The 115343-nt window shown below is 72.6% G+C and carries 82 protein-coding genes (2 of these 82 only partly in view); 46 read left to right on the top strand and 36 right to left on the bottom strand.

The genetic code is table 11. The features are described from left to right. A protein-coding gene (locus WMF43_RS23950) for a hypothetical protein (RefSeq protein WP_437683449.1) crosses the window boundary here: on the top strand, positions 1–690 show its end. 972 nt of this gene lie to the left of the window's left edge; only the last 690 of its 1662 coding nucleotides appear in the window; the start codon falls outside the window, past its left edge; the stop codon is at positions 688–690. Positions 691–1078: 388 nt separating this feature from the next. Here the strand turns inward: WMF43_RS23950 and WMF43_RS23955 are convergent, their stop codons facing one another. Further along, entirely contained in the window at positions 1079–3595 is a 2517-nt protein-coding gene (locus WMF43_RS23955) for an FG-GAP-like repeat-containing protein (protein WP_437683450.1), read from the bottom strand. Between the two features lie 1636 nt (positions 3596–5231). On the opposite strand from WMF43_RS23955, the gene WMF43_RS23960 reads away from it, so the two are divergent. The 6 genes from WMF43_RS23960 to WMF43_RS23985 all read left to right on the top strand — a co-directional run bounded on the left by WMF43_RS23960 (position 5232) and on the right by WMF43_RS23985 (position 11426). After that, entirely contained in the window at positions 5232–6344 is a 1113-nt protein-coding gene (locus WMF43_RS23960) for a fatty acid desaturase (protein WP_437683451.1), read from the top strand. Further along, the gene (locus WMF43_RS23965) at positions 6341–7027 is read left to right on the top strand and encodes an N-acyl amino acid synthase FeeM domain-containing protein (RefSeq protein WP_437683452.1); all 687 of its coding nucleotides are present in this window, start codon (positions 6341–6343) and stop codon (positions 7025–7027) included. Before WMF43_RS23960 ends, WMF43_RS23965 begins: the two co-directional genes overlap by 4 nt. Positions 7028–7088: 61 nt before the next feature. Beyond that, the gene (locus tag WMF43_RS23970) at positions 7089–8933 is read left to right on the top strand and encodes an aspartate aminotransferase family protein (protein WP_437683453.1); all 1845 of its coding nucleotides are present in this window, start codon (positions 7089–7091) and stop codon (positions 8931–8933) included. A gap of 370 nt (positions 8934–9303) precedes the next feature. Beyond that, complete coding sequence (locus WMF43_RS23975; protein ID WP_437683454.1) at positions 9304–10365, top strand: fatty acid desaturase family protein; 1062 nt, start codon at positions 9304–9306, stop codon at positions 10363–10365. A gap of 1 nt (position 10366) precedes the next feature. Continuing rightward, the gene (locus tag WMF43_RS23980; protein ID WP_437683455.1) at positions 10367–10822 is read left to right on the top strand and encodes a hypothetical protein; all 456 of its coding nucleotides are present in this window, start codon (positions 10367–10369) and stop codon (positions 10820–10822) included. A 106-nt stretch (positions 10823–10928) separates the two neighbouring features. Beyond that, positions 10929–11426: a hypothetical protein gene (locus tag WMF43_RS23985; RefSeq protein WP_437683456.1), complete on the top strand. Its 498-nt coding sequence runs from the start codon at positions 10929–10931 to the stop codon at positions 11424–11426. 24 nt (positions 11427–11450) lie between these two features. Here WMF43_RS23985 and WMF43_RS23990 read toward each other — a convergent pair whose 3' ends face one another. Next, on the bottom strand, positions 11451–13097 hold the full coding sequence (locus tag WMF43_RS23990; protein ID WP_437683457.1) for a M20 family peptidase: 1647 nt from the start codon (positions 13095–13097) through the stop codon (positions 11451–11453). Positions 13098–13357: 260 nt separating this feature from the next. On the opposite strand from WMF43_RS23990, the gene WMF43_RS23995 reads away from it, so the two are divergent. The 3 genes from WMF43_RS23995 to WMF43_RS24005 all read left to right on the top strand — a co-directional run bounded on the left by WMF43_RS23995 (position 13358) and on the right by WMF43_RS24005 (position 15982). Beyond that, on the top strand, positions 13358–14515 hold the full coding sequence (locus tag WMF43_RS23995; RefSeq protein WP_437683458.1) for a sensor histidine kinase: 1158 nt from the start codon (positions 13358–13360) through the stop codon (positions 14513–14515). Beyond that, positions 14512–15168 carry a response regulator gene (locus tag WMF43_RS24000; RefSeq protein WP_437683459.1) on the top strand — a complete coding sequence of 219 codons (657 nt, stop codon included), beginning with the start codon at positions 14512–14514 and terminating at the stop codon, positions 15166–15168. The genes WMF43_RS23995 and WMF43_RS24000 overlap by 4 nt, the downstream gene beginning before the upstream one ends. Before the next feature lie 175 nt (positions 15169–15343). Then, positions 15344–15982 carry a DUF2306 domain-containing protein gene (locus WMF43_RS24005; RefSeq protein WP_437683460.1) on the top strand — a complete coding sequence of 213 codons (639 nt, stop codon included), beginning with the start codon at positions 15344–15346 and terminating at the stop codon, positions 15980–15982. Between the two features lie 59 nt (positions 15983–16041). Here WMF43_RS24005 and WMF43_RS24010 read toward each other — a convergent pair whose 3' ends face one another. Genes WMF43_RS24010 through WMF43_RS24020 form a run of 3 tightly spaced genes read right to left on the bottom strand, consistent with a single transcriptional unit; the run spans position 16042 to position 19244 of the window. Beyond that, positions 16042–16635, bottom strand: a complete 594-nt coding sequence (locus WMF43_RS24010; RefSeq protein ID WP_437683461.1) for a hypothetical protein — start codon at positions 16633–16635, stop codon at positions 16042–16044. Positions 16636–16647: 12 nt separating this feature from the next. Then, complete coding sequence (locus WMF43_RS24015) at positions 16648–18783, bottom strand: molybdopterin cofactor-binding domain-containing protein (RefSeq protein ID WP_437683462.1); 2136 nt, start codon at positions 18781–18783, stop codon at positions 16648–16650. Then, positions 18780–19244 carry a (2Fe-2S)-binding protein gene (locus WMF43_RS24020; RefSeq protein ID WP_437683463.1) on the bottom strand — a complete coding sequence of 155 codons (465 nt, stop codon included), beginning with the start codon at positions 19242–19244 and terminating at the stop codon, positions 18780–18782. Before WMF43_RS24020 ends, WMF43_RS24015 begins: the two co-directional genes overlap by 4 nt. Before the next feature lie 232 nt (positions 19245–19476). Here WMF43_RS24020 and WMF43_RS24025 point away from each other — a divergent pair, with 232 nt between their 5' ends. Further along, positions 19477–21147, top strand: coding sequence for an NTP transferase domain-containing protein (locus tag WMF43_RS24025; protein WP_437683464.1), 1671 nt, complete (start codon positions 19477–19479; stop codon positions 21145–21147). Between the two features lie 33 nt (positions 21148–21180). Here the strand turns inward: WMF43_RS24025 and WMF43_RS24030 are convergent, their stop codons facing one another. Further along, positions 21181–21309, bottom strand: a complete 129-nt coding sequence (locus WMF43_RS24030; protein ID WP_437683465.1) for a hypothetical protein — start codon at positions 21307–21309, stop codon at positions 21181–21183. 236 nt (positions 21310–21545) lie between these two features. Here WMF43_RS24030 and WMF43_RS24035 point away from each other — a divergent pair, with 236 nt between their 5' ends. Further along, positions 21546–22010, top strand: a complete 465-nt coding sequence (locus WMF43_RS24035) for a cupin domain-containing protein (protein WP_437683466.1) — start codon at positions 21546–21548, stop codon at positions 22008–22010. Positions 22011–22297: 287 nt separating this feature from the next. Next, positions 22298–23287, top strand: a complete 990-nt coding sequence (locus tag WMF43_RS24040; RefSeq protein WP_437683467.1) for an STAS domain-containing protein — start codon at positions 22298–22300, stop codon at positions 23285–23287. A gap of 138 nt (positions 23288–23425) precedes the next feature. Here WMF43_RS24040 and WMF43_RS24045 read toward each other — a convergent pair whose 3' ends face one another. After that, positions 23426–24292, bottom strand: coding sequence for an NmrA family NAD(P)-binding protein (locus WMF43_RS24045; protein ID WP_437683468.1), 867 nt, complete (start codon positions 24290–24292; stop codon positions 23426–23428). A gap of 137 nt (positions 24293–24429) precedes the next feature. Here WMF43_RS24045 and WMF43_RS24050 point away from each other — a divergent pair, with 137 nt between their 5' ends. The 4 genes from WMF43_RS24050 to WMF43_RS24065 all read left to right on the top strand — a co-directional run bounded on the left by WMF43_RS24050 (position 24430) and on the right by WMF43_RS24065 (position 31251). Continuing rightward, positions 24430–25368, top strand: coding sequence for a LysR family transcriptional regulator (locus WMF43_RS24050; RefSeq protein WP_437683469.1), 939 nt, complete (start codon positions 24430–24432; stop codon positions 25366–25368). Positions 25369–25533: 165 nt separating this feature from the next. Next, a complete protein-coding gene (locus WMF43_RS24055; protein WP_437683470.1) occupies positions 25534–26115 on the top strand; it encodes a Uma2 family endonuclease in 582 nt (193 codons plus the stop codon). Between the two features lie 583 nt (positions 26116–26698). Further along, positions 26699–29029 (top strand): response regulator, encoded by a 2331-nt coding sequence (locus tag WMF43_RS24060; protein WP_437683471.1) that lies wholly within the window; start codon positions 26699–26701, stop codon positions 29027–29029. Between the two features lie 269 nt (positions 29030–29298). Next, positions 29299–31251, top strand: coding sequence for a hypothetical protein (locus WMF43_RS24065; RefSeq protein WP_437683472.1), 1953 nt, complete (start codon positions 29299–29301; stop codon positions 31249–31251). 21 nt (positions 31252–31272) lie between these two features. On the opposite strand, the gene WMF43_RS24070 is transcribed toward WMF43_RS24065, so the two are convergent. From WMF43_RS24070 to WMF43_RS24105, 8 genes are all read right to left on the bottom strand, one after another. Next, positions 31273–31698 (bottom strand): arsenate reductase ArsC, encoded by a 426-nt coding sequence (locus tag WMF43_RS24070; RefSeq protein ID WP_437683473.1) that lies wholly within the window; start codon positions 31696–31698, stop codon positions 31273–31275. Beyond that, positions 31698–32423: an aquaporin gene (locus WMF43_RS24075; protein ID WP_437683474.1), complete on the bottom strand. Its 726-nt coding sequence runs from the start codon at positions 32421–32423 to the stop codon at positions 31698–31700. Before WMF43_RS24075 ends, WMF43_RS24070 begins: the two co-directional genes overlap by 1 nt. Continuing rightward, entirely contained in the window at positions 32410–32889 is a 480-nt protein-coding gene (locus WMF43_RS24080) for an ArsI/CadI family heavy metal resistance metalloenzyme (RefSeq protein WP_437683475.1), read from the bottom strand. Before WMF43_RS24080 ends, WMF43_RS24075 begins: the two co-directional genes overlap by 14 nt. Positions 32890–33014: 125 nt before the next feature. Then, on the bottom strand, positions 33015–33320 hold the full coding sequence (locus tag WMF43_RS24085) for an ArsR/SmtB family transcription factor (protein WP_437683476.1): 306 nt from the start codon (positions 33318–33320) through the stop codon (positions 33015–33017). Positions 33321–33456: 136 nt separating this feature from the next. Further along, positions 33457–34929: a cytochrome P450 gene (locus WMF43_RS24090; protein ID WP_437683477.1), complete on the bottom strand. Its 1473-nt coding sequence runs from the start codon at positions 34927–34929 to the stop codon at positions 33457–33459. 49 nt (positions 34930–34978) lie between these two features. Further along, positions 34979–36565, bottom strand: coding sequence for an SDR family oxidoreductase (locus WMF43_RS24095; RefSeq protein ID WP_437683478.1), 1587 nt, complete (start codon positions 36563–36565; stop codon positions 34979–34981). 29 nt (positions 36566–36594) lie between these two features. Next, a complete protein-coding gene (locus WMF43_RS24100; RefSeq protein WP_437683479.1) occupies positions 36595–37326 on the bottom strand; it encodes a 4'-phosphopantetheinyl transferase family protein in 732 nt (243 codons plus the stop codon). Continuing rightward, on the bottom strand, positions 37326–43925 hold the full coding sequence (locus WMF43_RS24105; RefSeq protein ID WP_437683480.1) for an SDR family NAD(P)-dependent oxidoreductase: 6600 nt from the start codon (positions 43923–43925) through the stop codon (positions 37326–37328). Before WMF43_RS24105 ends, WMF43_RS24100 begins: the two co-directional genes overlap by 1 nt. A gap of 401 nt (positions 43926–44326) precedes the next feature. Between WMF43_RS24105 and WMF43_RS24110 the strand changes: the two genes are divergently transcribed. The 9 genes from WMF43_RS24110 to WMF43_RS24150 all read left to right on the top strand — a co-directional run bounded on the left by WMF43_RS24110 (position 44327) and on the right by WMF43_RS24150 (position 54434). After that, positions 44327–44881, top strand: a complete 555-nt coding sequence (locus WMF43_RS24110) for a MarR family winged helix-turn-helix transcriptional regulator (protein ID WP_437683481.1) — start codon at positions 44327–44329, stop codon at positions 44879–44881. A 65-nt stretch (positions 44882–44946) separates the two neighbouring features. Then, positions 44947–46305 (top strand): sigma 54-interacting transcriptional regulator, encoded by a 1359-nt coding sequence (locus WMF43_RS24115; RefSeq protein ID WP_437683482.1) that lies wholly within the window; start codon positions 44947–44949, stop codon positions 46303–46305. A 409-nt stretch (positions 46306–46714) separates the two neighbouring features. Further along, positions 46715–47503, top strand: coding sequence for a response regulator (locus WMF43_RS24120; RefSeq protein ID WP_437683483.1), 789 nt, complete (start codon positions 46715–46717; stop codon positions 47501–47503). Beyond that, the gene (locus WMF43_RS24125; protein ID WP_437683484.1) at positions 47500–48093 is read left to right on the top strand and encodes a chemotaxis protein CheW; all 594 of its coding nucleotides are present in this window, start codon (positions 47500–47502) and stop codon (positions 48091–48093) included. Before WMF43_RS24120 ends, WMF43_RS24125 begins: the two co-directional genes overlap by 4 nt. A 5-nt stretch (positions 48094–48098) precedes the next feature. Beyond that, positions 48099–49487, top strand: coding sequence for a CheR family methyltransferase (locus WMF43_RS24130; RefSeq protein ID WP_437683485.1), 1389 nt, complete (start codon positions 48099–48101; stop codon positions 49485–49487). Continuing rightward, positions 49484–49990, top strand: coding sequence for a chemotaxis protein CheW (locus WMF43_RS24135; RefSeq protein ID WP_437683486.1), 507 nt, complete (start codon positions 49484–49486; stop codon positions 49988–49990). Before WMF43_RS24130 ends, WMF43_RS24135 begins: the two co-directional genes overlap by 4 nt. A 70-nt stretch (positions 49991–50060) precedes the next feature. Next, the gene (locus WMF43_RS24140; RefSeq protein ID WP_437683487.1) at positions 50061–51704 is read left to right on the top strand and encodes a methyl-accepting chemotaxis protein; all 1644 of its coding nucleotides are present in this window, start codon (positions 50061–50063) and stop codon (positions 51702–51704) included. Between the two features lie 45 nt (positions 51705–51749). After that, positions 51750–53921: a hybrid sensor histidine kinase/response regulator gene (locus WMF43_RS24145; protein ID WP_437683489.1), complete on the top strand. Its 2172-nt coding sequence runs from the start codon at positions 51750–51752 to the stop codon at positions 53919–53921. A 93-nt stretch (positions 53922–54014) separates the two neighbouring features. Further along, positions 54015–54434: a response regulator gene (locus WMF43_RS24150; protein WP_437683491.1), complete on the top strand. Its 420-nt coding sequence runs from the start codon at positions 54015–54017 to the stop codon at positions 54432–54434. Between the two features lie 46 nt (positions 54435–54480). On the opposite strand, the gene WMF43_RS24155 is transcribed toward WMF43_RS24150, so the two are convergent. Then, complete coding sequence (locus tag WMF43_RS24155; protein ID WP_437683493.1) at positions 54481–55890, bottom strand: lanthionine synthetase C family protein; 1410 nt, start codon at positions 55888–55890, stop codon at positions 54481–54483. A 967-nt stretch (positions 55891–56857) separates the two neighbouring features. Between WMF43_RS24155 and WMF43_RS24160 the strand changes: the two genes are divergently transcribed. Then, complete coding sequence (locus WMF43_RS24160; RefSeq protein WP_437683494.1) at positions 56858–57148, top strand: hypothetical protein; 291 nt, start codon at positions 56858–56860, stop codon at positions 57146–57148. A gap of 31 nt (positions 57149–57179) precedes the next feature. Here the strand turns inward: WMF43_RS24160 and WMF43_RS24165 are convergent, their stop codons facing one another. Further along, positions 57180–57836 (bottom strand): cadmium resistance transporter, encoded by a 657-nt coding sequence (locus WMF43_RS24165; RefSeq protein ID WP_437683496.1) that lies wholly within the window; start codon positions 57834–57836, stop codon positions 57180–57182. A 204-nt stretch (positions 57837–58040) separates the two neighbouring features. On the opposite strand from WMF43_RS24165, the gene WMF43_RS24170 reads away from it, so the two are divergent. After that, positions 58041–60509 carry a heavy metal translocating P-type ATPase gene (locus WMF43_RS24170; protein WP_437683497.1) on the top strand — a complete coding sequence of 823 codons (2469 nt, stop codon included), beginning with the start codon at positions 58041–58043 and terminating at the stop codon, positions 60507–60509. On the opposite strand, the gene WMF43_RS24175 is transcribed toward WMF43_RS24170, so the two are convergent. Together WMF43_RS24175 and WMF43_RS24180 are read right to left on the bottom strand one after the other, a co-directional pair. Continuing rightward, complete coding sequence (locus WMF43_RS24175) at positions 60506–61513, bottom strand: Rpn family recombination-promoting nuclease/putative transposase (RefSeq protein WP_437683499.1); 1008 nt, start codon at positions 61511–61513, stop codon at positions 60506–60508. The two genes, WMF43_RS24170 and WMF43_RS24175, sit on opposite strands and share 4 nt — an antisense overlap. A gap of 158 nt (positions 61514–61671) precedes the next feature. Continuing rightward, positions 61672–62283: a DUF1990 family protein gene (locus WMF43_RS24180; protein ID WP_437683500.1), complete on the bottom strand. Its 612-nt coding sequence runs from the start codon at positions 62281–62283 to the stop codon at positions 61672–61674. A 311-nt stretch (positions 62284–62594) separates the two neighbouring features. Here WMF43_RS24180 and WMF43_RS24185 point away from each other — a divergent pair, with 311 nt between their 5' ends. Further along, a complete protein-coding gene (locus tag WMF43_RS24185) occupies positions 62595–62903 on the top strand; it encodes a hypothetical protein (RefSeq protein WP_437683501.1) in 309 nt (102 codons plus the stop codon). Between the two features lie 184 nt (positions 62904–63087). On the opposite strand, the gene WMF43_RS24190 is transcribed toward WMF43_RS24185, so the two are convergent. Next, positions 63088–64089 (bottom strand): NAD-dependent epimerase/dehydratase family protein, encoded by a 1002-nt coding sequence (locus WMF43_RS24190; RefSeq protein WP_437683502.1) that lies wholly within the window; start codon positions 64087–64089, stop codon positions 63088–63090. A 65-nt stretch (positions 64090–64154) separates the two neighbouring features. Between WMF43_RS24190 and WMF43_RS24195 the strand changes: the two genes are divergently transcribed. Continuing rightward, positions 64155–65171, top strand: coding sequence for a LysR family transcriptional regulator (locus tag WMF43_RS24195; RefSeq protein WP_437683503.1), 1017 nt, complete (start codon positions 64155–64157; stop codon positions 65169–65171). Here the strand turns inward: WMF43_RS24195 and WMF43_RS24200 are convergent. Beyond that, the gene (locus WMF43_RS24200; RefSeq protein WP_437683505.1) at positions 65152–66060 is read right to left on the bottom strand and encodes an FHA domain-containing protein; all 909 of its coding nucleotides are present in this window, start codon (positions 66058–66060) and stop codon (positions 65152–65154) included. The genes WMF43_RS24195 and WMF43_RS24200 overlap by 20 nt on opposite strands. A 67-nt stretch (positions 66061–66127) precedes the next feature. Here WMF43_RS24200 and WMF43_RS24205 point away from each other — a divergent pair, with 67 nt between their 5' ends. Continuing rightward, a complete protein-coding gene (locus WMF43_RS24205) occupies positions 66128–68623 on the top strand; it encodes a bifunctional serine/threonine-protein kinase/formylglycine-generating enzyme family protein (RefSeq protein ID WP_437683507.1) in 2496 nt (831 codons plus the stop codon). A 41-nt stretch (positions 68624–68664) separates the two neighbouring features. Here the strand turns inward: WMF43_RS24205 and WMF43_RS24210 are convergent, their stop codons facing one another. The 3 genes from WMF43_RS24210 to WMF43_RS24220 form a co-directional block, all read right to left on the bottom strand. Beyond that, positions 68665–69288, bottom strand: coding sequence for a hypothetical protein (locus WMF43_RS24210; protein ID WP_437683509.1), 624 nt, complete (start codon positions 69286–69288; stop codon positions 68665–68667). Between the two features lie 150 nt (positions 69289–69438). Continuing rightward, a complete protein-coding gene (locus WMF43_RS24215; RefSeq protein WP_437683510.1) occupies positions 69439–70143 on the bottom strand; it encodes a hypothetical protein in 705 nt (234 codons plus the stop codon). Positions 70144–70180: 37 nt separating this feature from the next. Beyond that, on the bottom strand, positions 70181–71203 hold the full coding sequence (locus WMF43_RS24220) for a hypothetical protein (RefSeq protein WP_437683512.1): 1023 nt from the start codon (positions 71201–71203) through the stop codon (positions 70181–70183). A gap of 340 nt (positions 71204–71543) precedes the next feature. Here WMF43_RS24220 and WMF43_RS24225 point away from each other — a divergent pair, with 340 nt between their 5' ends. Beyond that, entirely contained in the window at positions 71544–73643 is a 2100-nt protein-coding gene (locus tag WMF43_RS24225) for an alpha-amylase family glycosyl hydrolase (RefSeq protein WP_437683513.1), read from the top strand. Between the two features lie 42 nt (positions 73644–73685). Here WMF43_RS24225 and WMF43_RS24230 read toward each other — a convergent pair whose 3' ends face one another. Beyond that, a complete protein-coding gene (locus WMF43_RS24230) occupies positions 73686–75335 on the bottom strand; it encodes a lipase maturation factor family protein (RefSeq protein WP_437683515.1) in 1650 nt (549 codons plus the stop codon). Positions 75336–75368: 33 nt separating this feature from the next. After that, a complete protein-coding gene (gene pucL, locus WMF43_RS24235) occupies positions 75369–76217 on the bottom strand; it encodes a factor-independent urate hydroxylase (protein WP_437683516.1) in 849 nt (282 codons plus the stop codon). Between the two features lie 147 nt (positions 76218–76364). Here pucL and WMF43_RS24240 point away from each other — a divergent pair, with 147 nt between their 5' ends. After that, the gene (locus tag WMF43_RS24240; protein ID WP_437683518.1) at positions 76365–77939 is read left to right on the top strand and encodes a M1 family metallopeptidase; all 1575 of its coding nucleotides are present in this window, start codon (positions 76365–76367) and stop codon (positions 77937–77939) included. 99 nt (positions 77940–78038) lie between these two features. Here WMF43_RS24240 and WMF43_RS24245 read toward each other — a convergent pair whose 3' ends face one another. From WMF43_RS24245 to WMF43_RS24270, 6 genes are all read right to left on the bottom strand, one after another. Beyond that, entirely contained in the window at positions 78039–80753 is a 2715-nt protein-coding gene (locus WMF43_RS24245; protein ID WP_437683519.1) for a glycoside hydrolase family 15 protein, read from the bottom strand. A gap of 402 nt (positions 80754–81155) precedes the next feature. Then, complete coding sequence (locus tag WMF43_RS24250; protein ID WP_437683521.1) at positions 81156–81968, bottom strand: hypothetical protein; 813 nt, start codon at positions 81966–81968, stop codon at positions 81156–81158. Between the two features lie 551 nt (positions 81969–82519). After that, positions 82520–83641: an ABC transporter permease gene (locus WMF43_RS24255; protein ID WP_437683523.1), complete on the bottom strand. Its 1122-nt coding sequence runs from the start codon at positions 83639–83641 to the stop codon at positions 82520–82522. Between the two features lie 43 nt (positions 83642–83684). After that, the gene (locus tag WMF43_RS24260; protein ID WP_437683525.1) at positions 83685–85208 is read right to left on the bottom strand and encodes a sugar ABC transporter ATP-binding protein; all 1524 of its coding nucleotides are present in this window, start codon (positions 85206–85208) and stop codon (positions 83685–83687) included. 64 nt (positions 85209–85272) lie between these two features. Further along, a complete protein-coding gene (locus WMF43_RS24265; protein ID WP_437683526.1) occupies positions 85273–86325 on the bottom strand; it encodes a sugar-binding protein in 1053 nt (350 codons plus the stop codon). Positions 86326–86491: 166 nt separating this feature from the next. Then, the gene (locus tag WMF43_RS24270; RefSeq protein WP_437683528.1) at positions 86492–91570 is read right to left on the bottom strand and encodes an AAA family ATPase; all 5079 of its coding nucleotides are present in this window, start codon (positions 91568–91570) and stop codon (positions 86492–86494) included. 878 nt (positions 91571–92448) lie between these two features. Between WMF43_RS24270 and WMF43_RS24275 the strand changes: the two genes are divergently transcribed. From WMF43_RS24275 to WMF43_RS24285, 3 genes are read left to right on the top strand one after another with little or no spacing between them, the layout of a single operon-like run. Then, positions 92449–94680, top strand: a complete 2232-nt coding sequence (locus WMF43_RS24275) for a hypothetical protein (protein WP_437683529.1) — start codon at positions 92449–92451, stop codon at positions 94678–94680. Next, positions 94677–95342 carry a hypothetical protein gene (locus tag WMF43_RS24280; RefSeq protein ID WP_437683531.1) on the top strand — a complete coding sequence of 222 codons (666 nt, stop codon included), beginning with the start codon at positions 94677–94679 and terminating at the stop codon, positions 95340–95342. The genes WMF43_RS24275 and WMF43_RS24280 overlap by 4 nt, the downstream gene beginning before the upstream one ends. 5 nt (positions 95343–95347) lie before the next feature. Further along, positions 95348–96316, top strand: a complete 969-nt coding sequence (locus WMF43_RS24285; RefSeq protein WP_437683532.1) for a formylglycine-generating enzyme family protein — start codon at positions 95348–95350, stop codon at positions 96314–96316. Between the two features lie 128 nt (positions 96317–96444). Here WMF43_RS24285 and WMF43_RS24290 read toward each other — a convergent pair whose 3' ends face one another. After that, positions 96445–97107: a hypothetical protein gene (locus WMF43_RS24290; protein WP_437683534.1), complete on the bottom strand. Its 663-nt coding sequence runs from the start codon at positions 97105–97107 to the stop codon at positions 96445–96447. 101 nt (positions 97108–97208) lie between these two features. On the opposite strand from WMF43_RS24290, the gene WMF43_RS24295 reads away from it, so the two are divergent. The 3 genes from WMF43_RS24295 to WMF43_RS24305 all read left to right on the top strand — a co-directional run bounded on the left by WMF43_RS24295 (position 97209) and on the right by WMF43_RS24305 (position 100042). Further along, positions 97209–97604, top strand: a complete 396-nt coding sequence (locus tag WMF43_RS24295) for a VOC family protein (protein ID WP_437683535.1) — start codon at positions 97209–97211, stop codon at positions 97602–97604. A 487-nt stretch (positions 97605–98091) separates the two neighbouring features. After that, positions 98092–98901: a hypothetical protein gene (locus WMF43_RS24300; RefSeq protein WP_437683537.1), complete on the top strand. Its 810-nt coding sequence runs from the start codon at positions 98092–98094 to the stop codon at positions 98899–98901. 196 nt (positions 98902–99097) lie between these two features. Next, complete coding sequence (locus WMF43_RS24305; RefSeq protein WP_437683539.1) at positions 99098–100042, top strand: bifunctional methylenetetrahydrofolate dehydrogenase/methenyltetrahydrofolate cyclohydrolase; 945 nt, start codon at positions 99098–99100, stop codon at positions 100040–100042. 1 nt (position 100043) lies between these two features. On the opposite strand, the gene WMF43_RS24310 is transcribed toward WMF43_RS24305, so the two are convergent. Beyond that, positions 100044–100898, bottom strand: a complete 855-nt coding sequence (locus tag WMF43_RS24310; RefSeq protein ID WP_437683541.1) for an NAD(P)H-binding protein — start codon at positions 100896–100898, stop codon at positions 100044–100046. Positions 100899–101100: 202 nt separating this feature from the next. On the opposite strand from WMF43_RS24310, the gene WMF43_RS24315 reads away from it, so the two are divergent. Then, positions 101101–102033, top strand: coding sequence for a LysR family transcriptional regulator (locus WMF43_RS24315; protein ID WP_437683543.1), 933 nt, complete (start codon positions 101101–101103; stop codon positions 102031–102033). 95 nt (positions 102034–102128) lie between these two features. On the opposite strand, the gene WMF43_RS24320 is transcribed toward WMF43_RS24315, so the two are convergent. Beyond that, on the bottom strand, positions 102129–103751 hold the full coding sequence (locus WMF43_RS24320; RefSeq protein ID WP_437683544.1) for a hypothetical protein: 1623 nt from the start codon (positions 103749–103751) through the stop codon (positions 102129–102131). A 121-nt stretch (positions 103752–103872) separates the two neighbouring features. Between WMF43_RS24320 and WMF43_RS24325 the strand changes: the two genes are divergently transcribed. Next, positions 103873–107502 carry an SNF2-related protein gene (locus WMF43_RS24325; RefSeq protein WP_437684069.1) on the top strand — a complete coding sequence of 1210 codons (3630 nt, stop codon included), beginning with the start codon at positions 103873–103875 and terminating at the stop codon, positions 107500–107502. 23 nt (positions 107503–107525) lie between these two features. Then, positions 107526–110258 carry a bifunctional acetate--CoA ligase family protein/GNAT family N-acetyltransferase gene (locus WMF43_RS24330; RefSeq protein WP_437683545.1) on the top strand — a complete coding sequence of 911 codons (2733 nt, stop codon included), beginning with the start codon at positions 107526–107528 and terminating at the stop codon, positions 110256–110258. 81 nt (positions 110259–110339) lie between these two features. On the opposite strand, the gene WMF43_RS24335 is transcribed toward WMF43_RS24330, so the two are convergent. Continuing rightward, entirely contained in the window at positions 110340–111332 is a 993-nt protein-coding gene (locus tag WMF43_RS24335) for a LysR family transcriptional regulator (RefSeq protein WP_437683546.1), read from the bottom strand. 78 nt (positions 111333–111410) lie between these two features. On the opposite strand from WMF43_RS24335, the gene WMF43_RS24340 reads away from it, so the two are divergent. From WMF43_RS24340 to WMF43_RS24355, 4 genes are all read left to right on the top strand, one after another. After that, entirely contained in the window at positions 111411–112040 is a 630-nt protein-coding gene (locus tag WMF43_RS24340) for a glutathione binding-like protein (RefSeq protein WP_437683548.1), read from the top strand. Between the two features lie 278 nt (positions 112041–112318). Further along, complete coding sequence (locus WMF43_RS24345) at positions 112319–112558, top strand: hypothetical protein (protein ID WP_159397258.1); 240 nt, start codon at positions 112319–112321, stop codon at positions 112556–112558. A gap of 44 nt (positions 112559–112602) precedes the next feature. After that, positions 112603–113610 carry a hypothetical protein gene (locus WMF43_RS24350; protein WP_437683550.1) on the top strand — a complete coding sequence of 336 codons (1008 nt, stop codon included), beginning with the start codon at positions 112603–112605 and terminating at the stop codon, positions 113608–113610. A gap of 366 nt (positions 113611–113976) precedes the next feature. Then, positions 113977–115343, top strand: partial view of a family 43 glycosylhydrolase gene (locus WMF43_RS24355; RefSeq protein WP_437683551.1) — the 5' portion only. The gene runs 1087 nt beyond the window's last position; 1367 of the gene's 2454 nt are visible here — the first part of the coding sequence; it begins with the start codon at positions 113977–113979; its stop codon lies beyond the right edge, outside the window.

Below are 115343 nucleotides of genomic sequence, written 5' to 3' on the forward strand. Positions count from 1 at the left end.
TCTCGGGAGAGCTCCTATCCGATCTTCGACCGCGATCCGTGCGGCCCTTCACTCCACCGTTCCTGCATGTGGACCGACCTCGGCGCGACGGTCGTCTTGCGCGAAGCGTCCTTCGTCGATCCCGATGGATCGTTCCGTAATCCCGGCCCCGAGCTCAGGGAGCTGTTCGTGTTCGATGGCGCCATGTACAACAGCCCTCACGACGACGACGCGGGCACAGCCGCCCTCGAGCAGCCGTCGCTCGAGGAGACCGCCGCGAGCATGCGCGCCCTCGCGGACGAGATCAGCGCCCCGAGGCGCTGGATCGCCGTCGCGGCCGGCGGTGTGCTCCTCGCCGCTGCGCTGCTCGGCTACCGCCGCCGCGTCCGTCGCGCGCTCGCGCGGATCGCGAGCGCGAGGATCGCGGTGCTCGAGCAGAACGGCTGGCTCGCCTTCGAGGACGGCTCGCCTCCCGTGCGCGCCGGGGACCGCGGCCTGCCGGTCGGACCGGTCCTGGTCCTCGGGCCGAGCTCCGAAGGCGCTTACCGGGGAGGGGCTGTGGTCGAAGGCGAGATCATCGCCGGAGCGCAGGACGAGCACCTCGCGCGAGGGCGCGCGCGGATCGCGCAGGTCGACGTCATCGTCTTCTTCGTGGCGGTGCTCACGCCGCTACCCCTCCTGACGGCTGCGGCCACCCTGAACCTCTGGTAACGCCCCTCCCCGCGCCGCCGCGCGTGCTGATACCCTCCGTCCCCGGAGGCCACCGTGACGCCGAGCGCCCTCGCGAAGAAGCTCCAGATCAAGCCCAATCACCGCATCCTCCTCCTCGACGCCCCCGACGGCTACGCGGGGTCGCTCGATCCGCTGCCGGACGGCGCCTCCGTCGCGACCGCCGCGCGCGGCAGCTTCGATGGGGTGCACCTGTTCGTGCGGCAGGCCCGAGATCTCGAGAAGAAGGGGCTCAAGGCGCTCGCCGCCGTGGTAGGCCGGCGCGGGATCACCGCACGAAGCACCGCTTCACCGAGAAGGCCCGCGAGGGCCTTCTCGACGCCGCGGAGCGCCGGCGCGAGCTCGGGGAAGCGGCGCCGGAGCACGCACCTCACTGGCGCGGCAGCAGGCCCTGCGTCTGCCAGCTCGCGTCGATGGTGTGGGTCGGCGGCTCTCCGGCGTGTGAAGCGCCGTTCATCAGCCAGATCGCGCCGAGCCCATCGGTGCGCCGCCAGAGGAGGTCGGAGCGACCATCTTGGTTGAAATCGGACACGCCCTGGACTTGCCACTCCAGACCAGGATTGGAGCCGGGGATGTTCTGCCACGTCGGGTAGCCCGCGCCCCAATCGGAGCCGCTGAACCAGATCGCCAGCGCGCCGTCGACGTACCGCCACAGGAGGTCGGATTTGCCGTCTCCGTTGAAATCACCCACCCCCTGGATCGTCCAGGTCAAGCCTGGGTTCTGCCCGCCAGGATAGAACTCCCCGGTGTAGATGCTGCCGACCATGAGCCAGACGGACACCTGCCCGTTGTCGTGGCGCCACGCGATGTCCCCGTACCCATCGCCGTTGAAGTCGCCCACGGCCTTGACCTGCCAGTCCGGTCCGACGACGCCGCCCTGATTGCGCCAGCTCGGCGTCGCATGGTAGCCGACGTCGCCCGCGGCCTTCGGCCGGAGCCACATCTCGAGGCTGCCGTCCGGGAGGCGCCACAGGACGTCGGACGCTCTGTCGCCGTCGAAGTCGGCGATGCCCTGGAGCGCGGTGCCCGGCGCCACGTAGCCCGGGTTGAGCTCGTCGACGATGAGCCCATCCTGGAGGAAAGAGATAACGACCCTGCCTGACGTCACCTGCGTTTCCTCCCAGAGGATGTCGCTGTCGCCATCCCCGTCGAAATCGCCCGTGCCCAGCACCCGAGCGTTCGGCGGAATGGCGTCGGTGTCGGTCTGGCCCGAGATCACCCCGTTCTCCATGTGCACGATCCGCACCTCCCGGGCGGCGTTCCGCAGGAGGATGTCCGTGGTCTGGGACCGCGCAAGCGGCGCGGTGCCGCCCGAGGAGATCCGCCCATCGGCCTTCACCCGCACGTCGCACTTGCCGTCGCGATCGAAGTCGCCGAAGTCGAGCTCCGACGCGCCCAGCGTGGACGCGTTCAGGTACCGGTAGCCGTTGAAGCCGTTCACCGCGCCGCCGACGGAGTACCACCAGTTCGCGCCGTCCGCCGAGAAGGTGTCGTTGTTCCCGTCGCCGTCGAAGTCGCAGATGCTGCCGAAGCCCGTCATCCGGGCGCCGAAGGTGTTGTCCCAGTGGTCGAGGCCGCCGTATCCCGGGACCGAGTCCGATTGCGCCATCGCGGCGCCCCGGTCCCAGAAGAAGTGCCCCCACTCGTCGGTATGCGCGAACGCGTTGCGGGTCACCTCCATTCCATCGGTGGGCGACCCGCGCAGCAAGATCCCGAGGCCCGCCGTGTAGTGGATCGCGTTGTAGCGGACATCCATGTACTGGCCGGCGATGCCGCAGTAGCCGTCGGCGCCCCAGCAATCGTCCTGGCCGTGCATGTCGATCTGGTGCGTCTGGACGTCGATCCCGAAGATGACCTCGTGCTGGCCGCCGCCGGATCCCACGAAGTTGCGGTAGGCGAAGTACCCGGTCCCGTGCTCGCCGTCGCCCGCGATGGCGTGGCGGTTGTTGTTGAACATGTTCCTCTCGATCAGCGCGTACGCCCCATCGCCCACCTCCACGCCGTACCCCTCGCCGATCCGCTGGTTGTCGTGGATCGCGTTGTCGTGGATGCGCACGGCGCCCACGCCGTTGTTCTTGGAGATCCGCTCCCGGAGGTCCTTCACGACCAGGGCAGCGACGTGCCAGCCGGAGAGATCGCTATTGTCGATCTCGACGTTGAGGCTCGAGTTGACGGAGATCCCGACGGAGCTGGGGCTGCTCTCCTCGGCGACGGACTGGTCGGCCCCCTGCAGCCGGATCCCGCTGATCCGCACGTTGTCGGTGTCCAGGTAATCGCCGATCACGAAGAGCCGGCTGGGGTACGTCGTCGTGAACAGGAGCGGGCCGGGGTCCTTCGCGGTGCGCCCGCCGAGGATCTGCACGCCCGGATAGAGGTGGATGTTCTCTCGATGGCTCAGATCGAGGCTGACGTGGTTCTGGATGTGGACCACGGCGTTCGTGCTCTCCTCGCTGCTGATCGCCTGGACGAACGTGGCCACCTGGTCGCTCGACGTGATCGTGACGTTGATCCGCCCGTGCTCGTCCTTCGGGAGCAGGACCTTCACCGGGACGCTCCAGGATCTGGATGCGCCGCCGAGGCGGACCGTCAGCGTCCACGTGCCGTTGGCCTTCGGCGTGATGACCTGCGAGCCCGTCGCCGCGACCGTGCCGGGTACGCCCGTGATCTTCTTCGTGGCCGAGGGGCAGCCCGTCACGCTCCAGCGCAGCGTCGTGCTCTGCCCCAGCGTGACGGTGGACGGCGACGCAGAGAACGACGCTCTCACCTGCTGGAGGCAGGGCGATGGCTCCTGTTCCCCCGGCGGGTCGTCGTCGATCGCCAGCGCGGGCGTCGACCAGGTGAGCGCCGCGGCGCCCGCGAGCTGGAGGAGCGTCGCTGTACCCAGCAATGCCGAACGTGAGATGACCGTGTTGCCTGCGCAACGCATGAGATGTGACATGTTCCCTCGCTGTACGCTACGGAGCCGCTTCAGCCATGCCGGCCACGACCGGAAGGCCGGCGTGCCGCAGAGCAACCGTCGTACCCAGCCGCTCGCTCGCGTAGATCGGCCGATCAAGCGCAGATCCAGACGGTTCCGGGGTGCTCCTGATGAGCGAGGAGTTGCCCACTGAGCGAACTCTCGCGCAATCGAGCGCGTGGCGGCGCCCATGGGGTATCCGGATGGCGATGGCGTCGTACTCGATGGCTCCGTAAAGCATCTCCACGTCGTCGCGCACGACCTCGTAGAGCGTCGTCCTCTCGGGACGACGGCGCTCGTAGACGACGCTCGTAGAGCGAGCCGCGCTGGCCACAGAGCGCCGAGACCACACGCCGCAGGCCGGGCGGCGGCCAAGCGCTGAACCTCGCGCGCTCCTTCGAGCGCGTCGAGCGCGTCCCTCCCGATCAGGGCCGGCTGTCCGCCGGTCGACCGCAGCTCACAAGACGCGAGCTCGTAACAATCTCGAAACAATACGACATGGTCGCAATGTTCTCGCCACCTACCTCATCGACGAAGCCACGCCTTCCTGCGTGATGGCCCACCTGCCCACACACCCCGACCGAGCCATTCAGGGGTCGATCGCCTGGAGCGCCCAGCGCCCGAGACTTCGTATGGAAGTGCCGAGCACGGCCGAGCGAGGCGAGCGAATTCATCCATTTGCACGGGTCGGATGGGCCGTAAGCAACACCGGATCAGCACCAGATCAGCAGATGGAGAGGGAACCGCGCTTCGCATGACCTCGCAACTCTTCAGCCACGCAGAACGCCAGCGCGAGCGCATCCGACGCAGCCGCGCAACACACGGCAGAATTCGAGCCTGGCTGCATCCAGACGGCCGCTGCCCCTAACGCACACACGGGGTCGACACAGGGCCAGATCATTCGCACCCCGCTAAAACCAAACAATACTTAACATTGCTTTACAAAGCTCGACCGGTTCACCGAATACGCTGCTCTGGCGGGCCGACGATCCAATACGAATCGACGATTCCCCGATTCGCTGCCCAGTTCGCTGCCCGATTCGCCGCCCAATTCGCTGATCGACACCCGCAGCAACAATTTGACGCTTGTTATTGTCTCGATGTGGTCTAGATTGCGGCTCTCGTGAGCGCCACGGCGCCGCATGTCGTTCGAAGCTGGGGCCATGTGCTTCGCCAGTTTTCGCAACAGACGCATTGAGACGAGGATCCGGGGGGATCGGCGGGGTAACTGGCACATGCGTTGCTGACGTTGGAGCTGAGGCTGAAGCAGAGGCTGAAGCTGACGACATGACGCGCGCGACGGCGCAGCCCGCACGACCTGGAATGGAGAGGGCCGCGGCGTCGTTCCCGGCCGATCCCCGACGACCGATGTGAGGCCCCGTGAGAGCGGGTCCCACGAGCGGGGGCCGGCGTGGCGCCGGCTCGTCGCGGCGATCGCCCGGATACGGTTCAACCAAACGACGTGAAGGCGGTTTTACGAGATGAAACTTGCTAAGTCGCATGAGCGCTTCATTGCTCGCAGGGGATGGCTGCCTGAGCGCGCCTTCCTCGCGATGGGCCGGGGCCTATGAGCTCGCCTGAACTCGTGGCATCGGCGAGGCTGACGTCGGCCGAGCGTCCGTCGGACGCGCCGGCCGAGGTCCAGGCCTCGCCTCCCGGCGCGGCGACCGCGGCGTCGCGGTCTTACAAGGCGCTGATCCCCGCGCGGCTGAACCTGCTGCTCGCGGCGCTCTTCGGCGTCTCGCAGGCGTATTTTCTGGTGCTGTATCCGCTGGGACTCCTCGCCGAGCCCTCGGCGGCGATCGCCGCGCTGGTCGTCTCGGTGGCCCTCTCTTACCCCTCCTGGGTGCTCATTCACGAGGGCATCCACAACATGCTCCACCCGGCCCGCGACACCAACGACCGGGTGTCGCGGCTGCTCAGCGTCCTCCACGGGTCGCCGTTCGCGGTCCTCAGGCTCGTCCACCTCCTGCACCACAGGTACAATCGCGTGGAGGACTACGCGGAGGCCTACGACCCGGCGCGGACATCGTGGCTCAAGGCGGCGGTCCACCACTACTACACCGTGCTGGCAGGGCGGTACTGGAGCGAGGTCCTCGCGTGCCTCATCGTCTGGCTGCCGCAGGGCCGGCGCGACCGGGTCATCCGCGACATGATCGGCGACGGTGAGATGGGCAAGCGGATCCAGTCCACGCTCTCGCGGAAGGACACCCTCGGGGAGGCGCGCACCGACGCCGCGCTGAGCCTCGCGCTGCTCGCCGCGTCGTTCTGGCTCTACCGGCACGACGTGTGGGTGCTGGTCGCGGCGCTGTCGGGCCGAGCGCTCCTCGTGTCCTTCTTCGACGACGCCTACCACTACGGCACGGCGCGCAACCTCCCGGAGGCGCCGCAGCCCGCCCGCAACCACGAGCTCGGCCCGTCGTGGCTCGTGCTCCACTTCAACCACCACGGGCTGCATCATCGTTATCCCAGCCTGCCCTGGAGGTCCTTGCCGGCGAAGGCCCGCGAAGAGGGGCTCGTCTTCGACGGCGGCTTCGTGGCGTCGGCGCTCCGGCAGCTGCGCGGGCCGATCCCGCTCGCCGATCTGCCAGCGTCCGCTCCCCCGGCCGCGAGCCAGGCGGGGAGCGTAAGCCGCGCAAAAGATTCAAAGGGTTCAGCAGCAACAGAGGAGAGAACATGAAATCCGAGCGTCTCACGGTCAACGAAATCACGGTGCGCGAAATCAACTCCGAAGCGGGCATGCGCGACGTCATCACGCTGCGCGACCGCGTGTACGTCGACGACCAGGGGCGCCTGAACTCGGTCGACGACACGAAGGAGACGTTCGACAAGTACGACGAGTACGGGACCTATTTCGTCGCCTACAGCGACGCGATCCCCATCGGGGCGGTCAAGATCATCCGCGACTCGGCGCTCGGGCTGCCGTGCGAGTCGACCGCGAAGCTGACCGTGAACCTGGACGAGTACCGCGCCAAGGGGGCTCGCCTGGTCGAGTTCGGCCACCTCGTGAGCGCGCCGGAGGTCCGTTCGCAGGGGGTGGGCATGCAGCTCATGCGCCACGGGCTGCTCCACAGCATCACCAAGCTGAGGGCGACCCACATCCTGGGCGACTTCTTCGCCGACGCGAGCGGGAACTTCCAGCACTTCTACACCCACGTGGGCTTCGAGCCGATCTGCGAGCCGTACCAGGACGTGCGGTTCGCGGGGAGCCCGCTGAGCGTCGTGGGCATGGTGGCGATCGAGACCGCGTTCAAGCTCTGGCGCGAGGGCTCGGAGAGCCAGAGGAAGCTGCTCCACTTCTTCTTCTCCGACCTCGACCGACGCCCGGCGCCGCCTCCGACGCTGAGCGCCGAAGCGCGGTGACCCGCGCGTCGCATCGAGGGGGCACGCTGGCTGGCAGCATCATCGGGAAGGGCGAATGAACATGAGCGACTCCAGAGACTCCTTGGCGTACAGGCAGCTCGTCAAACCGCGGCTGGCGGAGAGCCTCGCGACGATGGGCCTGGACGTGATCTACCACCGGGCGAAGGGGGATTACGTCTACTTGCGCGACCAGTCCGGCGAGGAGGTCGAGGTCCTGGACGTGGTCGGAGGCAACGGCTCGTTGCTCTTCGGGCACAACCATCCGCGGGTGATCGCCGACCTGCGGGAGGCCCTCGCGGACGGGATGGTCGTGCATGCGCAGCTCTCGATCCGGCGAGAGGCGGGGCTGCTCGCCGAGACGCTGGTGAAGGTCGCTCGTCGAGACTCCGGCATCGACGAGGGCTTCGTCGTGCACTTCGCCAACAGCGGGGCCGAGGCGATCGAGTGCGCGCTGAAGCACGCGGAGGTGACCCGGATGTCGAAGCTCCTGGCCGCGTGGGACGCGCTGCGCCCGGAGCTCGAGGAGGTGCAGCGCGCGGCGCGGGCGGGAGAGATCTCCATGCCCGAAGGCCAGCTCGAGCACGCGTCGATCGCGTCGAAGTTCGGCCGCGTGAGGAGCCTCGAGGAGCTCGCGGGCCGCGTGCTCGCCCACAACCAGGCGCAGCTGACGAGGCGCCCGATCTTCGTCGGCCTGGAGCACGCGTTCCACGGCAGGCTGGTGGCGAGCGTCCAGCTCACTTACGCCGCCCGCCCGCCGTACCGCAACCTCGGCCTGAACACGAGGTTCCTCCCCCTGAACGACCTCGACGCCCTCGAGGCGCTGAAGGGCGAGCTCTCCCGCGAGGAGAGCCTGGACCTCTACGGGCTCAAGGTCGAGGGCGGGGCGGTGAGCCTGTACAAGCGCAGCCTGTCCGCCGTCGCCGGGGTCCTGGTCGAGCCCATCCAGGGCGAGGCGGGCGTCCTCGAGGTGTCGTCCGAGTTCGGCGCGGCCCTGCGGCGGTTCTGCGACGAGCAGGGGTGCCCGCTGATCCTCGACGAGATCCAGAGCGGCATGGGGCGCACCGGCCGCTTCTTCGCGGCCAGCTGCATCGGCCTCAAGGGGGATTACTACGTCCTCGGCAAGTCGCTCGGCGCCGGCGTCGCGAAGATCACCGCGGTCATGTTCCGCGCCTCGCTGTACCAGCAGGACTTCGCCCTGCACCACAGCTCGACGTTCGCCGAGGACGACCTGTCGTGCCGGGCGGCGCGCACCGCCCTCGAGATCCTGGAGGAGAACGGCGGCGCGACGTACCGGCACATCGAGGCCACCGGGCGGCGGCTGCGGGCGGTGTTCGACAGGATCCACACGTCGTATCCGGATCTCACGAAGGAGGTGCGCGGGCGAGGGCTGTTCCTCGCGCTGGAGTTCTTCCCGCCGCTCGAGTCGGGCTCGCCGCTCCTCAGGACCCTGGCCCAGTTCAAGCTCTTCGGGTACCTGCTCTCGGGGTACCTGCTGAAGACGCACCGGATCCGCGTGGCGCCGACGGGGAGCGCGACCAACCTCCTCCGGTTCCATCCGTCGATCCACCTCGACGACCGGGCCATCGAGTCCATCGATGTCGCGCTGCGGCGGCTTTGTGACATACTGCGGCACGACGACGTCTTTCACCTGATCTTCCCGCTCACGAACTCCACACGTCCCATCCCGCGCACCGAGGTCCGCGACTTCCGGCCCGCGCGAGGTGCATCGCCGAAGGACGGCCCGGCGGCGTCGCCGGGCCTCCTGGGAAGTCAGATGAGCCTGGAGGGGTTCAGGAAGGCAGAGCCGTCGCTCGCCGATCTCACGGACCAGGAGGTGGGAGCGTTCCTGTCGCGCCTCCTGGAGATCGGGCGCAGGGTCGGCTCGCTCCAGCACCGGCAGGTCTGACGCGCGGGGTTCGATGAGCGCCTGAGGCGCTCCCCCGAGCCTCGTTCTGCGCCCGGCGCGCGCCGGCAGAGAGCGCGCTCCGGGCGACGTGGGACGCCTCTTTGGCGCCCCGGTCGCGGCGGTCCATCCGGCGTGGCCGGAGGGGTACATCAGCTCGGCTCGTAGCGAGCTGAGCGGCTGATCCGGAGCTCATGTCCTCGCTCGCGAGGATGCTCGGACAGCCCTGTTGTTTAACGGCTGCGCGGCGCTCGCCGGGCAGACGAGAAGGTCTTTTTTTTGCACATGGCCGCGGATCACATCGGGTGTTTGCGACAACCGGAAGCGTGGGCCGCGGCGAAGCGCAACGAATCTCGACGAAACGGAGACTCCCTTGATCATCGCAAATGACATCGACTCTTCGAGCCTGGATGAAGCCGGAAAGCAGCCCGGGGTCGCCTCGCGCGGCCACGCGAGCCCCATCGACAAGGAGCTGCTCCGCGTCGACCCGTGGGTGATGACGACGAAGGTGGCGGTCTTCTTGGGGCTGCTCGCGGCCGGCTACGCCGGGATCCTCTCGGGGCACATCGCCGGGAGCGTCCTCGGGACGCTGCTCGTCGGCGCGATGTTCGCGCACGGGGTGGAGCTCACCCACCAGTTCCTCCACGGCACCGGCTTCCGGAACCGCACCGCCAACCGCGTGGCGGGCTTTCTGTGCGCGCTCCCCATGTTCGTGTCGCACTCGCACTACAAGACCCTGCACCTGGCGCACCACCGGAACCTGGGGACGCCGGCCAACAAGGAGTTCTTCAACTACGGAGAGGTCAAGGGGAAGCACCCCCTCGTGGTGCTCGCCCGGTCCTTCTCGCTGGCCCGGTACCTCGGCGTCGCCAAGAACATCCTCGGCGCGTTGACCGGCAAGACGCCGGACGGCGCCGTGAACGAGCGGGAGAGCCGGGCGATCCGCTTCGAGTACCTCGCGATGCTCGCGGTCATCGTCGCCGCGATCGCGTTCACCGCGGTGACGCGCAGCGATCTCGTCCTCCGCCTCTGGGTCCTCCCGCTGCTCCTCGTGGCCGAGCCCGTCCACTTCTGGGTCGAGCTGCCGGAGCACTTCGGATGCGACGTGGACAAGCGGAGCGTGCTCGTCAACACGCGGACGATCCAGGGCAGCTGGCTGTCGTTCTGGTTCACGAACGGGAACAACTTCCACGTCGAGCACCACCTCTACCCGCGCGTCGCGATCGACAAGCTCCCGCGCGTGCACGCGACGCTCCGGCACGACATCCGGTTCTACAACCGGAGCTACTGGTCGTTCCTGCGGACCGTCTTCTCGCGTGAGGTCCTCCCCTCGGATCCCATCGAGGCGCCCATCAGCGCGCCCATCGACGCGATCAACGGCGGGCTCATCGCGCGGGCGTCGGCGCCGTCCCTCAACGTGTCGGAAGGGTCGTGACATGAGCTCGAAGAAGGGCGGGCGCCCCTTCCTCATGGGCGTCCTGGCGGGCACGATTTACGGGCTCTGGGCGGTGTATGCGAACTGGGGGCACGATCTCCTCCACGTGGCTCGCGCGGCCTCCGCGCAGTTCGCGCTGAGCTTCTGCTCCACGTCGTTCCTCACGCTGGTGATCGAGCTCATCCTGCGGAGGGGCAGGAGCGTGCCGAACCTGGTCTTCGCGGCGACCGGCCCGCACGCCGCGATGGTCACGCTGTTCACGACGGTGCACTGGCTGTCCGGCACGCCCAACGTGCTGAAGACGATCACCCCGTCGGCCCTGATCGGCCTGCTCTTCAGCATCGCTTACGTGCTCAAGCGGAGCCACGGGCCGCGCGAGGAGCGCGGGCCCGCGCCCGCCGCCGCGGCTCGGGGCTTCGTGGAGCCGCCGGCTCACGAGGTTGCGCGCGGGTCCTGATGCGCGCTAAGGGAGCGCGATGAAGAGCCGATTGCTTGCCGGGATCGCGGCGCTCGGGGTAGCCTCGACGCCGCTGTCCTGCGCATCGACACGAACGGAGAACGCAATGACGCTTCCGAACCAGCGCGCCGAGAGCACGTCGGCGCGCCCCGAGCAGCACCCCGAGTTCGAGCGGATGGTGGCCGACTTCTTCCGGAGCGTCTCCTTCGAGGAAGGAGAGAAGCCGAACTACAAGCACATCCACGAGCTGTTCATCGAGGGCGGGAAGCTCATCAAGAACAGCCTGGATACGCCCGAGATCAGCAGCGTCGACGAGTTCATCGACTCTCGCCAGAAGTCCGTGGACGCGGGGGACTTGACCTCCTTCCGGGAGATCGAGCGCGCCGCGATCACCGAGGTGTTCGGGAACATCGCGCACCGGCTCTCGACGTACGAGAAGCGCGGGAGGCTGAAGGGGAAGCAGTTCGAGGGGCGGGGCGTCATCTCGACGCAGTTCATCAAGACGCCGTCCGGCTGGAGGATGAGCTCGATGGCCTGGGACGACGAGCGGCCGGGGCTGACCCTCCCCGACCGCTACGAGTACGAGAAGGCCAGCGCGCCCTGACCGCGGCGAGGAGGCGCGCCCTGCTCAGGGCGCGTCGGCGTTCTTGATGAGCTGCGCGTAGAAGCGCACCACCTCGGCGAAGTTCTTGACGGAGATGCGCTCGTTGGTGCCGTGGAAGCGCGCGCGGTCCTCATCCAGGAGGCGCGTGGGGCAGAAGCGGTACACGCCGTCGGCGATGCGCTGGTAATGCGCGGAGTCGGTGCCGCCGAGCACGAGCGACGGCGCGACGATGGCGTCGGGGAAGATCTGGCGGATGGTCTTCTCGATCGACGTGTAACCGAAGCTCGTGACGCTGCTGACGGGAGAGGGCTCCTTGCCCTTGCCTCCCCCGAGGATCTGCACCTTGACGCGCGGGTCGGCCACGGTGCGCTCGACGTGCTCGATGACCGATTGAACGGTGTCGCCCGGGCGGATGCGGAAGTTGACGACGGCCCGGACGCGCTTCGGCAGCACGTTGTCCTTGATGCCGCCGTCCAGCATGGTCGGGGCCGTGGTCGTGCGGATCATGGCCGCGGTGGCGGGGTTTCCGGCCAGCGAGCGCGTCGCGACGGGCTCGAGCAGCCAGAGGTTGGAGAGGATGAGGCGGTTCGGGAGGAGCGGCATCTCCGGAGCGAGGGTCTCGAAGAGCTGCCGCGCCGGGCCGTCGAGGCTGGCGGGGATCGGGTTGTTCTCGAGGCGATCGAGGGCCCTGGCGAGCAGGCCCACGCTGGTCGGGCGCGGGGGGACCGAGGAGTGGCCGCCCTCGGTCTCGACGACGAGCTCGAGGCTCACATAACCCTTCTCCGCGAGCCCGATGAGGCTCACGGGCCTCGCGATCCCCTTGATGATGCCCTGGGTGATGAACATGCCCTCATCGAGGGCGTAATCGAGGCGGACGCCGCGCGACGCGAGGAGCTCGACGATGGCGGAAGCCCCCTTCTGGCCGCCCAGCTCCTCGTCGTGGCCGAAGGCGAGGTAGACGGTGCGGGAGGGCGCGTGCCCCTGGTTCAGCAGGGCCTCGACCGCCTCCAGGATACCGACGACCCCGTTCTTGAAATCGATGCTTCCCCTGCCCCACACGTAGCCGCCGTCGATCGTCCCCTCGTAAGGCGGCTTGTGCCAGTCGCCCTCGGTGCCGGGCTCGACGGGGACGACGTCCTGATGCGCCATGAGGAGGATCGGGCGCTTGCCGGCGTCCTTGCCCTTCCACGTGTAGAGGAGGCTGTACCCGCCGACGACCTCGCGCGTGAGCGTCTGGTGGGTCTTCGGGAACATCTCCTCCAGCGCCTTGTGCAGGCCGAGGAACGCGGCGCCGTTCGCCTCCTCGCCGCCCGAGGGCGCATTCTGGGCATCGAGCGACGTGACGGGCTGCTCGGAGATGGTCTTGAAGGTGATGGCGCGCGCGAGGTGCTCGGCCGCCTTCGCCTCGTCCACCGGGACGCCTTCGGCCGCCTCGACCACGACCTGATGGCTCCTCGTGGTGAGCGCTTTCACGAACAGGAGGAGCAGCAAGAGGACCACGCCAAGGCCGATGAACCGGAGGACACGACCCACGACGCCGCGGCGCTTCGACGGCCTGTCGGCCCTCGCCGAGAGCGACGACGGGCCTTTGCGGGCGCCCGCTTCCCCCGCGGAGCTGCCCTCGTCCGATGCCCCGCCGTCACGCTGATGATTGTTTGCCACCTCGCTCATGCGGCGCATCCTCGCCGATCCGAGCGCCCGAAAGCGAGAGCGTTGCGCGAGAGAAGATGACAGCAGACGGCAATGGCGCCGCCTGCCCCCCGATGTGTCACATGTACATACATATTCCCACTCGCACAAAACTTGGCCTTCGGATCACGTTTAGATTGTCTACCGCCCCCGGCGGGGTGCGAATGAGGCGGCGTATCCGCTCTTCCAGGCGACGATGGGGCGTCGCGGCCTAGGCGCTGTCCGACGACCCTGGTACGTTCATGAGTCCGGTGCGAGAGTCCTTGCGATCCGTGTGGTCCGAGCCACGAGCACCACACTCACCTCGACGCACGCGAACGGACTGGGTGATCTTGGCGGCGTTCGCCGTCATCGGGTGCCTCGAGGCCGCCTTCCGCTCCGATCTGCCGTGGCGCGCCGCTTCGCTGTTCATCGGCGTCGGGCTCCTGCCGACGCTGCTCTGGCGGAGAACCAGGCCGCTGCTGATGGTCGTGATCGCGTTTGGCCTCGTCACGGCGAAGAACATCGCGGCCCTGGTCGCGGGCAGCGGGTCGCCAGGGCTCCATGCGATGGCGTATCTGCTGCTGCTCCCCTATTCGCTGTTCCGGTGGGGCACGGGGCGTGAAGCGACGATCGGGGCGCTCATCCTCGCGGCCGCGGCGTCGGTCGGTATGATCTCCACGCAGGCCAAGCCCGGCGACATCGTCGGGGGCTTCGCCGTCGTGCTCTCCAGCATGGCGCTCGGCGCGGCCGTGCGTTATCGGGATCGCGTGCGCCTGCGGGAGCTCGATGAAGCCAAGCTGGCCGAGCGAGAGCGCCTCGCCCGCGACCTGCACGACACCGTCGCCCACCACGTGTCGGCGATCGCGATCCGCGCGCAGGCTGGCCTGGCCGCCGCGTCGGCGCGCCCCGAGGCGCCCGTGGACGCGCTCCGCGTGATCGCGGACGAGGCCTCTCGCGCGCTCGGGGAGATGCGCACGATGGTTCGGATCCTGCGGCGCGACGAGCCGGCCGGGCTCGCTCCGAGCCCGCGGGTCTCCGACATCGAGCGCCTCGCAGGCGCATCCGCCGCAGGACCTTCCGTCGAGGTCAAGCTGACCGGGAGCTTCGATGACGTGCCGTCGTCGGTCTCCGCCGCGATCTTCCGTCTCGCGCAGGAGGCGATCACCAACGCTCGCCGGCACGCGCGCCACGCGACCCGGATTGACGTCGACGTCACGGCCGACGGCGCCTCCGTACGTTTGCGGGTCACCGACGATGGTCACGTGGTCCGCGCTCGTCATCCGGCGTCGAGGGGATACGGGTTGGTCGGCATGATCGAGCGGGCGGAGCTGCTCGGCGGCACGTGCCACGCGGGCCCGGGCCCGGAGCGTGGCTGGACGGTGACGGCTGTGCTGCCCCGGAATGGACGGTCCACATGAGCATTCGCGTCATCATCGCCGACGACCAGGAGATCGTCCGTACCGGGCTCGGCATGATCCTCGACGCCCAGCCCGACATCGAGGTCGTGGGCGTCGCCGCCGACGGGCACCGGGCCGTGGAGCTGGCGCTCGCCCTCCGCCCCGACGTGTGCCTGTTCGACATCCGCATGCCCGGCATCGACGGCATCGAGGCCACGCGACGGCTCGCGGGCCCGACGGTCGACCGTCCGCACGCGGTCGTCGTGATCACCACCTTCGACCACGACGACTACGTGTATGGCGCCCTCAAGGCCGGCGCCCGCGGATTCTTGCTGAAAGACGCCGGTCCTGAGCTGCTCGCGCAGGCCATCCGCGCCGCCGCCAGGGGCGACGCCCTGATCGCTCCGAGCATCACCGTCCGCCTCCTCTCCGCGTTCGCCGCCTCTCGACCGAGCCTGCCGCGAGCGCAACCCGGCGAGGCCCTCACCGCCCGCGAGGAAGAGGTCCTCCTCAAGGTGGCCCGCGGGCGAACCAACGCCGAGATCGCGGACGAGCTCCACATCAGCCTCAGCACCGTCAAGGCCCACATCGCCAGCCTCATGACCAAGCTCGGCGCGCGCAACCGGGTCGAGATCGCCATCTGGGCCTACGAGACCGCTCGCGTTCGGGACTGACCCATCGGGCGGGTGCCAGGAGGTGCACCTGGCCGAAAGTACGATCTCCCCATCGGACTCCTGGTCGACCCAGATCTGGCCTCTGTGCCAATTGTGACGTGGCTGGGGCGGTGGCTACGTTCGCGTCATGATGAACAAACGCACCGCGATTTCCTCCGCGAGGCGAGGCTGGCTCGTGCCCGCGTCCCTGTTGGCCCTCAGCGCGGTCCCCGTCGCCGCCGGCGCATACCGCCTGATCCAGCTCGGCGTCGGCGCCGAGGTCACCCCGGACAACGCGCGCTTCTTCGCAGCGCCGCTGCCCGTCGTGCTGCACATCCTCAGCGTCAGCGTGTACGCGGTCCTGGGCGCGCTCCAGTTCTCCTCCGGCTTTCGCCGCCGGAGACCTCGCTGGCACCGCACGGCGGGGTGGGCCCTGGTCCCGGCGGGGATCGTCGCCGCGGCTTCGGGTCTATGGATGCAGGCGTTTTACGAGCTCCCCGAGAGCGACCGCGGCGCGCTCGCCGTTCTCCGGCTCCTGTTCGGCTCTGCCATGTTGACGTCGCTCCTGCTCGGCGTGGTCGCCCTCTGGCGGCGCGACTTCGTCCGCCACGGCGCCTGGATGCTGCGCGCCTACGCGATCGGTCTGGGCGCAGGAACCCAGGTGCTCACCATCGCGCCCTGGGCCTTGCTCTTCGGCCAGCCGGACGCGGGGGAGAAAGCGTTCCTCATGGGCGCCGGCTGGGTGATCAACGTCGCCGTCGCGGAGTGGATCATCCACAGGAGGTCGACGGTCACACCCGCCCCCGAAAGGGCCATCGTCCAGCTCGCGCGGTAGGGCCGCGGCCGAGCTCGGGCGTTGTCCGGGCGAGCGCGGAGCCAGGCGCTCGCCCCAGGTCACCCGTCGGGGCAGGGCGCGCCCGCGCGGGCCCACGTCTCCCACGCGGCGACGAACTCGGCGTACGGCGTGGGGACGGGGGTGCGCCCGGCGCCAGGGTTCCAGCCCCAGGTCAAGAGCGGATCCTCGAGGTGGACGCGCAGCGCCGCCATGTCCTTGCCGCCGTTGCGCGCAGGGTCCTTGATCTGCTCGCACAGCGCCTTCGGGGCGACACCGACGAACACCATCGGCATCTCGGGCGGCGGCATGTGCCAGCCCTTCGCGACGCCGGGCGGCACGTGCATGCCGAAGCTGTTCGGCGGGTTCGTCGGCCCGTGACACGTCGTGCACTCCGCGCCCGCCATGCCGTGGCCCGTGGGACCGCGGAGCACGAGCTGGTTGTGCGGGCGCCCCTCGTCGCCCTGGAGCGGCACGTCGCCGGCAGGGTGGCAGTTCTGACAGCGAGGGTGCTGGAGGACGCTGCGCACCGTCTCGAACGCCGCGACGCCGGCCTGGCGGTCGGCCGGCGACGGCGCAGGGGCCTGCGAGGCCCCGGACGACTGCCCCCCGCACGCGGAGAGGAGCAAGGCGAGAACAAGAGAGGATCGGATCATGTTCAGGTGCACCTAGGCGAGGCGAAGCGGGAGGGAGCGCAGCCGCTGCTTGGTCAACGCGAACACCGCGTTCGCGACGGCAGGCGCGATCGGCGCGGTGGCGGGCTCCCCGATGCCGCCCATCTTCGCCTGGCTCGGGATGATGTGGACCGCGATGCGCGGCATATCGAACATCCGGAGCATCGGATAGTCGTGGAAGTTGCTCTCCTGGACCTGCCCGTCGACGATGTTGAGCTTGCCGTAGAGCGCCGCCGTGAGGCCGAAGGCGACGCTGCCCTGGATCTGCGCCTCGACGCCGAGCGGGTTCACCGCGGTACCGCAGTCGACGCTGCAGGTGACCGAGTGGACGCGGATGCGCCCCTTTTCGATCGAGACCTCGGCGACCTCGGCGATGATGGAGCCGAACGACTCGTGCACCGCGAGCCCGCGCGCCCTGCCCTGCGCGGGCGCGGTGCCCCAGCCGGCCTTCTCGGCCGCGACCTTGAGCGCATTGGCGTGCCGCGGCTTGTCCTTGAGCAGCTCGAGGCGGTACGCGAGCGGATCCTGGCCGGCGGCGTGCGCCAGCTCGTCGATGATGCTCTCCATCGCGAAGGCGGTGTGCGTGTTGCCCACCGAGCGCCACCAGAGCACGGTGACCGGCGTCCTCGGCGAGTGCAGCGACACGCGGAGCGCGGGCACCTGCGCGACATACGGCGACTCGGCGAGCCCTTCCACCGAGGTGTGGTCGATGCCGTTCTTGGTGACGAGCGGCTCGAGCGGCGTGCCCGCGACGATCGACTGGCCCACGACCGTGTGATCCCACGCCGCCGGCAGCCCGCGCGCGTCGAGCCCGACCTGGATCCGGTGGACGAACGCGGGGCGGTAATAGCCGCCGCGCATGTCGTCCTCGCGCGTCCACACCACCTTGACCGGCACGCCGGCGGCCTTCGCGATGATCACGGCCTCGCCGACGAAATCCGCCACGGGGCTGGCGCGCCGCCCGAAGCCGCCGCCGAGGAACGTCGTGTGGATCTGGACCTTGTCGGGCGTCGTGCCGAGGATCTTCGCCGCGGCCATCTGGTCGCCGGTCTGGAACTGCGTGCCGGTCCAGATCTCGCAGCGATCGCCGTCGATCTTGACCGTGCAGTTGAGCGGCTCCATGGGCGCGTGCGCGAGGTAGGGCACGTCGTACTCCGCCTCGATCCGGGACTTGGCCGCGGCCATCGCGTCCTCGACCTTGCCGACCTGGGCGGCGACCGCGCCGGGCTTCCGCGCCTGCGCGCGGAAGTCGGCGAGCAGCTTGGCGCTGTCGGCCCCGCCGCCCTCGGGCTTCGCCCACTCGGCGCTGAGCGCGTCGCGCCCGAGCTTGGCGGCCCAGAAATGCGCTGCGACGACGGCCACGCCGTTCGGGGTCGGGACGACCTTCTCGACGCCGGGCACCTTGAGGGCGTCCGCGGCGTCGTACTTGACGAGCTTGGCCCCGAACGCCGGCGGGCGGAGCACCACCGCCGTGCGCAGCCCGGGGAACTGCACGTCCATCCCGAACTTCGCCTTGCCCGTGATCTTCTCCGGCGTGTCGAGGCGGCGCACGAGGGTGCCGATCAGCTTCCAGTCCTTGGGGTCCTTCAGCTTCACCTTCGCCGGCGGCTTCAGCTTCATCGCCTCCTCGGCGAGCTGGCCGTAGGTCAGCGTGTCCTTGCCGTGGGTGACGACCCCCTTCGCGGCGACACACGCCGCGGGCGAGACCTTCCACCGGGCGGCCGCCGCGCGCACCAGCATGTCCTTCGCCATCGCGCCGACGGTGCGATACCGCTCGAACTCGCCGTTCGTGCTCGTCGACCCCCCGGTCATCTGGAAGCCCATGAGCGGGTGGCCGTAGACCGGCGCGGCCGGCGCGTGCTCCGACCGCACCTTCGACCAGTCGCACTCGAGCTCCTCGGCGATCAACATCGCGAGCCCGGTCCAGATGCCCTGGCCCATCTCGGAGTGCGCGAGCACCACGGTCACGGAGTCGTCCGTCCCGATGCGCACGAACGCGTTCGGCGAGAGCGGGGTCGGCTGCGCCTCCTTGGGCGCGGCGCGGAGCCCCTGCGGCACGTAGAAGCTGAGGACAAGCCCGGCCGCCGTGCCCGCGGTCGCCTGCAAGAAGCCACGCCGGGAGACGGTCACTTGCCACCTCCCTTGATGAGCCGCGACGCGAGGTGCACCGCCTCGCGCACACGCACATACGTGCCGCACCGACACACGTTTCCGGACAGCGCCGCGTCGATGTCGGCGTCGCTCGGATCAGGTTTCTGCTTGAGCAACGCGGCCGCGGTCATGATCTGCCCGGACTGACAGTATCCGCACTGGACGACGTCGGCCTGCGCCCACGCCTGCTGCACCGCGTGGGACCCGTCGGCCGACAGGCCCTCGATCGTCGTCACCTTGCGGGCCCCGACGCTCGACACCGGCAGGACGCAGGATCGAGCAGGTTTGCCGTCGATGTGGACCGTGCAGGCGCCGCACTGCGCCATCCCACAGCCGTATTTCGTGCCGGTCAATCCCAGCAGATCCCGGAGGACCCAGAGCAGAGGCATGTCCGGAGCGGCATCCACCTCGCGAACAACGCCGTTGATATCGAGTTTCATGGCCGTCCAGGCAATACTTTTGCGCGGACGCGCCGTCAAGCAACGGCGCTCGTTTTTTGCCCTGGACATCGGCCCACGGCTTGCTGTCGTCCCAATGGCACACACGCCGAGGGCGACCTAATGGCGCCGAGGTGCGACCCACGGCGCTGTGGCGCCCGGGGGCGCTCCGTGGCGTCCAGTGACGACGAACGCCCTGGCAGGCGCGTCGCGAACGGAACATGATGGCGCGCGCATGAACGAGCTTGAACGGATCGTGCGGGAAGCGGCGACCCTGGTGGCAGATCGGTCGCCGTTCCTGCTCGCGACCGTCGTGCGGGTGTCGGGGTCGTCGTACCGGCGCCCCGGCGCGCGGATGCTGGTCGCCGGCGATCGCTGGTTGTCGGGGTGCGTGAGCGGCGGCTGCCTCGAGGGCGACGTGATGCTCCGCGGAGAGCACCGGTGTCGCGACGGCGCCGTGGTGGTCACCTACGACTCGACGACCGAGGACGGCGAGGCGTGGGGGGTGGGGCTCGGCTGCAACGGCGTGGTGGATGTGCTGCTCGAGCACGTCGCGGCCGGAGCGACCCACGACGCGCTCGCGTTCGCGGGCGCCTGCTTCGCCGAGGAGACCACGGGCACGCTGGTCACGGTGATCCGCTCGACGGCGGGCGCGGTCCGCGTCGGCGCGCGCCTCGCCTTCGGCCCGCCGTGCGCGCTCGAGCGCCCGGTGACCGACCCGGCCGCGCGCGCCGCGATCGAGCGCGCGGCGCGCGGCCCGGCCGGCGTCGTGGAGCTCGACGGGCTGGGGATCACCGTGCTCGTCGAGAAGATCGCGCCGTCGCCGCAGCTCTTCGTGCTCGGGGGCGGCCACGACGCGGTGCCCCTCGTCGCGCTCGCGAAGTCGGTGGGCTTCCGGGTCACGGTGGCCTCTCCCACCCTCCGCCAGGGCTCCCGGTTCGCCGCCGCGGATCGTGTCCTGTCGACCGGCGGCGCGATGGACCGCCTCCGCGCGCTCATCGACGCGGCGGCCGAGCCGTACGTCGTGATCATGCACCACCAGCGCACGCCGGACCGCGACGCGCTCGCGACCGCCCTCGCGTCGCGCGCCCGCTACATCGGCGTGCTCGGCCCCGCGCGCCGCACGCGCGATCTGCTCGCCGAGCTCGGCCTGAGCGCCGGCGACGACCCGCGGATCCACGCGCCGATCGGGCTCGATCTCGGCGCCGAGACGCCCGAGCAGATCGCGCTCTCGGTCGTGGGCGAGCTCCAGGCCGTCGCGCGCCGGGCGCAGGGCGGGAAGCTCCGCGACCGCGTCCGGCCGCTGCACGCGGGCCTTGCCCTGGCGGTGCTCGCCGCCGGCGGCTCGCGCCGCCTCGGGCGCCCCAAGCAGCTCGTCGAGCTCGGCGGGGCGCCGCTCGTCCGGCGCGTGGCGACGGCGTGCGTCGAGGCGCGCTCCGGGCCGGTCGGCGTCGTGCTCGGCGCCCACGCCGGCGCGGTCGCGCGCGCGCTCGGCCATCTGGGGGTCGCGCACATCGAGAACGAGGGCTGGGAGGAGGGCATCGCCTCCTCGATCCGCGCCGCGGTGCGGTGGGCGGAGGCCTCGAAGGCCGACGCGCTGCTGATCGCGCTCGCGGACCAGCCGCTGATCACGGTCGAGCACCTCACCGCCTTGCGGAACGCCTGGCTCGCGGGCGCGCCGATCGCCGCGTCGCGGTTCAGCGGCGTCGTGGGCGCGCCGGCGGTGTTCGACCGGTCGCGCTGGGACGCCCTCTCGCGCCTCGAGGGGGACCAGGGCGCCGGTCGGCTGCTGCGCGCCGAGGGCGTCGCGGCGATCGACTGGGCGGGCGGGGCGATCGACGTCGATACGCCCGACGACGTGCGCGCGCTCGGCGGCGAGGCGCCGGCGGCTCAGCCGAGCTGCTGAGCCGCCGCTCTCTCGCCCGGCGAGCGCCCGCCTTCACCGGTTGAAGACGCGCGCGAGCTCGTCGTAGGCGGGCCGCGGCGCGCGATCGATGTCGACGATACCCCACCACTCCTCGTCGAACGTCTGATCCGGGGATGGGTCGTGTCGCCGGCGTGGGCGCACGATACCGTCGCGTGTCCCGCCCAGCGGATTGAACCCACCTGAAATGAGCAGAATTTCGTATCGAAGGCCAAGGCACCAAGACATCATCTTCTTCTTGGCGTCCTTGGCGTCCTTGGCGTCCTTGGCGTCCTTGGCGCTTTATTTCTCGCTCGATCAACGTGCTCAGTATTCTGGCACCGATCGCTCTGCCTCGGTAAGCTCCGCACCGTTTCAACCCTGAAGGAGGGTTTCACCCGATGAAGAAGATCGACATCGCCCAGGCCCCGACCCGCATGGGCACCGCGTATCCGCCGCCGTACGACGCCCCGTGCCGCGAGCGGAAGCGCTGGCGGCTCGGCAAGGTGGCGGGGTTGACCCAGTTCGGCGTCAACCTGCTGCGCCTGCCCCCGGGACAGTGGTCGAGCCAGCGCCACTGGCACCATGCAGAAGACGAGTTCGTCATGGTGCTGGAAGGCGAGGTGGTGCTGGTCACGGATAGCGGCGAAGAGGTGCTGCGCGCGGGCGACTGCGCCGGGTTCCGCGCGGGAGATCCCGACGGACACCACCTGCAGAACCGCTCGGATCGCGAGGCCGTGCTGCTGGAGGTCGGCTCGAGCCTCCCGGGCGATACGGCCGAGTACCCCGACATCGACCTGCGCGCCCTGCCCGACGGCTACGTCCACAAGGACGGGACGCCCTATGGCTCCAGAAGGATTCGCTGAGTCCGCTGGCGGCGACGCCGGGCGGACGCGTCAACAATCGGCAGGGCTCGCCTACCGATCGAGGAGTTTCAGCGCGATCGGTAGGCCAGAGCTCAAATCGCGCGCGCGGTACACGACGCACATGCCTCCGGAGGCCACCTTCGCCTCGATCGCGAGGCGATCCGCGATAATGTTTCCCGTCTTGGCGGGCGCTCCCTCGGCGGACACAGCGGGATCCTAACAGGGAACGTCGGTCGGGGACGAGCGCGGAGCGCAGGAAGCACCGCGCAACGGAAGGTCATCGATCCATGCAGTCTACCGAAGGGCACCGAGAGAACAGCGACCGCGCGCTCGTCGACGAGCTGAAGCGCGAAAACGAGGCGCTCCGGCGTCGCGTGGCGGAGCTCGAGGCGCCGGCGCGCCGCTTTCGAGCGCTCTTCGACGCAGGGATTGCCAGCCTTCAAATCCTCGATCCGCAGAGTCGAACCGTCGAGGTGAGCCCCGGCTTCGAGCGGATCTGGCGGCTGCGCGTGGAGGATCTGACCGGATACTTGATGCTCGAGGACCAGCAGATCGTCGCCAACGGCTTCATGGACCGGCTGGAGCGGGCGTTCCACGGCGGCGAGCCCGTGCAGCTCCCGACGATACGTTACGATCCGGCTGCGACCGATTCGATCCAGCGCGGCACGTTTCGCTGGGTCGCCGCGGCGCTGCACCCGGTCACGGGCGCCGAGGGAGAGATCCGCGAGGTCGTCATGCTCCACATGGATGTCGGCGAGCTGAAGCAGTCGGAGGAGGAGCTCCGCCGCCAGAGCGAGCAGCTCGCGGCCGCCGTCGCCGAGCAGACGGCGGAGCTCGCGCAGAAGCTCCGGTTGATCGACGAGCAGCAGCGCGCCATCGCCGAGCTCTCCACGCCGGTGCTGCGCCTCTGGGACGGTGTCCTGGCGCTGCCGCTGATCGGGCGCATCGACGGCGACCGCGCGGCGCGCATGCTGGACACCCTCCTCGGGGCGATCGCCGACACGGACGCCGAGCAGGTCCTGCTCGACGTGACGGGCGTGCCGGACATGGATCAGGACGCGGCGTCGCACCTGAGCGCCGCGGCGCGCGCTGCAGCGCTCCTCGGGGCACGGTGCGTGATCGTGGGGCTCTCCGCGAGGGCGGCGCGCACGCTCGTCGATCTCGGCCTCGACTTCGAGGGCGTCGCGAGGTTCGCGAACCTGCAGGAGGGGCTGCGCGACGCCCTCGCGCGGCGGCGCAGGCCGGAGCCTGGCGCGGCGCCGCGCCCGGCGCGCTAGCGCTCCTACACGTCTTCAGCAGGAGCGCGCCCCCGAAAGGACGCGCCACTTCCGGATCGAAGCGCCCAGGGGCAGCCCGTGGTCCAGCTGCGCAGAGGATCGTGCAGCGCGGGAGGCCGCAACGCCCCAGGACCTCGGTCAGGCGGCCATCGCCGCGAACGCGGCCTCCGGGCCGACCTTGCCGCGCACCACCGCGCCGTCGCGCCGCTCGAAGTCGACGTGGCCGGTGTGGAGCGACGTGTACATCTCGCGGTAGAGCGCCGCCATGGGCGCGGACACGCCGAACAACGAGAGGACGGGCGCCACCTGCTCGAGCGGCAGCGGCGCCACGCGCGCCTCCCTGCCGACGAGGACCTTGCCGAGCGCGCGCGCGATCGCCTCGGGCGTGTAGTCCTCCGGCCCGGCGAGCTCGATGACCTGCCGGCCCGCAGGCCCGGCGAGGAGGCGCTCCGCCGCGACCCGGCCGATGTCCTCGGTCGCGACCATCGGGAAGGCGCGCCCCGGCTGGAGGAAGCTCGGGAGCACGCCGTCGCCCTTCACGGACGCGAACACCGAGCGCCAGTTCTCGAGGAAGTACGCAGGCCGGATGAAGGTGACGTCCCGCGCCGCGGCGGAGAGCCTCTCCTCGGCGTAGTGCGTCGTCAGGATCGGCCCGGTCCGCTCCGGGTGGTGCGCCGCGATCGACGAGAGGAACACGACGTGCGGGACCGCGCTCTCCGCGATCGCCCGCGCCATCGCGTCGACCTGGGCCCTGCTCTCGCCGAGGGGATCGGAGGAGGTGACCGGCGTCGGGCTGAGCAAGTAGGCGCCCTTCGCGCCGTGGAGCGCCCTCGCCACCGCCGCGGCGTCGTCGAGCCGCGCGACCGCGACGTCGGCCCCCCTCGCCCTCCACGCCTCCGCCTTGGCGGCGTCGCGAACGATGACCCGCACCTCCTGCCCGGCGGCGAGGAGCTCGCGCGCGACCACGGACCCGGTATTCCCAGTAACTCCAGCGACAGCGAACATGGTTGTCTCCTTTCGAGCGGTCGTCGAGCGATGGACGCGCGGCCTCTTCCCCGGCGGGCGCCGCGCCGCGCGCTCGATGCAGGGACGTTTTGCGCTTTCTCCGGCCAGTCCTCCAATGCATGATTGTTATACGCATCATGACTGCGGCGCATCTCTCCGGGATCGACCTGAACCTGCTCGTCGCGCTGGACGCGCTCCTCCACGAGGCGCACGTGACCCGCGCCGCGGCGCGGATCGGCCTCACCCAGTCGGCGATGAGCCGGTCGCTCGCGCGGCTGCGGGAGGTGCTCGGGGATCCGCTGCTCGTGCGCACCGGCCGCGGGATGCGCCTCACGCCGCGCGCCGAGCGGCTCGCCCCGGCGCTCGGGCGTGTCCTCGCGGAGATCGCGGCCGTGCTCGAGGACGGGCCCCGGTTCGATCCGCGCACCTCGGCGCGCACCTTCACGATGACGCTGGCCGACTTCGGCGAGGCGATCCTCCTGCCGCCGCTGGTCGAGCGCCTGAGCCGCGAGGCGCCGGGCGTCGACGTCGACGCCCGGGCGCACGCGGTCGATCCGTTCGGCGCGCTCGAGGCGGGAGAGCTCGATTTCGCGCTCCTGGCGCGGCGGGTGGCGCGGCCCGCCGTCGTCTGGACGCCGCTGTTCCAGGAGCGCTTCGTGTGCCTCGTCCGCGAGGGGAACCCGGCGGCCTCACGGAAGCTCACGGCCGCGCAGTTCGCCGCGATACCGCAGGTGCTCGTGGCGCCCGAGGGACGGCCGGGGAGCGTGATCGACGAGGTCCTCGCGGGGATGGGCCTGCGGCGCCGGGTGGCGGTGCGGGTGGCGAGCTTCGTCGCCGCGCCGGAGATCGTGGCGAGCTCGGACCTGATGGTGACGCTGCCCGCGCGGATCGCCGCGAGGGCGCAGCGTCACCTGCCGCTCTGCGCGATGGAGCTCCCGTTCAAGGTGAAGGGGTTCACGATGGGGCTCGCGTGGCACGAGCGGATGCGGCAGGACCCGGGGCACGCCTGGTTCCGGGCGCTGGCCGCGTCGGTCGGACAGGAGCTCAAGCGGAGGCGGGCAGAGGAACGGCGGTAGCACCAGAGAGGACAGGCCGCGCAAAGCCGCTCCAATTCCAAAGAGCTCTCCGTCGATGACCCGCCGTCGTGGGATGTCTCATCCTTGGCGCTTCGAGCGTGGCGCCGCTGCGGTCCTCGTCGAGGCGTGTGGACGGCGGTCCCCCGACGGGCGACACTGCGCGCCATGGCACAGGCGGTCGTGCACACACGGATGTCGGAGCAGGAATACCTGGAGCTCGAGCGCTCCTCGCCAGACAAGCACGAGTACGCGGACGGCGAGGTCTTCGCGATGGCGGGCGGCTCCCTGGAGCACAGCGCGATCGCCACGAACCTCCTCGCGGAGCTCCGGATCCCGCTCCTCGGCCGAGGCTGCCGGGCGCTCACCTCGGACATGCGCATCAAGATCCCGGCGACAGGCCGCTACGTGTACCCCGATGGATCCGTCGTCTGCGCGAAGCCCGAGTTCACCGACGAGAAGCGCGACACCCTGCTCAACCCGCGCTTGCTCGTCGAGGTCCTCTCGGACTCGACCGAGGCATACGATCGCGGGGACAAGTTCGCCGGGTACCGGACCATCACGTCGCTCGACGAGTACGTGATCGCCTCGCAGAAGGAGCCGCGGATCGAGGTGTTCTCACGGCAGCAGGACGGGAGCTGGTCGCTCCGGATCTACGGCCCGGGCCAGCGCGTGACGCTCACGTCCCTCGGCTGCGCGGTCGAGGTCGACCGGGTTTACACGGACGTCTTCACGCAGGGCCCGGAGTAAAGCGCGTCCTGGGGTGTTCACCCCCTGAGCGCCGCCCCCCGCCGCGCTCCTGGCGCCCGATCATGGAGTTGATGCTCGCTCCTCTGAAACGGCATTCGCTGCTCCCTCATAACCACGGACATCCATCTCTGAGCTTCTCGGCGCTTTCCTTGAATTTACCGAGCGCGAGATCGCGTCTGCCGCGCGCCCCGCTCGTGCGGAGCAGACAGGGCGCTTCAGCGCGGCCCGATCCTCCCGCGCGCCCCCTCCCCCTCCAGGGCCCGACCCTCCCCGCGCCCGCGCCCCATCCTCGCCGCACCGCACGACCCGAGCTCGGCTCCGCTCGGCCGCCAGGCCGGCCCCCAGCGCCACTCCGGCGCCCGGGTCCTCCCGGATACCGGCTCACTGGAAGAATTCACCAGGGCTCCACCCGCTCGCTCGCCTTGACGCACGCGGCCATCCCAGCGCGCGGGCAGCCGACGGCAGACAGCAGATCCGACCGCGCCACCTGCGATGAGCCAGGCGGTCGAGGTGCGATAAAAAGTGGACGGGCGGCGTCATCCCTCGCTGACCCGACGCGCGGAGGCGTAGAATCCCGGGAACCATGAGCCGATCCCCCTCCGACAAGGACCTGCACCCGAAGGCACCGAGCAACGCCGTGCCATCGCGAGCGGCCCCGCCGGAGCCGATCCCGCCGCGCCCGAACAGCACCGGCGTGCCGCCCGCGCCCGCGCCGATGCGCAGCGGCGGCAGCTACATGCCGCCTCCGCCCGGCGCGCCGCCCTCGACCCGCGGCAGCACCCTCCCGCCGCCGCAGAGCGGGCCGTCGCCGGCGCGCGGCAGCCATTTCCCGCACGACGCGCGCGGCTTCCGCGATCGGCCGGGCGCCGCGGCCTCGCACGGCAGCCACGTCCCGCAGGACGCGCGCGGCTTCCGCGATCGGCCGAGCGCCGCCCGCAACATCCCCGCGTCGCACGACCCGTTCGCCACCTGGGACGCGCCGGAGGCGCAGTCCTCCGCCGGGGTCTCGACCCTTCCCCCGGCCGAGCCGCCGAGCTCGCGGATCCCGGAGCGGGCGCTCGACGGCGCGCGCCGCGAGGAGCCGCCGACCCTGCCGCCCGGGCGCGGCCAGGGGCCGGCCTCGTCGCCCGGCAGACGCCTGCCCGCCAGCGGGCCGGCCTCGACGCCCCTGCCGACCACGCGGCCGGCCCCCCACCGCGAGCCGCCGGCCGCGGCGCAGCGGTTCCACGAGGCCCCGAGCACGAGCCCCGACCCGTACACGCCGATCAACCAGATCCTCGGCTACACGCGCCTGCTCGTGGCGTCGCTGCAGGGCAAGGTCGCGCCGCAGCACATCCAGGACATCCGCAACATCGAGGAGGCCTCGCGCAAGCTGCTCGGCATCGTGCAGGCGATGGAGAACGGCGAGGACATGGCGCCCGCGAGCGCGCGCGTCAACGTCCCCTCCTCGCACGACGAGCCCATCGCCCACGTGGAGCTCGAGGGCGGCGGGCGCGGGAGTATCCTCGTCGTCGACGACAGCCGGGGCAACCGCGACGTCCTCTGCCGCATGCTCCAGAACAACGGCTACCGCACCGCCGCGGCCGAGGACGGCCCGCGCGCGCTCGCGCTCGCCGCGCGCGAGCGCTTCGACGCCGTGCTGCTCGACGTGAACATGCCCGGCATCAGCGGCCTCGGCGTGCTCTCCGCCCTGCGCCAGACCCGCTCGCAGGCGGAGCTGCCGGTGATCATGGTGACCACGCGCGGCGCGAGCGAGGACGTCGTGGAGTCGCTCAAGCTCGGCGCGAACGATCACGTCACGAAGCCGATCGACTTCGACATCCTGCTCGGGCGCCTCGACACGCAGCTCACGCTGAAGCGCTCGCGCGAGCAGCTCTCGCAGGTCGCCGCCGAGCTCGCCGTGAAGAGCGAGTTCATCCGAAAGACCTTCGGCCGCTACCTGAGCGACGACGTGGTGAACCGCCTGCTCTCCTCCCCCGAGGCGCAGCTGCTCGGCGGCGAGGAGCGCGAGGTCACCATCCTCATGACCGACCTGCGCAGCTTCACCACGATGACCGAGAAGATGCCGCCCGACGTCGTGATGCGGCTCCTGAACGGCTACCTCGGCGAGATGGCGCGCATCATCGTCGCCCGCGGCGGGACGATCATCGAGTTCATCGGCGACGCGATCCTCGCGCTCTTCGGCGCCCCCTTCCCCGCCGGCGACGACGCCCGCCGCGCGGTCGCCTGCGCCATCGAGATGCAGATCGCGATGGACGCGGTGAACGACCGGAACTCCGCGGAGGGCCTGCCCATGCTCCAGATGGGCATCGGGCTGAACACCGGCCCGGTGATCGTGGGCAACATCGGCTCCGAGGCGCGGACCAAGTACGGCGTCGTCGGCCCCCAGGTCAACCTGACGTCCCGCATCGAGTCGTGCACCGTCGGCCGCCAGATCCTCATCGCGGACAGCACGCGCCGCGCCGCGGGCCCGGGCCTGCTCCTCGGCCAGAGCCACGCGCTGTCGGTCAAGGGCTTCTCGGGTCGCGTGCTGGCGCACGAGCTGCTCGGCCTCGAGACGCCCGAGCGGCTCTACCTGCCCGAGCGGCGGGTCGAGATCCTCCCGCTGCCGTCGCCGCTCCCGGTCTCGTGCGCGCGCCTCGCCGGCAAGCGGGTCGACGGCGAGCTGCAGTCCGCGTACATCCTCGGCCTGTCGCCCTCCGGCGCCGTGCTGCGCCTCGCCCCGCGCCCCGCGCCGTTCACCAACCTGCAGATCTACCTGTACGGCGCGCTCGGCGACCAGCTCGGCGGCGAGCTGCACGCGAAGGTCATCGAGCCCGAGGCGCGCTCGGAGGACGTCGTGCGCATCCACTTCACGTCCTCGCCGCCGGGCCTCGCCGCGATCGTGCAGGAGCTGCACCGCGCGGAGGCGTGATGTGCGCCCGGGGACCCGCGCTCGCGCCGCTCGCGCCCCTGCCGCCGCGCGGACAGCTCGGCTCCCAGGGGCCCCTCGGACCGCTGGCGTCGCTGGCGTCGCTGGCGCCCCTCGCGTCCCTGGCGCGCCTGGCGTCCCTGGCGCCCCTGGCGCCCCTGGCGCCCCTGGCGCCCCTGGCCCTGATTGCTGCCGCGTGCGCGGGTGACCCGGCGCCCGGTCTCCCATCCGATGCTGGCGCCGCCGGCGGGGGCGCTGGCGGCGGCGCGCCCGTGTTCCCGTGCCCGCCGGGCGAGGCGGACGTGGGCGCCGGCTGCGAGCCCGCGGGTGTCCCGCCGGGGCGGTGCGGCAGCGGCTTCGAGCCCGACGGGGCGCAGGGCTGCGCGCCGATCCTGCCGGAGGAGGCGTGCCCGCCGGGCCAGATGGCGGTGCCCGGCGAGGCGGCGTGCCGCGAGGTCGCGCCGTGCGGGGAGGGCCGGTGGGGCGACGCGCCGATCGACGAGGCGACCCTGTTCGTCGACGCGGCCTACGCCGGGCAGGACAGCGACGGCTCGGAGGCGAGGCCGTATGCGTCGCTCCGGTTCGCGATCGAGCGCGCGATCCTCCGCGCGGACGCGGGCTCCCTCATCGCGGTCGCGGCGGGCAGCTACGCCGAGGCGGTGACGATCGAGGGGAAACCGTTCCGCCTCTGGGGCCGGTGCCCCGAGCTCGTCGAGATCGTCGGGCCACCCATGGAGGCAGCCCTCACCGTCGGCAGGGGCGCGAGCGGGACGGAGATCCGGGGCCTCGCCCTCCGCGGGCAGGAAATCGGCCTCGCCGTGGACAGCGCGACTGACGTCGTGGTCGAGCGGGTCTGGGTGCACGAGACCGGCGACGTCGGGATCCTCGCCTCGGGGGTGAGCACCGCCACGCGCCTGACCGTGCGCGGATCGCTGGTGGAACACGCCGCGGGCGCCGCCGTGGCCGTGGGGGACGCCGACGTGACGCTGGAGGGCACGGTCCTGCGCGACGTCGACGTGGGCACGAAGGAGCCGTTCGTTGGCCACTCCATGGCGATGCAGGTCGAGTCCTTCACCGACCGCGCCAGCGCGACCGCGCGGTCGGTGGTCGTCGAGCGCGTCGGCGGGCTCGGGATCCGGTTCTCGAGCGCGGACGGCGTCGTCGAGGACAGCGTCCTCCGCGACGTCGCGTGGCAGGCGGAAGACCGGCCGGGCGTCGCGCTCGCGGCGACACACGTGGAGGGGTACGACCCGGCGACCCTCGCCGTCCGGGGGACCCTCGTGGAGCGGAGCCAGACCGCCGCCATCGCGCTCATCGGCGCCGACGGGCACGTCGAGGCCACCGTCGTGCGCGACACGAGGCCGGACTCGTCCGAGGGCGGGTCGAGCATCGGGGTCGGCATCGTCGTCGCGCCGAGCACGGTCGACACGCACCCCGTCCGCGCGACGATCCGGCAGTCCCTGGTCGAGGGGAGCCACGTGCGGGGCGTCGGGATCCACGGCGCCGAGGTGGACATCGACGGCCTGCTCGTGCGGGGTGTCGCCCCGTCCCGGCCGGACATCGGCGCGGGGATCGAGATCCAGCACGATCAGCGGCGCGCGGACGTCGCGCTGCGCGGCAGCGTGGTGGAGGACGGCTACGGCGTCGGGATCAGCGTCTTCAGCTCCGACGTGGCGGTGGAGTCCACGGTCGTGCGCGGCACGAAGCCGCTCTTGAGCCAGGATTTCGGGCGCGGCATCAACGTCTCGCCGATCCCCGGCCTCCGAGAGCGCGGGAGCGTGGCGCTGCGCAACACGCGGCTAGAGCGGAACCTGGACGGCGGCCTCGTCGTCATCGACTCGGACGCGACCGTCGCGTCGACCGCGATCGTCGACACCCTCGGGCGGGCGCTGGACGGCACGAACGGCTGCGGCATCATCGCGTACAACGACGAGACGGGGCACGCGAACGTCCTCCTGCAGGACAGCGTCATCGAGCGCAGCGCCGGGTCGGGCGTCTTCAACATCGGCGCGACGGTGAAGATCGCGTCGACGACCTTCACGTGCGAGCCGCTCGACCTCGCGACGCACGTCGAGGAGGGCTACGCGGCGGTCTACGAGGACCTGGGCGGGAACACCTGCGGCTGCGAGGGCCAGACGATCGCCTGCCAGGCGAAGCCGTCGCGCTTCGAGCCTCCGACGGCGCTCCCGCCGGGGGAGCTGTCGCCGGTCGCGCCCGCGCCCTGACGGGCCGGGATCCGGTGCGGCTCAGCGCGCCTGCTCGCCCTTGCCGGGCGCGCCCCACCCCTCGCGCGCGACGAGCGCCGCGACGCGCGCGCGCACCTCGTCGCGGATCTCGCGGACGCGCTCGATCGGCTTGCCCTTGGGGTCCTCCAGCGGCCAGTCCTCGCGGCGGAGCCCCGGGACGGCGGGGCAGGCCTCGCCGCACCCCATGGTGACGAGCAGCGCCGCCCCGGCCGCCAGGTCGCCCGTGAGCTTCCGGGGCTCGGCCGCCGAGAGGTCGATCCCGACCTCCGCCATCGCGGCGAGCACCTCGGGGTGGACGCGCTGCCCCGGCTCGGTGCCGGCCGAGACCGCGCGGGCCGCGGCGGGGTGCGCGAGGGCGTTGAACCACGCCGCGGCCATCTGCGAGCGGCCCGCGTTGTGGATGCAGGCGAAGAGCACGAGGTTCATCAGGGATCCTCCGGAATCACGCGGTCGGCCGCGCGATCGACCACGCGCTCGGCCACCTTGGGCAGCGCAGGGATGAGCCAGCGAAACACGAGCGTCGCCGCGCCGGCGCCGGCGAGCTGCGCGGCGATGAACCCCGGCACGTCGGCGGGGCGGATGCCCGCGAACGTGTCGCTGGCGGCCCTGGCGAGCGTGACCGCCGGGTTCGCGAAGGAGGTCGACGAGGTGAACCAGTACGCGGCCGTGATGTAGGCGCTGACCGCGAACGGGACCGCCTCCGCGCGCCGCCGGACGGCGCCCCAGATGACGGCGAGCAGCCCGAACGTAGCGATGAGCTCGCTCGCCATCTGCGCGGGGCCCGAGCGCGCGTGGCGGGAGATCGAGAAGACGGGCTCCTCGAACATGACGTGCGCCGCCGCGACGCCCGCGAAGGCGCCGGCGATCTGCGCCGCGATGTACACCGGCACCTCCGACCAGGGCAACCCCCGCTGGCTCGCGTCCGCGATCGAGACAGCGGGGTTGAAGTGAGCGCCCGAGATCGACCCGAGCGCCAGGATCAGCGCCAGGAGCGCGGCCCCCGTCGCAATCGTGTTGGCGAGCAGGGCAATCGCGACGTTTCCGCCGGCGAGCCGCTCGCCCATGATGCCGGAGCCGATCACGGTGGCGAGGAGCAGGGCCGTCCCGAGCGCCTCCGCGACGGCCCTCCGGGCGAGATCAGGGCGCGGCATCGCCGAGCTTCGACGGGACGCAGCACGCCGGCGCGCAGCACGCCGCCTCGGTCTTCGCGGGCGCGGCGGCCTTCGCGGGCTGGTTCTCCATCACGTCCGCGTCGCCCTTCACCACGAAGACCTCCCACGAATTGCCGTCGGGGTCCTCGATCCAGACTTTATCCTGCACCGCATAACAGCAGGCGGTGTCCTCCTCCGTGAACGTCTTGAGCTCCGCGGCCTCGAAGCGGCGTTTGGCCTCGATCACATCCTCCGTGCTCGCCACCTGGACGCCGAAGTGGCTCGCGTTGACGCCCGTGCGCGGCGCCTCCTGCATCGTGAGGTTCAGCGCCGGTGTGGAGAGGTCGAACTTGGCATATCCGGGGCGGCGCTTCGTCGCGCTCACGCCGAAGGCCCTCTCGTAGAAGGCGACGGAGGCATCGATGTTGGAGACGTTGAGCGAGATATGAGGCTTGAGCACGTTCATGAGGTCTACTCCTTCGAAAACGGTCGAATCAATCAGGCAAAAAGGCCGCTGAGGAGGGGACAGCTGCTCGCACCGCGCTTACTCCTTCGAAAATAATCGAAACAGCCGGGCAAAAAAAAGAGCGCTCAGCAGCAGCTCCTGCCGCGCTTGCAGCAATCCTCCCAGAGATACGACGTGAGGGCGCGCAGCGCCTCGTAATCGGCGCTGTAGTAGTGGAACGTCCCCTCCCCTCGCGATTTCAGGATGCCGGCGTCGACGAGCCGCTTCAAATGGTGGCTCAGCGTCGAGGCAGCGAGCTTGACGTGCTCCTGGATCTCGCCGGCGGGCGCGCCCTCCGGGCCGGCCTGGACCACGAAGCGCAGGACGCTCAGGCGCACCGGATGACCCAGCGCGGCGAGCTGCTCGGCGTGGCGGTCCAAGCTCGACGGCACGCCCTACTTCTAACATTCTCGAAGCAGCAGCGCAACCAGGATTCGTGTGGGTTCGCCGTGGCCGTCCGAGCACCGGGGGAGTCGCCCGGTGCTCCGGCGGCCAGGCCTCTCCGGCCCCGCTGGCCGGGCCGCGCCGTCAGGCCCGGGCGGCGTACGGGCAGCCGCGGCGCTCCACCGCGACCGCCGCGGGCGACGCCTGCGCCGCCGCGGGTTGCGCCTGCCCTGCCGGCCGGGCGCGCGTCGATCTCACGGGCTCCCGCCGCCGGCAGATCATGCGCATCCCGTTCACGGGCTGGAGCGAGATGAAGCCGCGGCAGCGCGGGTCGAACCCTGGGACCAGCTGGAGCCGATACCGCTGGAGGGCCATCGCGACCATGATCTTGCCCTCGAGCTGCCCCATGAACTCGCCGAGGCAGATGCGCTGTCCGGCGCCGAAGGGGATGAAGGCGAGCTTGTCGTCCGCGCTCCGCCGGTAATTCGCGAACCGCTCGGGGTTGAACCGCAGCGGATCGCTCCAGAAGTCCGGATGCCGGTGCGTGACCCACGGCACGATGGCCACCGTCGACCCCGCGGCGACGTGGTAGCCGCCGATCACGTCGTCCTCCACCGGGCTGCGGAGGATGAACGGCACCGACGGCAGGAGCCGGAGGCACTCGTTGAAGACCATGGCGAGGTACGGCATCGACTCGAAGTCCTTCGCCGTCGGGGCCCGGCCGCCGAGGACGTCGTCGATCTCCTGGGTGAGCCGGGCGCAGACCTCGGGGTGCTTCGCGAGCAGGTAAAGCGCCCAGCTGGCGGTCACGCTCGACGTCTCGTGCCCGACCATGAGGATCGTCTTGATCTCGTCCCGCAGCTGCGCGCGGTCCATCGTCGCGCCGGTCTCGGGGTCGACCGAGCTCATGAGCCGCACGAGCACGTTGTCCTCGCCGACCGCGCTCCGCTGGTAACCGTCGATGATGCCGTCGATCACGCGGTGCACGCGGTCCATGGCCCGGCGGAAGCGCACGTGGCTCGGCAGCGGCCACGACAGGGGCGGGTTGACCAGCGAGTACATGCGCCTGAGCGCGATCGAGAGCGCGAATTTGAACGCCTCGCGGACCGTCTCCGTGTGCCCCTCCAGCGCCGCGCCGAAGAACGCCTCGCCCGCGATGCCGAACGTCACGTCCATCATGTCGTCGTTGACGTCGCGCTCGAACTCGGCCGGCTGGGCGTCCCAGCGGCCGAGGAGCGCCTCCATGTGCTTCACGATGATGGGCACGAACTTGAGCGTGTTCGCGTGGTTGAACTGGGGCTGCACGTGCCGGCGCTGGCGCCGCCAGAGCTCTCCCTCGCTGTTCACGAGGCCCCAGCCCAGCACGGGGACGAGCTCGTGGTACCGCTTCCCCTTGGGGTAGTTCCGGATGTTCGTGCGGAGGACGTGCGCGATGTCGTTCGGGTGGAACGCCATGATGAAGTCCTCGGCTCCGGGCGACTTGAGGCGCACGACGTCGCCATACCGCGCGAAGAGCTCCTCGTAATAGCTCATGTCGCCGGTCCTGAAGTTCGCCAGGTAATGCAGGCTGGCGAGCGGGCCGGGGCCCGGGGGCTGCCGATCAACAATGCGACTCATGACTCCTCCTGTGCCAAACACCAAGAACCAGCGCCGACCATCACAATCGTCAGATGCACAACGAGCCCCCGCCGTCGACGGTGACGGTCGCGCCGTTGATCATGCGCGCCCCGTTTGAGAGGAGGAGCAGGACCGCGTCGGCGGCGTCGTCCTCGGTGCAGAGCCGGCCGCCCGGCGTGCGCGACTCCCAGTACGGGAGGATGCGCTCGTGATCCGGGTAGTTGCTCGTGACATGGCCGTAGATCGGACCGGCGGAGACGCAGTTGACCTGCACGTTGCGCGGCGCGAGCTCGACGGCGAGCGCGCGCGTGAGCGACTCCACCGCGGCCTTCACGGCGCCCATGGCGCCGAAGTGCTCGAGGTACCGCGACGACCCGTTCGACGACAGCGCGACGATCCGGCCGCCGCCGTGGCGCTCCATGAGCCGCGCCGCGCGGAGGGCGCACTGGTGGTAGCCGATGACGTTCGTGCGGAACGCGAGCTCCCAGTGCTCCGGGGTCGTCTGCTCGAGCGGGCCGAAGCGGCCGTTCGACGCGTTGCTGACGAAGTGGTGCAGCTCGCCCACCTCGCGCTCGATCGCCTCGAAGAGCTTCTCGATGTGCGCGGCGTTCGCGACCGATCCCCAGAGGTGCACCGCGTCGCCGCCGGCGCTCCGGATCTCGTCGGCCACGGCCTCGCCGTCGTCCCGCGAGTGGAAGCTGTTGACGACGACCCGCGCGCCGGCGCGCCCGAGCTTCGCCGCGATCGCGCGGCCAACGCCGCGGCTCGATCCCGTCACGAGGACCGTCTTGCCCGCGAGCCCGGCCTCCGCGGCCGGCGCCGGGCGCCGCGCGGCCGCCGGAGCCGCCGGCGCGCGCGCCGCGGCGGCCAGCGGGGGCGTCGCGGGCGGCGCGGCGTCGAGCAGGCGCGCGAGCTCGCCGACCGTGTGGACCTCGTCGAGCGCCCCCGCGAGCGCGTCCGGCAGGGCGCCGCGCTGCCGGAGGAGGGCGCGGACCTCGTCGCGCCGGCGGCGGTCGATCCCGAGGTCGTCCTCGAGCCGCGCGTCGGGGACGAGCAGCTCCACCGGGTGGCGCGTCGCGTCGGCGAGCGCCTGGACCACGACGCGCAGCGCCTCGCCTGCGGCCGCAGGCGGCGGCGCTTTGACCGCCTCGTAGCTGTTCACGTGGCCATTGGCCGCCTCATAACCGTTCGTGTGACCATTGACGGCCGCGTGACCGTTCGTGTGGCCATTGACGGCTGCATGCCCGTTCGTGTGGCCATTGACCGCCCCATGACCGTTCGTGTGGCCATTGACCGCCCCATGACCGTTCGTGTGGCCATTGACGGCCGCGTGCCCCTCCACGCGCCCGGCATCGCCGGCGGCGCCGCCCCGCGGCCCGTCGCCGGCGTTGGCCGCGAGGGTGCGCGCGAGGAAGTCGCTGACGCGGGCCACCGTGCGCAGCTCGTCGGGCGTCGCCTTGAGCGCGTCCGGCAGGCCGAACTCCGCGCGCAGCGTCGCGAGGATCTCGCCGCGTTTCACGGAGTCGATGCCGAGGTCCTGCTCCAGATCGGCGCCGGCGACGACGACCTCATCGGGGTAACGCGTCATGCGAACGAAGACCGAGCGGACATGTTCCAGCAAATCGTGAGCTTGCATCGTCAATACCTCGTGATGGTGAGAGCCATTCATCCCAGAGCCGTGGCGCGCGAGACGGGGACGGCCGCGACGAGCGCGAACGCGCCCGTCAGCACCGCCCGGCCGAAGAACCGCCCGCCGCGCGCGGTCAAATCGAAGGTGCGAACCGAAGGCTGCGCGAGGCGCGCGCCCTCCGGCGGGAACGCGACGTCGATGTCGCGGAAGGAGAACCGCTCGGGCAGGGCGAGCGTCCCCGTCTTGTAGAGCGCCTCCTTCGCGCTCCAGAGCAGCGTCTCGAGCGCGGCGCGATCGGCGCCCGCCGCGGCGCCGCGCGCGATCCCCTCGCGCTCGCGCGGCGTGAAGTGCTCGTCGGCGAAGTCGGCCGCGCGCGGGTTCACGCGCTCGACGTCCACCCCGACGGCGCCCTCCGTCGTGACCGCGGCCGCCGCGAGGTCGCCCGCGTGGGAGAGCGACACCGCGAGCGCGCCGTCCTCGAACCGCGGCGGCCGGCCGTCGGGGCCGGAGACCGCGCAGGCGAGGTAGTCCGCGCGCGGGTGCGCCTCGAGCGAGGCCGCGTCCAGCGCGACGAGCGGCGCGCCGCGGCCGGCGGCGAGCTCCAGGCGGAGCCACTTCGCCGCGACGCGCGCGCAGGCGGACTGCGCCCTCCGGGCGGCGACGCGCAGGGCCGCGCACGCCCGGCGCTCGGCGTCGGTCAGGTAGGGCGCAAGGCGCGCCGCCGTCGCGGCGTCCACCCGGGCGAGGGCGATCGCGAGCGGCGGCATCACCGGGCCTCCAGCGAGAGCGGCGCCGCCTGCCGCACGTCCGCGGGCACGCGCCCGACCACGTGGCCCTCGAGCCCCTCGACGTCGAGCAACACGCCGCCCGCCGGGTCGAGCGCCTGCGCCCACGCGCTCAGCACGCGGCCCTCCGAGGCGGGCGGGACCGTGGCCACCAGCCGGACCGGGCCGCCCCCGTCGCGGATCGCGAGGTCGTTCTCGACCGCGCCGAAGCGGATCCGCGCGACGCCGCCCGCGGCGCACACCGGGAACCCGCCGCCGTCGTCGCGGCGCAGCGTGCCCAGCGTGAGGAGCGCGTCGAGCAGGAGGAACGGCGTCGCGGCCCCGCGCAACCGCTCGAGCGCGCGGTCCCTCGTGACGCGGAGCTGGCCGGACTTGAGCGCGGCCCCGAGCACGAACGAGCCCACGTGATCGAACCAGCCCGCGTGCCGGATCGGCGCGCCGGGCCTCGCGTACGGATCGCGCACCGTCGGACCAAAGGCGCGCCCCGCGCGCCGCGGCGTCAGGGCGTCGCGCGCCGGGCCGAGCTCGACGACGCAGGTCGCGAACACGACGTCCGCGCGGAGGACCACGCCGGACCGGTGGATGAAGTCGCCGCGCACCTCGACCGCGCACGCGGCGCGGCCGCCCTCGAGCCGCTCGCGGCGCGTCGTCACCGTGCGCACCTCGCGCGCCGCGTCGTCGGGCAGACGCAGGAACTCGAGGAAGCGCACGTCGCGGACCTCGCGGACGCGCGCGCCGCCTTCCCCCGCCGTCGCGAGCGCGTGCCGGACGGCGAGCTCGACGAGGAAGGCGCCGGCCGCGACCGCGCTCTCGCGCGCCCGGTGGTCGGCGAGCCACGGATCGACGCGCGGGTCGAGCGTGAAGGCGAGGCTCGGCGGGCTCGCCGGCGCCTCGTCCGCCGCGAGGTCGTCCGCCGCGATCCGCGGGCTGAACCGCTCGATCTCGCTGTCCGTGAGCAGGACCTGGGCCGCGCCGACGGGCCGCTCGGCCGCGAGCTCGAGGAAGATCTGCTTGCCCTCCTCGGGCTCGATCCCCCGGAGCCCGCGCGCCGCGCCGAGCGCGCTGTACTCGGACCCGGCGGTCATGCCGACGCCGTTCCAGCCGAGCCACGCGACGCTCGACCACCGGCCGGCGCCCGGCTCGGCCGCGAAGTACGCCGCGGCGCGGTTCATCGCCTCGTTGGCCGCGCCGTAGTCGGGCTGCCCGTCGTTCCCGAGCACGCTGAACGCCGACGTGACCAGGTGGACGTGCGGGCGCGCGTCGGGCAGGTGGCGCGCGAGCGCGCGGCGGAGGTGGGCGAGCCCCGCGAGCTTCGTGTCCACGATCCGCTCGAACAGCTCGAGCGATTTCGAGGGGAGCCGGCTCGACACCTGGATGCCGGCGCCGTGCACGACCAGATCGACCCGGCCGTACGCCGCCGCGACCGCCGCGACCGCGCGGTCGACGTCCTCGCCGCGCGTGACGTCGACCGCGTGGTAGTCGACGCGCCCGCCGCCCCGCGCGCGCAGGCGCTCGAGCACCTGGTGCGCCTCGCGCGCCGCCCGGACACGCGCGTAGCGCTCGCGCAGGGCGCCCATCTTGAGGCTCCGGTCCTCGCGCAGCGCCTCCGCGTAGAAGTCCCGCTCGTAGGCGTCGAGCTCCGCGTCGGTCATCGCGAGCGCGCGCGGCGGCGCGTCCGCGAGCCGCGAGCGGCCGAGCAGCACGGCGCGGCAGCCGAAGCGCTCGATCAAGCCCTCGACGAGCAGCGCCGTGATGCCGCGCGCCCCGCCCGTGACTAGCGCCACCGCGTCCGGGCCGAGGGGCGCGGCCGCGCTCGGCGCCGGCCCTGCGGAGGCGCGGGCGAGCTGCACCACGTGCCGCGCCCCGCCCAGGTAGACCACCTCCTCGGGCGTGGCCGGCCGGGCGCGCCGCCACTCCTCGCGGAGCGCGCCGAGCGCCGCCGCGACGTCGCTCGCGTCGGTGTGGACGACCCGCACGTCCCCGCCCGGCAGCTCGCGCGCCAGCGACTTCACGAAGCCCCCGACGGCGCCGCTGTCCGGCGACAGCCGCGCGGCCGGATCCACGGCGCCGAGGACGACGGCCGCGAAGGCCACGCCGCCGCGCCCGATGGCGTCGTAGTAGCGCCGCGCCGCGCCGAACAGCGCGCGCAGCGCCGGCCGGTACGAGCCCGGCGCGCCGTCGACGAACACGCGCGCGTCCGCGGCGCGGGAGAGCACGACCACCGCGTCGACGTCGTCGGGCGCGAGGGCCGCCAGCGACGCGCCGAGCCGCTGCTCGTCGCGCGCGTCGATCGCGCCCGCGTCGGGCGCCGCCTCGCCGGCGATCGCGAGCACGCGCGCGCCGCCCGCCGCCCGCCGCGCCTCCGCGGCCAGCGCCGCGTCGGCGCAGACGTAGAGGACGCGGGACGGGGCGCGCGCCGCGGGTCCGGCCGCCGGCGCGCGCACGACCTCGGGGACGTAGGTGTGGATCGGCGTGCCCGTCGCGAAGCCCGCGGCCGCGGCCGCCGGCGCGACCTCGACGGCGCGGGGGTCGGACGGCCAGCGCACGAGCGCGGCGCCGCGCGCACGCGCGTCCTGGATCGCGGCGAGCAGCTCCACGGCGCCCTCGGCCCCGCGCAGCCGCGCGCGCGCGCGGCCCGGGCCGCCGACCGCGAGCTCGCGGCCGGGAGGGCCGTCCGGTCGCTCGCCCACGCGGAGGCGCGCGAGCACCGGCCAGGCGTTGCGCGCGGCCGTCGCCTCGGTGCACAGCGCGACGAGCAGCGCCGCCTCGCCGAGGGGCCGCGGGTCCGACGCCGCGGACGCGCCGGCCGCGACCTCGTCGCTGAACGCGTTGACCGCCCCCGCGAGCACGACGTCGCAGTCCTCGTCCAGCACGAGGTCGGCGGCCGCGAGCGCGTCGAGCAGGGAGGCCGCGGAGGTGTCGATCACGAAGTTCGGCCCGCGCAGGCCGAAGGCGTTCGCGACGCGCCCGGAGATGATGTTGGGCATGTTGCCCGGCTGCGTGTACGGCCCCGTCGCGGGCGAGCCCGCGCGCAGAGCGCCCACGACCTCGCCGGCGAGCGCCGGGCTCACGCCGCGCGCCCGGAGCGCCCGCGCCACGCGGTCGCCGAAGATCCGCTCGTTCGCCCGCGCGCCGCGGCGCGTCTTGCCCTCGTGGCCGACGACGACGCCGATGCGGTCGCCCATCTCGCGCGCCGGCAGCGCCGCGAGCGCGCGCTCCGCGGCCATCGCCGCGAGCAGCTGCGTCGGGTCCATCGCCTCGAGGGCGTCCGGGAGCACCTTCGCGCGGGCCGGGAGCCGGAGCGCGCGCTCGTCGAAGGCGAGGACGTCCGTGGGCGCGTCCGCGGGCGCGCCGCCTTCGCCGGGGAACACGGCCCCCACGCCGACGACGCACAGCGCGCGGCGCGCCTCGCGCGCGCGCTCTCGCGGGCGCGCCGCGCGGCCGCCGGTCCGGGGCTCCTCGACGACGAGGTGGGCGTTGGTGCCGCCGAAGCCGAAGCTGTCGAGCCCGGCGCGCCGCGGGCCGCCGTCCGCGGGGATCCACGGGGTGGCCGCCTTCGGGATGACGAACGGCGAGCGCGCCAGATCGATGCGCGCGCTCGGCGCCTGGAACCCGTGCTGCGGGAACAACGTCCGCTCGCGCATCGCGAGCACGACCTTGATCAGCGACGCGACCCCGGCGGTCCAGCCCGGGTGGCCGAGCAGCGACTTCACGCTGCCCAGGGCGATGCGCGGCGCGCCCGCGTCCCCGGCGAACACCTCCTCGAGCGCCTGGAACTCGGTGGCGTCGCCGACCGGCGTCGCGGTGGCGTGCGCCTCGACGTACTGCACGGCTCGCGGCGCGAGGCCGGCCTGCGCGTAGGCGCGCCGCATCGCCAGGGTCTGCCCGGCGCGCTGCGGCACCGTGACCGACGGGCTCGGGCCGTCGCTCGACACGCCGCTGCCGAGCAGCACCGCGTCGACCTGGTCGCCGCGGGCCGCGGCGTCGTCGAGCCGCTCGAGCACGACCACCGCGGCGCCCTCGCCGAACACGACGCCGTCGGCCGAGGCGTCGAACGGGCGGCTCCCGGTCGCGGAGAGCCCGCCGAACTGCGAGAACTGGCACGCGTTCGTCGGGCCGGGCTGGTAGGCGCCGCCGGCGATCACGACGTCGGCGAGGCCGCGGCGCAGCATCGCGGCGCCGAGGTGCACCGCGTGCATCGACGACGCGCAGGCCGCGTCGACGACCACCGTGCGCACGCCCTCCCCGACGACGTCCCGCACGACGCGCGCGAGCGGCTCGAGGTGGCCGCGGCACGCCGCGCGCCGCTCCGGGTCGAGGCCGAGCTCGTCGGCCAGCGCGCCCACCACCGCCGCGCGGGCCTCCGCGTCCGCGCGGGCGGCGACGAGCGCCCGCTCGACGCCGAGCAGCAGCGTCGCGTCGTCGTGCTCGATCGACCCGTCCGCCGTCGATCCGAGGAGGCACACGACCCGCAGCGCCCCGCGATCGCGGAGCGCGGCCGCGCGCGACTTCGCCTCGGCGAGCGCGCACGCCAGCATGCGGGCGGTCTTGGGCAGCCGCTCGAGGGCGGCGGCGTCGTACCCGGTGCGCTCGGCGTAGGGCCCGAGCGCGTCGACCGCGCCGATCAGCAGGCTGTACGTCTTGTCGGCGGCGCGGCCGGGGCTCAGGAAGTCGGACCTGAGCTCCGGGCGCCGCTCGCCGCTGTCGACGATCCCGCTCGTGCCGGCGAGCAGCTGCGCGAGGTAGGCCTCGACGCCGGCGGCCCCCGGCAGCACCGCGCCCATGCCGACGATCGCGATCGGGTCGGCCCCTGCAGCGTCGGTGGCGTCCTCCTGCGGGCCCGCGGCGTCCGCGCGCGGGCGGCGGGCGTCCCCGCCTCCTCCGGGGAGGGGCGCGACCTCGGTCAGCGCGTACCCCGCCGCGCGCAGCGCCTCCACGACGCGCCGGTGCTCGGCCCCGACGTCCTCTCCGGCGCGGAACGTCGAGAGCGTCCGCAGGCCGGGCTCCTTGGGCGCGCTCCGCCGCGCGAGCGTCGCCAGGGTGCTGCCGCCGCCGCACTCGATGAAGGTGCGGACGCCCGCGCCGACCAGGTCGCGCACCGCCGCCCCGAAGTCGAGCGGCGCCACGAGGTGCATCGGGAGCAGGCGCGCGGGCGCGAGCGGCCCCTCGCCGTAGTACACGCGGTCGATCGGCGAGTACGTGGCCAGCGTCGGCCGCGCCGCCTGCGCGGCGGCCCTGCGCTGGAGCGCGCTCGCGAACGGGCCCACCGCCGGCGCGAGCAGGGGCGAGTGGAACGGGTAGCGGCTCGCGAGCACGGTCGCGCGCACGCCCGCGCTCGCGAGCCGCCGCTCGAGCGCCGCGATGCCGTCCGCCGTCCCCGACGCGACCGACTGGTCGGCCGCGTTCACCACCGCCACGAACACGTCGTCCCGCCCCAGCGCCTGCACCTCCTCGCGCAGGCGGTCCTCGCCGGCGTGCGCCGCGAGCATGCGGCCGTGCGGCGCGCCGCGGAGGGCGAGCACCCGCCGGCACACGACCTCGGCGGCCGTCGCGAGGGGGAACGCGCCGCCCGCGGCGAGCGCGGCGATCTCCCCGAGGCTGTGCCCCGCCACGACGTCGGCCTTCAGCCCGGCGGACCGGAGCAGCGCGGCGGCGACGTAGTCCTGGACGAGGATCCCGAGCTGATCGAGGTCGGCGCACGCCTCGAGGGCGGCCCGCGCCTCGGCCTCCCCGGCGGTCGCGAGCGCCGCGAGCGACGCGCCGAGCAGCTCGCGCGCCGCGGGCTCCGCCGCGTCGACGGCCGCGCGCGCCTCGGCGAAGCGCGCGTGGAGCGCGCGCAGCAGGCGGAGGTCGAACGAGCCCTGGCCGGGCAGGAGCAGCGCGACCTTCGCGGCGCCCCCCCGCGCGGCCTCGCCCCCCCGCGCGGCCTCGCCTCCCCGCGCGGCCTCGCCTCCCCGCGCGGCCTCGCCCCCCCGCGCGGCCTCGCCCGCCGCGAAGGGCGCCGGCTCGTCCTCCTGGGCCCACGCCTTGTGGTGCGGGCACGCCTCGTGCAGCGGGACACGCGCGACCTCGGCGGCGTGCCGGCGGAGGTGCTCGGGGAAGAGCTCGCGCAGCGCCGAGCCCCCGCGCAGGGCGAGATCGACGAAGCGCCGGTGCGGCATGTGCTCGTCGAGGGCCCCGACGTGCGTCGTGAGCGACCTCGGCAGCGGCGCGAGCTCGTCGCTGGTCGCCGAGACGGCGACGACGCGCTGGTAGCCGCACGCCACGGGCTCGCCGTCGAACCGGACCGTGCGGAAGTAGCCGTACGCGCTCGATCGCGTCACCTCGCCGAGGGTCATGAAGATCGCGACGCGCTCCCCCACGCGGACCGGCGCCAGGTTCCGGCTGTACCCCTCGGTGGTGAGCAGCCGTATCGCCCCGCGGTCTTCCTCGTGCGGGATCGTCCCGTCCGCGGCCTCGGCGAAATACAGTGTCTCGCGCGCGATGCACTGGAAGCGGAAGTTCGTGAGGTAGTGATGGCTCCCGTAAGCCATCGTGTCTTCGAACTTCACGCAGTACGGAACGACGAAAAACGCGCCCATGAGTCCTCTCCCGGGGCCCGCCCGCGCGCGGCGACACACGCCCGGCACCACGTTTCAGCCGGCGTTTCGTGCCTGTTTCGCCGCGGCACCGTTCGGGCCTGCAACTATGTGTACCTACACCTAAACGCACGCAGCGCGCCCGCGGCCGCCGCCCTTGCGCCGGCGCGTGCCCGCGCGGGAGCTCGCCCCGGCGCCTGCGCGGCCCGTGCGATCCCTAGGAACAGCGATGAACCGCGATGATCAGCGTGCGCCGCGGGCCGAAAGGGCCCGCGCGGAGCCGCCGCGTCGAGCCGACGAAGCAGCGCCGCATCGTTGAGATAGGTGTACCTACACCTGTACGGATGTCAAGCAACGCAACGCCCGAGGCTGGCGGTTCCGCTCGAAACCGTGTATATACACTTGTGGTTGATTTTGCCCGCGCCTCCCAGATCATCGCGAGCCAGTGCGCGCTCGTGCGCGTGCGGCGCGCGTCGCGCGCGCTGACGCGGCTCTACGACGAGAGCCTGCGGCCGGTGGGCCTCCAGGCGACGCAGCTCACGATGCTCGTCGCGGTCGCGACGTGCGGCGACGAGGGCGTGACCATCGGCGCGCTCGCGGACGGGCTGGTCATGGACCGCACGACGCTCACGAGGAACCTCGCGCCGCTGGAGCGGGCCGGCCTGCTCCGCGTGGCGCGCGCGCCGGACGACGCGCGCGTCCGCCTCATCTTCCTGACGCGCCAGGGGGAGCGCGCCATCGAGGCGGCGTTCCCGCTGTGGGAGCGGACCCAGCACCACGTGCGCGAGGGGCTCGGCCCGAGCAAGGCCGACGAGCTCCGCGAGGAGCTCGGCCGCGTCGTGGCCGTGGCCACGCGGATCGACAAGGCGACGCCGGCGCGGCCCGACGAGGCGACGCCGGCAGCGCGCCCCGACAAGGCATCACCGCCGGCTCGGGCGAGCAAACGCAAGGCGAAGTGACCGATCCACCTCGGGTCGACGGGCGAGGTGTGAAGCGCCGAGGACCGCCGTGGTAGGTTCGGCGCATGACATCGCGCGCGACCCGCCGGAAGGGCGTCACCACCGAGCTGATGGTCCGCGCGGACGAGGTGGTGTTCGGGCGCTTCCGCGTCGAGGTGGTCAAGGGCCCGGATCTCGGCGCCTCGCACCTCGCGGACGCGCCGGAGCTCGGCGTCGGCACCGCGCCCACGAACCAGCTCGTGCTGACCGACAGGTCCGTGTCGCGGCACCATTGCGAGATCACCGTCACCCCGCGGGGGTACCTCCTGCGCGACCTCGACAGCACGAACGGCACGACGGTCTCGGGCGTCCGCGTCGAGACGGCGTACCTGCAGTCGGGCGCCACGATCGACGTGGGCGACACGCGGCTCCGCTTCGAGGCGCTCACGGACACGATCCGCGAGCCGCTGGCCGACGAGCAGCACCTCGGGTCGATGCTCGGCCAGAGCACCGAGATGCGCCGCATCTTCGCCATGCTGCCGAAGATCGCCGCCTCGAGCACGACCGTGCTCCTCGAGGGCGAGACGGGCTCCGGCAAGGGGCTGCTCGCCGAGCTGATCCACCAGCAGAGCCCGCGCGCCGCGCGGCCGTTCGTCGTCATCGACTGCGGCGCGATCCCGCCCACGCTGATCGAGGCGGAGCTGTTCGGCCACGAGAAGGGCGCCTTCACGGACGCGCAGGCGGCGCGGGCCGGCGCCTTCGAGGCCGCGCGCGGCGGCACCGTGCTGCTCGACGAGATCGGCGAGCTCCGGCTCGACCTCCAGCCGAAGCTCCTGCGCGCCCTCGAGGAGCGGATGATCCGGCGGATCGGCAGCGTCCTGCCCGTCCGCCTCGACGTCCGGCTCATCGCCGCGACCAACCGCGACCTCCGGCAGGAGGTGAACCGCGGGACGTTCCGCTCGGACCTGTTCTACCGGCTGAACGTCGTCCGGCTCCACCTCCCGCCGCTGCGCGAGCGGCCCGAGGACATCCCGCTCCTGGCCGCGCACTTCTACCGCCAGTTCACCGACGGCGGCGAGCCCCCCACGGAGCTCGTCGAGGCGCTGCTGCGCCACGACTGGCCCGGCAACGTCCGCGAGCTCCGCAGCGCCGTCGAGCGCGCCGTGCTCCTCGGCGATCCGAGCCTTTGGCGCGAGGGCCGGCGCGGCGCCCGCCCGGCGAGCCACGGCGACGCCGGCGACGAGGAGCTCGATCCCACCGAGGCCGCGCTCCCGTTCCGCGAAGGTAAAGAGCAGGTGGTCGCGCGCTGGGAGCGGGCCTACCTGCGGGCATTGATCAAAGCGAACGAGGGCAACCTCTCGCGCGCGGCGCGGGCCGCGCGGATGGACAGGAACCACCTGCGCGAGCTGCTCCGCCGCCACGGGATCTCGGCGGCGGACACGTGACGAGAGACTGACGGTCTCATCCGTGGTGAGAGGCGTTGACGGGTTGGCACCGTCCCCCCGATCTCCCACACACACCCTCCATGTCCGCAGATCGCAAGTCGCGGAATAGCGAGCTCATCCCGCGAGTCTCCGGCGGACTCCGCAGGACTCGTGGTCCAGCGCGGCGATGTTCATGACACTTGATCCAACCTCCGCGACCGATCTACGCTGAACAAAGCTGTAACAAGGTCTCCTCTCGGGCCGGGGGCCCACGGGGAGCTGGGGGGCGACTTGTCGGTTATCTCCTTGTTGTGCGGTCCCGCCGGGATCCGGCGCCGGGGCTCGCGGCAGATGTGTGTTTGCCGTCTCTGGGTCGCCCTCGAGCGCGCGACCAGCGACATGTCCGGCATTGAGAGAGAGGGGCTGTCCCTTGGACACTGCGCGTGATCCCCTGCTCGGACTCCTGATCTCCGAGGCGGACGAGATCTTCGCCTCGATGGCCGGGGCGCTCGACGCCGTGCGCGCGCGCCCGCGCGACGACGCGGCCGTGGCCCGGCTCATCCAGTGCGCCCACACGCTCCGCGGCCTCGCCGCGATCAGCGGCCACGCGGCGATCGCCGACCTCGCCGGCCGGCTGGAGGGCGCGCTGGATCGGCAGAGGCGGCAGGCGACCGCCGCGAGCGGCGAGGCGCTCGGGCTCATCGACGGGTCGCTGCGCGCCTTGCGGCAGCTCGTCGCGCTCGCTGCGGAGGGGCGCGGCGACGTCCCGCCGGCGATCGCCGAGCTCGCCGGCGCGTTCGATCGCGCGGCCGCCGCCCCGGAGGAGCGGCGCCCCACGGTGCTCGTCGTCGACGACAGCCGCACCGTCCTGCGGTTCGTCGAGCGCACGCTCGCCGAGGCGGGCCTGCGCGTCGTCACGGCGCGCACCACGGCGGCCGCCGCCGAGGTGATCTCCAGCGAGCGCCCCGCGCTCGTCCTGCTCGACCTCTCCCTCGACGATCTGGACGGCGCCGCGCTCCTCGGGCGGCTCGCGGGCGACGGCGCGCTCGAGAGCACGCGCGTCGTGCTCTTCTCCAGCCGCCCTGACGACGAGCTCCTCTTGCTCGCCAGGCGCCTCGGCGCGGCCGGCGTCCTCCCGAAGACGCGCGCCTCGGGCGAGCTCGCCGCGCGCGTGCGCGCGTACCTCGACGCCCCGCGCCGCGGATCGAGCGCGCCATGAGCCGGCAGGCCGACATGGAGCGGGAGCTCGCGGAGCTGAAGCGCCGGCTCTACGAGCTCGAGCGGTCCTCCTGGGAGGTCCTCGCCGACGATCCCCTGCCCTCGGCCGGCGCGCTCCAGGTCGTCGTCTGCCGGGTCGAGGACAGCCGCGTCGCGCTGCCGCTCGACGCGGTCGAGCGCGCGGTCCCGGCGGCCGCGATGGCGCCGCTGCCCGAGGCGCCCCCGTGGGTCCAGGGCCTCCTCATCGTCCGCGGCCAGGCGCTCCCCGTGCTCGACGTCGCGGCGCGGCTCGGCCGCTGCCGGAGGGAGCTCGAGCTCAGCGACCAGATCGTCCTCTGCCAGGCCGATCAGCGGCGGTTCGGCCTCGTCGTCCAGGAGGTGCTGGGCGTCCGGTCGTTCGCGGCCTCCGAGGCGGCGGCCGCGAGGCAGGCCGCGAGCATGCCCCAGGGGCCCTACGTGCGGGCGACGCTCCACGACGCCGACGGCCTCGTGCTGCTCTTCAGCCTGCGGCGCCTCCTCGCCACGTCGGACATCCCCGCCGGGGACGACGCGGCCGGCGGCGGGCCGGCCCGGGCTTCGAGCGAGGCGTAGACCCGATGAGCGACGAGACCGAGATCTCCGCGCTGCTGCGCGCCGCCGCGGGCGCGAGCGGCCTCGCGCCGCGCGATCACTGGGAGGACCAGGCGGCGCGCGCGCTCCGCGCGATCGCGGAGCAGCGGGGCGCGACCGTGAGCGCCCTCCTCCGCGACCCGGAGGGGCGGCCGTCGCTCGTCTCCGAGCTGCTCGATCACCTCACCATCGGGGAGACGTATTTCTTCCGGCATGCGAGCCACTTCGACGTCCTGCTCGAGGCGCTCTCCGCCCGCCTCGCCGATCCGCTGGCCACGGCGTGTGTGCTCTCGGCCGGCTGCGCCACCGGCGAGGAGCCCTACTCGGTCGCGATCGCGATCCACGCGCGGCTCGGCGCGCAGGCGCTCGCGCGCGTCCGGATCGTCGCGGCGGACATCAGCGCGGCGTCGATCAGGAAGGCGCGCGCCGCCGTGTACGGCGCGTGGGCGTTCCGCGACGCGCCGGCCTGGTTGGAGCCCCGGTACTTCGCGCGCGGCGCCGGCCCGGGCCGCCGGCTCGTGGACGTCATCCGCCGGGCGGTGACGTTCGAGGTCGGGCACGTCGTGCACCACGCCGCCGGGCTGCCCAGCGGCTCCGTGGATGCCGTCCTGTTCCGCAACGTGGCCATCTACCTCGCGCCCCAGGCGATCGCCGACGCCTACGCCGAGTTCCACCGCGCGCTCGGCCCTCACGGGCTGCTCTTCGTGGCGCCGGCCGATCCCCGGCCGGACGGGGCGCGCTTCGTCGAGGCGGGGCACGAGACGACCAGCGTGTATCGGCCGCGCGCCGCGGCGGCGGAGCCGCACGCCGAGCCCGCGCCCCCGAGCCGTCGAGCGCGCCTCGCCGCGCGGCTCCGCCGCGACGCCCGCCTGCTGAAGAAAGGCCCGCCGCCTGCCTCCTCGAAGCGGCCCGCGGCCCGCGCCGCCGCGCCTGCGCCCCGCGCCGCCGCGCCCGCGCCGCGCGCCGCCGCGCCCGCGCTGGACGCGCGCGCAGCCGCGGCGCGGGCGGCGGCCCTCGCGGATCGAGGCGACCTCGCCGCCGCGGTCGCGGCCACCGCGGCCCTCATCGAGCAGCCCGCCACGGCGCCGGCCGGGTACCTGCTCCGCGCGCAGGTCTCGATGGCCGGCGACCGCGCCGGAGCGGCCGTGGAGGACCTCCGGCGCGCGCTGTTCCTGCGGCCGGAGCACCTCCTCGCGCGCTACTGGTACGTCCTCGCGCTGCGCGGGGACGGGCAGCTCGCGCAGGCCATCCAGCAGGCCCGCGTGCTGGAAGAGCTCCTTACGAAGTCCGCCGCCGAGGCGCGGCTGGAGGACGGCGAGACCACCGCGCGAGAGCTCCTCGACGCGCTCCGGCTCCTCCGGGGAGGATTCACATGAAGCCTGAACAAAGGGTCCAGGCGGCGCGCGAGGACGTCCTGCGGCGCCGCGCCGAGCGCCTCGCGGCCGCGGCCGAGGGCGAGGCCGATCGCAAGCTCGCCGCCCAGGTGGCGCTCGTCGGCGTGGGGGCGCAGCGCTACGGCATCCCGGTCGACGGCCTGCGCGAGATCGTGCCGCTGCCCGACGTCACGCCCCTGCCCGGGCTGCCGCCGTGGCTGCTCGGGATCGCCAACGTGCGCGGCGAGCTGCTCGGCGTGGTCGACCTCGCGACGGTGCTCGGCGCGAGCGCGGAGCGCGCGAGCGCGATGGCCATCGTGACGGGCGCGGGCGGGCCGCTCGGGCTCGCGGTGCAGTCGGTGCTCGGCTTCCGCGAGGTGTACGAGGACGAGCTGTCGGCGGAGCTCGGGGCGGATCCGCACCGCCCCTTCCGGGCGATGACCAGGGATTTCGTCGCGCTGCTCGACGTGGCGCGCCTGCCCGCCGCGCCGGGCGAGGCGCGCTAGGGGCGCGCTGGGGCCGAGGCGAGCCGGCCGCGCAAACGGGGGATCTCACAACCATGGAGTGCGAAGAGACATGAACTGGACCGTCCGCAGTCGGATGTTGGCAGGGTTCCTGCTCGTCACCGCGCTGACGTTTCTGCTCGGCGTCGCGGCCAACTACGAGATGGGCATCATCCACGACGTCGGCGAGGAGCTCGGGAACAGCACCTTCAGGAGCATGGACCAGCTCCAGATGCTGGACGCGGACACGTCGGATCTCCGCATCCTCTACCTGGAGCACGTCGTCTCGACCGAGGACGCCGACATGGACCGCATCGAGCTGCAGATCAAGGAGCTCGAGGCCAGGATCGAGCGGGCGGCCCAGCAGTACGAGCGCCTCATCATCACGGGCGAGGAGCGCGCCTTGCACGAGGCGTTCGTCAGGGAGCACATCGCTCACCTCGCGGAGGCCGGGCGCATGCTCGCGAAGAGCCGGACGGGCCACGACGAGGAGGCCCAGAGCGACTACTTCGGTCTGTCGAAGCAGCTCTATGAGAGGTCGAACCAGGCGCTCGACGCGCTCTCCGAGTACAACCGGCAGGAGACGACCACATCGCTCTCGCTCGCGGAGAGGACGTACACGCAGGCGCGCCTCATCGTGCTCGCCATCATGGCGATCGTGCTCGTGGCGGCGATCACGCTCGCGTTCTGGCTGTCGGGGAACATCGCCTCGCCCCTCTCCCGGCTGGTCGAGGCCTTCCGCAAGATCGCGGTGGGCGACATCGGCGGCGCCACGGCGGACGTGAAGGCCATCAGCGCGGTCGTGACGACCGGGCGCGGCGGCGACGAGATCTCGAGCCTCGTCACCTCCGCGCGCGACATGGCGGAGGGCCTGCGCACCCTGGTGCAGAGCCTGCGGGACGGCATCAACAAGCTGTCGACCAGCACCGCTCAGATCAGCGGCACCGCCAAGGAGTACGCCGAGACCTCGTCGGCGCAGGCGTCCGCGGTCGCGGAGGTCAGCTCGACCGTCGAGGAGATCAAGCAGACGAGCGAGGTCGCCGCGGCGAGCGCGCGCGAGGTGGCCCACGCGGCCGACGAGGCGGCGAAGAACGGCCACGTCGGCCGCGAGCGGCTCGGCGACGCGGTGTCGATGATGCGGACGATCAACGAGCGCGTCGTCGGCATCGCCGAGCAGATCCTCCAGCTCTCGGAGCAGACCTCGCAGATCGGCGCGATCGTCGACGCCGTCGGCGACCTCGCCGAGCAGTCGAACCTGCTCGCGGTCAACGCCAGCATCGAGGCGGCGAAGGCCGGCGAGCACGGGCGCGGCTTCTCGGTGGTCGCGTCGGAGGTGCGGAGCCTCGCCGAGCAGAGCAAGCGCGCGACGCAGCAGATCCGGAGCATCCTCGCGCAGATCCAGAAGGCGACGCAGAGCGCGGTGATGGCCACCGAGGAGGGCACGAAGCGCGCGGAGGACGGCAGGGTGGCGGTGGAGGCCGTGCGCGAGGTCGTGGAGAGCCTCGCCGTGGTGCTCGAGGAGAGCTCCGGCAAGGCGCGGCAGATCGCGGGCGCCGCGACCCAGCAGGTGTCGGGCATCACGCAGATCTCGTCGGCGATGGGCGGCATCTCCAAGGCCGCGCGGGACAACGCCACCGGCGTCCGGCAGCTCGAGCTGGCGGTCGTGGATCTCGACCGCCTCTCCGGCGAGCTCAAGGCGACCAGTGACCGGTTCTAGCCGGACAGGGCGGGCGCCCCGGCGCGCATCCGGGAGCGGCGCGCGATGAGCCAGCGCGACGACGACGAGCTCTTCGCGATGTTCCGCGACGAGGCGACCGAGGCGCTGGAGGACCTCGCGCAGATCGTCGACCGGCTCGCGGCGGACGGCGCGGCGGCCGCCGCGCGCGACGTCGCCGCCGCGCTGCGCGTCCTCCACAACATCAAGGGCGCGGCGCACGTCGCGGGCAGCGAGGGGGTCGAGCGGATCGCGCACGCGATGGAAGAGGCGCTCATCGCCCACCGCCGGGGCGGCGGCGCGGCGCCCCCCTGGCTCGCGGCGCGCCTGCGCGACGGCATGGGCCTCATCTCCCGCTTCCTCGGCGGAGAGGCGCCGCTCGACGCGGCCCGCGCGTTCGCCGCCGAGGCGGCGGCCTCGGCCTGGCCGGAGCCCGCGCCCGTCGCGTCAGCGCCTCCGCCTCCGCCCGAGCCCTCGCCTCCGCCCGAGCCTTCGCCCGAGTCGATGGCGGTGGGGAGCGCCGCTCCGGGCCAGGCCGGCGGCGCTCCGGGCCAGGCCGGCGCCGCCACGGTGCGCATCGAGGCGCGCCGCATCGACGACCTGATGCACTTCGCCGGGGAGTTCATGGCAGCCCAGGGGCGGAGCCTCGCGCGCCACGCCGAGATCGAGCAGTGCCACCTCGAGATCATGCAGCTCGAGCGGGCCGCCACGGGGGATCTGCGGCGGGCCCTCCGCGACGTCGGCCGCTCCCTGGACCGCCTGCTGGAGTCGAGCCGGCAGGACGTACACCGCTTCGGCTCTCTGATCCGCGACTGGTCGGTCGCCATCAAGCGCGCCCGCATGCTGCCGCTCTCCGGCGTCGTCCCGCAGTGGCGCCGGACCGTGGCGGAGACGGCGCACGCCCTCGGCCGCGAGGTGCGCCTGGTGGCGGACGTCGGCGACATCGAGGTCGACCGGCACATCCTCGACGGCCTCCGCGACCCGATGCTGCACCTCCTGCGCAACGCGGTCGACCACGGCATCGAGCCGCCCGAGCTCCGCGCGCGCCTCGGCAAGCCGCGCGAGGGCACGATCCGCGTGCACGCCCGCGCGCCCGGGATGATGGTCGAGGTGGAGGTGAGCGACGACGGCCGCGGCCTGGATCCGTCGCGGATCGCCCGCCGCGCCGTCGAGCGGCGGCTCGCGACGCCGGAGCGGCTCGCGCAGATGAGCGCCCCCGAGGTCTGCGATCTCGTCTTCCTCCCGGGCTTCTCCACGGCGGAGTCGGTCAGCCAGGTGAGCGGCCGCGGCGTGGGGCTCGACGTCGTGAGGCAGCGGGCGTCGGCGCTCGGGGGGCACGCGCGCGCCGCCGAGCCTGCCCTCGGCGGCACCACCTTCCGGCTGGAGGTGCCGGCGACCGTCGTGTCGACGAAGGGGCTGCTCGTGCACACCGCGCGCACCGCGTTCGTGCTGCCGACGGCGTACGTGGCGCGGACCTTCCGCGTCGCGGCGTCGGAGGTGCAGTCGCTCGACGGCATGGCGGCCGTACAGGACGCGGGCGGCGAGCCGCTGCGGCTCCGCTGGCTGTCCTCGCTGATGCAGCAGGCGCGGCAGACGGACCCGGAGAAGCTCCTCGTGGTCGTCGTGACCGACGGCGTCTCGCGCGTGGGCCTCGTGGTGGAGCGTGTGGAGGGCGAGGTGGAGTCGGTGACCAAGGCGCTGCCCTGGAACATCCCGCCTGTCCCCGGCGTCGCGGGCGCGATGATCCTCGGGACGGGCCTCGTCGCCGTCGTCCTCGACGTGCCGCGCCTGCTCGGCGCCGCGCAGGGCCGCGCCCCCGAGCGCGCGGAGACGGTCCGCGCGGCGGAGGCGCTGAAGAAGCGGCGCGTCCTCGTGGTCGACGACTCGCTCACCAGCCGGACGCTGGAGCGCAACATCCTGGTCGCCGCGGGCTACGCGGTGGACACGGCGAACGACGGCGAGATGGCGTGGCAGGCCCTGCAGTCCGGCGCCTATGACCTGGTCGTGTCCGACGTCCAGATGCCGCGGCTCGACGGCGTGGCGCTGACCCGGCGCATCCGGGCGCACCCTCGGCACAAGAGCTTGCCGGTCATCCTCGTGACGAGCCTGGACCGGCCGGCGGACGTGGCGCAGGGCAGCGCCGCGGGCGCCGACGAGTACATCGTCAAAGGCCGCTTCGACCAGCAGAAGCTGCTCGACGCCGTGGCGCGCCTCTTATGAAGCGCGCGCCCGAGCCCCCGCGGCCGCGCCCCGGGCCCCGCGCCCGCGCGGCGGCGGCCACTCTCGTCCTTCTTGAAGAGGTGCAGTTTCATCATGAACACGAGTGAGTTGCTCTCGGGTCGGCGCGTCCTCGTCATCGACGATGACGTCAATTTCGGCGAGGAGGCCGTGTGCGCGCTGGCGCGCGCCGGTGCCGCCGCCCGCTATCATCGGGGGCCTTTCGGCAGCCTGCACGCGATCCGCGAGATGAGGTCCGATGTCGTCTTGCTCGACGTGAACATGCCCCGGATGGATGGCGCGCAGATCGTGCGCGCCATCCGCACCGCGGACGGCATCCGGGACGTGCGTGTCCTCCTGTGCAGCAACATGGACCTCCGCGTGCTCGAGCGGCTCGCGGCCACGCTGAAGGCGCACGGCGCGGTCCCGAAGGCGGCGTTCGAGGACGGGACTGCCACCCTGGCGATCGCCCGGGTGATCGAGCTCCACGGCGACCCGGAGCGGGCCAGGAAATAGCCGCCGCGCCCGCGCTCAGGGATCGACATGGCCGCCGCGCCCACGCTCAGAGGTCGAAATACGGCAGCCCGCCCCCTGCGATCACCCGGTGGATGAACATCCCCGTCCCGGCGGAGCCCGCCCCGTAATCGGCGGAGACGTGCACGAGGTCCTCGCCGGGGAACGCGAGCCCGGGCGGCCGCTTGAGCGCGAACCGCATCACCCTGTCGACGAGCCGGCGGGCCTCTTCCAGGTAGCCCTCCTCGCCCGTGCGGCGATGGAGGTCCACGAAGAAGTTCCCGATCCCGGCCGTGCCCGAGAAGTTCGTCGGGGAGGAGGTGGCGCCGCGCTCGACCTGACGGGCGATGTCCCGTGCCGCCGCGAGGTAGCGCTCTTCCCCCAGCGCCGCGTGGAACCGCAGCGCGACGGCGCCGATCCCGGCGCTGCCGCTCCTCCAGGAGGCGCAGGGCGCGCGTTCTTCGACGGCGGATCGCCTGCGCGCCGGGCTCGCGTGCGCCTCTCCTCCGAGGCTCGCGAGATCGTGGTCGAGCAGCGCGCGCGCGGCCTCGAGGTGCTCTGCCTGCCCGGTCGCCCGGTAGAGCCGCAGCAGGAAGTAGCCGACGCCGGAGGCCCCGTGCGCGAGGCCGTGGTAGGCGGCGGCCGTGTCCTCGAACAAGCCGCCTCCCCTGCCCCGCTTCAGCCTCGGCTTGATCCGGTCGAACGCGTCCGCCGCGTTCCTGAGGTACCGCTCGTCGCCGAGCTGCGTGAAGAAGAAGAGGTTGGCGAGGCCCCACCCGGCGGCCCCGTGGAACATGTCGTCGATCTCGAAGAGGATCGGCGACCTCGCCGCGACGTCCATGAGCGCCTCGGCCTCGCTGCGTAGCCCGAGCTCCAGGAGCGTCCACGCGATCCCCGAGCTGCCCATGTAGAGCCCGGGCGCGTGGTGATCGTCCCCGCTCCGGGGCGCCTTGCGCGCGAGCGCGTCGAGGAGCACCGCGGGGACCTCGCCTCGCGTGCGCTTCAGGAAGAGCGCGATCCCGGACGCCCCGTGGGCGACGCTCAGCGGGCGCGTCGTGTAGCGCCGGTGGTCTGTCGGCAGATCCAGGGGATCGTCGCCGCTCTGGATCTGGGCCACGAGGTGGCTGCCGATCGCGGCGACGATCTTCCGGAGGTCCTCGTTGCTCCGGCGGGGCGTCGCGGGCATCTCCTTGGCCCCTCTCTCCGCGCCCTGCGGCTGCGCAGCGGAGCGCGGGTCGTCCCGTCCCGCGGGCGATACGGGGCCGGGCGGCCGCTCGCCCTGGATCCTCTGATCACCGGCGGTCCGGCCGGCGGCGACCGGCTCACCGCGGGCGTCGGCCCGCCGCTCCAACCTGAAGGCGCCGTGATAATAGAAGAGCACCTGGATGTCCTCGTGTCGTTCGTCGGAGCGGAGGCGCGGCTCCTGGAGATGAAAGCAGGGGCCCCTCCGGGGGTTCATGTCGGAGGAGCCCCTGCGCAGGCTGCGATGTACCAGGCTGTGGATTGGCTATGTCTTGCGTGTCGAGCGACAGAGGATGACGCCGAGGCCCGGATCCCACGGAAGAGCGAGGCTCACGATCGCGTCAGCGAGGAGCTCCACCGCCGCTGACGGTGGCTCCTGCTGAACGTCGAGAGCTCCTCCAGCGCCAAGACCTTCTTCGCGCAATCGACCTCCTTCGCTTGCGGTACACTGGAGTCGCCTCGGGGCGGTACGGCAGGCTCATCCTCCAGGCTGCGTCCCGCGAGCGAGCGCGGTCAGCAGCCTGGAGCGAGCGCCGTCACCCCGAGACCGCTCGTCCGGGGACACCAGGCGGTAGAGCACATGGTGTGCCGCGCTGTGATGGGGAGCGAGAACCCCCCCGGAGAGCGCCAGACGCGCGGAGTTGACCGGATGTGTCCCGGACTGCGCGGGTTTGTCGACATCAAGAACGGAAATTTACAGTAGCGGTGGTGCCTGCTGCAGTCATCACTGCTGCATGCTCGAGCCCGCACCCGGTATTCGCCCCGTCCGGGGCGACGCCCCGGGGCGGCTCCGCTTGAGCGCTGGGCGCCGCGCGGCGGTGGCGCCCCCATGGGCAGGTGTGCGAGCGCGCGCTCGGCGGCGGAGGGCGGTATCTCGCCGCGCCCGCATCGCCGCGCGAGAACGACAGGCGCTCTGCATCGCGCCCACCTTGAGACTCGCGCCAATCCCACGGATCACGCGAGTCGCGCGGTCACGCGAATCGCACGGGGCGAGTCGCACGGGTCGAGCGCACCGCGCGAGCCACCCGAATGACGGAATGCAGAGCGCCTGTTGTGAAACAACGTTAATTCGTCGCAAAACCAGGCAAAGCGCCTCTTGTGAAACAACGTTAATTCGTTGCAAAAACCAGGAATCGCGGTACGTCATACGCGCGGGGTGATGTCGTCGCCCCGGAGGAGACATCATGAGGAGATTGGTTCATATCGCGCTGTGTTCCTTCATGCTCTCGCTCGGGATCGGCTGCATGGTGGCGGCCGAGCCTCCCGGCGAGCCGGAGCGCGAGGGCGAGGTGGCCGCCGAGGGCGCCGGCGAGGAGCTCGTCGGGGAGAGCGACGACGCGATCGTGCGCGGCATCCCGACCCCCTGCGGCAAGAACGTCTGCGGGGAAGGGACGTTCTGCTGTAACTCGAGCTGCGGGACCTGCGCGCCGCTGGGCGGCGCGTGTACGCAGCAGTACTGCGAGCCGCTGGAGTAGCGGAGGCGCCGGTCCGAGGGACGGCCGGCTTTCAGGCGGGCGGGCCGCCCGCGGCCGTCGGGCCGAGGAGCGCGAGGGCGTCGGACAGGATCCAGAGGCCCAGGCCGATCAAGACGAACGGCAGCGCCGTGCGGCCATAACGCCGGATCCGGCTGCCGAGGACCGGGTGGTTCACGAGGGCGTGCCCGAGCGCGCACCAGGCGATGGTCATGACGCCGAACACCGCCGCGTGGATCGGGATGAGCCGCGGCGCGCTGGAGAACATCGGGATATAGACGCCGAGGTTGTCCCCGCCGTTCGCGACGGTCACGCTGGCCACCGCGAGCGCCTTCCAGCGCGAGGCGGCGCCGCGCGGCGCGCCCCCTTCGGACTCGCCCTCTTCGCCGTCTTCGCCCTCGGCGTCCGCTGCGCCGGCGCGGCGCCGCAGCGCCCACAGGCCGCGCAGGCCGAGCCCGAGGGGGGCGAGGCCGAGCAGCCCTATCCACCCTTCCGGCACGCGGAGCGCGAGCAGCGCGCACGCGACGCTGACCAGGACGAGCGCCGCCATGCCGAGCAGCTGGCCGGCGACGATCTGGCGCGGGGTGAAGCCTGGATCCGAGAAGAATCCCGAGAGCAGGAGGATGTCGTCCACGTTCGTGGACACGAACACGACGACGCTCACCCCGAGGGTCGCGAGGATCTGCTCCATGGCGCGCCGGGGTGCGTAGCACCTCCCCCGGCGCGATGGGCAGCCCGCGAGCCCGCCTGCGCCCGTTCATGATGCCCGCGGGCGTCGCGATGCCGGCCGCGGGAGCCCGCGCGGTCCGATTGCGGTAGACCGTGACGGCCGGGAGGAGCGCGCGACGGCACGGGGCGACGTGACACCGGCCCGGAGCTCGTGGAAGGAGACACCATGGCAACGATTCCCCAGCCGCTGGGACAGACGGGAGCGCCGGACGCGCCGCGCGCCCGGGCGGACCTCCCGGTGCTCGGGATGACCTGCGCGGCGTGCGTGCGCCGCGTCGAGAGGGCGCTGCGCGCGGCGCCGGGTGTCCAGGAGGCGACGGTCAACCTCGTGACGCAGCGGGCGACCGTCACCTACGACGCGGAGGCGACCGCCCCGGCCGCGCTCGCCCGCGCCATCGTGGAGGCCGGGTACGAGGTGCCCGACGCGCCCGAGCCCGAGCCCCCGGCCGGGGCGGCCGAGGCCGCGCCGCCGGCGCCTGGCGCTGCCGCCGCGCCGCCGGCTGACCTCACAGCCGCGCCGCCGGCTGGCCCCGCCCCCGCCCCGCCGGCTGCCCCCACGGCCGCGCCGCCGGCTGGTCGCCCCGAAGCCTCGCCGTCACCGCGCTCGCGCCCCACCGCGTCCCAGCGCGCCGCGGCCATGGCCGAGGCCGAGCTCAAGGAGCAGCGGGCGCTCCGGCGCGACGTCGCGCTCGCGGCGGTGCTCACCGCGCCCCTGCTCGTCGTCGGCATGTCCCACGGCGCCATCCCCGCGCTCGCGGGGCCTGCCGGCCGCTGGCTGCAGCTCGCGCTCGCGACGGTCGTGGTCCTCGGGCCGGGGCGCCGGTTCTTTCGCCTGGCCTGGGGCGCGCTCCGGCACCGCGCCGCGGACATGAACACCCTCGTGAGCCTCGGGACCGGCGCCGCCTGGCTCTACTCGGCCGCCGCCGTGGTGACGCCGGGCCTGTTCCCGCACGCCGAGCACGGCCACGCGCCGGCCGTCTACTTCGAGGCCGCGGCCGCGATCGTCACCTTCGTGCTGCTCGGCAAGCTCCTGGAGACGCGCGCGCGGCGGCGCCTCGCCGACGCCGTGCGCGGGCTCGTGGCGCTGCAGCCGAAGGCGGCGCGGCGCGTCCGCGGCGACGCCGAGGAGGAGGTGCCCGCCGCCGCCCTCGCGCCGGGCGACCTCGTGCTGGTGCGGCCCGGCGAGCGCGTCGCGACCGACGGCGAGGTGGTCCGCGGCGCGTCCGCGGTCGACGAGTCGATGCTCACCGGCGAGAGCATGCCCGTCGACAAGACCGCGGGCTCGCCCGTCTTCGGCGGCACCCTCAACCAGGGCGGCGCCATCACGTTCCGCGTCACGAGGACCGGGGCGGACACCGCGCTCGCGCGCATCGTCGAGGCCGTCGAGCAGGCGCAGGGCTCCCGCGCGCCGATCGCGCGGCTGGCCGACGTCGTGAGCGGCGTCTTCGTGCCCATCGTCCTCGGCGTCGCGACGGTCACCCTGATCGCGTGGCTCGCCGTCGATCCCACGCCCTCGGGCCTCTCCGTCGCGGTCGAGCGGTTCGTCGCGGTGCTCGTCATCGCCTGCCCCTGCGCGCTCGGCCTGGCGACGCCCGCGGCCGTGGCCGTCGGGACCGGGCGCGGCGCGGAGCTCGGCGTGCTCGTCAAGGGCGGCGCGGCGCTCGAGGCAGCGAGCCGCATCGACATGATATTACTCGACAAAACCGGGACGCTCACCTCCGGCCGCCCCGAGCTCACCGACGTGATCGGCGCCGCGCCGGGCGGCGAGGCGGAGCTGCTCGGCCTCGTGGCGGCCGCGGAGCACGGGAGCGAGCACCCGGTGGCCCGGGCGATCGTCGAGGGCGCCCGCGGCCGCGGCGTGGTCCTGGCGCCCGCCGCGGAGTTCCGGTCGGAGATCGGCCACGGCATCGAGGCGCGCGTCGCCGGCCGGCTCGTGCGCGTCGGCACCGCGGCGTGGCTGCGCCGGGCGGGCGTCGACGCGGGCGCGCTCGAGGCGGAGGCCGAGCGCCTGGCCGGGCGGGGCCGCACGCCGTCGTTCGTCGCCGTCGACGGGCGGCTCGCGGGGCTCGTGGCGGTCGCGGATCGCCCGACCGAGGGGGCGCGGCGCGCGATCGCCGCGGTGAAGCAGCTCGGCGTCGACGCGGCGATGGTGACCGGCGACCGCGCGGGCGCCGCGCGCGGCGTCGCGGACGAGCTCGGCATCGCCCTCGTGTTCGCCGAGGTGAAGCCGGAGGACAAGGCGCGGATCGTCGCCGAGCAGCGCGCCGCCGGCCGCCGGGTGGCGATGGTGGGCGACGGCATCAACGACGCCCCCGCGCTGGCCAGCGCGGACGTGGGCATCGCGCTCGGCAGCGGCACGGACATCGCGCTGGCGTCGGCCGACGTGGCGCTCCTGCGCGGCGGGATCGCCGGCCTGCCGGTGGCGCTCGGGCTGGCGCGCGCCACGCTGCGCACCATCCGCCAGAACCTGTTCTGGGCGTTCGTCTACAACGTGATCGGCATCCCGATCGCGGCGGGCCTGCTCTACCCGCTGACCGGGTGGCTGCTCTCGCCGGTCCTCGCGAGCGCAGCCATGTCGCTGTCGAGCGTCTCGGTGCTCGGCAACTCGCTGCGGCTGCGCGCCTTCGGCCGCTAGCCGAGCACCTCGGCGAGCGTCGCCGCCGTGAGCCCACGGTCGAACCACTGCTCGATCTGGGGGAAATCGGCGGTCTGGACGCGCGCGACAACGTCGTCGGGCAACGCGCCGAACCGGGCCTGCAGCAGCTTCAGCAGCATGTCGCGTTGCCCTTCCTGACGCCCCTTCCGGAGCCCCTCCTGGCGCCCTCGCTCGATGAGCTGCTCTCCCGCTGTCACGACCACGTCCCTGCCTTCCTCGCCCACGATCAGGAGGAGCTTCTGGACGACCTCCTCCGGCGGGCGCTTCTCGTTCCGGAGCAAAATATACCGAAAGATCGCGGCGAGCGCAGCCGCGCCGTTCGGCGACCGCAGCACCTCCCGCACGAGGTCCAGCCAGCCGGCGAGCTGCTCGATGAGCTCGTCGGGCCTGCGCGCATGGCGGAAGCAGAACAGCGCCAGCCGGCCGACGGCGCTCATCGCGCGGCTGCGGAGCTCCTCGTCGCTCGTGCGGCTGATGTCGTCGAGCAGGAAGCGGAAGCGCGGGACATGGGGCGCCATCACCGCGAACATCTCCTCGTCGACGTCGAGGACGTCCTCGAACGAGGTGGCGGCCGTCCAGCCGTCCTCGCTGTGGTGGAGCACGAGCGGGACGATCGCGGGAAGCCGCTTCGCGGTGGGGCGCGCCTCGAGGTACTTGCTCCAGATACGCACCTCGTAACGGAGCAGCCGGAACGGCATCAGCGGCGGTGACGTGCTCTGGTGCTCGAAGAGCAGGTAAAGCAGCACCTCGCGGCCGCCGGCAGACGCCGAGAACAGAAGATCCGTCTCCTGCCCGGAGAGCGCGTCGTCCACGAAACGACCCGGGAGCCCGCGGAGCGTGGACCAGTCGATCCTCGCCGCGAGCGCCGCCGGCAACATCTGGCGCAGCTCGCCCGCGGCGTGCTCTGGCTGCGAGAACGTCTGCTGGAACAGGGCGTCGTGCGGGTTGGGCACCATCGGCGGCGCCGCACCATGCCGCGCCACGCGCTCGCCCGCACCTTCTCCGTGATGCCATCCAGCGCGAACGCGCCTTGCTCAGGACCGCTTTCGCACTTACCCGAACGGGGGCTACGCCGTGCCACAAACAGCCGTGATGACCTCCGTCGTGAACCGGGAACACACCGCGATGAAAGCGGCACGGCTCATCCGGTTGCGGCCGAGGGGGCGGCGACCGCTCTCTGCATGGCGCGCATGGAGTCGCGGCCGAACCGCGCCTGAAGCCGGCGCGCGTACGGATACCCGAGCTTCGCAAGGACGTGGTTCGGCCGCGAGACAGCGAAGATCTCGTAGCCGACCTCTCCGGACTGCTCGTGGTGCTCGACGAGGAAGCGCTCCTCGCCGCGCTCGCCGTGCTCCTCGAGGGTGCCGTACGCGAAGCCGAACCTGCGCACAGGGCCGCTCGTCTCGTCGATGGTGTAAACGATCCGGCACGCGTTGAGCCAGTGGAGGCCGAGCACCCGGACGAGGATGCCCACGGTGGCGCCGGTCTCGATCGGAGCGCTGGGATAACAGAGCTCGACCCAGCCGAGCCGGAAGTGCTCCCAGCGCCGCAGCGCCTCCGCCGCGCGGGCGAAGAGCGCGGCGCCCTGGCCGAGGGTCGTGTGGTGGCGGTCGACGTTGAAGCCGGCGGGACGCCGGCCGCGGCGCGCGCCCGGGTCGGTGCAGCCGACGTCCGCGTACGAGAGCGGCCGCCCCGCCTGACGGTCGAGGAAAGCACGGATTGCCGCGTCCGAGGGCCTGGAGAACGAGATCACGCGATCGACTATACCCCGCAGCCCGCGCGCGCGTACGCCGGCCCCCTCGCCCCTGCGCGAACAAAAACCGACGCGCCCCCACACGATTCCGTGAAGGCCAGCGAGCGCCGCTCGCATTCACAGAGGGAGAGAGGCGAACTTCAAGTAACGTCGCGCCCTCGATTTCGTAGCGTTCACACTTTTTCAGCTCGACGAGAGAGGCTCCCCACGACGCGCACGACAGCGTGACCCCCTCCAGCCCTCGGTCGAATCACCGGGATACCGCGGCAGATCCATCTGCCCGACCCGCTCCAGCGAAGGAAACGCCAGCGATGCGAGCCGCTCCCAGCAAACCTTTCCGCTTCGCTCGTCTCTGCGGGACCTACGTGCCGGCGCTCATCGCCGCGGCGCTCGCCGCGGTCAACGCGGATGGCGTCGTGTACGCCAGCGCGGACCGCGGCGCGCACGGCGACCCGATCGACCGCGCCGGCGCGCCGGTCACGGCGCCGCAACCGACCGCCCACCAGCAAACACCCACCGACCGTTCCTTCGCCCCCGCCTCCGACGGCCCGAGCGGCTGCTCGGCGGAAAGCAGCGGCGCGTTCGACGCCCACACCGGCCCGAAGACCGCCCCGCACTGAAGCGACGAGCACGCTGCCGGCGCTTCACAGGCAGGTCCAACTACGCTGTCGCCCAGCGTCGTCCCTGAATTCTATGAAGACCAAGGCCCCTGGGAGGGCGCCCTGCGCGCGGCGCGGGGCTCCCTCCCGGGAGGCCGCCCCCCTCGGCCCCCGGGCCTCCGTACCAGCCTCCGCCGACCTCCCGCTACGGATGCGCCGACGCGCCGCCCGCCGCGGCGATGTTGTACTTCCGCCGCGCCCACGCCGCGACCTCCGCGACCTGCCGCTCGACCGGCGTCGCCGACCAGCCGAACGTCGCGCGGAAGCGCGCGTCGTCGATCACGTAAGGCATGTCCCACTGGTACGCCATCTCGGCCGCCTCGCGCAGGAACGGTGAGAACACGCCCGCCGCGCGCAGGACGAAACGCGGGAGCCGCGACACCTTGACGTCGAGCCCGAGGGCGCGACCGAGGCGCCGCGCGAGCGCCCGCGTGCTCTCCGCCGGCGCGGTCGGCAGGTGCCAGACGTGGCCCATCGCCTCATCGCGCTCGCCCAGCGTCACGAGGCCCCGCGCGACGTCCTCCACGTACGTATACGAGTGGGGCATGTCGGGATCCCCCATGCACTCCACCGCCTTGCCGGCGAGCGCGCGCTGGTAGAAGCGCTCGCTCCACGCGGACAGCGGCAAGTCGCGGCCGAAGAAGTCGCTCGCGCGCCCGATCGCCACGCGCACGTCGCCGCGGCGCTGGGCCGAGAGGCGCAGCGCCTCGAGCTCGACGCGCAGCGCGCCCTTCTTGCTGCACGGCCGGCGCGGCGAGTCCTCGCGCATGGGCCCGTCGGGCGCCCCGTACATGTACAGGCAGTCGAGGGCGACGAGCTTCGCGCCCGCCTTGCTCGCGCCGTGCAGGGCGCCCCGGGCGATGGGGAGCAGCTGCTCGGGCCAGAGGTGATACGGCGGGTTCATGCAATCATAAACGACGCTCGCCCCGCGCGCGGCCTCCTCCGCGAACGCGAGATCGGTGACGTCCCCGTACACCCGCGTGAGCCCGGCGCGCTCGCTCGAGGGCGCGCGCTGCGTGCGCTGCACGAGCCGCACGCGGTGGCCTTGCGCGAGCAGGAGGTCGGCGACGCGCGGGCCGATCTGGCCGGCGCCAAACACCACGTGGAGGCGGGAGGACGAGGCGTCGAGGTGCGCTGCGTTGTTCATGAGGCCAGGATGGCTATTGCAAGCGCGCAACACAACACCCATAAACGCAATCAATGAGCGCAAAAGTGCAAGACCTCTCCGCGGGGCGCTGGGACGACGTGCGCATCTTCCTTTCGGTGCACCGGCACCGGAGCCTCGGCCAGGCGGGCGCGCGGCTCGATCTCGACACCTCCACCGTGAGCCGGCGGCTCTCGGCGCTCGAGGAGGCCCTCGGCGGGCGCCTGTTCGAGCGCACGCGCGGCGGCCTCCTGCCGACCCACCTGGCGGAGCTGGTGCTGCCCGCCGCCGAGGCCGTGGAGGCGGCCCACGCGCGGCTCGTGCGCGACGCGCACAGCGTGGAGACCGAGCCCGAGGGCGTCGTGCGGCTGAGCGTCGCGCCGGGCATGGCCGACGTGTTCATCGCGCCGGCCCTGGTGCGCCTGCGCGCGCGGCACCCGAAGCTCCGCATCGAGCTCGACACCTCGACGCGGGTGCTCGACCTCACGCGCCACGAGGCCGATCTGGCGCTGCGCTCGGTGCCGCCCGAGGGCGCCGAGCTGATCATCACCAAGATCCTGACCGCGCGCTGGATCGTCGCGGCGTCGCCCGCGCACGCGAGGCGGCTCGGCCGGGTCGCGAGCTGGTCCAGCCTGCCCTGGATCGACTGGGATCACGACTACGCGAGCTTCGGCCCGAGCCAGTGGCTGCGGCGCCACGCGAGCGGGGCCGAGGTCGTGCTGCGCACGAGCCACGTCGGCGCGCAGCTCGCGGCGGCCGCCTCCGGCCTCGGCGTGGTGCTCGTGCCGGCGCCCTACCTCGCCTCGCGCGCGCTCGCGCCGGTGCGCTTCGCGAAGACCCTCGCCAGGAGCGCCGCGGAGTGGCCGTCGAACGACCTCTGGCTCGTCGGCCACCGCGCCATGCGCGAGGTGCCGCGCGTGGCGGCGGTGTGGAGCTTCCTCCTGGAGGAGCTCCGGCCCTACGGCGAGGCCCGGGGAAAGGGGCGCGAGGGCGGACGCGCCGGCGGCGACGCGCGGGGGGCAAAGAGCGCGCGGGGCGCGCGAGCCTCGCGGCCCCCGCGCGCGGTCAGGTCGACGTCACCGTGATCCGCTCGACGCCGATCCGGATCTGGCCGGTACCGGGCCGCCGGGCCACGATCGCGGCCGCGCCGTGGATGCCGAGGGCGCCGAGCTGCTTGCGCGCGCGGCAGATGTCCACGTTGAGCTTCAGCTCGTCGGTCGCCAGCATGCGGCAGAGCGTCTTCCGATCCACCCAGCCGCGGTCGCGGGGCGGCGCGCCCTCCTCCGCGAGCCAGAGGCGCGCCAGCGTGAGCAGGAGGTAGTGGTAGCTCCTCGGCGCGAGCGGGATCGCGCGGTCGCCGGCAATGACGGTCAGCTCCACGTGCTCCTCGTCGCGGCTCACCGCGAAGCGCAGCGCGACCGCGTCGAGCGCGACGCCCGCGGCGCTCTCGACCGTCGCGCTCGTGCCCGAGGGGAGCTCCAGGCGAAAGGCCTCGCCGCCCACCACGACGAGCTCGTCGTCCGCGACGGGCTCGGTCGCGTGCTCGCGCTCGGCCATCCAGCGGCCGGCGGCGTCCTCGTAGATGGTCACCGCGGGCTCGGCCTCGCTGGGCAGCGCGAGCACCCCGCCCTCGGCCGCGCGGAGCTCCCCGGTCTTCACGTGGCGCGCGCATGCCCGCGGGCAGGACGCGTCCACGAGCACGAACCCGAGCGGCGTCCCGCCCAGCGTCACCGCCGCCCCCTGCTCCAGCGCGACGCGCTCGCCCGCCGAGAGCCGGCGGCCCCCGACGAACGTCCCGTTGCGGCTGCCGAGATCGCGCAGCTCCCAGCGGCCGTCGATCCAGCGGAGGAGCGCGTGCTCGCCCGAGATCCGCGCGTCGTCGAGGCGGAGATCACACGACGCGTGGCGGCCGATCAGGCAGCGCGTCCCGAGGCTGCGCCGCCTCCCCGCCTCGATCTCCTCAAGGGCCCCCATCGCGGCCGCGAAGCCTATCGGCGCCCTCCGCGCGCCGCAATCGGCCGCGCTCGATTATCATTGCGCCGTGCCCTCGCGCATCGAGCCGACCCCCACCCTCGACGCGGGCGAGGCGCCGCCCGGATCGCCGGCCGCGCCCCCGCCGCGCGCGCGGCTGCCCGGGCGCTACGAGGACCTCGGGCGCATCGCGTCCGGCGCGTCGGGCGAGGTGCGGCGCGTGCGGGACCTGCACCTCCGGCGCGTGCTCGCGATGAAGCTCCTCCACTTCGAGCACGTGGACAGCCCGCGCATGCGCGCGCGCTTCCTCGCCGAGGCGGAGATCACGGCGGGCCTCCAGCACCCCGGGATCGTGGCCGTGCACGACCGCGGCGAGCTCGACGACGGGCGCCTGTGGTTCACGATGAAGGCCGTCGAGGGCCGCACGTTCGGCGCAGTGATCGAGGAGCTCCACGCCGCGAAGCGGCCGGAGGGGTTCGGGCCGGCGCCGTCCGGGTGGACGTTCCGCCGCGCGCTCGACGCGTTCGTCCGCGTGGCGCAGGCCGTGGCGTACGCGCACCGCGAGGGCGTCGTGCACCGCGACCTCAAGCCGGCGAACCTGATGGTCGGCGAGCTCGGCGAGGTCCTCGTGATGGACTGGGGGCTCGCGCGGCGCGTCGCGGATCACGCGCCGGACGAGCCGGCGCCGGCGCGCGCGGCGGAGACCGCGGGGGAGGTCGACCGGACGCGCGACGGCGACGTGCTGGGGACGCCCGCGTACATGCCGCCGGAGCAGGCGCGGGGACAGCCGCACCTGCACGGGCCGGAGAGCGACGTGTACTCGCTCGGGGCCATCCTGTACCACCTGCTCGCGGGGAGGCCGCCGTACGAGCCGGCCGGGCTGCACATGTTCCTGCAGGTGGCCGAGACGCTCCCGGCGCCGCTCGCCGAGGCGGCGCGCGCGGGGCCCCCGCTCCCGGCCGACCTCGTGGCGATCTGCGAGCGCGCCATGCAGCGGTCGATCGGGGCGCGTTACCCGGACGCCGCGGCCATGGCGGAGGAGATCGTGGCCTTCCTCGACGGGGCGCGGCGGCGGGAGCAGGCGCTCGCGATCGTGGAGCGGACGCGCGCGGCCGAGCCCGCGATCGCGGCGCTGCGCGCGCGCGCGGCGCGGCTCGCCGAGGAGGCGCTCGCGCGGGCCGCGTCGGTGGAGCGCCTGGATCCGGTCGAGCGGAAGCGGCCGGTGTGGGCGCTGGAGGACGAGGCCGCGCGCCTCTCGCGCGAGGCGGCGCTGCGCGAGACGGACTGGCTCACGGGGATGCACGGGGCGCTCAGCCTGGATCCGGAGCTGCCGGAGGCGCACGCGGCGCTCGCGGACCACTACCGGGCGCGCCTCGTCGAGGCCGAGCGCGGCCACCAGGGCGAGGAGGCGGCCCGCTGCGAGGCGCTGCTCCGGGCCCACGATCGGGGGCGGCACGCGGCCTTCCTGCGGGCCGAGGGGGCGCTCACGCTGGTGACCGACCCCGCGGGGGCGCGCGCAACCTTGTACCGCTACGTCGAGCGGGATCGGCGGCTCGTGCCGGAGGAGGTCGGCGAGCTCGGCCCGACGCCGATCCGGGAGGTGCGGCTCGCGCGGGGCAGCTACCTGCTCGTCGTGCGCGCGGAGGGGCGCCGCGAAGTGCGGTATCCGGTGCTGATCGAGCGGGACGAGCACTGGGACGGCGCCCCGCCCGGCGAGCGGGAGCCGCGCCCGATCCGGCTCCCCCGGCGCGGTGAGATCGGGGACGACGAGGTGGTCGTGCCCGCGGGGTACACGTGGATCGGCGGCGATCCCGAGGCCACGGACAGCCTGCCGCGCCGGCGGGTCTGGCTCGACGCCTTCGCGATCGGGCGCTTTCCGGTGACGAACCGGGAGTACCTCGCGTTCCTCAACGATCTCGTCGCCCGGGGCCGCGAGGAGCTCGCGCTGGCCGCCTGTCCGCGCTCGGTCGGGGTGTCGGGCGAGGCGGACGAGCGGCGCGCGCTCGTGCAGGAGGCCTCCGGCGCGTTCTTCCTGGCCGGAGACGAGATGGACGCGCAATGGGAAGCGGACTGGCCGGTGGCGCTGATCGACTGGCACGACGCCACGGCCTACACGCGCTGGCTCGCGGAGCGGACGGGGCGAGCCTACCGGCTGCCCGGCGAGATCGAGCGGGAGAAGGCGGCGCGGGGGGCGGACGGGCGGTTCTTTCCGTGGGGCAACCGTGTCGACGCGACCTTCGCGTGTGTGATCGAGAGCCACGAGCGCAGGCCGTCGCGGCGGCCGGTGAGCGCCTACCCCGGCGACGAGAGCCCGTACGGCGCGCGGGGGCTCGCGGGCAACGTGCGCGACTACTGCCTGGAGGCGTGGCGGCGGGAGGGGCCGCCGGTCGTCGGGGACCGCGGCGCGATCGCGCCCGCGACGGCGGACGATCCTGCTTACCGGAGCGTGCGTGGCGGGGCGTGGATCAGCCCGATCGCGCTCGCCCGGGCCGCGGGCCGCTTCGGCAACCGGGCGTCGGATCGGCGGGCGACGATCGGCTTCCGGGTGGCGCGGGCGCTGCCCTGACGCGCGCTACGAGGGTGGCGCGGGCGCCGCCCTGACGCGCGTTACGAGGCGTCTTCCGTGCTGAAATACGCACGCTGTCCCGACGGCGCCGTCACGCCGGCGTTGCTGGCTTGCCGGGTGAACGCCCCGTTCGGCGTGATCCGCGCAGGGTCCTTGTCCTTGGGGAGGAGCTGGTACCACGTGATGGAGTCGAGCGCGCCCCCGTTCTGGGTCGTCACGAACCGGATATATATCGTGTTCCCGGACGAGCTCGTGCCCTTGTACAGGGCGCCCTGATTCGCCAGCGGATCCTTGGTATCGGCCGTGATCTTGGTCCAATCGTTTCCATCGTGCCGACTGAACGTCTGCCCGGCCGAGGGCGGCGAGAAGGAGCTCCCCGGCTTGAAATCGACGAACGAGACGCTGAGGTCCTGCGAGTCGAGGTCGGCCAGGTTGCCGGTCTGCACATACCAGTACTCGGTGCCGGCGTTGAACTGGTCATTGCCGCTCGAGAACGCCTGGTTGACCACGGCGAGCTGGGCGAGCTGAGCCTGGTTGGCGAATGTCATCGTGAAGAGGCGGTACTGGACCGTCGTCTTGTTGCCGCCGTCGACCTCCAGGGGCAGCGGCGAGCTGCGCGCGGCGCCTTTGTCCTCGGAGCACTGGAAGTGAGCGTTCCCTATCATCTCTGCCTCCATGTTCTGGATTGATCCCGGCAGGGGCGCGCTCGGGCGCCCCTGTTCCCCCTCCCACTCGACGCGGGCGACCCTACCAGCGCCGGGCGCGCCGGGGTATTTCTCGGTATTTCAGCGCCTCCTCGTGCGGGGCCGGCTCGATCACAGATCGAGCGGCACGGGGATGACGAGCAGCGGGACGATGTTCGCGGAGGCCGGGACCTGCTGCGCCCAGGTGGAGCCGCCGGCGCTCCAGCCGGCGTCGGTATCGAAGGCGACCGCGCGCTCGCGGGCGCCTTCGGTATCGATCAGGATGCCCGGGCCGGAGGCGCGCCCGATCGCGGTGCCCGGGGGGATCTGCACCACCGAGAACATGAGGAGCACCCGCCGAACGGGCACGAGGATCTGGAGGTTGTTGCCGTGGAGCGGGAACACGCAGATCGGCGAGGAGGCGCCGCCCTGCGCCGCCGCGAGGCCACACGCGAGGGGGGCCGCCGTCCGGTTCTCGATCGAGAGGGCGCCGGGCACGCCGCCGCGGACGACGGTCCCGATGCCCTTCGGGTCCTCCACCTCGAGCGTCTCGCCGGCGGCGATTGGGTACGAGGCGGCGGCGCGGATCGAGGCCCCCCGGGCGACGGCCTCGAGGGTGGTGTACGCCTCGAACCGCTCGGTCCACGACACAGCGGTGTGGAGCGAGTAGTCGCTCGTCTGGAGCCAGACGAGCGGCAGGCCCGCCCGGTCGGAGCCCCCGACGGCCATGAACCCGTACAGGGAGAAGCCGGACGCCGAAAGGGCGCGGACGGTCTCCGCGTTCATGGCGATGGTCACGCGGCGGTCGCCGCTCGGGGCGTCCGCCGCGCAGGTCATGGATCGGGGGCGCGACACGGGCGGGCGTACGGCGCGGTCAGATCTGCCGCGCCTCCAGGGTCTTCGCGGAGAGCGACGAGGTAGGCTCGATCAAGAGCGGCGCGATGTCGGCGTTGGCCTGGACGGTCTGCGCCCAGGCGCCGCCGCCCCAGCTCCAGCCCTTGTTGATGTCGAAGCTCACCGCGCGGTCGGTGACGCCGGTCAGGTTGATCAGGATCCCCTGGCTGAACGCCTTGTAGATCACCGTCCCGGTGTTGATCTGGAGCGTGGCGAAGCTCAGCAGCACGAGCTCGATCGGCGCCATGACGTCCAGCCCGTTGCCGTAGAGCGGGAACGCGCAGAGCGGGGTGGCGGTCGGCGTGCCGCCGACGTCCTGCACCTGCGAGATGCCGCAGGCGAACTGGGTCGTCGTCTGGTTGAGGATGGAGATGGCCCCCGAGGTGCCTCCCTGGACCACGGTCCCGGTGCCCTTCGGGTCCTGGACCTGGAGCGTCTGGCCCAGGTCGATGTCGTACGCCGCGCTCGCCTTGATCTGCCCCCTCGGGATGATCGCGCTGAGCGAGGTGTACGCCTGGAACTGCTCCTCCCAGGCGATGTGCGTGGCGAGGGAGAAGGTGTCCGTCTGGAACCAGACGAGCGGCGCGCCGCCCTTCATCGTGGTCTGCACGCCCTTGAATCCATAGAGGTAATAGCCGCTGTTGCTCAGCGCGTTGACGGTGTTCTGGTCCATCGCGATGTCGATCGCGTAGCCCGTGGCCCCGAGCTTCTCCTCCGCGGGCTTGCACGGCTCCTCCTCGAGGGCGGGCTGCACGCTCGAGATCTGGATATCGACGGTGGTCGGCGCGGTCGGGTAGTGCGCGTTCAGCTCGCGGGTCTTCACGTTCTGCTGGTTGATCAGGTTGACGTTCGTGTCGACCACGAGGACGTTCCGGTCCTTGTCGGGGCCGATCGCGGCGACGGGCCAGGTGGAATGCTGTCCGTTGGCGAAGGTGTACGTGACCGTGAAGGCCGAGGGGTCGCGGTTCGGGAGGTTCTGGACGAGGGTCAGACGGAATTGCATGATGGATGTCTCCGCTTCGCCGTCCTCGCGGACGGCGTGTCACGTGGCTCAACGCTGGTTCACCCGGGGTCGACCGGGCGGCGGGACGCTTGGGTCATCAAGGCCGCACCTCCGATGTAAGCGCTGGCGGTGCGTCTGGGTATTTCACGCCATTTCAGCGGCCGGGGATCCAAGAAATCAGGCGTAAGGAGCTGTGCTTCCCGCAGCGCGCCGTTCATTGAAGTTGACATGCGGCGCATCGCGATGCGATCTGCGCGTGCCTATTCCGCCCTGAATGCCAGTGAGTTCAGCACACCTGGCATTCTGTGCCCCAGCAATCATCCGCTGCCTGCACCCCACGATGTCGAGACCCTTCCTCCCTTGCTCGACCGCCCGAGCTTTCTCGCGCGCCGCGCTCCCGTGCCCCTCTGCGCCGGCCGCCTCGCCCGGCGCGGGCATCGACCTCCGGACCGGACGCGCCGCGGTCCTGCGGCAGCGCCCGCGGCCGATCGCCGGGGGCGTGTGGGTTGCCGCCCTGCTCCTCGCGGCGTCCGGTTGCGAGTCGCTCGCGCCCGCCGGGACGCCGCGTGAGGCCCCCGCGGCCCAGGCGCGGCTGGAGCTGCACGCCCACGACGCCGAGGTCTGGGCCTTCAGCGCGCGGATCCAGGGCGCCCTCGCCGGGCCGGGCACGCTGGAGGACTGCGCGGTGCGGGTGGGCAATGACGTCATCCCCGCGGCGATCGAAGAGCGGCAGTTCTTCGCGGATGTCCCGCTGCGCGAAGGCGACAACGAGATCTCCGCCCACTGCCGCGAGATCACCTCGGGCGACCTCGCGTCGCCGCCGGTCACCTACCACGTCAAGCTGCGCGACGCGCCCAAGGCCCGCGCCCGCTCGTCGTTCGCCGAGGGCAGGCTCGTCCTCGACGCGACGGGCAGCGAGCCCGGCGAGCGCTCGCGCGCCGAGCTCGTCGGCTTCGAGTGGCTCCGCCTGCCCGACGCGCTCTCGACGCCCGAACCCCTCGGAGCGAGCCCTCGTCTCGAGCTGCCGGCGCCCGACGCTGGCGATCCGGCGCTGTACGAGCTCAGGGTGCGCGACGCGCGCGGACGCAGCGACGCCGCGCGCGTCGCGGCGCCCCCCGGAGATCTCCCTCCGGCGAGCGCGCCGTCATGGATCGACGAGGCCGTCGTGTACGGCGTCGTGCCGCCCTTCTTCGGCGCGCCGCCGCTCGACAGCGTCCGCGCCGCCCTGCCCGCGCTCGCGGAGCTCGGCGTGAACGCGCTCTGGCTGTCGCCGCTCTTCGCCACGCTCCCGGGCGACTTCGGGTATGCCGTCACCGATTACTTCGACGTGCGGCCCGACTACGGGACAGCCCAGGATCTCGAGGAGCTCGTCGGCGAGGCGCACCGGCTCGGCCTCCGCGTGCTGCTCGACCTCGTGCCGAACCACACCTCGGCCGAGCACCCGTACTTCCAGCACGCCGAGCAGCGCAAGACGCGCGCCCATACGTTCACGTTCTACGATCGCGACGCCGCCGGGGAGCCCACCCACTATTTCGACTGGGAGCACCTGCCGAACCTCAATTACGACAGCGCCGAGGTCGAGCGCTGGATGCTCGAGGTCTCCCTGCACTGGGTGCGTCGGTTCGGCATCGACGGGTATCGCGTCGACGCCGCCTGGGGCATCCGGCAGCGGCGGCCCGAGCTCTGGTCCACCTGGGCCGCCGAGCTCCGGCGCGTGAGCCCGGAGCTCTTGCTGATCGCCGAGGCCTCCGCGCGCGATCCCTACTACGTGGAGCACGGGTTCGACGCGGCCTACGACTGGACCGAGGAGCTCGGACGCTGGGCCTGGGAAGGTGTGTTCGACGCGCCGCGCGGCATTGCGGCGCGGCTCGGAGCGGCGCTCGCCGCGACGGCGGCGAGCACCCCGCGCCCCGAGCGCACGCTGCGGTTCCTCAACAACAACGACACCGGCGCCCGGTTCATCACCCGCCACGGACCAGGGCTGACGCGCGTCGCCGCGGCGGCGCTGCTGACGCTCCCGGGCATTCCGTGCATCTATTCGTTCGACGAGCTCGGCGCCGAGTTCGAGCCCTACGGCGGCCTCACGCCGGTCTCGCGGCCCGCGGCCGGCGACCTCGCCCGCCATTACGAGCGGCTGATCCGGCTCCGGCGTTCCACGGCGGCGCTCCGCTCCCCCGGGCTCGTCACCGTCCACGCCGGCCCCGACGACGAGGTGTTCGCCTACCTCAGGCACGGCGACGACACGTCGCGCTTCGCGCTCGTCGTGCTGAACTTCAGCGATCAGCCGGTGAACCGCAAGCTCGTCATCCCGAAGGCCTTCGCCGACAGCGCCCGCAGCGGCCTGCGGGACGGCCTGAGCGGCGCGACCGCGCGCCTCCAGGCGGGCTCCCTCGATCTGGATCTCGAGGCCTGGAGCGTCCGGGTGTTCATGCCACGATAGGACTGCAGGGCCGCTCGCAGGCCCAACTGGGCGCCGGGGTCTTCAGGGCGTGGCCCCGGCCCGGTCGCCCGCCGGCTGGGCGTGGGGCCACCCGTGCAGGTCGAGGAAGTGGAGCAGCGCCGGGTCGTCGACCGAGAGCGGGGGCAGGTACTCCGCGACGCGCTCGCGGCGCCACCACGCGCCGCTGCCGTCGCCGACGCGGGTGAAGCTGTACCGGTAGAGCTCGGCCCGGATGTACCGGGGCGGCGCGCCCGGAAAAGGGTTCCTCGCGAGCAGGCGCTGCGCGCCCGGATCCCCCGCGAGCAGCTTGTGGATGAAGTGCACGAGCCACGGCTCGCTCTCGTAGCTCCCGAACGCCGCGAACCAGATCTGCCAGTCGAGGCGGTAATGGTACGGCGTGATGAGGCACGGGCGCCGGCGCACATCCCCGGGCTTGCACGGCAGATCGTACTCGAGCCACCGCGTCCCCTCGCCCAGCGCCTCGTCGCTCGTGCCCTCCAGGATCACCTCGTAGCGCTCACGCCCCACGCTACCGAAGGCGCCGTAGGTGTTCACCAGCGCGAGCTTGTCGAACGACGCGTTCATCGCCTGCCGCGGCGAGAGCAGGTTGGAGACCGGCGCCACGCTGAGGCAGAGCACCACGATCGCGAGCACGACCGCGGCGCCCTGGTGCGCCCGCGAGGGGGTGAGCTCTGCGGCGCGGTCCGCGGAGCGCTCCCTGAGCCTCGCCGGGAAGAGCCGCCCGAGGGCGCCGTCGTCGAAGCACGCGATCGCGGGCACGATCGTCAGCCAGTTGAGGAACGAGAGGTTGCCGCTCAGGATCAAGATCACCTGGAACAGCACCAGGAACACGCCCGCGACGTGGCGCGCGGGCCGCGGGCCGAACGCGAACCAGGGGACGACGAGCTCCACGAGGTGGTTGAAGAGCACGCCGAGCATGTGCACCTGCCGCGGGAGCTGGTGGATGAAGTAGCTCAGCGGGCTCGGGACCGGCTGCGTCTCGTAGTGGTAGACGAGGCAGGTCAGGTCGCGCCAGCACGGGTCGCCCCGGAGCTTGATCAGCCCGGCGCCGAGCATGATCCGGAAGATGAGCCAGCGGTAGAGCCAGATCACGACGACGGGCGGCGGCGGCGACCGGAAGGGCCGGAAGCCGCGCACCGGACAGAGGAAGATGGCCAGAAAGCCGGTCTCCGCGAGCTGGAGCTCCCAGCCGTAGCCGTAGAAGACCTGCCCGATCCGCACGAACGAGAGGTAAAGCGCCCAGAGCGCGGCCTGGACGAGCGCGTTCGTGACGCCGGCGCACACCGCGAGCGACAGCGCGACGCCGGTCCACGCCGCGGCGTGGAGGACGCCGTCCGAAGCGCCGAGCCAGACGAAGAGCGTCGGCAGCAGGCGGAACGCCTCGAGGGCAGAGCCGCCGCTCACCGCGAGCAGGCGCCCGAGGAGCCGGTCGGCCGGCAGCAGCCCGTCGTGGCCGAGGAGCGGCCCGAGCTGCAAGGCGAGCGAGAGGAAGGCGATGAAATAGACGAAGCCGAGGAGGCGGAGCAGGACGAAGCGCGTCAGGAGGTACGTCCGCGGCGGGCCGACGAAGCGGCGGAGCCAGTGGCTCCGGAGGCGCAGGAGGAGGGCGCGGTCCTCTTCGTCGTCCTCGTCGGCGGGGCGAGCGGCGGGCGGCGGTGCTTCGCGGGCCATGCGGCGCGGGAGGATATCCTTCCCGCGCGGCGCTCATCCACCCCGCTTCAGGGTCGCCTCGATGAGCCCGTGCGGCTCGTCCACGGGGAGGAAGATCTCGTTATCATTGCTGAGCCCGAAGGGCGCCAGGTCGACAAGCAGGCAGTGTTTGTTGGGCAGCGACAGGCTTACCTCGACGATGGCGGGGCACGCCGCGAGCACCGCCTCGGCGAGCGCGTGGATCGTGTGCTGCACCGACAGGCTGTGCTGCTCGGCGAACGTCTCGAGCAGGGCGCGGCGGGCGCCCTCCCACGTCGCCGTGGGGGACGGGTCGCGGCTCGCCGTGCGCCAGCGCGCGACCATGACGGTCGCGAGGATGCGGTCTCCGGTCTCCTTGAGCGTGGTGTACTGGTCTCGCGGGAAACCCGAGAAGGCCGAGCCGGTGGTCTTGAGGACGAGCAGGTCGGCGATGCCGGAGGCGACGTCGATCCCGGACGAGGCCGCCGCGGTGATCTCCGCGGTGCGGCGCTCCCGGCCGGCGCGGACGAAGGCGTGCCGGTGCGGCGCGCCGCCGGCCTCGATGCGCGACCAGACGTTCTCCGCGATCGTGATCCTCGCCCGGCGGGTGTGGGCCTTCTTCAGGAAATGCTCGGCGAGCAGCGCGCCGAAGTCCTCGATGGGCTCGACCGGGTGGCCCTTGGCGAGCGCGTACACGGTGTTCTTCATCGTGTCCGTGGGCAGCACCTTGCTGTTGTCGCCCAGGGTGTAGGCGTCGTCGAAATCGCCCTCGAGCTGGATGTCGACGTCGATGTCGGTGAGCTCGTGCTGCCCCTCGGCGCGGCGGACCTTGACCAGCCGCACCCTGGATTTCCCGTAGCTGTTTCGTACCAAGGAGATCGACATCGCTCTTCAGCTCCCGCGTCAGGCAACGACGTTTCCGCGCAATGCGGGTGGAACTGTACCGTGGACCGGGCGTGAGCAGAAGACTATCCTGGGCCACCTTTGCGCAGGAGCGAACGTATGCGACGAATCGGGGCTTGGTTATCGATCTTGACATCTGCGACGCTCGGGCTGGGGGCCTGCGGCGGCGACGACGGCCAGGGCGGCGGCGGCAGCGGCGGTGACACGAGCAGCAGCTCGATCTCCGCTGGCGGCGGCGGCGGCGGCTCCGGCGGCGACGGCGGCTCCGGTGGCGGCGGCTCCGGCGGCGGCCTCAGCGGCTCCGGCGGCGACGGCGGCTCCGGCGACGGCGGCTCCGGCGGCGGCGGCGGCTCCGGCGGCGACGGCGGCTCCGGCGGCGGCGGCTCCGGCGGCGACGGCGGCTCCGGCGGCGGCGGCTCCGGCGGCGACGGCGGCTCCGGCGGCGGCTCCGGGACGCCCCCGGCCGGCGAGGACTGGACCCGCGACATCCTCTCGACGGGGATCGCTCTCGACGTCACCACGTTCGTGGGCAGGGTGACCATCGTCCTCGCGCCATCCGACAGCACCGCCGCGTCGTTCGAGATCGGCGACCTCGAGATCACGTCGGTCTGGGATCCGTCGGGCCCCCTCGACTACGAGGTGCGGCCCGGGCAGCTCCACGTCGGCGTGCCGTCGACCGGGGACAACGCCATCCTCCACGTCGAGTACACCTTCAAGCCGCACGCCAACTTCGACGGATGGATGCCGGAACAGGGGGTCTCGTTCCTGTGGCCGACCTTCTGCGGCAACCTGTTTCCTTGCAAGTCGGACCCGGCGGAAGGCGTGATCTTCACCATGAACGTCACCGGCGTACCGGAAGGCATGACGGCGATCTATCCGGACAGGATCCCCGTCGAGGCCCCCTCCTACATGCCTGCGATCGCGGTCGCCGAGTTCATCACGCTGGAGCTCGGCACGACCCCGAGCGGCACGCACGTGAACGTCTGGCACCTGCCCGGCGAGGAGGCGAACGCGGCGAGCGGCGCCGCGCACCTCGTCGACGTGATCGATTTCCTGGAGACCACGTACGGCCCCTACCCGTTCAGCAGCACCGTCGGGACCGTCTCGGCCAACTGGGGCGGCGGGGACTACGGCGGCATGGAGCACCACCCGTTCTGGCACGTCTCGAGCGGCTCCCTCGCCAACGAGGACGTCAGCGCGCACGAGGCGGCGCACGGCTGGTTCGGCAACGGCGTGCGCATCGCCTGCTGGGAGGACTTCGTCCTCTCCGAAGGCACCGCCACGTACCTCGCGGCGCACGCGCTGGAGCAGGTCGGCGTCGACACCTGGGCCGACTACGAATGCCAGCTCAAGAGGCTCTGCGACCCCGCGGGGACCACGAACACCGTCGCGCTGCCGGATACCTGCAACGAGATCGACATCCTCACCCACCCGCTCTGGTCGAACGTTCCCTACATGAAGGGCGCGTTCTTCTACCGCGAGGTCGCGGAGGTGATCGGCGAAGGCGTCCTCGATCAGGCCCTCAGCGAGTTCTACTACGCCAACGTGGGGGACGCCGCGCGGATGCAGGACCTCATCGACGTCATCAAGACGCGGACCGACGGCGACGGGGACGCCGCGGTGGACGCGCTCGCCACCGCGTGGCTCCGCACGCTCGAGTGCCCGGTCGACCTCGCGACCCTGTGCCCTGAAGCTGCGCCCTGAAGGACGCCTGAAGGACGCCTGAAGGACGAGAGCGCCGGGAGAGCTGTTCCTCTACCGGCGCTTCCCGCCCCTCCCCTCGCCCGCGACCTTCCTCCCTGGCTACCAGCTCACCGTGTCGTTCACCGCGATCTCACCGGACGCGGGGGTGTTCAGCGTGCGGTTGCCGCCGCCCGGCAGGCTCTCCCAGGTCACGGTGCCATTGGCCTTGTGATAGTACTTGTACTGGACAGCGCTGCTTGCCGGCAGGTTGACGTGGTTCTTCCATACGGGGTAGGTGGCCGGATCGACCGGAACGCCGAGATCCGTGTTCCAGTTGCCCAGCGCCGCGGTGTTGCCGGTGACGTACACGTGCTGGCCGACCACGGTGTCGGCGGTGACGTTGACCGCCACGCTGACCTCGCCCGCCGCGGGGGTGACCTTGCAGTTGTTGTAGCGGCCGCAGACCACCGACGGGATGTCGACGATCTTGCCCGCCTTGATCGACGCGAGCAGGCTGATGTACTCGCCCATCGCCCAGTTGAGGGGGCTCATCGACTTGGTCGGGGTGCCGGGCACGAAGGGCTCGGGCGTGGTGACCTGCCAGCCGGTGATGTTCGCCGTGTTGTTCCACACCTGCTCCGGGATGAAGCCCGCCGGCGTCGAGAACGCCTTCACGGTGGTCAGGAAGGGGACGCCGGCGGCGCCGAGACCGGTGCCCGCGATCTCGAACATGCCGCGCTCGGCCGTGAAGATGGGCCACAGCCGGCCACGGCCACCGGTGCCGTCGTAGCCGGTGCCGTCGTTCTTCTCGCCGTAACCGTCGTAGTTGTAGCGGAACCAGGCGTCGCCCTTGCCCGCGATCGTCTGCTTCAAGATCGCGTCGTACTCCGGAATCGTGTCCAGGATCGCCGGGTCGTCCGCACGTTTCACCCCCATCCGCACGAGCTCGAGGAACCCGCCGTCCACGATGTAGCGCTGGTCGTGCGTGCCGCCGCCGTTGCCGTGCGTGGCCATGAGCTCCTCGTTCGGCCCGGACACCGGGTCGTACACCGCGGGACCCGCGCCGGTCTTGCGCGGCTTCGACGTGTTGTTCCGGATGAAGTAGCTGCGGTTGCCGTGGTAGCCGGTCGTGGTGAAGGTCCAGCGCTCGACGCTCTGCTGCCAGTAGTCGGCCGCGGCCAGGTAGCGGGCGGCGCTCGCGGCGTCGCCGCTGCCGCGGGCGATCACCGCGGCGCACACGAGGCCGGCGATCTCCGCCGCGATGGTCGACGGTGAGTAGCCGGAGTTCTCCTCCCAGCGCTCCTGCTGCGTCCACGGGCCGGTACTCACGATGTAGTCGGCCGTCTTCTTGATCTTCGGCCACAGCGGGTCATACACCGACGCGCCTAGCCGCCAGGCGAGGATGATCGGCATCGCCTGCTCATCCATCTGCGTTCCCTGCCAGTACTGCCAGCCGCTCACCCAGGCGTTCTGCGGGAAGCGGCCGACACGGCTGTAGCCTTGAGGACAGCCGGGGGCATCGTACTCGCCGGCGCCGCAGTCGCTCGTCTGCTGCAGGGTGTTGAACAGGTAGCTCACCACCGACTTCGCCGTCTCCGTGTCTCCGGCCGTCACGAGCGCGTTCGCGAACTTGAACAGATCGCGCGGCCAGACCAGGTGGTATCCGCCGTTGTTGCCGTCGCCGCTGATCTCGCCCCACGGCGTGCCCATGCCAGCGATCATCGCGCCGTTCGACTTGTCCTGGATCGTCTTGAGCGCCATCGCCGCGAGGTAATACTGGTCGTCGGCGGTGCCGCCCTGGCTGTTGAGCCCGCCCGCGTAGGCGCGCCACCCGTTGTCGTAGCTGGTTTGCAGGGTGCTCAGGTTGCTGCCCAGGGTCGCGTTCGCGGTGGCTGTCGCCTCGGCCTCCGTGGCGCCGAAGCCGAGCACCACGTCGAACGAGACGCTGGTGACGGCGCTGCCGCCGAGGTCGATCCAGCCGAGCTGCGCCACGTTGCCGCCGCTCGCCTGGCCGTATCGCCAGTCCATGGTCTTGTCGGCGCTGCCGCCGAGGAGGTCGGTCCAGCCGTCCGTCTCGCCGACGAAGCCGCTCGACACCATCGCGGCGTCGCCCACCACCTTCCACGGGCGCGACGTGGCGAGCGCCGAGGCGCGGCTGTTCTCCGAGGCGACGAGCAGCGTGCGCGTCTCCGACGCCACGGTCGCCGTCACGGTCTTCGACGTGTCGCCCGCCCCCGAGTTGTCCATCGCCGGGTTGTGGAGCAGGTACAGGTTGAACTGCGTGACGTCCTTGCCGCCCAGCGCCTCGAACTTGACGCGCTGGATCAGCGCATGACGCGTCGGATCGGTGAAGATGGTCTTCGTGATCTGCCAGTTGTGACCGCTGTTGCTGGTCGTCGCCTGCCACCGCATGGAGCGTTTGTCCGGCTGGCTGATCGTGTAACTCTGCAGCTTCTCCTCGTCGACGAAGGTCTTGGCCGTGTCCCCGACCAGGAACTGCAGGTCCACGGTGTTGACCGTGTCGAGCACCGGGTAGAACACCTCGGACACAATGCCGCGGTGCCCGGTGAAGTACACACGGGAGCCCGCGCTCGCCGAGGTGCCGAGGAAGGATTTCTCGGCCGGCCCCCACACCGAGGCTACGCCCGTGCCGACCGCGAAGCCGAAGCCGGCGCCCCTGGGCTTCGGTCCGCCCTCGAGCTCCGGGCTCCCTCGCTCGGGCGCGAAGGAAGGCTCTCCGGGCGTGGGCTCCTCCCCGGGCGTCGGCTCCTCACCGGGGGTGGGCTCCTCCGAAGACGTGGGCTTCTCCTGGGCGCAGCCCGGCAGCCCTAGCATCGTCAGGATAATTACCGCTCCACAAGAATATCGAGTCCGCATCACGCCGTCCCTTCCCGCCTGGCGGCCATCGCGTGAGCCCTCCTCACGATCGCCACAAGCTCTGGAATTTATTGATGTTTCTACCTGGCGCCGACGGGCCGTCGCTCGTGCATGGCCGCGATCTGCTCGCTGCTGCTCCGCATAGAACGCCAGCGTCCAGCAGCTTAGCACGCGACTCCCCCGCGCCTCACCGGGGCATGTGGGGCTCATCCCCATGGCGGCGCCATCGGGATTCGAGCAGCAGATCGTGAGCCCAAATACATCAGCCCCGGCCACGTTCCGCTCGCCTGGGGAGCGGCCATGACCGGGCGTTCGACTGGCGTGTGAGTCAGCGCGGCGCAGCGCGCGCGGGTGGGGGGGTTATCTCCTGGAGAGGGGGGCAATCCCGGGCCGATCCGCCGCATACGGACGGACGTTGGTCCCGGTCCAGCGCATGAGCAGCGCGATGACACCGCCGAACACGAGGTGACCGAGGAGGGTCGAGGCCAGGTTCTTCGGCGTGATCTCGAAGAGGATCGCTTCGCCGCGCGGGGCGAGCAGCAACGTGAGGACCAGACAAGACCAGACGGCGACGCCGTAAACGAGCGCCGACTGGACCACGTCACGACGCCGCGCGACGAGCGGGTACACCATGACGAACGTGAGGCCCATGCCCCCGCCGTTGCCGAGCCAGCGCCAGGTGTAGCCGAGCGCCGCGTGCGGCTCCTCCCGGTGGAGCAAGAGCGCGCCGATGTTGGGGACGAAGTCGCTCCAGCCGGCGAGCAAGCTCCAGGGCGCCCGCGTCACGTCGTACATCAAGACCCCCGCGATGGCGAACAGGTAACCTCGGAGGGCGACCCGGCCATAACGCGGGTACCAGACGCCGAGCGCGATGGCGGTGATGAACGAGGGGATCACCACCGTCATCGTCGTGATGTGCAGCGGAGCGAGCCCGAAGATCGCGAGCGCGAGGGACGCGATCGGCGCGAAGCCGAGCGCGCCGAACGACAGCGGAAGCCAGATGTCCCGGCGCTGCTGCACGAGGGAGAAGAGGGCCGAGAGCAGCGCGGCGAGCTCGTCGCGGTCCGAGACCGGCGCGCCCGCGAAGGCGGGCGCCATGCGCGAGGAGCTCGGCGCGTCGGCGAGCGCGCGAGGACGGTTGGAGACAGGCCCAGATGGAAGCGGGGTGCTCATGAAAACCTCCGGACAGGGTGGATCAAGCCCATGCAGCTGCGCTGATCGCACAGCGCCCCTGCGTCGCAGCCGCACGTCCGCAGGAGACGGCGCGGCCCTCGCCGCCCGTCGAGCAGAACGACTCGACCCCGCAGCGCGACCCCGCAGGAGGACCCTCTGGCAGGTTGCGTGCCGACAATGTAGGACGCGCTCGGACCTCTCCCGCGGCGTCGCCTCGATCGGCGCACCAGGCCGAAAGCAGCGGGGAACACCGATTGGCCGGCCAGCGGCCGGCCGAGGCCGATACCGCAGCTCGAGATGGCACAACGTGCCTCGGCGCGTGCCCGTCTGATCGCCGCGTCACGGGGCTTGAGAATCAAACGGCGGCGAACGGGCTACGGCGACCGTCTCCACTGCACGTCAGCGGATCTGCGTGGACAGGTGTTCAAGCGCTTGGGTCCGGGCGCACGTCCGGTCCGTGCTCCCCGCTGTGAAGGCGAGCGAGGAGGACGCATGTTCTTCCGTTTGTACACTGCGCGGAGCGCCGGCGCCGGCCCCCGCGCCGGCGGCGCTCACGGGCCGGCCAGCTTGCGGCGCCCCGCCGCGTAACGCCGCACCAGCTCGTCGACGACGACGCCGCTCAGGATGACGGCGCCGATGACGGCGTACTCGATCTGGGTCGGCACACCCAGCATGTTGATCGCGTTGCGGAGCACCTGCATCAGCGCGGTGCCGAGGACGACGCCGAGCACCGAGCCCTCGCCGCCCCGCAGGCTGAAGCCCCCGAGCACGGCCGCCGCGATCGCGTAGAGCTCGTAGAAATTGCCGAAGTCGACCGGCTGGGCCGAGTTGACCTCGAGGGCGAACAGCATGCCCCCGAAGCACGAGAGCAGCGCGCACAGGACATAGGCGAGGATCGTCATCGCGTCGGTGTTGACCCCGCTGTAACGCGCCGCCTGCTCGTTGCGGCCGAGCGCCATGAGGTAACGGCCGTAGACGGTGCGCCTCAGGAAGACCGACGTCGCGATCACGATCGCGAGGAAGAGCAGGAAGGGCATCGGGACGTCGATCCACGTGATCACATCGAGGCGCGTCCTCGCGCCGGTGAACGGGTTCACCGCGTAGGGGCTGAACCCGCCCTCGGCGATCCACGAGAGGAACGGCACCGGGATCGAGAACGGGGTGCCGACCGACAGGTAACGCAGCGACTCGTGACCGACGCCGAACCCCTGGGTCAGATCGCCGGTGATCCCGCGCGCGGTGCCCCGGTACAGCAAGAGCCCGCACAGCGTGACCACGAACGGCTGCAGCCGGAGCTTCGTGATGAGCAGCCCGTGCGCGAGCCCGATGCAGAGGGCGATGCCGAGCAAGAGGGGCACGGCCAGGGCGGCCGGCCACTTGTGGACCGCGAGCAGCCACGGCAGCAGCGAGCCCGCGAGCGCCACGACCGAGCCGATCGACAGGTCGATACCGCCCGTCATGATGACGAGGCCGGCCCCGACGCTGAGGATGCCGAACAGCGCCGTGCGCCGGATCAGGTTCTCCAGGTTGTCGGCGAGGAGGAACCGGTTGTTCATCATCGCCGTGGCGAGGGACACCACGACGAGCAGCCAGAGGACGCCGAGGACCTTTCGCCGCGCGTCGGGCAAGAGCGGCGCGGCGCCGCGCGCTCGGGGTTCAGATCGCGTGATCACGGGAACGGTCCTCCAGGTCTCGAGCCGGCCTCGCGCGCTCCGCTCACGCCGCGGCGTCGCCGCCGGTCGCGAGCTCCATGATCGCTTCCTCGCTCAGCTCGGCGCGGCCGAGCTCTCCGGCGATGCGCCCCTCGTGCATCACGAGCGCACGATCGGACATGCCCATCACCTCTTCCATGTCGCTCGACACGAACAGGATCGCCATGCCGCCCGCGGCGAACCGCTCCATCAGCTGGTATATCTCGTGCTTCGCGCCGACGTCAATGCCGCGGGTCGGCTCGTCCATCAAGAGCACGCGCGGCGCCATCGCGAGCCACTTGCCGATGACCACCTTCTGCTGATTCCCGCCGGAGAGGTGCTGTACGGGCTGCTCGTCGCTCGGCGTCTTCACGTCGAGATCGCGGACCATCTGCGCGGAGATCCGGCGCTCCTCCCGCCGGTCCAGGAAGCCATAACGGCGCGCCTTGCGCAGGTTCGGGAGGCTCATGTTGTGGCGTATGGCCATCTCCAGGATGATCCCCTGCTCCTGGCGATCCTCCGGGACGAGGCCGATCCCGGCGGCGATGGCGTCGCGCGGGGTGCGCGCGGCGAGCTCGCGCCCGGCCACGCGGACGACGCCGGAGGCCGCCGGCGTGACGCCGAACAACGTCTTGAGCAGCGACGTGCGCCCCGCGCCGAGCAGCCCCGCCACGCCGACGATCTCCCCGGCGCGGACCGCGAAGTGGAGGGCGTGCTCGGGGTGCCTCGGCGTCCTCAGGGCCTCCGCGGCGAGCACCGGCTCGCCCGGCGGGTGCGGCACGTGCGGATAGAACTGGGAGAGGTCGCGGCCGACCATCAGCTTGACGATGCGATCGTGGGTCATCTGCTCGCGGAGCAGCTCGCCCGCGTTCTCGCCGTCGCGCAGCACGATCACGCGATCGCACAGCGCCTTCACCTCGCCGAGGCGGTGAGAGATGTAAAGGACGCTGATGCCCTTGTCGCGCAGCTCCCGCACGACCCGGAAGAGGTTGTCGGCCTCGTGCCGGCTCAGGCACGACGTGGGCTCATCCATGATGAGCACCCGGGCGTCGGCCGAGAGCGCCTTCGCGATCTCGACGAGGTGCCGCTGCCCGAGGGACAGGCCCCCGACGATCGCGCGCGGCGCGTGGTCGAGGCCGACCCGGGCGAGGACGGCCCGCGCCTCGCGCTCCACCCTGCCCTCGTCGATGAGCCCGCCCCGCCGCGGCTCCCGGCCGAGGAAGATGTTCGCGGCGATGTCGAGGTTCTCCGCGAGGTTGAGCTCCTGGTGGATCAGCGCGATCCCGCGGGCGAGCGCGTCCCGCACCGAGCCGAGCGCGACGGGGCGCCCGTCGAGGAGGACGTCGCCGGCGTCGGGCGCCACGACGCCGGCGAGGATCTTCATGAGGGTGCTCTTGCCGGCGCCGTTCTCGCCGACGATGCCGAGCACCTCGCCGCGGCCGAGCGCGAGGCTCACGTCGCGGAGCGCCAGCACCCCGGGGAAGCGCTTCGTCAAGCCGCGCGCTTCGAGCAGCGGGGATGGGCCTTGGCCGGACGAGGGGGCTGTCATGCGCGTCAGGGGTCGAGGGGCCGGGGGAGCCGGGGCGCCGCGAGGGCGCGCCCCGCGCGGGAGATCACTCGGAGACGGCCGCGTGCTTCTTCAGGTCGGCCCAGAACGGCTCCAGGTTGTCCTTGCGGATGGTCCGGACCGGTATGGCGATGAACTTGTTCTCCGGCACCACGGAGGTGTCGCCGCGCACGATGGCCGCGAGCACACGCACCGACTCCTTGCCGTACATGTACGGGTTCTGCACCACGGTGCCGACGGTCTCGCCGTCCTTGATCGCCTGCAGCGTCGCGTCCTGCTCGTCGAAGCCGACGACCTGGATCTTGCCCTTCTTCCCCGCCTGCTTGAGCGCCTCCAGCAAGGCCGGCGTGTGGTAGGCGTTCAGGCCGATGAGCCCCACGAGATCGGGGTGCGCCAACATCATGTCTTCGGCGTTGCTCTTGGCCTTCGCGGCGTCGATCTGGTCGGTGAGCGTCGCGACGATGGTGTACTTCTGCCCCTTGATCTCCTGCCCCATCGGGTCCATGCCCGCGCTCGTGTCGCCCCGCTCGAGCAGCTCGTCGAGCACGCCCTGCCGGCGCTTCCTGGCGTTGTCGCCCTCGATGCGCCCGACGAAGATCGCCACCTTCCCGCCGGCGGGGATGGCCTCCTTCACGAGCTGACCCGCCATCCGGCCAGCGACGTAGTTGTCGATGCCGACGTACACGATGCGATCGCTCTTGGGCGCGTCCGAGTCCTGGGTGATGAGCTTGGTCTTCGCCGCCGCCTTGTTGAGCAGGGGGACCTGGTTCTCCGCGTCGATCGGGCTGATCGCGATGCCGTCGACGCCGCGGATGAGCAGGTCCTCGACCCGGCGCATCTGGTCGTTGACGTCGCCGGGCATCACGACGCTGACGTCGGCGTTGTACTCCTTCGCGCCGTCGCGCACGCCCTTCTCCGCGATGGTCCAGAACGGCGCGACGCCGTTCGTGATGTAGGCGAGCTTCGGCTTGGCGGCCGGCGCGGGCCCCGGCGCAGGTCCCGACGCCGGCGCCGCGCCGCCGCCCTCGCAGCCGAGGGCCGCGAGCCCCACCGCGACGCAGATCCCCACGATGAACCGACGACCAACGCTCTTCGACATGGCTTCGCCCTCCGGCGTCGATCAGCCGCCCTCCCCATCTCCTCCGTGCACCTCCCCAGGCGACCGCACGGCGCGTGATGAGGCCGGCACCCCCGGCTGATCCGCGGCGCCATCATGCGCGATCCGCGCGACATATGTCCACACGATTCGACCCGGCCCCGCCGCGTCAAACGAACGCGGCGCCCGAGCGCCCCACCGCGAACGCGATGCCGCTTTGCAGCGTGCCTCGGATGACGATGCGACTCATGTCGACGTCGAGCCCGACGAGCGCCCGCGCGACCTCGCCGCGGACGCCCGTCAGGACGGCCTGGGCGCCGAGCAGCCGGAGCGCGTTCGCCGCGTTCAGCAGGGCGTTGGCGACGCGCTGATCGGCGCCCTTGATCCCGGTGACATCGATGATGACGACGCGGGCGCTGCTCCGCGTCGCGCCCTCGAGCAACGTCTCGAGCACGTCCTCGGCGCGCTCCTCGTCCAGCGTGCCGACGAGCGGCATGACCATGACGTCCTTCGTGATCGGGACGAGCGGGGTCGACAGCTCCGAGATCTTCTCCCGCTGGAACCGGATGATCTCCTCCTGGAGCTCGGCGCGCGCCGCCTCGGCGCGCTCGCGCTCGCCGAGCTCGTGGGTGAGCCGCGTGTTGATCTCCTGGAGCTCCTCGCGCTGCGCGCGCAGCCGCTCGTTCGCCTGCGAGAGCTCCTCGGTCCGCTGCTTCACCTCCCGCTCGAGCCGGTCGTTCGCCTGCCGCAGCTCGGCGCTCACGGACTCCAGGTTCGCGTAGAGGAGCGCGTTCTCCAGCGCCACCGCCGCCTGCGACGAGAGGAGCCGCAGGAGCTCGGTTCGGTCGGCGGTGAAGACGTGCTCGGCGAGGTGGTTCTCCAGGTAGAGCACGCCGCTGAGCCGCCCCTGGTGGAGCAGCGGCAAGGCCAGGATCGACTTCGGCCTGCGCGAGATCACGTGAGGATCGCCGGCGAGGCGCGGATCGTCCGCCGCGCGGCCGATCACGACCGCCTCGCGCGAGCGCGCGACGTAGTGCACGACCGGGCGGGCCAGATCGAGGCGCTCCTCCACGGGCGTCGCGAGCCCGAGGCTCACCACGTCGGGATCGATCGAGATCATCGCCCGGACCGTCAGGGCCTCTCCGCGCGCGAGGATCAAGAAGCCCCGGCTCGCCCCGGCGCTCTTGATCACGATGCGCAGCACCTGATCGAGGACCTTGTCGAGCACGATCTCGCTCGAGATGGCCTGCGCGGTCCGGAGGACCGTGGCGAGGTTGAAGGTCTCGCCGGCGGTGAGCGCCCCGGAGGCGGGCTCCGCCGCCGCGGGCGCGGAGGCCGGCGGCGGCGCGTTGCTCTGGAGCGCGGCGAGCAGCGGCGCGTGCTCCTCGCGGAGCGCCCGCACCTTGGCGCTCGCGCCCCAGCGATCGTACAGGTAGGCCGCCTTGCGCAGGAACATCCCCGCGAACTCGGTCCTGCCCCGGGCGAGCCAGAACCTGCCGTAAAGCTCGTTCCCGAGCGCCTGGTTGTTGATGTATTCCGCCTGCTTCGCGGCCTCGATGCCCCGCTCGTACAGGTCCATCGCGTCGGTCGGCCGCCCCTCGACGCGGGCCTGCTCGGCGAGCAAGAGGAGGTATTTGTGCTGGATGTTCTCCGGCCCGGCGTCGGCCCAGCGCTTCATCCGATCCAGGAGCCGCGCGAGGTGCTCCTCGTGCTCCCGCCGCTCCTCGTCGCCGGCGCCGTCCCAGAGGGCGAACCGCATGAGCGCCGCGTAGAACGTCGCCTCGGGCACCTTCGCGTGCGTGGGCAAGGCGCTCTCGACCACGGAGAGCTTCGGCAGGAGCTCGGGGAAGCTCGCCCGGTCGCGGAAGACGTACGCATTCCGGATCTTGGCATAATGGAGCCAGGCCATGTGGTAGGGCGAGCCGCCGTGCTTCTCGGCGTACGACGCCTCCTCGAACGTCGCGTCGTCGAAGCTGAGCCGGCTCTTCGTGAGCCCTTGCAGGCACCGGATCGGCTGGATCACGCCCGCGAGGAGGATATCGATGATGTCGTGGCTCTTCGCGCGCTCCAGGAACGCTAGGTGCCCCTCGGCCAGCTTCGAGAGCTCCGGGAGGGGCATCCCGTAGGTGAGCCTGTCCGAGCCGCTCTGGCTGATCATGTAGCCCATGGCCGTCCAGTCGCCGGCCTGGAGCCCGAGCTGGTAGACGCGGTCGTAGTAGGGATCGGCCCTCCGCAGGTGCTGCGTCCAGCTGTGAACGTCCGCGGAGAAGATGTGGTATGTCTTGGCCCTGAGCACGGGGTTGTCGAGCTGATCGGCCAGGCTCACCGCCATCCGGCCGAACCGGTACGCGGTCTTGTACTCGCCGAGCAGCGGGCCCACCACCATCCCGTACGCGACATAGCCGAACGCGGACGTATCGCAGTTCCCGTGCTGGAGCGAGATCGTCACCATCTTCGCGATGGCGAGGTTCGCGAGCGTCTGATCGCTGGAGTTGTACGCCCCGAAGAACAGTCCCTGGAGGAGCTCCAGCATCACCGGGTGCTCGACGCTGGTCATCCTCGGGATGTGGGCGAGCTCCTCGATGCTCCGCCCGCCGAGCAGCACAGGCACCGCCTTGAGCTCCTGATCGAGCATCGCGGCGACCTCCTCCCGCGCCTCGGGGATCGGGCAGCCGAGCAGCCCGAGGCCGGCCTTCTGGACGAGGGTCGCCTCGTGATTGCGCCACTGGAAGAGGTACTGGTTCGCCTGCACGAGCAGGATCGAGACCTTGTCCATCGGGGTCCGGGCGCGCGCGAGCGCCTCGGCGCAGAGCCGCTCCGCCTCGTCGAAGGCGCCGCACAGGGACTCGACCTCGGCGCGCTCCCGGTGGAGCGCGAGGGTGAGCTCGTAGTAGCCCGTGAAGCCGTCGTCGGGCAGGAGATCCATCCCGGTCCGGAGGTAGCTCGCGGCGGCCTCGTAGGCGGTGGCCGCCTTGGCCTTCTTGCCGGCGGCGAGGTTCAGGGCGGCGGCCTCGGCCCGCTCCTCGGGGGAGCGCACGAGGGGAGCGCCGATGTTGATGTGGTTCACGATGTCGAAGAGCGCCTCTTCTCTCGCGGCCCCCTCGGCGCTGGCGAGCATGAGCCGCCCGATCCGCAGGTGGACCTCCCGCTTGCGGCCCTCCTCGATGAGCGAATAGGCCGCCTGCTGGACGCGGTCGTGCAAGAAGCGGTAGTGGACGCGCCAGTCGAGGCTGTTCCGCGCCTCGGCGTCGCCCGCGTGCGCGAGGCGGTAATCGGCGTCCACGGGCGAGATCAGGCCCTCCTGCAGGACCTTCCACAGCGCGGCCACGGTCTCGTGCGGCGGCCGCTCGTCGATGACCGCGAGCGTGCGCAGGTCGAACTGGTGCCCGATGCACGCCGCGAGCTTGAGGACACGCACGAGATCGGGCTCGAGCTCCCGGATCTTGCGCGCCATGAAATCGACGACGTTGTCGGTGACCGGGCGGCTCCGGATCCGGTCGAGATCCCACGTCCACGCGCCCGCCTCGAAGCGGAGCAGGCCCTCGGCGTGCAGGGCGCCGAGGAACTGCCGCACGAAGAACGGGTTGCTGCGGGTCCGCTCGAACACCACGCGGGCGAGCGGCTCGACGTCGGCCCGGACGGCGGAGAGCGCGTCCGCGAGCAGCGCGACCACGTCGGCGAGGGCGAGCGGCTTGAGCGTGATCTCGCGGATGGGCGCGCCCGCCCGCTCGATCTCGCCGAGGGCGAGGCGCAGCGGGTGCCCCTCGTGGACCTCGTTGTCGCGGTAGGCGCCGATCACGAGCAGGTGGGCGCGCTCCGGGTCGGCGGCGAGGACCTGGAGCAGCTTGAGCGAGGCCGGGTCGGCCCACTGCAGGTCGTCGAGGAAGAGCACGAGGGGGTGCTCGGCGCGCGCGAAGACGCGGACGAACGCCTTGAAGACCGCGTGGAAGCGGCCCTGCGACTCCGCCGGCCCGAGCGGGGGCGCCGGGGGTTGGGGGCCGACGATCCACTGGAGCTCCGGGATGATGTCGACGAGGAGCTGGCCGCTGCCCCCCAGCGCGACGTGGAGATCCCCGCGCCAGCGCGAGAGCCGCTCCGGCCGCTCGGTGACGACGTGCCGGATGAGCTCGCGGAACGCCCGCGCCAGGGAGGCGTACGGGACGCTCCGGTTCAGGTGCTCGAACTTCCCGGCGGCGAAGTACCCCCCGCGCTCGGCGATGGCCTTTTGGATCTCGTTCACGAGGGCCGACTTGCCCATGCCCGAGTACCCGGACACGAGGACGAGCTCGCCGGCGCCGTCGGCGGCGCGCTGGAAGGCGGCGAGCAGCGCGCGCTCCTCCTCGGCGCGGCCGTAGAGCTTCTGCGGGATGCGCAGCGTATCCGGGACGTCGCGCCGGCCGAGCGCGAACGGCTCGATGGTGCCCGTGGCCGAGAGCTGCCGGAGGCACAGGTCGAGGTCGGCCGCGACCCCGTAGGCGCTCTGATACCGGTCCTCCGCGTTCTTGGCGAGGAGCTTCATCACGATGCGGGAGACCGCCTCGGGCACGCCGGGCGCGCGCTCGTGCGGCGGGGCGGGCGTCCGCGCGATGTGGCCGTGGATGAGATCCATCGGCTCGCTCTCGCCGAAGGGCAAGGCGCCGGTGAGCATCTCGTAGAACGTCACGCCGAGCGAGTAGAGGTCGGTGCGGCGGTCGATGAAGCGGTTCATGCGGCCGGTCTGCTCGGGCGACATGTAGGCGAGCGTGCCCTCGAGCGCCTCGGGGCTGATCGCCTGCTGCGTCTCCTGCGGGAGGAGCGTCGCGATGCCGAAGCACGTGAAGTGGACATCGAGGGTGTCGGGGTCGACCAGGATGTTGTGCGGCTTGACGTCCTTGTGAATCACCTTGTGGCGGTGGATCTCGTCGAGGACCCGGGCGGCCGAGAGGGCGATCGTCAAGGCCGCCTTGAGGTCGAGCGGGGCGGCGCGCAGGAGGTCGTGGAGCGTCCGGCCGGTCGGCCGCTCGAGCACGAGGGCGGCGCCGTGCTCGTTCTCCTCGAGGGCGTGCGTCTTGACCACGCCCTCGACGTCGAGCGCGCGGAGGACATTGTACTCGTGCCGGAGCGAGGCGAGCGCGCGCGCGCTCGGGAACTCGCTCTTCAGGACCTTGACCACGACGGGGAGCTGCTCGGCGCCCCAGAAGCCTTCGAAGACAGCGACGCTCGCGTCGCTGTAAATCTCTCTGCCCAGGGAATACGAAGGAGACAGCATTTCACCTCGCCAACATGCTTGGCCGCCCGCCAGCGCAGCCACGCCGGGGATCGTGCCGCACACTTACCACAGACCACAGCGGGCGGGCGCGACGGCGGCGCGCCGCCCTCGCAGGGGAGCGGGCGCCGCGCCGCCGCCGCGCCGCGACGAAGCGCGGCGGGCGGCTGTGCCGGCGGGCGCGGCGCGCGGGCCGCGCGGCCGCCGACAAGGAGGCCCGCGAGCAGAGGACGGAGCCGGCGGTCTGCGCCCGGCGGCGCCCACGGCCCGGCCGCGCGCGCCGTCGGGCGCAGGAGGTGGAGTGGCTCGGTGGTCGCATGAATCTCCCTGGCGGGTCCGCGCTCGCGTGCGCGAGGCGCGTCGCCGCGCGCGCGATCTCCGCACAGTCGCACTCCGGGCGATTCCTGTCTAGATCGCTTGTTCGAGGATCATCTCCGGAATCGAGGGAGCCTATTCACCCACCTGCGGCAATCCAGCCCTTTGTGGTGCTGCCCGCGTGAGCCTCACCACGGCGCCACGCTTGGAGCAGGGCGTCCGGCGGCGCTCGCGCCGGCGGGGTTTGCCGCGGCGCTCCATGCGATGCGGGCCGCGTCGGCCACCGGAGAAGTGGCCAGTCTGAGCAGGACCGGAACAGGCGTGGAGCGCCGGAGCACCGATGTCGATAGAGGCCCGCGAGCGCGCCGTTCATGGAGCGATATCGCCCGCGCGCGGCGGCGCTCGGGCAGCGCCGGATGCCCGGCCGGAGCTGATGAGTCCGATCGCGACCGGCGGACGCGCGGCCGGCGGACGTCGGAGGCCGGCGGGTCGCGCCGGGGCTCCGGGGTCCGCCGCCAGCGCACGTTGACCCGGAGCTGGCGGGTGAGCGAACATCCTGCGTTCCCTTGCGCGACCTCGCGACACGCCACGTCACCGCGCTCACCGCGCTCACCGCGCTCACCGCGCTCACCGCGCTCACCGCGCTCACCGCGCTCGCCGCGCTCGCCGCGCTCGCCGCGAGCGCGTGCTCGAGCGGCCCCGCGGCCGGCCCGGACGCGGGGCCTGCCCCGACCGCCAGCGCCCTCGCCCCCGCCGGGCCTACCGCGCCGCCCCCCGCCGCGGCCGCGCCCTTGCCCGCTCCGGTCCGCGAGGGCGGCGCCCTCGCCCGCTCGGTGAGCGAGGACGCCCTCTACGTGGCCGACGAGGACCACGGCGTGCTGCGCGTCGTGCCGCTGCCGCTCGACCCGGCGCGGCCGGGGGTGGGCGTGCCCGCGCCGGGCAAACCCGCGCAGGTGCTCGCGCTGGGCGGGCAGGAGCGCCGCGTGCTCGCGACGGTCCGCGACCCGGGGCTGCTGGTCATCCTGCGGCCGGACCCGGCGGCGGGCCTCGTCGAGGTGGGCCGCGTCCCGTTGCCGGCGGACGCGTGGGGGATCGCGGTGACGCCCGACGAGAGGACGGCGATCGTGACGTCGGCGTGGACCCACAAGGTCTCGGCCGTGGACCTCGAGGCCGCGCGGACCCGGTGGACCGTCGACGTCGGCCGCGAGCCGCGCGGCGTCGCCGTGCTGCCCGACGGCAGCGCCGCGTACGTGAGCCACCTCGTCGGCGCGGATCTCACGCGCATCGACGGCCTCGGCGGGTCGCCCGCGGTGCGGCGCGTCGCCCTGCCCGCGGCGCCGCTCCGCGCCCCGTCGGGCGAGCGGCTCGCCGCCTCGCTGGGCTACGCGGTGGCGCTCTCCGAGGACGGGCGGCGCCTGTTCGCGGCGCGGCACGCGCTCGGCGCCATGGGCCACGCCGCCTGGTTCGGCGCCGCGACCGTGGACGTGCTGATCACCGGCCGCGACGAGCCGCTGGCCCCGCCGCACCACGGCAACCTGCCGGTGCTCCGGTCGGCGTTCGCGGAGCAGGTGATCACGCCGGAGAGCGTCATCACCCTCCCGGGCGCGAGCGTCACGCCCGTCACGCAGCCGCGCGCCGTGGCTTACCGCAAGCGCGCGCGCACGCTGCTCGTCGCGGGCGAGGGCGACGACCTCGTGCTCGAGGTGGACGCGACCGCGGTGGATCCCACGCTGGCGATCGCGGCGCGGTACCAGGTCGGCGGCCGCTACGATCCGCACATCCGCGTGGCGGGCACCTGCGGCGCCCCGACCGGCCTCGCGCTCTCGGCGGACGAGGCGACGGCGTGGGTGTTCTGCCGCTCGACCGGCGACGTGGCGTCGCTCCGGCTGAGCGATGCGGCCGCGGCGGCGGCCCCTCCTGCGAGCGCGGCGGCGGCGGCGGCGGTCGTCCCCGGGAGCGCCGCCGCGGCGGCCGCGGGCGGGCCGCCCCTGGAAGGCCCGGCGGCGCTCGTGCACCTCGCCGACGATCCGCTCGGCCCCGAGGTCGCGAAGGGCCGCCGGCTCTTCTACAACGCGCTCGACGCGACGGTGAGCGGCAATCTCGGCTGCGCGGGCTGCCACCCCGAGGGGCGCGACGACGGGTACGTCTGGCGCGAGGCCACGTTCAGCACCGCCGACGGCGAGCACGCGAACTTCGTCGGGCGGCCGGAGAACATCCCCGAGGTCGCCAAGAAGAAGGGGTACCCGCGGCGCACGCCGATGCTCGCCGGCAACGTCGGCGCGGCCGGGCCGTACGGGTGGCACGGCGAGAACGAGGACCTGCACGGCAGGCTCCAGGCCGGCATGGGGCTGCACCGCTGGGGCGGGCTGCCGATCGATCACACGCCGGCGGGCCTCGGGGCGCGGGCGACGTACCTCGCGATGTTCGTGCGCCGCGGCCTCGTGACGCCGCCGCGCGCCGAGGCGGGGCCGGACGAGCGGGTGAAGCGCGGCCGGGACATCTTCCACAGCGACGAGGCGAAGTGCGCCCGCTGCCACGTGCCCACGAGCGATTACACCGATCGCACGGCGTACCCGATGCCGAAGCGGCCGCCGCCTCCGGGGTACGACGAGGATCCGCGCCTCGAGTACAAGACGCCCTCGCTGCGCTTCGTGGGCGGGCGGCCCCCGTACCTGCACGACGGTCGCGCCGGCACGCTCGCGGAGCTCATCGAGCAGAACGCCGACTGGATGGGCAAGACCAGCCACCTCTCGCCCGAGGATCGGGCGGCGCTCGTGGCCTTTCTGGAGACGTTATGAAGCCGCGCTTCGCCCTGATCGGCGCGATGGCGGCCGGGATGGCCGGTATCCTGGCCGCGGCGCCCGGCGTGCCCGGCGCGCAGCCGGCAGGCGCGCCGCAAGCCGCGCCGGGCGCACCACAAACCGCCGCGCCAGGCGCACCGCAGACCGCCGCGCCAGGCGCACCGCAGACCGCCGCGCCAGGCGCACCGCAGACCGCCGCGCCAGGCGCACCGCAGACCGCCGCGCCCGATATCGGCGAGGAGCGCCCGCTCGACGCCGAGGCCTTCCCGTCCGAGCCGTCCAAGCAGCCCACTGCCGCCGAGTGGAAGGCCGCGCCGCGCGTCCGGCTCTCCCGTGTCGGCCCCGCGGCGGCGGGCTGCCGCGCTTACCGGACGAGGGAGTGGCTGCGCATCCGCTGTCCGGAGCTCACCATCTCCGCGATTTCTCTGCTCGGCGGCAAGACCGAGGGGGTGGCCTTCTGGATCGATCCGCCCCGGGGCGGCAGCGAGCTCCCCCGCGGCGGCGAGGTGATGTTCCCGATCCGCCGCGGCGATCGGCGGGTGATCCAGATCCTGACCTTCGGCCCGGGGTACGACGGGCCGTTCACCTTGTTGCCCGCGATCGTCGTCCAGGAGCACTGGCTGGAAGGCGACCCGGCGCCGACCGTGACCGCCTCGTAGACACCATGCGATCCCCCACCACGCCGCTCGTCCTCACCCTCCCCTCGCTGCTCCTTGCTGCCGCCTCGTGCGGCGTCCTCGCCGCCGCGTGCGGCGCCTCTCCCGCGGCGCCCGACGGCTCCCCGCCCGCCGGACCGGCCCAACCCGGGACGGCCGCTGCCCAACCCGGGACGGCCGCTGCCCAACCCGGGACGGCCGCTGCCCAACCCGGGACGGCCACCTCGCAACCCGGGACGGCCACCTCGCAACCCGGGACGGCCACCTCGCAACCCGGCAACGCGCCGGCCGCGGCGGCCGCCGCCCCGGCGACGCCCTCCGACGGCTGCCCGGACGGCATGGCCCGGGTCCCCGGGGGGAGCTTCGTGATGGGCCCGCTCAAGGTGAAGGCCACCGTGGCCGACCTGTGCATGGACAAGACCGAGGTCACCGCCGAGGCCTACGCCGCGTGCGTCAAGGCAGGTAAGTGCACGGATACACTCGCAAATTGCGCCAAGGAGGCGTCGACCTACGGCGTGGCCGGCAAGGAGAAGCAGCCGATGGTCTGCGTCGACTTCGCGCAAGCCGAGGCCTACTGCGCGGCGCAGGGCAAGCGGCTGCCGCGCGACGCCGAGTGGGAGTGGGCCGCCCGCGGCGGCGAGGAGGCGCGCCCGTACCCGTGGGGCGACGAGGCCCCGAAGGATCAGCTCTGCTGGTCCGGCGGCGGCACGGTGCGCAAGACCGCGTGCGACGTCGGCAGCTTCCCCGCCGGCGCGAGCCCGCAGGGCATCCACGACCTCGCCGGCAACGTGTTCGAGTGGACCACGAGCGCCAACGACGGCAGCGGCAAGATGCGCGTCGCCCGCGGCGGCAGCTGGCGCGACGGCATCCCGCCGCTCGTCAGGACGGCGCGGCCGGGCGGCTTCGAGGTCACCTACCGGTGCGGCTTCCTCGGGATCCGCTGCGTCGTCGAGCCGGCCGCGCAGGCCGCCAAGTAGCTCGTCCCATCGCGGTGCGCCCGTCGCTCTCGCGCCCGCTCCTGTCGCTCCTGTCGCTCCCGCGCTCGCGCGGCGCGCTCACGCCGCGGGCGCGCGCGGCAGGAGCGCTGGCGGGCGCCCCCGCGCGCTCACGACGCGTCGGTGGCGGAGAGCCAGGTCGCCAGCGCCTCGGCCGTGAATGAGAGCACCACCTCCCCCACCCGGTCCTGCCCCAGCCGATCGAGCCGCTCCGCGAGCGCGGCGTGCTCTACCTCGGTCAGCAGCCGGCCGAGCCGCATCGCGCACAGCCGGGCCGTCATCTGGAGCTCCCCGCGCTCCTCCGCCTCTTTGATCGCCTCTTTGACCGCCTCGTTGATCCTCCGCGCGGTGAACTGCTCGAACCATTCCCGGGTTTCCACGATCAAATCCCTCTCTTCCGCCGGCAGCGCAGGAAGGAGATCCTCCGGCACCTCGAAGCTTAACCGAACGAGCCACGGCAGCGCCACCCGTCGCTCCCACGCGTCCTCCGGCAGCGACGCAAGGTCCCGTAGCGCCGCCCGCCTCACCCGCGCCGAGCCGAGCAGCCGCAGGAGCACGGTGCTCCTCACGCGCGGCAGCTCGGCGATCACCACGATCTGGACCCGCCACCCCGGCGCCGGCGCGCCGTACAGGCCCTCCGCCCCGGCGGCGTCCGGCACGAACCCGAAGTCGCGCAGCACCCCGTCGGGCCGCCCGGCGCTCAGGAGCCACGTCGCCGGCACCGCGAGCTGGCGCTCGGCGCGCAGCTCGAGCGTATGGTGCCACTGGTACACTCCGCGGCGCCGCCCGGGTCCCCGCCCGCCTGGCGCCCGGGGTTCCGCCGCCTGCCGGCTTGCGTCTCTGCCCTGCACACCACACGTCCGCTCCAAGGAACATGCACACCGACGAACCCTACCTGATGCCCTCCTACGTCAAGCTCCTCGTCGCCGACGCGGAGCGCTCCGCCTCGTTCTACGGGCTCCTCGGCTTCACCCGCGTCCACCAGGATCCGGTGTTCGTCCACCTGCGCTGGGCGCGTCACGCCGACCTCTTCCTCGTCGCGACCCCGCCGGGCGTCGCGCTCGCGGGGCAGCGCGGCGTCGGCGTCATCGTCTGCTTCAGCGCCACCGGCGATCTCGGCGTCGAGACCATCGCGGCGCGCGCCACGGCGGCCGGCGCCGCCGTGGATGGGCCGCGCGACCAGCCCTGGCACACCCGGGAGGCCGTGATCACCGATCCCGACGGATACCGCCTCTGCTTCGTCGAGCCGAGCGCGGCCGTCGTGGTGTGATCGGGCGCCCGCGCCGGGAGCCACGGCGCGCCGCGCGACACGACGGCGCAGGAGCGCCGGGCGCGACGTGCGCCGCACTCCATGCGATGCCGTGGACGAGAGCCAGTGTGCCTGCGGCCCCGCCGGGGCCCTCGGCTGCGCGGGAGAGTACGAGAAGGACAAGGGCCCTGCGAAATGCGATAAGGAGCTCAAGGGGCTCAACGATTGCATCGACTAGCCCCTGTCCGACGGACGCAGCGAGCGGCCCGCCCCTCGAGAGCGCGAGCGAGTGAGGATGGGTTTCCAAGCGCCCCCGCGCCGTCGCGCCGCGAGCTGCGCGCTGAGGTCGCCTGATCAGGCATCTCCCGACCACGCGGCGCGCCGCTCGGCGCGCGACTGGCGACTGCACCCCGGCCCTCGACTTCGAGGGTGATCCTCCACTGGACATCGGCCTCCGCCCGTCTCAGGCTCTCGCTCGAGCGCGAGGCTCTTAGTCTGAGGAGGAATCATGCAGATCGACTTCGACATGCCGGTGGTCGCGGACGGCGGCCTCGATGCGGGCGTGCTCGACCGGGTCCTCGTCGACCGGGAGCGAGGCGTCCTCACCCACGTGGTGCTCCGCTCCCCGCTCGCGAGCGAGGAGCTGCTCGTCTCGATGGACCTCGTGCAAGGCACCGCGGAGGGGCGGCTCCGCCTGCGATCCGGGCGAGACGAGCTCATCGCGTTGCCTCGGTACTACGAGGGACGGACGACCGCGCAGCCAGCGGGGCGCGTCGACACCTCGCTCGTCCCGCAGCCGCCCGAGCGGCGGCAGGAGCTGGAGGACGCGCTGGGCGTCACCGACGATACGGTCGAGCTCGGCCCCGAGACGCGGGTGATGACCGTCGACGAGGCGGAGGTGCAGCTCATGGGCATCGGCGCGAACGATCCCGGCAACGACATCTCGCGCCTCCACGTGCGCGGCCCCGCCGGGGCCGAGGCCTACTTCCCCGCGTCCTGGATCGACGTGATGCGCGAGGACGTGGTGGCGCTCACGGTGACGCGCGACGACGTCCTGCGGGCGCACCCCTCGCCCCGGCTGCCGGACGGAAAGCTCACGGACCTCGAGGGCCTCTCCGGCATGGGCGGTCTCGACGGCGACACGCCCGAGGAGGTGTTCGGCGAGGACTTCGTCGACGAGCTCCGCGGCAAGGGCGGCATGGTGCTCAACGTGCCCGGGACCAGGGGTCCGGGGGAGCCGGCGGACGGCCGCGCGGCCGAGCCCGTCGACGCGGGCGCGGCCGGCAGCGCGGAGCGGCGGCGCCCGCCTCGCGCGTAGGCCGCCGGCCCGGCGAGACGGCCGCCCGGCGACGGGCGCCGGCGCGCGCCGCGCTCGGGCGGACTCCGCGCCTCCAGCACCCGAGTCGCGCGTCGCCTGCGGCGGACCGCGGCATCACGTGCCGCGGACCGCGGCACCACGTTGAGCCCGCCGGAGCCTTGACAGCGATGCTCGCGCGTGCTCGTCTCCGCGCGAAATGGACCCGCACGACAAGGGGCCGAGCCCGGACGCCCGCACCGCCAGCGTCCTGGATCCGGCCGCGGTGGCGGAGACGTTCCGCCGCGAGATCCGGGCGGAGCTCGCCGCGCTGCCGGAGCCGCTGTTCCTGGTCGGCGTGCTCGCGGCGGATCACGGCCCTTCGTACACCTACGCGGAGTACACGCGGAAGGCGTGCGAGGACGTGGGCGTGCGCTTCGAGATCCGCCACGCCACGCGCCTCAGCGCCGAGGCCGCCATCCGCTCGGCGAACGAGGACCGGGGCGTACACGGGATCATGGTGTACTATCCGATCTTCGGCACAGAGCAGGACGTGTACCTGAGGGACACCGTCGATCCGTCCAAGGACATCGAGGGGTTACACACGTTCTGGGCACGTTGCCTGTACGGGAACAAGCGCTTCCTCGACGAGGTCAAGACCAAGAAGTCGATCCTGCCCTGCACGCCGCTCGCCATCCTCAAGCTGGTCGAGGCAGCCGGCTTCTTCGGCGGAGGAGAGCGGCCGCTCGAGGGCCGGAGCGTGTGTATCTTCAACCGCAGCGAGGTGGTCGGGAGGCCGCTCGCGAGCATGATGGCGCACGACGGCGCCCACGTGACGTCGTTCGACATCGACGGTCCGCTGCTCTTCGTCCCCAGCGCCTCCGGCGACTCCCACGACGTGCACGAGACGACGGTGGACCGGGCGAGCGCGCTGCGGCAGGCGGACATCATCGTGACCGGCGTGCCCTCGCGGAGCTTTCCCCACGTGCAGGCCGCCGAGATCCGCGAGGGCAGCCTGTGTATCAATTTCTCCACCTTCAAGAACTTCAGCGACGATATCCAGAGCAAGGCCAAGGTGTTCGTGCCCCGCGTCGGCCCCATGACGGTGACGATGGCGATCCGCAATAGCCTGCGGCTCTACAAGAACGCCCACCAGCGCGGGTAGGTCAGCCCCCGGTCCACACCGGCGCGTGCTCGCGCGCCCACGCCTCGAACGTCCGCGGCTTCCGCCCCGTCACGCGCTCGACCGTGTCGGTCTGCACCGCGGCGTTCCCCGCGCGGATGCGCTCGATGAGCTCCCCCACGGCCTCCGCGAGCGACGCGGGTGTCCCGGCCTCGATCATCCGCCGCTTGGCGGCGTCGACCGAGACGTCCACGCGCCTGAGCGGCGTGCCGAGGACACGCGCGAGGATCTCCACCTGCTCCGGCGTGCTGAGGAGCTCGGGGCCGGTCAGCTCCAGCGCCTCGCCGAGGAGGTCTTGCGCCACCATCGCCCTCGCGGCGACCGCGCCGATGTCGCGCGGGGCGATCGGCGCGGTCTTGCCGTCCCCATGCGGGTTGTAGACCACCCGCTCGGCCTTGATGGACCGGGCCCACTGGAAGGTGTTCGACATGAACGTGCCGGGCCGGACGAACGTCCACCGGAGCCCGGAGGCCCTGACGAGCTGCTCCCGCTCGGCGTGCCGGCGCGCGAGCAGGTTCGTGGGTGAACCGGCGCTGAAGCTCGACAGGAGGACGACGCGCGGCGCGCCGCGCTCCTGCGCCGCTGCGAGGAAGCCCCGGACGTGCTCGTGGCCCTCGGCATCGGCCGACGGCAGCAGGAACGCCGCGGTCACGCCCGCGAGCGCCGCCGCGACCGTGTCCGGTCGCGCGAAGTCGCCCACGGCCTTCTCGACCCGGGCTCCCCAGCGGGCCACCTTGCGTTCGTCGCGCGTGAAGACACGCACCTTCTCCCCAGCGGCGAGGAGCTCCTCGACGACTTCCTTCCCGACGTTCCCCGTAGCACCCGTGACCAAGTACATGAGCGTCTCCTTCCAGGTGGATCCGCCGGCGCGGCCCGCGCCGTGAGCCCTCGCGCCCGGCGCGAGGCCCCGCGCCTCGCGGCGCCTGCCGGTCGCGAGCGCGGCGGATCGAGCACCCTTGTTGGAGCGAACCTACGGCGGCGCCGCCCGCTTGATTAGCCTTGACCGGTGGAAAGAATAGTTCCATGGGTGGGACAATCCCGTGCTGCCCGATCTCAACGAAGCCGCCGTCTTCACCAGGGTCGTCCAGGCGGGGAGCTTCACGCGGGCCGCGCGCGAGCTCGGGATGCCGAAGTCCACGGTGAGCCGGAAGGTGGCCGAGCTCGAGGCCAGGCTCGGCGCGCAGCTGCTCCGGCGGACGACGCGCAAGCTCAGCCTCACGGACGTCGGCGCGGTCTATTTCGAGCGCTGCGCGCGCGTCGTGGCCGAGCTCGAGGACGCCGATCGGATCGCGGCGCAGAGCCAGGCGGGGCCGCGGGGGCGCCTCCGGATCAGCGCGCCGCCGAACTTCGGGTTCCTCGGCGGCGCGCTCGCCGACTACCTGCGCGTCCACCCGGAGGTGAGCGTGGAGCTGGTCTGCACCGACCGCATGGTCGACCTCGTCGCCGAGGGGTTCGACGCCGCGCTGCGGTTCGGGGTGCCCAGCGACACGTCGCTCGTCGCGCGCCGCGTCGGGGTCCTCCCGCGCTACCTCGTGGCCGCGCCCGCGTACCTCGCGCGGCGCGGCGCCCCGCGCGCGCCGGCGGATCTCGCGGACCACGACGCGCTCGTCTTCCACGGGGCGCGCCCGGGGGAGCCGCCCGGCGCGCGGTGGGTGCTGCACCGCGGCCCGCGGCGCGCGGAGGTGCACGTCACGCCGCGCGCCATCGCGAACAGCCTCGACGCCCTGCACCACCTCGCGCTCGCGGGGCTGGGCCTCGCGATGCTGCCCGCCCTGCGGTGCGAGCGGGACCTCGGCGAGGGCCGGCTCGCGCGGGTGCTCGAGGAGTGGAGCCCGGTCGACGCGGCGCTCTACGTGGTCTATCCGGGAACACGGCACCTCTCGCCGAAGGTCAAGGTGTTCCTCGACCTGGTGCGCGAGCGCATGGCCCCGCTGCTGCGCGACCGGCGCGGCGCCGCCAAGGCGAGCCGGTGAGCGGACGGCTGAACGCGCCGCGCGCGGCGGCTCGTCTCCACGGGAGCGGCCGCCTCGCCTCCAGCGCGCCTACGGCCGCCTCGCCTCCAGCGCGCCTACGGATCGATGCGGAGCACGGCGACGTCCGACTCGCCGCTCGAGGTGAGCACCTTGCCTCCGAAATCGGCCTCGCCCCTGAACTCCGCGGCGAGGAACACGGCCTTCGTGGTCGCCGCGACCACCGCCTTTCTCTCGTCGTCGGGGCCGCCATAACTGCGCGCCCACAGCGGCGTACCGCCGGACGGCCCGGAGGGGTCGGACCCGAGCCCCAGCCGGGCGAGCCAGATGTCCCGCATTCCCTTGCTCGTTATCTCGGTGTCCCCGATCTTCGTCGTGCCGGCGAACGTCCCGGCCAGGAACACCATGTCGCCCGCGACGGCGACGCTCGACACGTCCGCGTTCGGGAAGTGGGTGAACCACTTGAGCTGGCCCCTCTCCGAGAAGCGGGCCACGAACACGTCGCGCTCCGTGAAGGCGGCCCTCGTCTCCCCCTGGATCGTGAGCGAGCCCGAGAAGGTGCCGGCGGCCACGGCGCCGCCGAACCCGTCGGGCGCGACGGGGAAATAAGGGTAATCGCCGAACTCTGCGGCCACCGCCCAGCTCGAGGAGTGCCTCGCCAGCACCAGCGCGCCCAGCGCCGTCTCCGTCCTGCCGTACATCACGAACGCTTCGCGGTAGCCGAACCCCGCCGCGACGCCGCCCACGCGCTCGTAGATGCTGTTCCCCACGGCGAAGCGCCAGGCGAGCTGGCCCGCGGCGTCGAAGGCGCCGAGGTGCGTGCCGGACGCGTCGTCCACGGTCAGGCACCCCCCTCCCACCACGTCGAACACGAGCAGGCTGCCGTCCGGCGCGAACGAGACGTCGCCGTGCTCGCTCGTCTCGTAGCCGGCATAACCCCCGCACGGGGACACCCATTTCGGCGTTCCATCCGGCATCAGCGCGAAGGCCACGAGGCCGCTCGCCAGCTTCCCTTCGATCACGGTCTGATCCCCGTCCGGCGCGAACAGGGCCACGCCGAGCTCGCCGGAGGGCGCGACGTCGATTCCGACGTTGAACGTGATCCCGTAGCGCTTTGCCCAGAGCGGGGCGCCCTCGGACGACAGCCGCGCCAGGTACGCCGGGCGGCTGAAGCCGGGGATGTCCGGCGACGACGCGAGGGCCGTCTGGCCGAACGTCATCGTGCCTGCGTACTGGCCGAGGAGGTACACGTTCCCGTCGGCATCGGCGGCGATGTCCCCGACCTCCTGGGCCGCCGGATCGCCGAAGGCCTGCGCCCAGACGACCTCGCCGCAGGCGCTCCCGTCGCAGTCCTCGTCGCCCGGGGCTGCGCAGTCCTCGTCCGCCGGCAGCACCTGCCCCTTGCAGGCCGCCGCTTCGTCGCCGCAGGCGCGCGTGCCGGCCTTGCACAGCCCGACGCCCTCCGTCCCCGGCTCGCCGCCATAACAGGCGATCTCCTGGCCTGGCTCACACGTGTCGCCCCCGCTGCCCGACGCTGCGCCCGCGCCGCCCGCGCCGCCGCTCGCGGTGTCGCGCTCCACGTCGTGGATGCCGAGCAACGCGCCGCAGCCGCCGAGCGCGACGCAGGCGCCGAGCGCGACGCAGGCAAGGGTGAGCGGCGATCTGGACAGCCGCGAATCGGGTTCGTGGATCGGGATCATGATCGGCGAGTCTACGATCATCGAGGGGGCCTTGCGCGATCTCGCGGCGCTCGCCGCGGCCGAGGGCGCAAGCGGCGCTCCGGGCCGACGCGAGATCCCTCTTGAGTCGCGCCCGGCCCCCAACGACGTTGCGCGGCCCGACATGGCGAGCGACGTCCAGGCAGCCCCCCCCGTCCTCCCGGAGCCCCCCTTCGCGACGCGGTCCGATCTGCTCGCCTGGCTGTCCCAGCACGGCGTCGCGCACCTCTCCCGGCTGAACCTCGAGGCGGTCGCGGGGCACGTCGATCCCGCCCTCTGGCCCGAGCTGCACGCGCTCGGCGCGCGGCGGCGCCTCATCGAGCTCGCGAGCGCCGAGGAGCTCCCGCGCTCGGTCGAGTGGCTTCCGCCCTCGCGCCTCCGGGACGTGCTGCCGCCCCTCGTGTGGCGCTTCCTGGAGGACGAGCGCGACGGCGCCGCGGAGGCGCGCGCCGCGGCCCCCGCGCTGCTCGATCCGCCCGAGGAGCCGCGCGCCCTCCCCCTCCACGCGCGGCTGTGCGCCCTGCGCGCGCGCCTGCCCGCCTCGGTCGCCCCGCGCCCCGCGCGCTCCCTGCGCGCCGGCGCGCTGCACGTCGACGCGGCGCTGCCCGGCTTCCGCTTCGAGGACCCGCTGCCCTTCGAGGCGCGCCCGCCCGCGGCGTTCGGCTTCATCCGGCCCGCGGCCCGGCTGGTCGTCGCCGAGGGGGCGCTCCGCGCCGAGTGCACCGCCTGCGGGAGCGACTGCGTGCACGTGCTCGCGGCCATCGACGCGGCGCTGCTCTGGCTGCGCCAGCCCGCGGGCGACGCCTTCTTCCGGGCGCTCGAGGAGCTCGGGCGGCCCGCCTGGGAGCGCACCCTGCTCGCGCTCGATCGGGCCCTCGAGGAGAGCCCCGCCGCGCGCGCCGGCGTCGAGCTCGTCTGGCGGCTCGACGTCGCCGACGACGCCGGCGTCGAGGTCGCGCCCTACGTCCACCGGCTCGGCAAGAAGGGCCAGCGCGGCGCGGGCACCCGGATCACCCGGCGACGCCTCCTCCACGAGCACGGCGCGCGGCTCTCCCCCGAGGACGCCCGCGCCGCGGCCCTCCTGCCCGACGGCGACGGGCTCGCGTCGCGGGCGCTGCTCGAGGCCCTCGTCGGCCACCCGCGGCTCGTCGTCGCCGACGCGCCCGACTGCCCGGTGCGCGTCGAGCGCGCGCCGGTCGGCCTCGTCGCGGAGGAGCGGAGCGGCGCGGTGCGGGTGAGCGCGGGCGTCGAGGGCACCGCGCTGCCCCCTGCCCTGCTCGAGCGCGTGCGCAAGGCCGGGCCCGACGACGTCGTCTTCCTCTGGGACTGGGACAAGGGCGCGCGGCGGCTCACGCTGCTCGACGTCAAGGCCGAGCTCCGGGCGCTCGTCGGCGTGCTCGTCCGCGAGGGCAACCTGTTCCCGCCCGAGAGCCACGGCGCCCTGCTCACCGCGCTCGCGAAGTGGGCCCAGCGCGTGCCGGTCGCCATGCCCCGCAGCGTGATGGGCGAGTCGGTCCCCGCCGAGGTGCTGCCGGTGCTGCGGCTCGTCGCCCACGCGAACGGCGCCGTCGAGGTCGAGCTCCGCGTGCGCGCGCTGGCCGACGGCCCGGCGCTCGTGCCCGGCCGGGGCGCGCGCGACGTCCACCTGCGGCGCGGGGACAGGGCCGTGCACGCGGTGCGCGATCTCCGCCGCGAGGAGGACGCCGCGCGGGCGCTCGCCGCCGAGCTCCCGCTCGGCGGGGCCGAGGCGCTGGAGCAGCAGCCGTTCCAGTACCGCTTCCCGAGCGCGCACGGGGCGCTCGACCTGCTCGCGGCCTGCGCGCGGCGCGAGCCTCCCCCGGAGCTCGAGTGGGTGGGCAAGCCGGTGCGCGCGCTGCCGAGCGGCGGCCCCCAGGCGCTCAAGGTGGTGCTCGAGCGGCGGCGCGCGTGGTTCGGCGCGCTCGGCGGATTGAGCGTCCAGGGCGAGCGGGTGGAGCTGGCCCGGCTGCTCGACGCGGCGCGACGCAAGGAGCGCTACGTCGAGGTCGAGGCGCACACCTACGTCGAGCTGGACGAGGCCCTGCGCCGCCACCTCGAGCGCCTTTCCGATCACGCCCACGCCTCGCGCCACGGGGTCGAGGTGGGCCCGTCGGCCGCCGAGGCGCTGCGGGCCCTCGAGGCGGACGGCGCCGCGCTCGAGGCCGACGCCGCCTTCCGGCAGCTCCTGGAGCGCGTCGCGGCGGCGAGCGCGCTCTCGCCCGCCGTCCCCGCCGCGCTCGCGGCCGACCTCCGCCCTTACCAGCGCGACGGCTTCCGCTGGCTCGTGCGGCTCGCGCGCGCCGGCGCGGGCGGCGTGCTCGCCGACGACATGGGCCTCGGCAAGACCGTGCAGGCCCTCGCCCTGCTGCTCGACCGGAGCGCGCTCGGGCCGGCGCTCGTCGTCGCCCCCACGTCGGTCGCCTTCAACTGGCGGGACGAGGCGCAGACCTTCGCGCCGTCCCTGCGCCTCGCGATCTACGCGGACGCGCCCGACCGCGGCGAGGCGCTCGCGGCGCTCGGCCCGGGCGACGTGCTGGTGCTCAGCTACGGCCTGCTCGTGCGCGACGCCGAGCTCCTCGCCGCCCAGCGCTTCGCCACCGTCGTCTTCGACGAGGCCCAGAGCCTCAAGAACGCGACCACCCAGCGCGTCCGGGCCGCGAGATCGCTACAGGCGGACTTCAAATTTGCGCTCTCGGGCACGCCGCTCGAGAACCACCTCGGCGAGCTCTGGAGCCTCTTCGCCGTCGTCTTCCCCGGCCTCCTGGGCAGCTGGGAGTCGTTCCGCGGCCGCTACGCCGCGCCGATCGAGCGGGACGCGGACCCCGCGGCGGCGCCCGCGCTCGCGCGGGTGCTCGCCCCCTTCCTGCTGCGGCGGACCAAGGCGCAGGTCGAGGCCGAGCTGCCGGCGCGCACCGAGGTGCGCGTGCCGGTCGTGCTCTCGAGCGCCGAGTGGCAGCTCTACGAGGACGCGCGCCTCGCCGCGCTCTCCGACCTCGAGACGCGCAAGTCGGTCCTGCGCGAGCAGGAGCGGCGCGTCGAGGTGCTCGCGGCGCTCACCCGCCTGCGGCTGCTCGCGTCGCACCCGCGGCTCTACGACGCGCGCTCGGAGCTCGCCTCGTCCAAGCTCGCCCGCCTGATGGAGCTCGTCGACGAGCTCTGCGCCGAGGGGCAGCGCGCCCTCGTGTTCAGCCAGTTCACCGCGCACCTCGCGCTCGTGCGCGCCGCGCTCGAGGCGCGCGGCGTAGGCTACGTCTACCTCGACGGGAAGACGCCCCGGAAGGCGCGGGAGGAGCGGGTGCGCGCGTTCCAGGAGGGCGCGGCGCCGCTCTTCCTCATCTCGCTCAAGGCGGGGGGCTTCGGCCTCAACCTCACCGCCGCGACCAACGTCATCCTCCTCGACCCGTGGTGGAACCCGGCCGTCGAGGACCAGGCCTCGGACCGCGCGCACCGCCTGGGGCAGGACCGGCCGGTCACCATCTATCGCCTCGTGGCGCTCGGCACGATCGAGGAGCAGATGCTGTCGCTGCACGCGCAGAAGCGCTCGCTCGTGGCCCAGGTCCTGAGCGGCAAGGAGCGGGCGGGAAAGCTGTCGACAGAAGAGCTCGCCAATCTCCTCTCGGAGCGCCTGCGCGGGCCGGGCGGCGACGATCCCGAGTCGCCCCATGCGCCCGGCGCGCCAGCGTGGCAAGACAGCCACCCTCGCTTCGCGGCGATGGACCTGGAAGTGCCCCGCTGAGCCACCCTTCAAGGAGCGTGACGGTGAATCCCTTGCCCAAGACGGATCGTGCCCACGACGTGCTTCACCAGGAGTTCCAGAGCCTCGATCCGATCTTCAAGCCCCGGAACGTCGCCGTGATCGGCGCGACCGAGAACAGCGGCGCCGTCGGCCGCACGCTCCTCTGGAACCTGATCAGCAACCCGTTCGGCGGGACGGTCTTCCCGGTGAACCCCAAGCGGTCGAGCGTCCTCGGGATCAAGGCGTACCCGAACATCGCCGCCGTGCCCGCCAAGGTGGATCTGGCGGTGATCGTCACGCCGGCCTCGAGCGTGCCGGGCCTGCTCGGCGAGTGCGTCGACGCCGGCGTGCGCGGCGCGATCATCATCTCGGCCGGGTTCAAGGAGATGGGCCCGCCGGGCGTCCAGCTCGAGCAGCAGATCATGGAGCGCGCCCGCGGGAAGATGCGCATCATCGGCCCGAACTGCCTCGGCGTCATGAACCCGATCGGCGGGCTCAACGCCACGTTCGCGAAGGGGCAGGCGCGGCCGGGCAAGGTGGCGTTCATCAGCCAGTCCGGCGCGCTCTGCACGGCGGTGCTCGACTGGAGCCTCCGGGAGCAGGTCGGCTTCAGCGCGTTCGTCAGCGTCGGCTCGATGCTCGACGTCGGCTGGGGCGATCTCGTCGACTACCTCGGCAACGACCCCAAGACGAACAGCATCCTGATCTACATGGAGTCGATCGGCGACGCGCGATCGTTCCTGTCGGCCGCCCGCGAGGTGGCGCTGAACAAACCGATCATCGTGATCAAGCCCGGCCGCAGCGAGGCGGCGGCGAAGGCGGCGGCGTCGCACACCGGATCGCTCACGGGCTCGGACGAGGTGCTCGAGGCGGCGTTCCGGCGCGTGGGCGTGCTGCGCGTGGGCGAGATCGCGGATCTCTTCTCCATGGCCGAGACGCTGGCCAAGCAGCCGCGGCCGCGCGGCAACCGGCTGAGCATCGTCACGAACGCCGGCGGCCCGGGCGTCCTGGCGACCGACGCGCTCGTGGCGAACGGCGGCGAGCTGGCGCCGCTCTCGCCGGAGACCCTGAGCGAGCTGAGCGGCTTCTTGCCGGCCGCCTGGAGCCGCAACAACCCGGTGGACGTGCTCGGCGACGCGGGCGCCGACCGCTACGCGCGGGCCCTCGAGGTCTGCGCCAGGGACCCGAACAACGACGGCGTGCTCGTCATCCTCACCCCGCAGGACATGACCGAATCCACGCAGACCGCCGAGGCCCTGCGCAAGCACGCGCACATCGACGGCAAGCCGGTCCTGGCCAGCTGGATGGGCGGCGCGGAGGTGGAGGCGGGCCGGACGATCCTCGCCCGCGCCGGTGTCCCGACGTTCGATTACCCCGACCTCGCCGCGCGCGCGTTCTGCTCCATGGTCCGCTACGCGTACAACCTGCGCGCGCTCTACGAGACGCCGCGCATCGATGAGCACGCGCGCGACGTCGATCGCGAGAAGGCGAAGGCGCTCGTCGCCGGCGTCCGCGCCTCCGGCCGGACGCTGATGGATGAATTCGAGTCGAAGCAGCTCATGGCCGCTTACGGCATCCCGACCGTGCGGACGGCGATCGCGAGGAGCGCGGAGGAGGCCTCGGCCACGGCGAAGCAGGTGGGGTATCCGGCCGTCCTCAAGCTCTACAGCGCGACGATCACGCACAAGACCGACGTGGGCGGCGTGAAGCTCAACCTGCTCGACGACGCCGCCGTCCGCCGCGCGTTCGAGGAGATCCGGGAGGCCGTCGCGCAGAAGGCCGGCGCGGAGCACTTCCAGGGCGTCACGGTCCAGCCGATGGTGTCGCTGAAGGACACTTACGAGATCATCCTCGGCAGCTCGGTGGATCCGCAGTTCGGGCCGGTGCTCCTGTTCGGGGCCGGCGGGCAGCTCGTCGAGGTCTTCAAGGACCGCGCGCTCGGCCTGCCGCCGCTCAACGCGACGCTGGCCCGGCGCATGATGGAGCAGACCAAGATCTACCGCGCCCTCCGGGGCGTGCGCGGCCGGAAGCCGGTGGACCTCGCCGCGCTCGAGCACCTGCTCGTGCGGTTCTCGCAGATGGTGATCGAGCAGCGATGGATCCGCGAGATCGACATCAACCCGCTCGCCGTGAGCGAAGAGGGGATGATCGCCCTCGACGCGCGGGTCGTCCTGCACCCGCCGGACACGCCGGAGTCGACGCTCCCGAGGTCGGCGATCCGCGAGTATCCGACCCAGTACGTGACGGAGCTCAAGGGCAAGGGCGGACAGACGTTCACGATCCGCCCGATCCGCCCCGAGGACGAGCCGCTGATGGTCAAGTTCCACCAGGGGCTCTCCGAGCGGACCGTGCGGCTCCGGTATTTCTACCCGATGCAGCTCGACCTGCGCACCGCGCACGAGCGGCTGACCCGCGTCTGCTTCGCCGACTACGACCGCGAGATGGCGCTGGTCGTCGAGAGGCCGCCCGCGGACGGCGCGGAGCGCGAGATCATCGGCGTCGGCCGGCTGAGCAAGCTGCCTGGCACCAACGACTCGGAGTTCGCCCTGCTGATCAGCGACCAGCACCAGCGGCAGGGGCTCGGGTCCAGGCTGCTCGGCATGCTCGTGCAGATCGCCCGCGACGAGGGGCTCTCCCGCATCGGCGCCGACATCCTTGGCGAGAACGTGGAGATGCAGCGCGTGGCGCAGAAGCTCGGGTTCAAGCTGACGCGCGATCTGGAGGACTCGACGCTGCGGGCGGAGCTCGTGCTGTAGGCGCCCCCGGGCCCGCGGCGCGCGCGCCGGGGTGGCGCGCCCGCCGGGGGTGGCGCGCCCACCCGGGCGGGCGCCCGCGTGTCACCCCGCGCGCGCCGTGATCCGCGGCGGCGCGCCCTCCAGCGCGGCGACCAGCCGCTCCGCCGCGCCCTCCGCCTCGCGCCGGCAAGCGATCCGCCACGGCCGGCGCAGCGGGCCGGACGACAGCCGCTTCACCGCGAGATCGCCGCCGCCGAGGTACCCGCTGGCCATCCACTCCGACAGGACCGCGATCCCCATGCCGGCGCGCGCCGCGTCGATCACGGCCTCCGTGAGCGGGAAGCGCAGGAACTCGAGCCTCGGCTTCCTCCGCCCGAAGACGCTCGTCATGAACCACCGCGCCTCGGCCGGCGGCGTGGTCGACGTGATCAGCGTGTTCGCTTCGAGGTGCTCGCGCGTGATCGCCGCCCGCCCGGCGAGCGGGTGCGACGTCGCCATCACGAACACGATCTCGTCCGAGAAGAGCGGCCGCTCCACGAGCGCGCCGCGCGCGGCGCCCGGCAGCGCCGCGGTGGTGAGCAGCGCGACGTCGATGTCGCCCCGGACGAGCGCGCCCACGGGATCCAGGGTGTGGTCCACCGCGAGCTCCACCTCGAGGCGCGGCAGCCTGCGCCGGAGGCTCGCCATGGCCGAGGGCAGCCAGCGGTACGCCGTGTAGCACTCGCACACGAGCCGGACGCGGGCCGGCGCGAGGGCCGGCGCGGCGACCTCCCGCTCGAGCTCCCGGAGCTGCGCGAGCACGAGCCCGGCCCCCGCGATGAGCCGCTCTCCCGCGGCGGTCGGCGCGACCCCGCGCGCGGTGCGATCGAACAGGCGCACGCCGACCCGATCCTCCGCCAGGGTGAGCGCCCGGCTCACGGCGGACTGCGTGATGTGCATCGCCGACGCGGCCCCCGCCGTGGTGCCGGCGGCCGAGAGCGCGAGGACGAGCTCCAGATCGCGGATCTCGAGCTGCGGTCGCGGCGCGATCGCCGGGGACGTGGGCGCCGCGGACGTGGGCGCCGGGGGCGCAGGCAGCGAGGCAATGCGTTTCATGCATCGATCCTATCACGACGATGCGTTGGACGCAGAGCGCCTCGAGGCGCACCTTCGTGGCGCCAAGGAGGTCCATCGATGAAGCTCTATTTTTCCCCGCTCGCATGCTCCCTCGCCACGCGCATCGCGCTGTACGAGGCCGGCGCCGAGGCCTCGTACGTCGAGGTCGACCCGAAGACGAAGCGCACCGAAGACGGCGCCGACTTCCGCGCGGTCCACCCGCTCGGGCTCGTACCCGTGCTCGACCTCGAGGGCGGCGAGGTCCTCACCGAGAACGCGGCGATCCTCCAGCTCGTCGCGGACAGGTTCCCGGCCGCGGAGCTCGCGCCGCGGGATGCGCACGGCCGGTCGCGCCTCCAGCAGTGGCTCTCCTTCGTCGGGACCGAGCTCCACAAGGCGCTCTACGTCCCGCTCCTGGACAAGGCGGCGCCGGCCGAGGTGAAGGCGTACGCGCTCGCCAAAGCCCCCTCGCGCCTCGGCTGGCTCGCCGAGCGGCTCGAAGGGCGGGAGTTCCTGCTCGACCGCTTCTCGGTCGCCGACGCCTACCTCTTCACGGTGCTCAACTGGTCCTCGGTGACGCCCGTCGACCTGAAGTCCTGGCCGGCGCTCCCCGCGTACCAGGCGCGCCTCCAGCAGCGCCCCAGCGTCGCGCGCGCCCTCGCCGAGGAGCGCGAGCGTTACCTCCGGACGCTCGAGCGTCACAAGTAGCTCGCGCCCTCGCCGAGGGGCGAGCGCGTCACCTCCGGACGCTCGAGCGTCACACGTAGCGCGCTGCCGTCCCTGGTCGACGACGAGCGCGCGCGAGTCCGCTGGAGCGTACCGAGTCCGTCGCGGCGGGCTCCGCTCCGGCGGACCGGGGCGTGCCGCCGGCGCGCGTCGTCCCCTCCCCGCCCCGCGCGGCCCCTCCTCGCTGGCATAGGCATTGCTTTACATCCACCTCGCTCGGCCAGCACCCCGGTGCAGGGCCGCGGGAGGAACCTTTGCCCATGTCGATTCGACACGTCGTCTTCTTGTCCATCGCGCTCGCCCAGGCCGCGTGTCCTCCTCCTCCTGTCCCCGAGCCTCGGAGGGACTGCCCCAAGGAGCCGAACTGCGGCCAGTGCGCCTCCCAGGGCGGCTGCGGCTGGTGTGATGGCCAGTGCATCGCGCTCGGCATCACGGCGTGCGAGAGCCCGGCCACCAGCCCGGACATGTGCCCGCCGCCCGTCGTCACGAGCGCTCCGTGAGCGCCGGTCCATGCCCTCTGACCCCACGTGAAGGGATATCGCCCATGTCGATCCAAGGAATCATCGCTCCGGAGAGCTACGAGCGGCTCAGGACCACCCTGGCCAAGACGTTCCCCGACACGACCCAGATCACGGACGCCATGGTGGACAGCGCCGTGGAGGCCATGTGGCGCGACTACCGGCCCGAGTACGCGGAGATGGGCGTCCCGCCGCCGCCGCCCGCCGGCCCCGAGGCCTTCGGCGAGGCGTGGGTCGACGCGACGAAGTCCGGGTTCCCGATCTACGTCGCGCACGCGACCCACCACCGCACGCTGAAGAAGGGCAGCGTCACGCCGATGCAGTCCAGGTTCATGGGCAACCTCCCCGTCGTGCGCGTCACCCTGCCGCCGAAGCTCACGGGCGCGCGCGACCACGTGATCTCGACGCCCCTCGGCGAGGTGTACCTGGCCGGCGATCACCTGGTCGGGTCGATCGAGCTCATCGCCAGCAAGTACGCCGGCAAGGCCCACCTCGGCTACACGCCCGAGCGCGTCGACCTGATCACCCCGGCGCGGCTCAACGGGATGCGGTTCGGCGCGATCGCCATGTACCTCGGCTACCGGCACATGCACGACCCGGAGCCCTCGTTCTACCTGCTCGAGGCCGGGACCGCGATGGGCGAGGCGAAGGTGCTCTACTTCGGCAAGACGATCGACGCCACGATCGTGCAGCCCTCCTGGTACGACCCCACGCCCTTCTCGTCGCCGAGCAACACGTACCGCGGCCACATCCGCGTCGACGGCGTCGACCCGGTGCACCTCAGCGTCCAGGCCTTCGAGCCCGGCCATACGAGCCCCTATATCGAGGTGAACGTCGACTACGAGCGCGTCACCGCGCTCTCCGTCCCCTGGCCGCTCGACCTGGTCCTCGGGGCGACCCAGCGCGTCGCCTTGATCGGGCAGACCATGGGGGTCCCCTCGGGCATCCCGCTGGAGGGCCTGTGGGCGATGGCCGGCTCGCGCCTGCGCTGGATCCAGGCGCCCACGATGGGCGCCGGGAGCTCGCCGCGCTGAGCGAGCTCCTGCGCGCGACGGTAGGCTCGCAGACACCGAAGAATCCCCGGACCACGCCCGCGTGATCTCGCCTCGCGCTCGGCGATCGTCGCCGCTCCGCCGGGCGAGGTGCCGGCGAGCGGGCCAGAAGGTCAGCGGCGCAAGCGAGCGCCAGCACGCGCGCCGCTGGACCCGATATCGAAGGTCGGAAACGTTTGACGCGCGCCTTCAGCGGTGCATATGGGTGCCGAGAGCCATATTGGCTACGTTCACATTTCAACCAGGGCGGATTTTTCCCGCATGACTTGCCTTCGGGGGTTCGGCCTTTGCTGCCGGTTCCCGGAGCACGATGAAGAGCGCTGGCGCGGCGCCAGCGAGGAGCGAACGATGAAGCAACGTGGCGCGCCTGTCATGGCGATTCTCCTGGCTGGGTCCTTGCTCGCGGCCTGCGCAGAGAGCGAAGATCTAGAGTCTACGCTCACCATCGAGAGCAGCGGCGAGGGCACGACCGATCCCGGGCCCGGGACCTACACGCACAAGTCTGGCAGCTGGATCACCGTGACCGCGACGCCCGCTCCGGGCTTCAACTTCCTTGGATGGAGCGGCGCCGACACCGGGCTGGACAACCCGGCGACGTTCACCCTGGGCGCGGACAAGACGCTGACGGCCCTGTTCGGCACCGCGTTCAGCCCGACGACCTACCAGAACCCGGTGCTGCCCGGCGATCACCCGGACATGAACATCTACCGGGAAGGCGACGACTTCTACCTGGTCGGGTCGAACTTCCACATGATGCCCGCCTTCGAGATCCTGCACTCGACGGATCTCGTGCGCTGGGAGCGCGTGACCCGGGTGGTCCACTCCACCGCGCCCGCGCTGAAGGAGCAGATCGGCCCTGGCCAGGGCACGTGGGGCGGCTTCATCGTCAAGGCCGGCGACGTGTACCGGGTCTACTACGCCATCAAGGCGACCCAGTATTTCTCCTCGGCGCCGAGCCTGTCGGGCCCGTGGTCGGAGCCCCAGAAGGTCGACATCTTCCCCTACACGCCGCCCGGGAGCGACACCGCGTACGAGCGAGGGACCGGGTCCGACAACTCGGTGTTCATCGATCCCGAGAGCGGCAAGACGTTCATGATCATCAAGAACGGCCTCTGCAAATGGGACGCGGATCACCCGAACGACTTCGGCATCAACCTGGTCACGGAGATCGATCCCCAGACCGGGATGCTGGTGCCGGAGTCGACCGTCGATCTGAGCTTCATCAACTGGGACCAGGAGACCGGCGGCTGCGGGGACTTCAGCAACCCGGACTGGAGCAAGTGGGCCGAGGGGCCGACGATGGCGAAGCGCGGCGACTGGTACTACTACTTCGTGTCGACCCACACGGCCTGCGGCGGCCAGCTGCACGCCTGGGCCTCGAAGAAGCTGGTCGGCAGCACCCCCGAGGACTGGCACTGGCTCGGCTACGTGCTGACCGGCGAGGAGCCGTACGCGGGCGTGCAGCACACCACCGCGCCGTTCGAGCTCGACGACGGCACCTGGTGGACCTTCGCCCACTCGTACGACTGCACCAAGGTGGGCACCCAGGACTGGAAGAACGGCGAGTGGCAGGGGCTGGCGCGCGAGGGCCTGCTCCTGTCGGTGACCTGGGACGAGCAGGAGGTGGACGGCGAGACCATCCCCGTCCCGAAGTACACGACCGAGGTGCGCGATCTGCCGGCGCCCAAGCTGCCGCCGAGCGGCGTGCCGTTCCT

It is taken from the genome of Sorangium sp. So ce131, from assembly GCF_051519095.1.
Taxonomy (GTDB): Bacteria; Myxococcota_A; Polyangia; order Polyangiales; family Polyangiaceae; genus Sorangium.

Excerpts from the sequence above, each read along its gene's own strand:
- WMF43_RS24260 (WP_437683525.1), bottom strand. The coding sequence starts at position 85,208 with ATGACAGCCCCCTCGTCCGGCCAAGGCCCATCCCCGCTGCTCGAAGCG.
- WMF43_RS24125 (WP_437683484.1), top strand. The coding sequence starts at position 47,500 with ATGAGCCGGCAGGCCGACATGGAGCGGGAGCTCGCGGAGCTGAAGCGC.
- WMF43_RS24020 (WP_437683463.1), bottom strand. The coding sequence starts at position 19,244 with ATGAAACTCGATATCAACGGCGTTGTTCGCGAGGTGGATGCCGCTCCG.
- WMF43_RS24250 (WP_437683521.1), bottom strand. The coding sequence starts at position 81,968 with ATGAGCACCCCGCTTCCATCTGGGCCTGTCTCCAACCGTCCTCGCGCG.
- WMF43_RS24220 (WP_437683512.1), bottom strand. The coding sequence starts at position 71,203 with ATGCAATTCCGTCTGACCCTCGTCCAGAACCTCCCGAACCGCGACCCC.
- WMF43_RS24345 (WP_159397258.1), top strand. The coding sequence starts at position 112,319 with ATGTCGATTCGACACGTCGTCTTCTTGTCCATCGCGCTCGCCCAGGCC.
- WMF43_RS24055 (WP_437683470.1), top strand. The coding sequence starts at position 25,534 with ATGGCACAGGCGGTCGTGCACACACGGATGTCGGAGCAGGAATACCTG.
- WMF43_RS24155 (WP_437683493.1), bottom strand. The coding sequence starts at position 55,890 with ATGAACCCCCGGAGGGGCCCCTGCTTTCATCTCCAGGAGCCGCGCCTC.
- WMF43_RS24010 (WP_437683461.1), bottom strand. The coding sequence starts at position 16,635 with ATGATCCGATCCTCTCTTGTTCTCGCCTTGCTCCTCTCCGCGTGCGGG.
- WMF43_RS24050 (WP_437683469.1), top strand. The coding sequence starts at position 24,430 with ATGACTGCGGCGCATCTCTCCGGGATCGACCTGAACCTGCTCGTCGCG.
- WMF43_RS24045 (WP_437683468.1), bottom strand. The coding sequence starts at position 24,292 with ATGTTCGCTGTCGCTGGAGTTACTGGGAATACCGGGTCCGTGGTCGCG.
- WMF43_RS23980 (WP_437683455.1), top strand. The coding sequence starts at position 10,367 with ATGAGCTCGAAGAAGGGCGGGCGCCCCTTCCTCATGGGCGTCCTGGCG.
- WMF43_RS24215 (WP_437683510.1), bottom strand. The coding sequence starts at position 70,143 with ATGACCTGCGCGGCGGACGCCCCGAGCGGCGACCGCCGCGTGACCATC.
- WMF43_RS24025 (WP_437683464.1), top strand. The coding sequence starts at position 19,477 with ATGAACGAGCTTGAACGGATCGTGCGGGAAGCGGCGACCCTGGTGGCA.
- WMF43_RS23960 (WP_437683451.1), top strand. The coding sequence starts at position 5,232 with ATGAGCTCGCCTGAACTCGTGGCATCGGCGAGGCTGACGTCGGCCGAG.
- WMF43_RS23985 (WP_437683456.1), top strand. The coding sequence starts at position 10,929 with ATGACGCTTCCGAACCAGCGCGCCGAGAGCACGTCGGCGCGCCCCGAG.
- WMF43_RS24115 (WP_437683482.1), top strand. The coding sequence starts at position 44,947 with ATGACATCGCGCGCGACCCGCCGGAAGGGCGTCACCACCGAGCTGATG.
- WMF43_RS24100 (WP_437683479.1), bottom strand. The coding sequence starts at position 37,326 with ATGCCGCCGCTCGCGATCGCCCTCGCCCGGGTGGACGCCGCGACGGCG.
- pucL (WP_437683516.1), bottom strand. The coding sequence starts at position 76,217 with ATGTCGATCTCCTTGGTACGAAACAGCTACGGGAAATCCAGGGTGCGG.
- WMF43_RS24145 (WP_437683489.1), top strand. The coding sequence starts at position 51,750 with ATGAGCCAGCGCGACGACGACGAGCTCTTCGCGATGTTCCGCGACGAG.
- WMF43_RS24200 (WP_437683505.1), bottom strand. The coding sequence starts at position 66,060 with ATGGGGGCCCTTGAGGAGATCGAGGCGGGGAGGCGGCGCAGCCTCGGG.
- WMF43_RS24075 (WP_437683474.1), bottom strand. The coding sequence starts at position 32,423 with ATGCCGCGCCCTGATCTCGCCCGGAGGGCCGTCGCGGAGGCGCTCGGG.
- WMF43_RS24265 (WP_437683526.1), bottom strand. The coding sequence starts at position 86,325 with ATGTCGAAGAGCGTTGGTCGTCGGTTCATCGTGGGGATCTGCGTCGCG.
- WMF43_RS24060 (WP_437683471.1), top strand. The coding sequence starts at position 26,699 with ATGAGCCGATCCCCCTCCGACAAGGACCTGCACCCGAAGGCACCGAGC.
- WMF43_RS24245 (WP_437683519.1), bottom strand. The coding sequence starts at position 80,753 with ATGCTAGGGCTGCCGGGCTGCGCCCAGGAGAAGCCCACGTCTTCGGAG.
- WMF43_RS24150 (WP_437683491.1), top strand. The coding sequence starts at position 54,015 with ATGAACACGAGTGAGTTGCTCTCGGGTCGGCGCGTCCTCGTCATCGAC.
- WMF43_RS23970 (WP_437683453.1), top strand. The coding sequence starts at position 7,089 with ATGAGCGACTCCAGAGACTCCTTGGCGTACAGGCAGCTCGTCAAACCG.
- WMF43_RS24140 (WP_437683487.1), top strand. The coding sequence starts at position 50,061 with ATGAACTGGACCGTCCGCAGTCGGATGTTGGCAGGGTTCCTGCTCGTC.
- WMF43_RS23965 (WP_437683452.1), top strand. The coding sequence starts at position 6,341 with ATGAAATCCGAGCGTCTCACGGTCAACGAAATCACGGTGCGCGAAATC.
- WMF43_RS24325 (WP_437684069.1), top strand. The coding sequence starts at position 103,873 with ATGGCGAGCGACGTCCAGGCAGCCCCCCCCGTCCTCCCGGAGCCCCCC.
- WMF43_RS24270 (WP_437683528.1), bottom strand. The coding sequence starts at position 91,570 with ATGCTGTCTCCTTCGTATTCCCTGGGCAGAGAGATTTACAGCGACGCG.
- WMF43_RS24080 (WP_437683475.1), bottom strand. The coding sequence starts at position 32,889 with ATGAACGTGCTCAAGCCTCATATCTCGCTCAACGTCTCCAACATCGAT.
- WMF43_RS24210 (WP_437683509.1), bottom strand. The coding sequence starts at position 69,288 with ATGATAGGGAACGCTCACTTCCAGTGCTCCGAGGACAAAGGCGCCGCG.
- WMF43_RS24335 (WP_437683546.1), bottom strand. The coding sequence starts at position 111,332 with ATGAAACGCATTGCCTCGCTGCCTGCGCCCCCGGCGCCCACGTCCGCG.
- WMF43_RS24300 (WP_437683537.1), top strand. The coding sequence starts at position 98,092 with ATGCAGATCGACTTCGACATGCCGGTGGTCGCGGACGGCGGCCTCGAT.
- WMF43_RS24230 (WP_437683515.1), bottom strand. The coding sequence starts at position 75,335 with ATGGCCCGCGAAGCACCGCCGCCCGCCGCTCGCCCCGCCGACGAGGAC.
- WMF43_RS24350 (WP_437683550.1), top strand. The coding sequence starts at position 112,603 with ATGTCGATCCAAGGAATCATCGCTCCGGAGAGCTACGAGCGGCTCAGG.
- WMF43_RS24070 (WP_437683473.1), bottom strand. The coding sequence starts at position 31,698 with ATGAACCTCGTGCTCTTCGCCTGCATCCACAACGCGGGCCGCTCGCAG.
- WMF43_RS24310 (WP_437683541.1), bottom strand. The coding sequence starts at position 100,898 with ATGTACTTGGTCACGGGTGCTACGGGGAACGTCGGGAAGGAAGTCGTC.
- WMF43_RS24305 (WP_437683539.1), top strand. The coding sequence starts at position 99,098 with ATGGACCCGCACGACAAGGGGCCGAGCCCGGACGCCCGCACCGCCAGC.
- WMF43_RS24000 (WP_437683459.1), top strand. The coding sequence starts at position 14,512 with ATGAGCATTCGCGTCATCATCGCCGACGACCAGGAGATCGTCCGTACC.
- WMF43_RS23990 (WP_437683457.1), bottom strand. The coding sequence starts at position 13,097 with ATGAGCGAGGTGGCAAACAATCATCAGCGTGACGGCGGGGCATCGGAC.
- WMF43_RS24185 (WP_437683501.1), top strand. The coding sequence starts at position 62,595 with ATGCGAGCCGCTCCCAGCAAACCTTTCCGCTTCGCTCGTCTCTGCGGG.
- WMF43_RS24090 (WP_437683477.1), bottom strand. The coding sequence starts at position 34,929 with ATGAGTCGCATTGTTGATCGGCAGCCCCCGGGCCCCGGCCCGCTCGCC.
- WMF43_RS24135 (WP_437683486.1), top strand. The coding sequence starts at position 49,484 with ATGAAGCCTGAACAAAGGGTCCAGGCGGCGCGCGAGGACGTCCTGCGG.
- WMF43_RS24040 (WP_437683467.1), top strand. The coding sequence starts at position 22,298 with ATGCAGTCTACCGAAGGGCACCGAGAGAACAGCGACCGCGCGCTCGTC.
- WMF43_RS24170 (WP_437683497.1), top strand. The coding sequence starts at position 58,041 with ATGGCAACGATTCCCCAGCCGCTGGGACAGACGGGAGCGCCGGACGCG.
- WMF43_RS24105 (WP_437683480.1), bottom strand. The coding sequence starts at position 43,925 with ATGGGCGCGTTTTTCGTCGTTCCGTACTGCGTGAAGTTCGAAGACACG.
- WMF43_RS24095 (WP_437683478.1), bottom strand. The coding sequence starts at position 36,565 with ATGCAAGCTCACGATTTGCTGGAACATGTCCGCTCGGTCTTCGTTCGC.
- WMF43_RS24295 (WP_437683535.1), top strand. The coding sequence starts at position 97,209 with ATGCACACCGACGAACCCTACCTGATGCCCTCCTACGTCAAGCTCCTC.
- WMF43_RS24340 (WP_437683548.1), top strand. The coding sequence starts at position 111,411 with ATGAAGCTCTATTTTTCCCCGCTCGCATGCTCCCTCGCCACGCGCATC.
- WMF43_RS24285 (WP_437683532.1), top strand. The coding sequence starts at position 95,348 with ATGCGATCCCCCACCACGCCGCTCGTCCTCACCCTCCCCTCGCTGCTC.
- WMF43_RS23995 (WP_437683458.1), top strand. The coding sequence starts at position 13,358 with ATGAGTCCGGTGCGAGAGTCCTTGCGATCCGTGTGGTCCGAGCCACGA.
- WMF43_RS24165 (WP_437683496.1), bottom strand. The coding sequence starts at position 57,836 with ATGGAGCAGATCCTCGCGACCCTCGGGGTGAGCGTCGTCGTGTTCGTG.
- WMF43_RS24160 (WP_437683494.1), top strand. The coding sequence starts at position 56,858 with ATGAGGAGATTGGTTCATATCGCGCTGTGTTCCTTCATGCTCTCGCTC.
- WMF43_RS24190 (WP_437683502.1), bottom strand. The coding sequence starts at position 64,089 with ATGAACAACGCAGCGCACCTCGACGCCTCGTCCTCCCGCCTCCACGTG.
- WMF43_RS24225 (WP_437683513.1), top strand. The coding sequence starts at position 71,544 with ATGTCGAGACCCTTCCTCCCTTGCTCGACCGCCCGAGCTTTCTCGCGC.
- WMF43_RS24280 (WP_437683531.1), top strand. The coding sequence starts at position 94,677 with ATGAAGCCGCGCTTCGCCCTGATCGGCGCGATGGCGGCCGGGATGGCC.
- WMF43_RS24035 (WP_437683466.1), top strand. The coding sequence starts at position 21,546 with ATGAAGAAGATCGACATCGCCCAGGCCCCGACCCGCATGGGCACCGCG.
- WMF43_RS24130 (WP_437683485.1), top strand. The coding sequence starts at position 48,099 with ATGAGCGACGAGACCGAGATCTCCGCGCTGCTGCGCGCCGCCGCGGGC.
- WMF43_RS24320 (WP_437683544.1), bottom strand. The coding sequence starts at position 103,751 with ATGATCGTAGACTCGCCGATCATGATCCCGATCCACGAACCCGATTCG.